Below are 105,433 nucleotides of genomic sequence, written 5' to 3'. Positions count from 1 at the left end.
CGACGCTGCCGCGTCCACCGCAAGCCCGGCTCGCGAACATGACGACCACACGATCGCCCCTCAAGGATGAGCCGGGATGGGCCACACATACGCCGTTTCCGAATTTCGGTAAAGCGGAATATTTTCGCGCGCGCGGATTGACAGAGGGCGACACAGGCACGCCGCGGACACGGTGGAGCGCCGGCGTCATCTGGTAAGGAGTAAGGGCGCGAGATCTCGGGCGAACAGCGCCGGATTGCGTTTCGCTCGCTCCGGGCTTCAGGAACGCAGAAACATCAAAAAGGGCAGCGCAAAGCACCGCCCTTTTTCAAGCACTACTCAATCGGGTCGAGAATGACCGCTCAATATGGCGCGTAACGATAGCCCGGATCGTAGTAGTAGGGGCCGCCGCCATAATAGCCCGGGCCACCATAATACGGACGCGGGCCATAGCCGTAGTGATAGCGGTTCTCGTAGTACTCGCGGCGGCGGCTCTCGGCGATCGCGCCTCCGATTATACCTGCCGCCATGCCCATGAAGGCGAGTCCTGCGGCGTTCGGCCCGCGCCTATGATAGTGGCGACGCCGGGCTGCGCCGAAATCGGTGACATCGGACGTGGGCTGGCTTGCAGCAGCCGCCTTGGCCGGTGTCCCGGACGAGGCAGCCGCGGAAGGGGATGCGGAGGCCGCAATCAGGGCGAGGCTTGCAAACGCAGCCACGACAGTGTTGCGGCCGGCTGCGGAAATCATGGGTCCAGTACTCATTTTCGACCTTCCTCTATTCTCGCCGAAAGAGACATAAGCAAACCATCTACAAGGCGCAAACCGCTGAAATGGTTTCCTGATCGCGGCGATCTGCCACGTTTTGAACGATTGTAAACCGAACGATCCGATCCAGCTTGCGCCATCCAACCTGAGCGGATAATGAACAGCCGCGCCGTTTTAGGCTGCCGTAAGCGTTTCACGTGAACCAACGCATCAACCGACGCCGTCGGGATCGATGCCATTTTCCTGGGTTTCAACGTGCTCGACGCGTCCATTTCCTCGAAAGAAATCAGATGATTGCGGTTCGTAAACTGCCGGCGCGCTATGCGCCGATCGTGATGCCGTTCGTGCTGTCCATCCTCATGACGGCCGTGGTGTCGGTCATATCGACGCTGCGGAGCCTCGGCGCGACGCCGGCATTCCTGGCGACCTGGCCGGGCGCCTGGGCGCTGTCCTGGCTCGTCGCCTTTCCCACGCTGCTCGTGGTTCTGCCGCTGGTCCGCCGGATCGTGGCCTGCCTCGTTGCGGCCCCGCCCAGCCGATAGCCGGCCTAAGACAGCGCCCCAAGCACGCCCCGCGTCGCCTTGTCGATCTCCTCGACATAACGGCGGCGGGCGAAGCTCTCGGTGAGGAAGCCGACCACCTTGCGGCTGTCGGTGGAATCGACCACCGCCAGCATCTCGGCCTCGGCCTCGTCGAACACCGCCATCGCCGACTTCACGTTCATTTCCGGGATCAGCACGATGTCGGTCAGGCGCGCGAGCTCGATCACCTGGATCTCGTCGGCGATGGTGTCGAGATCACTGGAGAACAGGTCAGGCAAGGTGACGAGGCCGACATATTCGTCCGCATTGTTCACGATCACGATGCCCGGCCGCGAGCCCAGCGCAAATTCGCGGCGCGTGGCCGCAATCGTCGTGGTCGACGGCACCTTGCCGACGTCCGAGCGCATCAGGCGCTCGACCGTGAGATTGCGCAGCCAGCCCACGTCGTTGGCGCTGCGGATGGTCTCGCCGCGCAGATGCAGCCGCCAGGTCGAGAAGGAGTGACCGAACATGAAGCGGACGCAGATCGAGGTGACGATGCAGCCGGCCAGCACCACGGCGGTGACGTCGACGTTGCGGGTCATCTCCAGCACGAGGAACGACATGGTGAGCGGGCCGCCGACGATCGCGACGCCGAGCGTCGCCATCCCGGTCAGCATCGCGACCAGCGGATCGATGGCGAAGTTCGGGCTGATCAAAAGCAGCACCGCGGCAAAGAACTTTCCGATCAGACTTCCAACGAACAGCGAGGCGAAGAACAGGCCACCGCGGAAACCCGAGGCGAGCGAAATCAGGCAGGCCGTCACCTTCAAGGCGATGATCAGCGCGATCAGACCGATCGTCATCTCCTGGAAGAGATCGAGCACCATGGCGCCATGGCCGGCCGCCAGCACCTGCGGCGTGACGATGGCGAACCCGCCGACGATGAGGCCGCCGATGACCGGGCGGAACCAGACCGGCAACCAGGCGAACAGTCGCTCGAACATCGGCGAGGAACGCATCACGGCGATGCCGACGCCGCTGGTGATGAGCGCAAGCCCGATGAGAGCCAGATATTGCTCGACGCCGACGGCGCTGACCTTCGGTATCTCCAGTGAATACGGCGCGCCGCCCAGCCATTGCGCGGTCAAGGCGCCCGCAAGCGAGGCGGCGAGGATAGGAGCGGCGCTGCCGACCGCATAGACGCCGACGATGAGCTCGCAGGCATAGAAGGCTCCGGTGATCGGCGCACCGAACGCCGCCGCGATCGCAGCAGCAGCGCCGCAGCCGACCATCAGGCGCAGATCGTTGCGGCGCAGATTGAAGAACTTGCCGATCACCGAGGCGATGCCCGAACCGATCTGCGTGTAGCCCGCCTCGAGGCCGACGGAGGCACCGCAGCCATTCGAGATCAAAGTCTGGCCCGCCACCACCACGCTGTCTCGCATCGACAGATTGCCGCCGCGCAACGCGTTCGCCTCGATCGGATCGACAGCATTCGATATCTTCATGCGCCGCCGCAACCATTCCATGATTCCGAGCGACAGCCCGCCGACTGCGGGCGCGATCAGTGCCGCCCACGGACTGACGCTCGCGTGAGCCGACAGGTGGACATCAATCGGGATTCCGTAGATCACCACGTGCGCGATCTGCGCGATCCCGGCCATCAGCGTCACGACCGCGCCGGCGAGCGTGCCGATCACGAGCGCGAGCGGGATCAGGTAGAACTCATTGCTGCGCAAGAGGGCACGCAGCCGAACCATGGTGCGGCTCGTCCCCTTGCCATCGACGAGATGTCTGATCCGCACGAACACCTCTTGCCCGCCCCTACCCTTCCGACAGGCCGTAGCCGGCCATGCGCCGGCGGACGCGTTCGATCTCGTCGCTGGGGAGCAGCGGCGGTCGTCCGATCTGGAGGCAGCCGTGATATTGCCGCGCCAGCGTCTCGACCTCGACGGCCAGCCACATCGCCTTGTCCAGCGTCTTGCCCATCGCGATCATGCCGTGGTGGTCGAGCAGGCAGGCCAGCCGGCCCTCCAGCGCCCGCACCGCATGGTCCGATAGCTCCGCCGTTCCGAACGTCGCATAAGGCGCGCAGCGGATGCTCTCGCCGCCGGCTGCCGCGATCATATAGTGCACCGGCGGGATCTCCATGCCCATGATCGCCAGAATGGTGCAATAGGTCGGATGCGCATGCACGACGGCATTGACGTCGGGCCGCGACTTCAGGATGTCGCGATGGAAGCGCCATTCGCTCGATGGCTTCTGGTGCGGCGCGTGCCTACCGTCCATCGCCATGAAGACGATCTGGTCCGGGGTCATCGCGTCATAGGGCACGCTGGTCGGCGTGACCAGAAGTCCGTCCACATGCCGGACACTGATATTGCCTGATGTGCCCTGGTTGATGCCGAGCGCGTTCATGCGACGGCAGGCGTCGATGATGGCCTGTTTCTTGGCGAGCTCGTCCGCTGTCATCGACATCAGATCTCCTGACGATGGGCTTGTTGGATCGGAAGTACGTCAAGCAATATGGCAGCGCAAGCGAAAGCGTCCCGGATCTGGCGGCCCGTCTTGCCGGCACGTCTGCCCGACCACGAAATAATGGCGAAGCCAACAACAGATTGTCGCAGCCCTATGGCAGGCTGGTCCGGACGGCCGCAATCCCGTTGATCACGAACTGCACGGAATAAGCCGCGAGCAGCATGCCGAGGACGCGCGAGAGCACGGCATTGCCGGTACGCCCGAGCGTGCGCGCGATCAGGCTCGCGGAGAGAAAACACAGCATGCAGATCAGGCAGACGCAGAGCACGACGGCGATGATGATGGCGAGCCGCGGTCCGTAGCCGGCGCCGCCCGAAAGGAGCAGCGTGGTCGCAATCGCGCCGGGGCCGGCCATCATGGGGATCGCCAGGGGAAACACTGCGACGTCCGAGACATGCTCCGCGGTCGCCTTGTTGGCCTCGCGTGCCTCGCGGTGCGGACGATCGCCGAAGATCATCTGATAGGAGACGCCGAACAGCAGCAGGCCGCCGGCGATCTGGAAGGCGGGGATGCCGATCCCGAGCTCGCGCAGCAGCCAGTTTCCGACCAGCGCGATCACCACCAGGATCGAGGCGGCGATCAACGGCGCGCGCAGCGCGATCGTTCGCTTGGCCTTGTCGGGCAGGCCGGCTGTGGCAGCGAGAAAGGCGGGCACGAGACCGACAGGATCGATCACCAACAGCAGCGTCACGAAGGCGGACAGAGAGAAATCAATCATGAGCGCTTCTCCCCGTCCGGCTGTTCGAGTGCGAGCAATAACAAAAGTTAAGGCTCGTGCTGAGTAAATAGATCGAGCGGCTCGATCATGAAGCAACCATTCTCTACGATTGCCGTTTTACTCGGCATCGCCACACGAATAGAAGCAGCCGAGACAATTGCACGAGCCCCGCTCCAGAATCGATCCGCACGATCCCGTTGCATGCAGCCGCATGGCGCTTCGATTGGGGACAAACGTCAGAGAGCTCAAGGCTGCCATTCATCAATTCGGCAGCGCGGCCGATGCGGTCGCCTATGGCCTTCAGCAATGGAGACATAGCGCCTCGCGCCGCCAGTGGCAGGCTCGCAGCGGTTCACCGCAGGTCGGCATTCTCTCCGATTCCATGGTCGCGCGTGGCGAGCAGCTCGCCTCGGTCGCGCTGATCTGCGTCAAGGCCGTGGGCCTCGTGGCCGGCGCCGTGCCGCGCATCCTGCCCGTCGCGCCAGAAGCCGACGTCGATGCCTATCTCGACGGGCTCGACGGCCTTTTCGTCGGCGGCGGGCAGACCAACGTTCATCCGTCGCGCTATGGGCGAATTGCGGACGAGGCACGCGACGGGCCGTTCGACCAATTCCGCGACGAGGTCGCACTCCGGCTGATCCCACGGGCGCTGGCGCGAGGCATCCCCGCGCTTTTCATCTGCCGGGGAATTCAGGAGCTCAACGTCGCCTTTGGCGGCACGCTGGCGAAGGAGCCGGACGATTTGCCGGAGGACAAGCGCCATGGCACGCCCGAGGCGGACAACGAGGACGCCCGCTACCGGCTGCGGCAGAAAGTGACGCTGCGAAAGGGTGGTGTCCTGCAGGATATCTGTGGCGCAGACTCGATCACCGTGAACTCGCTGCACAGCTTTCTCATCGCCGATCTCGCTCCGGGTCTGGTCGCGGAGGCCGTGGCTGAGGACGGTTCGATCGAGGCAGTCAGCGTCGAGGGCGCGAGCGATTTCGCCGTCGGCACGCTCTTTCACCCAGACTATTGGGCGAGCTCCGACCATGCGTCGGCGCGTATCCTGACAGCCTTCGGGGACGCGGTTCGCCGCCATGCCAAGGCGCAAGGGGCAGCATAGGTCATGCACCGTTACCGCTTCGGCATCGAAGAGGAATACTTTCTGGTCAGCCGCCAGTCCGCGGCACCACGATCGGAGCTGCCCAAGCCCTACATGGCGGCAGCCCAGAAGCGCCTCGGCGAGCGGCTGACCACCGAGATCCTGCAATCGCAGATCGAGGTGGCGACCCCGCCGCTGACGTCCTCGGGCGATGCTCGGGCCGAGCTCGCGCGCTATCGCTCGGTTCTTACCGAGGTCGGCAAGGAGCACGGCGTCGGAATCATCGCGGCGGGCACGCATCCGCTGGCGCAGCCGCAGCAGCAGCGCATGACGCGCAAGCGCCGCTACAGCAAGGTCATCAGCGACCTCGGAATGGTCGGCCTCGGCAATCCGATCAGCGGACTGCACGTTCATGTCGAGGTGCCCGAGCCCGACTTGCGCGTCGAGATCATGCACCGCCTGGTGCCGTTCCTGCCGCTGCTGCTGGCGCTCTCGACCTCGTCGCCGTTCTGGTGCGGCTATCCAACGGGATTGCTGGGCTACCGCAATGCCGCCAACGACGCCCTGCCCCGCACCGGCTTTCCGGAGATGTTCCGGAACCTGGCCGAATACGAGACGTATGTGAAGACATTGGTCGATGCAGGCATCGTGCCCAACGCCACCTATGTCTGGTGGGCGCTGCGGCCCTCGCTTCAGCATCCGACCCTGGAGCTGCGCATCACCGATTGCTGCACCGCTACCGCGGACTCCGTGGCGATCGCAGCGCTGTTTCGCGCGCTGGTCCGCCATGCCGTCCACCATCCCGACCTGAACGCCACGCATTCGGCCGTGCACCGCGCGTTGGTCGAGGAGAATCGCTGGCGCGCCCAGCGCTACGGAACCGACGGCACCTATATCGACCTGGTGTCGTTCGAACCGATTTCATTTCGAAGCTGGCTTGATTCCGTGATTGCCATGCTGGCACCTCATATCGCGCATCTGGGCATCGAAGACGATATCCAGCATCTTAAGTCGATCCCCAAGCGCGGCACTTCGGCGCATCTTCAGCTCGAATATTTCCGCAGCTTGAGGAAGTTCGGCCGGTCGCCGCGGGAAGCCATCGGGGACGTGACGAAATGGCTGCGGACATCGACCGAAGCCGGTGACTTCACCGCCCGGGGCGGCGAGCCGAAGACGCCTCCGGCGCGGCAACCGCTCGCGGATCTGGTCTGACCCATCACGAAGCGGTCGCATGGAACGACGTTTCAGCGGCCGACTTAAGCTCAGCATGACCGCAATGAACATCGGTGGAGACCAATCATGAGCGACAGCGGAGTGAGCATGCTCCTGGGCCACGCCTCGGCCCAGATGCTTTGGCTCTGGTTCATCGGCGCGTTCGTGCTCGGCGGGGTCCTTGTTTACGGGGTGATGAAGGCCGGCCATCTACGCCGCAGCGAACGGGCACGCCTGGATCGTGCGACGGAAGAGCGACAGCGCCAGGAAGACCCCTACAAGCGTCCGACCTGAGCGAGCCCGGCGAACGCCGGGTGCGATTTGGAACTTTTCGTTCCCCTGAGGTTTTGATCGCCCGAGGATTGAGGAAGGCGAGGCCTTCCCGTGTCGCCTCATGAGGAGGACGTATGGCTAAACGAGCGAAGAAGCGCACCACCAAGAAGTCCGCGGCCAAGAAGACCGCGGCGCGCCGCCCGCGTCAGGCGCCGAAGATGCTCAGCGATCTGTTTCTGGAGACGCTGAAGGACATCTATTTCGCCGAGAACAAGATCATCAAGACCTTGCCCAAGATGGCGAAGGCAGCGCGGTCGAAAGAGCTGGCCGCCGCCTTCAACAAGCATCTGCGCGAGACCCAGGGCCAGGTCAAGCGGCTGGACCAGATCTTCAAGATGCTGGGCAAGCCCGCACGCGGAAAGCCCTGCGAGGCGATCAACGGCATCACCGACGAGGGCGCCGAGATCATGAAGGAGTTCAAGGGTGCGCCGGCACTCGATGCGGGCCTGCTCGCGGCCGCACAGGCGGTCGAGCATTACGAGATCTCGCGCTACGGCACGCTGCGCACCTGGGCCGAGGAGCTCGGCATGCAGGACGCGGCAAGGCTGCTCCAGGAGACGCTGGACGAGGAAGAGGCGACCGATCACGCCCTGACGGAGCTCGCCACCTCCGTGATCAACCTCGAGGCCGAAGAAGAGTACCGCGCGGCGGCCTGACCCAACCTCTAGGCAAATGACGGAACGCCGCGGCCCGAGCCGCGGCGTTCGCTTTTCGGAGGGGCCCACAGTGCATGGCACATCAGCGCCCTCGCACTGGATTTCCCCGGAACCCGCCCCATATGCAGGCTTTCCCACCCCCGAGCCTACATCATGCAACCCAAGAATCCCCTCGACTGGATGCTGTCCGAAGCCCTGGATTCGCTGACCCGCGCCGATCGGCTGCGCCAGCAGTTCGGCCGCCAGGAAGCCTGTTGGGAGCCGCCCATCGACGTGCTCGAAACCGAGCGCGAGCTCCTGATCCTGGTGGCGCTTCCCGGGGTCAATCCGGACAATGTCGAGACGGTCATCCACGACGGCGTTCTCGTCATCTCCGGTCAGCGCACCCTCCCGCCGGAGCTTCGCAACGCCCGCATCCACCGGCTCGAGCTGCCGCAGGGGCGTTTTGAGCGCCGTATTGCATTGCCCCTTGGCCGTTACGCCATCAGCCGCTTCGTGATGGACGGCTGCGTCGCACTGCGCCTCGCCAAATCCTGAGGTCGATCATGGCCACCGAACAGATGAACACCAACGAACAGACCGCTAACGACGTGAAGATCCCCGACGACGCGCTGATCATCGTCCCCGTGCGCGAGATGGTGCTGTTTCCCGGCGCTATCGCGCCGATCACGATCGGCCGGGCGAAGTCCATCGCAGCTGCGCAACAGGCGCTGCGCGAGCAGCGGCCGGTCGGCATCGTCCTCCAACGCAGCCCCGAAACCAATGATCCCGGGCCGGACGACCTCTACCGGGTAGCAACCATCGCCAACATCGTGCGCTACATCACGGCGCCCGACGGCACGCACCACATCGTCTGCCAGGGCGTGCAGCGCGCGCGCATTCTCGATTTCCTGCCGGGGACGCCGTTCCTGGCCGCACGCTTCCAGCAGATCCCCGAGCCGACCACGATCTCACCCGAGATCGAGGCGCGCGCGCTGAACCTGCAGCGCCAGGCCATCGAGGCGATCGAGTTGCTGCCGCAGGCGCCGCCGGAGCTGGCAGCGATGTTCCAGGGTACCAGCGCGCCAGGCGCGCTGGCGGATCTGGCGACCTCGTTCATGGACATCAAGCCGCAGGACAAGCAGGAGGTGCTGGAGACCATTGACCTCGCTCTCCGCGTGGAGAAGGTGTCGAAGCACCTCGCCGAGCGGCTGGAGGTGCTGCGCATCAGCAACGAGATCGGCCAGAAGACCAAGGCCTCTTTCGACGAGCGGCAGCGCGAGGCGATCCTGCGCGAGCAGATGGCAACCATCCAGCGCCAGCTCGGCGAAGGCGACGGCAAGCAGGCCGAGGTCACCGAGCTGACGGCCGCCATCGCCAAGGCCAACATGCCACCGGAGGCGGAGGCGCATGCGAAGAAGGAGCTGCGCCGCTACGAACGCATGCCGGAGGCCGCCGGCGAGGCCGGCATGGTCCGGACCTATCTCGACTGGCTGATCGAGCTGCCCTGGGCGCTGCCCGAGGAGAAGCCGATCGATATCAAGGAGGCGCGAGCCATCCTGGATGCGGACCATTTCGGCCTGGAGAAGATCAAGAGCCGCATCATCGAATATCTGGCGGTCCGCAAGCTCGCTCCGCAGGGCAAGGCGCCGATCCTGTGCTTCGTCGGCCCGCCCGGCGTCGGCAAGACGTCGCTGGGACAATCCATCGCGCGCGCGATGAATCGTCCCTTCGTGCGCGTCAGCCTGGGCGGCGTGCATGACGAGGCCGAGATCCGCGGCCACCGGCGCACCTATATCGGCGCGCTGCCCGGCAACATCATCCAGGGCATCAAGAAGGCGGGCGCACGCAACTGCGTCATGATGCTGGACGAGATCGACAAGATGGGCCGTGGCGTGCAGGGCGATCCCTCCGCCGCGATGCTGGAGGTGCTCGATCCCGAGCAGAACGGGACATTCCGGGACAACTACCTGGGCGTGCCCTTCGACCTCTCGCGCGTGGTGTTCATTGCGACCGCCAACATGCTGGACCAGATCCCGGGTCCCCTGCTGGACCGCATGGAGCTGATCAGCCTCGCCGGCTACACCGAGGACGAGAAGCTGGAGATCGCGCAGCGGTACCTGGTGCGGCGGCAGCTGGAGGCCAACGGCCTCTCCGCCGAGCAGGCCGAGATCGAGCCGGAGGCGCTGAAGCTGATCATCAAGGGATACACCCGCGAGGCCGGCGTGCGTAACCTCGAGCGCGAGATCGGCAAGGTGTTCCGCCACGCCGCGGTGCAGGTCGCGGAAGGCACGGCCGCGAAGGTCGTGGTGACGGCGAAGGACATCGCGACCGTGCTCGGCCAGCCGCGCTTCGAAGGCGAGATCGCATTGCGCACCAGCGTTCCTGGCGTCGCCACCGGGCTTGCCTGGACGCCGGTCGGCGGCGACATCCTGTTCATCGAGGCAACGCGCGTGCCCGGCAAAGGCGGGCTGATCCTGACCGGCCAGCTCGGCGACGTCATGCGCGAGAGTGTGCAGGCTGCGATGACGCTGGTGAAGAGCCGGGCCTCCCAGCTCGGCATCGATCCCCAGCTGTTCGAGAAGAGCGACATCCACGTTCACGTCCCCGCGGGCGCGACCCCGAAGGACGGTCCGAGCGCGGGTGTTGCGATGTTCACGGCGCTGACCTCCCTGCTCACCAATCGCACGGTGCGCAGCGACACCGCGATGACCGGCGAGATCTCGCTGCGCGGGCTGGTGCTGCCGGTCGGCGGCATCAAGGAGAAGGTGGTGGCCGCGGCTGCTGCCGGCTTGAAGCGGGTGATGCTGCCGGCGCGCAACAAGCGGGACTACGACGATATCCCGAAGAGCGCGCGCGACAACCTCGAATTCATCTGGCTGGAGCGCGTCGATGAGGCCATTGCCGCCGCGCTCGAGCCGGGTGAGGCCCAAGTGGATGAAGCGGCGGAGTGAAGGCGATGCCGAAACTGCTGGACAGAGCAAAGAGATCGCAGACAACGCAGCGGCTGCGCGAACTGCTCGACCGAGCCGTCGACCGGCTGCGCGATGCGCTTGCAGGAGCCCAGCCGCGGCTTCAGCCGGTCCCGGTCCGGGTGAAGCGCCGCAAGGGCTGAGCCCTCCGTCTCAGGCCCTCGCGGCTGCCTCGAAACAAAAGGCCCCCTCCAATCCGAGGGGGCCTTTGCGTTGTTAGCCCACGGCGTCCTTGGCAGCCTTGACCGGGCGAGCACGGACGATCTTCCGGGCCGGCTTGGCCTTGAACATCATCTCCTCACCCGTGAACGGGTTGGTGCCCTTGCGCGCCTTGGTCGCAGGCTTCTTGATGACCACGAACTTGGCGAAGCCCGGCACCAGGAACAGGCCGTTCTTCTTGAGCTCCTTGTGGCCGACGTCGGTCAGCGTCTCCATGACGTTCTTGACGTCACGCTTGGAAAGCTCGGTGGCGGTCGCAATCTTTTCGATCAATTGCGATTTGGACATCTGGGTTGGCATCGTGTCTCCTCTGATTCGTTGCCGGTTGCATATTAGACCAACCGTAGAAGGCCTATAGCCTTCTGCACAGTTTTCTCGCGATTTTACGGGCTTTTCTGGCCCCCTGTGGCAAAAAACCCTGCTTTTTGGCTACTTCCGGAGCGGCAGAAGCCACGAGCAACGGATTTTGCCTTGTTTCAAAGGCCCGCACGACACCTTGCTAAATCTGATTCGCGGCTTTCGACAAGCAACGACCGGCCTCTTGGGGGAGGCCGGTCGCGATTCACCCTGCGAAAAAAGGCCTAGACGCGCTCGATGATGATGGCCGGCGCCATGCCGCCCGCGGCGCACATGGTGACGAGACCACGCTTGAGATCGCGCCGCTCGAGCTCGTCTAGCACGGTGCCGATCAGGATCGAGCCGGTGGCGCCGATGGGATGGCCGAGCGCAATCGAGCCGCCATTGACGTTGACCTTCGCGCGGTCGAGCTTGAGGTCGCGGATATATTTTTCCGCCACCACCGCAAAGGCCTCGTTGATCTCGAACAGGTCGATGTCGTCGGTGGTAAGACCGGCCTTTGCCAGCACCTTGCGCGTCGCCGGCACCGGCGCGTTCAGCATCAGGGTCGGCGAGTCCCCCATGTTGGCCATCGCCACCACGCGGGCGCGCGGCTTCAAGCCGTGCGCCTTGGCGTAAGCGGGCGATGCGAGAAGGATCGCGGCGGCGCCGTCGACCACGCCGGAGGAGTTGCCGGCGTGATGCACGAAGTCGATCTTCAGCTCAGGGTATTCTTGCAGGATCAGGCCACGATATGTCGTGCCCTTGTCGTCGAGAGCGTAGTCGGCGATCGCAGGGAACGCCGGCTTCAGGCTGCTCAGGCCTTCCATCGTGGTTTGCGGCCGTGGATATTCCTCGTGGTCGAGCGCGAGGCTGCCGTCCTCGCGATAGACTGGCACCAGGCTCTTTTTGAAGTACCCGTTCGCCATGGCATGCGCGGCACGCTTCTGGCTCTCCAGCCCGAGCGCATCGACGTCCCGTCGGCTGATGCCCTCCATGGTCGCAATCGCGTCGGCGCAGACGCCCTGATGCGACTGGGGATGCAGTGCACGCAGGCGCAGATTGCCGTTGTCCATCATCATCGGACCACTGCCGCGCCGCCCCTCCATCGACATCATCTCGCAGCCGCCGGCGATGACGAGATCCTCGGCGCCGGCCATGATCGAGCTTGCGGCCATGTTGACGCTGGTGATGCCGCTTCCACAGAAGCGATCGAGCGTCACCGCGCTGGCGCGCACGTCATAGCCGGCATCGAGCGCGGACATGCGGCCGAGATCGCCGCTTTGCGTCGCGACCTGCGCGCTGCAACCCCAGACGATGTCGTCGACGTCTGCCGTATTGATGCCGGTGCGATCGGCAAGCGCGCGCAGCACGGTTGCTCCGAGCTGCTGCGGATGAATGCCCGAAAGCGCTCCCTTGCCCGTCTTTCCGATGCCTCGGGGGGTCCTGCAGGCATCGATGATCAGCGCGTCAGCCATTGGCGTTGCCTCTTGTTATGAGTGTTGACCGCGGTTTTGAATAAGGGAGAGAGGAGAGTCAATGCGCGGCGCGACGCGCCCTCTCCGTCCCCTCACGCAGATTTTCCGCTACGCGAAAGCCTCAACGAGGTCTTGGCCGGGCCTGTCCCCGTCGCGACAACGCTCCAAGAAGGAAGAGTTCACGCCCCCGCCGAATTGTTCGCGATCACGTTGCGATAGAAGCTGGCGCTGAGTTTCGGCGTACGGACCTGGGTGTCGAAATTGACGTGGTAGAGGCCGAAGCGCTTGTTCAGCCCGTAGACCCATTCGAAATTGTCCATCAGGCTCCAGAGGAAATAGCCGCGCACCGGCACGCCTTCGGCAGTGGCGCGCTGGAGCTGGGCGAGATAGTTGCGCAAATACATGATGCGGTCGGTGTCGTAGATCTTGCCGTCGGGCGTGACGACGTCGTCGCCGGAGGTGCCGTTCTCGCTGATGTAGATCGCGTCTGTTTTCCATATCTTGGCTGCGAGCTTCGGCACCCAGTAGATCGTCTCGGGCCCGACGCGCAGCCAGTCCGAATTCATGTGCGGGAACGATTTCGGGATCGGCAGCGGCATGAAGCCCGCGCCCTGGTCGGAGGCCACCACATAGTTCTGAGGCGCGTAGATGTTGAGGCCGAGAAAATCGACCGGCGAGGAGATGATCTTGAGCTCCGCATCGGTGAATTTCGGCGCGTCGGGTCCCGCAAATTTCAGGAAGGCGTCGGTATAGCGGCCCGTCATGATGACGTTGAGATAGCCGGCATTCATCTCGCGCAGCGCAATCTCCGCGGCGCGGACGTTCTCCGGCGTGTCGATCGCCGGCACGCAGGCATCGATGTTCTCGGCCGGCCCCACCCTGGTGCCGCGCCGGCCATGGGCGCGCACGGCCTGTACCGCGATCCCATGCGCCAGCGCGCTGTTGTGCCTGATCTGGTTGACCTCGGCCTGCGGCAACTTCAGGCCCGGCGCGTCGATGCCGATGCCGTAACCGAAATAGACGAAACGGCCGCTCTCGTTTAGCGTGAACACGTTCTTGACGCGGTCGGTGAGGTGCTTGGCGACGTATGCCGCATAGTCGCCAAAGATCTTGCAGGTATCTGTTGAACGCCAGCCGCCAAAACGGTCCTGGAGCGATTGCGGCAGATCCCAATGATAGAGCGTCAGCCACGGCTCGATGCCGTTCTTCAGGAGCTCGTCAACGAGGCGATTGTAGAAATCGAGCCCCTTCGGGTTGGGCTTGCCGTCGCCTTCCGGAAACAGCCGCGGCCAGGCCACGGAGAAGCGATAAGCCCTGCAGCCGAGCGCCTTGATGAGCGCGATGTCCTCCTTGTAGCGGTGATAGTGCTCATTGGCGCGGTCGCCGGTGGTGCCGTCCTCGATCTTGCCGGCGATGCGCGCGAACTTGTCCCAGATCGAAGCCCCACGCCCATCCTCGTTGACGGCGCCCTCCACCTGGTATGACGAGGTCGCCGTACCCCAGATGAAACCCGGCGGAAAGCCGCCTCCCCCGCGCGGCGGCCGGGCCGGCTTGGCTTTGGCTGCGTCGATCGCACCAGTCATCCCGGCTGCGGACAGCCCCGCGATCTTCGCAAATCGGCGACGCGAGACCTTGTCCGTCATTGATGCTTCTCCGCTTCGGGGGTGTTGCGGGCGCACAATGGCGAGTCCAGGGCGGTTTGGAAAGCAAGCTGTGCCGAAAGCACAATGCAGAATGCCGCGGCCTTGCCGCGGCATATGGATGCGGGCCAGTCGCCCCGCTAACTTTCCCGCTCAGCGCAAACGCCTCGGCAATCTTGGCAGCCTGCCGAGATCTAACGCCGCCACGCGCTCGGTTCGCTCGCCTGCCGGCGGCTGCTGTTCCGTCAGAATGAGCGTGCCATGAAGGATCACTCCCGGTACCTGGTGTGCCGTCGCGGTGTAGCTCGCGATCTTGCCGGGGCAGCGTCCCTCGATGTCCAACGTGAGTTCATCTTCAACACCGAAGACCGTTGCTCGCCCCTCGGTATGACGCTTCGCCGATACGATCGCAGTGAAGCGGTCGCCATCGACCGTGCAGGAGCCACGATAGGTCATCAGGCTGTCGCGCCCCCAGATCTGGCCGTCCGCGACATGGACGATTCCGGTCCCCTGATCGAGCGGCGTGTTGTACCACGCCGCATAGGTGCCGTCCTTCAGCATGGGAGCCATCTCCATTGGTGTTCCCAGGCCGACAATCCGCATGATCAGTGCTAAGAAAGCGTTAATCGCACGGCCCGAGCCGATCCGGCCCGTCTTTCCGCAGCTCGGCTTCGAGCTCCTCGATGATGCTGTGAAGCAGACACGCCGCGAGCGGATCGGTCACTTCCCGCTCCAAATGCCTATAGCGCGCGATCCGGAATTGCTGCTCTCTCAACTGGTGCTCTGTCATCGGACGGGCCCTCCGACGAACCGACGCGCAGGCCGCCAAGTCGTTTCGTTAAAGTTTTCAGATCATTCGTCATGGTTTCTGATTGGTTAAGCGGGCCACGAAGCTGCGCCGCGGAGCCGCTCGGCTGCGCATCGTCGCTCAACGCTTCTTTGTGCAGCCGCTCGGTTGCCTGGAAGCAGGATCGCGCAAGGCAGGACCGTCTCAGGCCAAACCCCAAAGCCCCTAGCGCCGCATAGAGCCCTCTCCCCTGTTGGGAAAAGGAAGCGTCACGCTGGTTTCAGAACGTCACCCGCATTCCTGCGTAGAACGCCCTCGGCCGTGCCGGGCTGAGGGAGCGCGGGTCGAGGAAGTCGCTGCCGCCGTTGGTGAAGTTGGGCAAGGCATCGCGGTCGAAGAACTGGCCGTAGGTGACGTAGCGCTTGTCGAACACGTTGTCGACGCGGCCGTAGAGCTGGACGTTCTTCGCAACCTGATAGGAGGTATGGAGATTGAACACCGTATAGGACGGCAGCTTCTCGAACTGGTTGGACTCGTCGCCGACGAGATGCTGGCTGGAGACGAACAGCGCGTTGCCGCCGACCTTCCAGACATCGGTCACGGCGTAGTCGACGCCGACCTTGACGCGGTGGCGTGGGACCGCCGGGATCTGGTTGCCGGGCCTCACCTGGATGGTTTCGGTGGTGTCATCGGCAAACGGGCTTTCCGAGCCGAGCTCGAGCGGATCAAGGAAACGCGCGTCGACGAAGGAATAGCTCGCCTGGAACTGGAGCGTGGGCGACTTGATGTTGACCTCGGCCTCCAGCCCCTGCCGGCGGGTCCGGCCGACATTGGAGAAGTAGCCGAAGCCGGTCCGCCCGACGACCGGCACCGCCATGATGTCGTCGTGATTGGTGGCACGGAAACCACCGACCTTCCAGCCGAGCGTGCCGATGTTCAGCTCCCTGGTGCCGCGGAAGCCCGCCTCCACGGTCTTGGAGACGACCTGCTTCAATGGCGGATCCGCAACCAGGAAGGCTGCGATGAGACAGGGCCTGGTGGGATCCGCGCAGCCGAGCTCGAGCGGCGTCGGCACGCGGTTGGCCTCGGAATAGCCGGCATAGGCGGTCAATTCCGGCGTGATCCTATAGGTGCCGCCGATGATGGGATTGAAGCGGGTAAAGGTGTGATAGCCGTTGAGCGCGGTCCCGAGCTGATCCTCCAGCGAGATCCGCGCCGCGTTGAAGCGGCCGCCGCCCGTGATCGCGAAAGCGTTCGTGACGTTGAACGTGTCCATCGCATAGAGGCCGTTGTACTGATTGACTGTCCGCAGCGAGACGGGACCGGCAACGGGATCTGCCGCGGGGGTCGGCCCGAGGAAAACGCCGCTGCCGCTGACAACGTAGTTCTCTCCCATTGAGCCGATCTCGGAGCTGGCATTGTAGCGCGAGATGCCGGCATCATAGGTTGAGCCGACCACGAAACGATTGTCATGGCCGAACAGCTGGTCGGTATTGGTGGCCTGCCCCGACACGCCGAACGTGGACGAACGGATCGAGCCCCGGTCGATGGCACCGAGGATCGTGCCTGGCGCAAAGGGGTTGGCGAGTTGCACGCCGCCCCCGCCATAGGCGGCTGAAGTGTCGTCGCCGAAGCAGAGCAATCCCGCATCTGCGGCGCACTCCTCTACGTCGGTCGGATTGCCGTCGACGATGTTCTGCTCGAACCGGCGCGCATAGGCGGTGCCCTCGAACGTCCAAGTCGGCGTCGCGTCGACCTTTCCGGTCAGGTTGAGATAACCGACGCGGTTCGTGATAGTCTGCGGTGTGGTGTAGGTCGCGCCCCAGTATTTGTCGAGCAGCTCCGCCGGTACGGTAGCGCTGGCGCCGAAGTTGTTCTTGGCCAGCCCCATGTTGACGTGGAATTCGCTGTCACCCGCCCTGTAGCCGACATCGCCATAGAAGCGCCGAACAGTCGATTGGGAAAAATTACGGAAGCCGTTGTCGCGCAGGCCTTCGAGCGCGCCGTAGACGGCGTAGTTCTGATCGACCTGCTTGCCCCACTGCGCCGAGCCCTGGATGCGGCCGAACGAACCGCCCATGACGTCGAGTTCCGCGCCCTGATAAGTAAAGCCGTTCTTCATTTGCAGGTTGATTGCGCCGCCCAGCGCATTGAGGCCGAAGGCGGGGTTGTTGGTCACCAGCGTCACGGATCTGATCGCGGCGGTGGGGATCAGGTCCCAGTTCACGGCGTCCGAGAACGCTTCGTTGATGCGCACGCCGTTCTGGTACACGGCGAGGCCCTGCGGCGTGCCGACCACCGGAGAGGCAACGAAGCCACGAAACTCGACGTCAGGCGCGAAGGGATTGCCGGTGACCTCGCTGATGTTGACGCCGGGAATGTTGTCGCGCAACGCATCAGTCACGTTCAGCGAGTTGGTTCGCTTGATCTGGCTCGCATCGACGGCGTTGATTGCGGAAGGGACCTTGTCGACATCGAGACCCCGGCCGATGCCCGGCGAGGTCGGGAAGACATAGAGCCGAGTCCTCGGGGCGGCGGATGCCGGCGCGCCTATGCGCGCAACCGGCCGCGACGGGACCACCCGCGGCGCTGCCGGCGCTGGCGCAGTCACTTCGACCGGCGGCAGGTTCTGGACGTTTGTCTGCTCGTCTGGAGCGGCAACAGCCTCGGTCGCAACAACCATTCCCGTAGAAATTGAAATGATGACCAGACTACGAACGCCCATACCTGCCGCCTCCACCCGCATCGTCCGGCTCTCTTGTTTCCCCGCCGGTTAGGCGAACGATACAGGCCAACAGCCGAAAAGCACCAGCCGTAAAAGGTCCGACCTCTTCGGAGCACGAATTCCCGGCAAAATCGGGAATTATTCCCGACGTCTCCCACGGTGGGCGCAAGCCCCCGACGCTCAACCGGGAACAATTCCCGGACGCGACGAGACTTTTTGCCGAACTTCGCAAGGGGCCTTCGTGCAATCCTTGGCTCGACATCGCGATCCGATCGCGAGTCATTCATCCGTAGACTCACCCCGCCCTCGTGGCGGGGTGCTTTTACGGCAAACGAAAATACAGGGAGGGACATGATGACGTTGGGGGATCGCTTTTCAGTTCGATATTCGTCGGCTCGACCAGCCCGCAGCCTCGTCACAGGTCTCGTCACAGGCCTTGTCACAGGCCTTGGCGTCATCACATCCATTGCCGCCGCCTCCGCGCAGGATCCAGCAAGGACTCCGACGCCGGAGAACATCAAATCCATCACCTCGCAGGTCGACAGCGCCTACATCAGGGCGAACACCGCGACGTCCACCAATTGGCCCACGATCGGTCTCGACTACGCCGAGACGCGATTCTCGAAGCTCAATCAGATCACGCGCGACAACGTCAAAGACCTCGGCCTGGTCTGGACCTACAATCTCGAATCCTCGCGCGGCGTCGAGGCGACGCCGGTCGTCATCGACGGGATCATGTACCAGACGGCCCCATGGAGCGTCGTGCATGCCATCGACGCGCGCACCGGCAAGCGCATCTGGACGTTCGATCCCGAAGTCAACCGCGAGCTCGGCTACAGGGGCTGCTGCGACGTCGTCAACCGCGGCGTCGCACTCTACAAGGGGAAAGTGTTCGTGGCCGCATATGACGGCCGACTGATCGCGCTCGACGCGGCGACCGGCAAGAAGGTCTGGGAAAGGGACACGCTGATCGACCACGAGCATTCCTACACGATCACCGGTGCGCCGCGCGTCTTCAACGGAAAGGTCGTGATCGGACAAGGCGGCGCCGAATATGGCGCGCGCGGCTACGTCACCGCGTACGATTCCGAAAGCGGCAATCAGCTCTGGCGCTGGTTCACCGTGCCCGGCGATCCGTCCAAGCCATTCGAAGACGAGTCGATGGAGAAGGCGGCCAAGACGTGGGATCCCGCCGGCAAGTACTGGCTCAATGGCGGTGGAGGCACGCCGTGGGACACCATCACCTTCGACCCCGATCTCAATCTCGTCTATATCGGCACCGGCAACGGCTCGCCCTGGAACAGGAACGTTCGTAGTCCCGCTGGCGGCGACAATCTCTATCTCGCCTCGATCGTGGCGCTGAACGCCGATACCGGCAAGTACGTCTGGCACTATCAGGAGACGCCCGGCGACCACTGGGACTACACCTCGACGCAGCCGATGATCCTCGCCGACATCAGCATCGATGGCGCGCCGCGCAAGGTCATCCTGCACGCGCCCAAGAACGGCTTCTTCTTCGTGATCGACCGCACCAATGGGAAATTCATCTCCGCGAAGAACTTCGTCGACGTGAACTGGGCCACCGGTTACGACGCCAACGGCCGCCCGATCGAGGTGCCGGCCGCGCGTGGCGAGGCGGCGTACGACTCGATCCCCGGACCCTACGGCGCCCACAATTGGCATCCGATGTCGTTCAACCCGCAGACCGGGCTGGTCTATCTGCCGGCCCAGAACGTGCCGCTGAACCTCATTCCGGAAAAGAACTTCAAGCAGAATGCCGCAACGCCGGGCAAGTTCGGCGGCGCCACCGGCTGGAATGTCGGCTTCGTGCTCAACGGAGAGCCGCCGAAGAGTCTTCCGTTCGAACGCCTGATCGCGTGGGATCCGGTCAAGCAAAAGGAAGCCTGGCGGGTGGAATACCCCTCCCCATGGAATGGCGGCACTCTGACTACGGCCGGAAACCTGGTGTTCCAGGGCACCGCGGATGGACGCTTCGTTGCCTATGATGCCAAGACCGGCAAGACGCTGTGGGAAACACCGACCGGCACTGGCGTCGTCGCCGCGGCCTCGACCTACATGCTCGATGGCGTGCAGTACGTCTCGATCGCCGTCGGCTGGGGCGGCGTCTACGGCATGGCGCAGCGCGCGACCGAGCGGCAAAGCCCCGGAACAGTCTACACGTTCGCGCTCAACGGCAAGGCGCCATTGCCGGAACTCGTGAAGTACCAGACCGAAGGCCTGCTGCAGGGCGTGAAATACGATCCCAAGGACGTGCCGGAAGGCACCGCACTCTACGTCGCCGCCTGCGCCACCTGCCATGGCGTACCCGGCGTCGACAAGGGCGGCAACGTCCGCAATCTCGGCTACGTGCCGGCGGAGGAGATCGCCAACCTCAAGAGCATCGTCTTCAAGGGACCGTTCCGCGACAAAGGCATGCCGGACTTCACGGGCAAGCTCACGGAAGCTGATGTCGTGAAGATCCAGGCCTTCATCCAGGGCACCGCTGACGCGATACGGCCCAAGAAGTGACGCGGCAGCACGGCTGCGGCAGGCACCGCCGCAGCCAGCTGATGCGGCGTTCACCGCACCCGTCGTCTCGTCGAAACACGATGCAATTCAGGGAACTCCATTGAGCCCGATACTCGTCGTCGACGACCATCCAATCATTGCAGAAGCGTGCCGCGTGGTGCTGGGGGACGTCGAAGACGTCGTCGCGGCGCGCGATGTCCCGAGTGGCTATCAAGCATTCCTGGAGCACCGGCCCGGAGTCGTCATCCTCGATTTGAGCTTTCCCGGGGAAGCACTGGGCGGCGTCGACTTGCTGCACCGCATATCCACGGATGCGCCGCTCGCGCGCGTGCTGGTCTTCAGCATGCATGCGGACGCAAGTATCGTTGCGTCCGCGATCAAGGCAGGAGCCATCGGATATTTGCTGAAGGACTCTCCGCCCGACGAACTGCCAAAGGCCGTGCGTCAGGTCAGGCTCGGATATCGCTATGTCGATGAGCGGATCAATCTTCGCGGCGTTCCCCTCCCCGATCACGTTGATTCCGGCAAGGCCGCCATGCTGACCCGCAGGGAAAGAGAGACACTCAGCCTTCTTGGCCAAGGGAATTCCTATTCTGCGATCGCCGAAGAGCTGGATATCACGCCTCGTGCCGTCGCTCGGCTCGTCAAGCAGGCCAGGACCAAGCTCGGTCTCCGTCGCACGAGCGACCTGCTCCGCCGTGCGCACGAGCTTGCGGGCAACGCGGATAGCTCGAACTGACGGGTAGCCGGCTGCTCATTGCAGGAGCTGAAGCAGCGCACGTCCAGCCGGCGCCTTCAGCTCGGTTCTATCCAGCGTGCCGTCATGATCCGGATCGGCTGCGTCGGACCGCTGCGAGATACTCGTTCACCGACAGCGTTCCATCGTGGTCGGGATCTGCTGCCGCAATCTCTTTGCCGGTCAATCTCCCCGCAACTCCCGCATGTCCAGTGTGCCGTCGTGATCCGGGTCGAGCCTGGCGAAAAGCGCCATGGCCGCCTTCCTGACCTCGATATGGTCGAGCGTTCCGTCGTTGTCGGTGTCGAACTTCTTGACGGGATCACCGCGAGAAGCCGCCAGCGCAGATCCTGACATCATCGCGGCGGCCAGAATCGACGCCATCCATCGGCCAAACATCGGCATGTCGAGCTCTCCCTGTGGTCTCGGACGTCATGTTCGGATCATGACGAGGCAGTCGGAATCAGGGCCTCTACAGTCAAGCCGCCATCGCCGGACACGACGTTGAGCGTGCCGCCCAGTGCCATTATCCGCTCGCGCATCCCGACGAGCCCGAAGCCGAGCTTCTGGTCCGGCTCCATGCCGCGCCCGTTGTCGCTGACCCGCACCCGGGCGCAGCCGCGGCCGTCGTTAGCCATCTGCTCCGCCGGCTCGATGACGACGTTGACCGAGGTCGCACCGGCGTGGCGGAATACGTTGGTGAGTGCCTCCTGCACGATACGGTAGATGGTGAGATCGGCGGTCTCGCCGGTCGGCCCGAGCGCCGGCGAGATCATGGTCTCGATCGCGACCTCGGGATGCGACTGCCGCCAAAGCCGCGACAGGGATTCGAGTGCCTTGCGCAAACCGAGCTCGGCAAGGCCGACAGGCCGAAGGCGCTCCAGCACGCGGCGATTGAACTGCTGGAGCGCGTTGATCTGCTCCAGCATGGCGCTGCCATGTTTGCGCACGGCGTCCGCACTCGGGTCCCGTCCATCCGCCAGCTTGGCCAGTGCGCTCGCATGCGCGCGCAGCGAGAACAGATACGGCCCGAACTCGTCATGGAGCTCGCGCGCGATCTCCTTGCGCTCGATGTCCTGAAGCGACACCGCACGCTCGGCAAGTCGACGCTTGTCCTCGACCGCCTCGCCAAGCGTCGCGGCAAGGTGGTTGAGCTTGGTGCAGATCGCGGCGAGTTCCGGCGCGCCGCCCGGCGTGACACGGGCCTCGTAATGTCCGCGTTCGAGCTTCCCCATGGCCTCGGCCAGCGACTGGAGGGGTGCCAGCGCCCGACCGACCACATTCATCATCAGGAAAAACAGCGCGAGCGCGATCACCGAGCCCACCTCGAGCTGGGTCACGATGCCGTCCCAGATCTCGGCGATCTCGTCATCGGGGTGCGAGGTGATCACGAGCGAGCCCGGCTTGCCCTGGATCGAGACGGGGACGCTGACCGCGGTCTGCTCGGGATGAACCAGGCCGACGAACCAAGCCGGCGGCGCGCGCGTGTCGGCGTCGGCGTCAAGCCGGGGCGGCGTCAGGGAATGACCCCCGGCGCCCCGAAGCGTGATGCTGACATGGCGCAGGCGGCTGAGATCGCGCGCGATCTGGTTCAGCCGGGCGTCCGGCTCTGGCGCCTCGTTCAGGTCCGCCACGATCATCTCGATGAATTCGCGCGCGAGCCGGATTACGCTCTGGTCCTCGGCCTGCACGCGCGGCCCGGCCTCCGCGACCTGCCGGCCGATATTGACGGCGAGCCCGAGTGCCAGCAGCAGCGCCAGCAAGAGATTGATGCGCCCGCGCAAGGATAAATTTTGCCACATTGCTATCGCCAGTGCCTCGCGAAGGATGCCCGCGCCTGTCCGATGACGTTGACAGAGGCGAAGCGCCCGATATCTAATCGGAAGCGTACAGCAATCCCGGCCGGGTTGCATGAGGCCACATGAGACGCCCAGTTCCTCATGCTGGCTGCGTGCAGCGCAAAACAGGCAAACTCTAACGCAGGGATGCGCTGTCGCGGGGAACGCCTATGCGCATTCTGATCGTCGACGATCATCCCATTGTCGCCTCCGGCTGCCGTGCCGTGCTGGCCGACGAGGGCGAGATCGAGATTCTGGAGGCTGCCGACGCCGAAGACGGCGAGTGCGTCTTCATCGTCGAACGCCCCGACCTCTGCATCATCGACATCAACCTGCCGACCGTGTCCGGCTTCGAGCTCGCACGTCGCATCCTCGAGCGCGCGCCGGAGGCCCGGATCATCATGTTCAGCATGAACGACGATCCTGCTTTCGCCGCGCGCGCTATCGAGTGCGGCGCCAAGGGGTATGTCTCAAAGACCGGCGATCCCGACGACCTCGTCGAGGCGATCCGCGCCGTCAGCGGCGGCGGCACCTATCTGCCCACTGCCATCGCGCGCAGCATCGCCTTTGCAGGACCGACGCTGGCCCAAAGCCCGCTCTCGAAGCTGAACGCACGCGAGATGGAGATCCTGCGGCTGCTGAGCGCCGGCAAGAGCCTGTCCGAGATCGCCTGGCTGGTGCAATCGTCCTACAAGACGGTGGCCAATACCTCGTCCATCATGCGCCAGAAGCTCGGCGTGAAAACCTCGGTCGAGCTGGTGCGGCTGGCGATCGACAGTGGCGTCGCCTGACGACGCCACAAATTTCGGTCACACAAGCGTGCATTGTTGATGGGGTGAGATGCCACGGAGCTTGGGCATGACGATTGAGACTGTCTCGACCAATAAATCCCATGGCGGCGTGCAGGGCGTCTATCGCCATGCCAGCCAGGCCACCGGAACCGACATGGTGTTCTCGGTCTACGTTCCGCCGCATGCGGCCGGCGCCAAGCTGCCCGTGGTCTGGTATCTTTCCGGACTCACCTGCACCCACGCCAACGTCACCGAGAAGGGCGAATTCCGCAAAGCCTGCGCCGAGCTCGGCCTGATCTTCGTCGCACCAGACACCTCGCCGCGCGGGCCGGACGTGCCGGGTGACGCCAACAATGCCTATGATTTCGGCCTGGGCGCCGGCTTCTATGTCGATGCGACCCAAGAGCCATTCGCGCGAAACTACCGCATGTGGAGCTACGTCACCGACGAGTTGCCCAAGCTGGTCGCCGAGAACTTTCCGGTCGACGCCAAGCGGCAATCGGTGATGGGCCACTCCATGGGCGGCCACGGTGCGCTGACGGTGACGCTGCGCAACCCGCACCGCTATCGCGCCGCGAGCGCGTTCGCCCCGATCGTGGCGCCTTCGCAGGTGCCCTGGGGCATCAAGGCCCTGACCGGCTATCTCGGGCCGAACAAGGACGCCTGGCGCAACCACGACACGGTGGCGCTGATCGAGGATGGCGCGAGATTCTCCGGCTTCCTGGTCGATTACGGCGATGCCGACAACTTCTTGAAGGAGCAGCTCAAGCCCGAGCTGCTGCAAGAGGCATGCACCAAGACTAACATCCCGCTTACGCTGCGGCGGCAGGCGGGCTACGACCACAGCTACTATTTCATCTCCACCTTTATGAGCGATCACCTGCACTGGCACGCAGCAAGGTTGACGGCGTAGCGTTTTTTCCTTCTCCGCTTGTGAGCGCGAAGCGCCCTCGCGGCGAGCTATTGCTGCTCTACTCCGGCCGCCCGTAATTCGGCGCCAGCAAACGGTTCCGGATCAGGTAGCTCATGGTGCGCGTCCAGGCTTCGTCGGTGTTGCCGCGCATGTCGGCGCTGGCGACCGTCATCATGTTGCCGGTCTTCACGTCTCGGAGATAGACGTTAAGACTGATGATCAGGTTCGAGACCTTCTGCACGAGCCCGGTGATCTCCAGATCGGCACCGAGCTGACGGGCGAGCTTGAGGTCGCAGCCGCCGCAGGCTTGCAGGTTCGCGCGACGGGCGGCATCCCTGACCGGAGCTATATCAAGGAGCTGGAACCGGCCCGATTCTGCCAGTTCCTTGCGCAGCTGCTCGCTGATACGCTCCAGCCGCGCCTGCTCCGGCTTCGCGCCGTAGAACTCACCGGGCAGACTGGTGTCGATCAGCTCGAAATCGAAGACCGCAAGCTTTGGCGGATCGGCGAGCGCGACCGAACCCGTCAACAACAAAGCCGCAAAGCCTATCAATGCTCGCACGATCGTGATTCCCGTCCTCGCGCGCGCGAGGACGAAATGCGGGGTTGCATGCCCTGACAAATTGGTCATGCTTCAGCAGAGACAATTCTCCACCAGCGGTCAAGCTGGGGAGAACGCCTGGAGGAAACATGATCCGATGGTTGGTCGGCCTGATCGGTCTGGGTGTTGCCGCCACGAGTGCGCTCGCCGCGGACCCGGTTACGATCGGCGTCGGCTATCTCGGAATTGCCGGCACCCGATCGACGCTATCGCTGGCCGAGCAACCTGCGGAGAATGACGGCCTCGCCGGCGCCCGCCTCGCCATCGAGGACAACAACACCACCGGAAAGTTTCTCAACCAGCGCTTCACGCTGGAGGAGCGCCGCGTCAAGGAAGGCGAGGATCCGGTCCAGGCTGCAACCGCCCTCGCTGACAAGAACGGGTTCGTCATCGCCGACCTGCCGGCCGATGCGCTGCTGAAAGTCTCCGACGCCCTGCGTGAGCGCGGCACGCTGCTGTTCAACGTCGGCGCAATCGACGAACGGTTGCGCGAGGCCGATTGCCGCGCCAATGTCATCCACACCGCTCCGACACGCGCGATGCTGGCCGATGCGCTCGGCCAGTATCTCGTTTGGAAAAAGTGGTCGCGCTGGCTTCTCGTGGTCGGCTCCCATAACGAAGACAGGCTGTTCGCCGATGCGCTCCGGCGCACCGCGACGCGGTTCGGCGCCAAGATCGTCCAGGAACGGACCTTCGAAGACAAAGGCGGCGCGCGACGTACCGACAGCGGCGTGACGCTGATCCAGCGCCAGATTCCGGTGTTTACGCAGCAGGCGCCCGCATACGACGTGCTGATCGCCGCCGATGAGAGCGAGGTCTTCGGCGCGTACCTGCCCTATCGCACCTGGGATCCGCGCCCCGTCGCGGGCTCCGCCGGCCTCGTGCCGCGGAGCTGGGACGCGGCGCAGGACCAGTGGGGCGCGATCCAGATCCAGAACCGCTTCTTCAAGCTGAATTCGCGGCGCATGACCGCGCTCGACATGCAGGCCTGGACCGCGGTCCGCATGATCGGCGAAGGCACCTCGCGCACCAATTCCGGCGACATCAAGAAGGTGACCGACTTCATCAAGGGCCCGGATTTCTCGGTCGCCGCCTTCAAAGGCACGCGGCTGACCTTGCGTGACTGGAACTTGCAGCTTCGCCAGCCGATCCTGCTGGTCGACGGCCGCATGGTGGTGTCGGTATCGCCGCAGGAAGGTTTCCTGCATCAGGTCTCCGAGCTCGACACGCTCGGCTACGATCGCCCGGAGAGCAAATGCAAGTTGAAGTGAGGACGCAGATGTTGCGCATGTGGCGTGTTGGGCTACTCTCCGCAATGGCGCTCGTCGCAGCGCCTGCGCATGCGTTCATCGCCTATGTTTCGAACGAGAAGAGTAACACGGTGTCGGTCATCGACACCGAGACCTGGACGGTGACCAAGACCATCAAAGTCGGTCAGCGCCCGCGCGGGATCGATCTCACACGTGATGGAAAGTTCGTGATGGTCGCAGTGGGCGACGACGACACCATCCAGGTGATCGATGCCAAGACGCAGACCGTCGTCGACAGCCTGCCCTCCGGCCCCGATCCGGAATTGTTCGCCCAGGATGCCGCCGGAAAGACTCTCTACGTCGCCAACGAGAACGACAACACGGTGACCGTGATCGACCTCGAGAAGCGCGCGCGCCTGGGTGATATCCAGGTCGGCGTCGAGCCCGAGGGCATGACCATCAGCCCCGACGGCAAGACACTGATCAACACGTCCGAGACCACCAACATGGCGCATTTCATCGACACCGCCACGCGCCAGATCGTCGCCAACGTGCTGGTCGACGCGCGCCCGCGTTTTGCCGAGTACAAGCATGACAGCTCCGAAGTCTGGGTGTCCTCGGAGATCGGCGGCACGGTCTCGATCATCGATCCCAAGAAGCACGAAGTGATCGGCAAGGTCACGTTCGAAATCCCGGGCTTGCGAAAAGAAGCCATCCAGCCGGTCGGCATCGGCATGACCAGAGATGACAAGACCGCCTTTGTCGCGCTCGGGCCCGCCAACCGCATCGCGGTCGTCGACGTCGCCACGCGCAAAGTGACGAAATATCTGCTGGTCGGGCAGCGCGTCTGGCATGTCGCGTTCACGCCCGACGAAAAATACCTGCTCACCACCAATGGCGTGTCGAACGACGTCTCGGTCATCGACGTCGCCGCGCAGAAAGTCATCAAGACCATTCAGGTGGGCGAACTGCCTTGGGGCGTCGCGATTGCGCCATGACCAGCCCTGCCCCGGTCACCGAGCAACGTCAGATGCCGAGGCCTGATGCGGCCGCGTTGCCGGCGTTGTCGATCGAGGGCGTCAGCCATTCCTACGGACCACGGCGCGCGCTCACGGACGTGTCATTCGACGTGCAGCCGGCGAGCTTCACGGCACTGCTGGGACTCAACGGCGCCGGAAAGAGCACGCTGTTCTCGCTCGTCACTCGCCTGTTCGGCATCCAGTCCGGCCGTGTCTCCATCTTCGGCCATGACATCAGCAAGACTCCCGGCGAGGCGCTGCGGCTGTTAGGTGTCGTATTCCAGCCGCGCACGCTCGACCTCGACCTGTCGCTGACGCAGAACCTGCTCTATCACGCCGCCCTCCACGGCATCAGCCGCCGCGAGGCCGCCGCCCGCAGCGCCGAGCTGCTCGGCCGCATCGGGCTCGAAGAGCGCGCCGGCAGCAAGGTGCGCGATCTCTCGGGCGGACAGATGCGGCGGCTGGAGATTGCACGAGCGTTGCTGCACCGTCCCCGGCTGCTGTTGCTGGACGAGCCGACCGTCGGCCTGGACGTCAAGGCACGGGCCGACATCATCAGCCATGTTCGCCAGCTCGTGGCCGAGCAGAGCATTGGCGTGCTCTGGGCCACGCACCTGTTCGACGAGATCATGCCCAGTGACGATCTCGTCGTGCTGCACCAAGGTAAAGTGCTGGCGCAGGGTCCGATGAGCCGCGTCGTCGCGGAAGCCGGCGCGCAGGACGTCAACACCGCCTTCATGCGCCTGACCGGCGCGCAAACGATGCCTGGAGGCGGCGCATGAGCAGCATCACCGCGCGCGATACGCCGCGTGGCTTCTCAGTCCAGGAGTACCTGACCTGCCTCACCGGCATCGTCTGGCGCGAGGGGCTGCGCTTCCTGCATCAGCGCGAACGTTTTGTCTCCGCACTGGTACGGCCCCTGGTGTGGCTGTTCATCTTTGCCGCCGGCTTCCGCCAGGTGCTCGGCATCTCCATCATCCCGCCATATGAGACCTACATCCTCTACGAGGTGTATATCGCACCTGGGCTGATTGCGATGATTCAGCTCTTCAACGGCATGCAGTCTTCGCTCTCGATGGTCTATGACCGCGAGATGGGCAATATGCGCACCCTGCTGGTGAGCCCGCTGCCACGCGGGTTCCTCTTGTTCTGCAAGCTGCTCGCGGGCACCGCGGTGTCGCTGCTCCAGGTCTATGCGTTCCTGCTGATCGCCTGGCTTTGGGACATTACCCCGCCGGCCGCGGGCTACCTTACCGTGCTGCCGGCGCTGATCCTCTCGGGGCTGATGCTGGGTTCTCTCGGAATGCTGATCTCCTCCGGCATCAAACAGCTGGAAAATTTCGCCGGCGTGATGAACTTCGTCATATTCCCGATGTTCTTCGCCTCCTCCGCGCTCTACCCGCTCTGGCGGGTGCAGGAGGGCAGCCCCTATCTTTACTATCTTTGCGAGGTCAATCCGTTCACCCATGCGGTCGAGCTGATCCGCTTCGCGCTGTACGGGCAGATCAACTGGATCTCGCTGGCGGTGGTTGCTGCTTGCACAATCGTCTTCATGATCGGTGCGATCTTGGCCTATGATCCCTCGCGCGGGCTGGCGCGACGCGGCCCTGCCGGAGGCGAAGGATGAAGGTTTGGGTCCTGGCTGCCATCACAATGACGCTGTCCGCCACAGCCGCGCCCGCGGCCGATCCGCGCTATCCGGACTGGCCCTGCACCCAGGCCAAGGTTCCGGAGATCTCGCTGGCCGCCGTGTGGGCCGGTCCGCCGCTCGATGACGTCCAGAACAAGTGGAAGGACGACGCCGAGGTCAGCGCGCTGGTTGCAAAGCTGTCGGCACGCAAGACGCCGCTGGACGAGGCCGAGAAATCGGTGAAGGAGCTTCTAGCCGCCTCTGGCTCCGACAAGGCCGCGAAAGCGAAGCTCCTGTTTGCCGGCCTGTTCGACACGCTGAATGCCCAGCGTTCCCAAGTCATGAACGGTCTCGAACGGGTCAGCCGCAAGCAGCGCGAGGCTGCCGACACGATTCGCGAAGATGCGCTTCAGCTCCAGGCCCTGCAGGGCGCAACGCCGCGCGATGAGGCCAAGGTCGAAGCGCTGAGCAACGAGCTGATCTGGAAGACCCGTATTTTCGAAGACCGCCATAAAGTGGTGCGCTTCGTCTGCGAGGTTCCTACCACGATCGACCAGCGCCTGTTCGCGCTCGGGCGTTTGATCCAGCAGGAAATGGAATAGCGGCAGCCTCACGGGCGACTCACGAGGGTTCCCACAGGCGCAGCGGGCTCGTTCGCCGCGATCTGCCGGAACCAAATTGATCCGGGATGGCTTGTCGAAGTGAACTCCATGACGCCGGGAGGCCTCGATGGGAACCACGAAATTCATCTTCGCGGGCGCTGCGGCCCTCAGCATGCTCGCATCCAGCGCTTTTGCTGAAGACATGACCGGCATGATCATGCGGATCGATCGGCTCAATGGCACGATTTCGATCCAGCAGACGCAGAAGGGCACCGTCGGCGCCGGCGCGGGCAGCGCTGGGGCGCTACAGGAGTACAAGGCGAAGGACGCAGCGATGCTGGACGCGGTCCATGCCGGCGACCGCGTGAGCTATACCGCCACCGAGACGAACGGCACGGGCACGCTGACGAAGCTGCAGAAGCAGAAGTAGGCTTTGCTTTCCCCTGGAACGTTGCGTCACGACCGGGCGTCCGGCCTTGACGATCGCTACTGATCGGGGCGCGGTTCCGGCTGCGCCTCCTCTGTCGGAAGCATCGCGCGCTCCCAGCCATCGGTGCCGTCGGGGTACCAGGCAACGTTGGAATAGCCGTAAGCGAGTGCGCGCTTTGCAGCATTCCAGGACATCCAGCAGTCGGCCAGGCAATAGATCACCAGCAGTGCGGCCTTGTCCCCGCGCGAGGCACGAGCGAGCCCGCGCTGGAGATAATCGTCCATGGCTGGCGGCAGCGCGCCGTAGCCGGTGTCGGGCAGCCAAATGCTGCCCGGAATGTTGCTGCGCGGCGCATCGCGCCACACGGTGCCTTCGGGCAGGTTCTTCGGCTTCGGCGGGCGCGGCATCACATCGATGAAAGTGCCCCTCCTTGCGCGCCAGATCGCCTCGGCTTCCGCCGTCGTCAGTACGCGTGCACCGGCGAGCGTCGCCGGTACCGGGGCGCGATAATTGTCGGCACGATATCCCTCCGGCTCGAAGGGCTCCGGCTGCTGCCCGAATGCCTGCCCTGCGAGAGCGGTAGCGAGCAGCGCGACGGCAAGGTGCTGCCTCATGGTGTCTTCTTGAGTGTCTCCGCACTGAGCGGCCGGTTGCTCTCGTCGAGCAGCGGGATGCCGAAATCGAGCAGGATCTTGTTGATCTCGCCCTGGTTGTCCTGGATCAGCTTGTTCAGCTGCCGTTTCCAGTTCTGGTCGGCGGGACGCACGCCCATGCCGATGCGATAGACCAGCTTCGGCCCGGTGGTTTCCTTCACCAGTGGCGTGACATGGAGCGAGGAGCCGGCCATCTTCGCGTAGTAGCCTGCCATCGGGCCCCACAGCACGCCAGCGTCGATCTTGCCGGCGGCAAGATCATCAATCATCGCTTTCGCCGAATTGTCGAAGCGCGTATCGATCATCAACTGATAGGGCTTGGCGTCACCCATCAGGCCCGCCAGCGCCATGTTGGTTGCGGGCGGTGTGCCGGCGACGATGCCGATACGCTTGCCCTTCAGCTTCGGATCCTCGAGTACATCGACGTTCTCAAGCCCGCTGCCCGCCTTCGCGACCAGCGCATAGGCTGTGCGGTAGTAGGGATTGGTGCCCTGCACGAGGTCGTCGCCTTGCGGAAAGCCCATGATGACGTCGCAGCGATGCGCACCCAGCGTCATGCGCACGAAGCCCGTCGCCTGCGGGAAGAAGACGTAGTCGAGCTTCTTCTGCAGCTTCTCCGCAAGAAACTCCGCGAGCTTGTTCTCGAAACCCTCCCCCTTCTCGTTGGAGAACGGCAGATTGCGCGGGTCGGCGCAGACGCGCAGCACCTTGGGATCCACGAGCTCGAACGAGAGATCGCCCGTGTCACTGGTCTGCGCGATAGCGCCATCGCCAAGGGCGCAGGACGCGATCACGATCCAAAGTGAAAACAACCAGCGACGATGTCGTCCAGCTCGCGTCATCGCGCTTCCTCCTCATTGTCGTTGAATGTTATCCATGCGACGCTTGACGCGCCATCGTTGCTCAACTTGGCGTTGGCTTCCTTGTTGCAGCGCAGCGCGACAGGCTCCTTGAACTGAGGCAGAAAAGTGTCTCGCATCGCTTCTATGATCGCAGCCTTGTTCCTACTGGGGACAGCGACGCTAGCACGCGCCGGGGCAGCCGAATTGCCTGTGAGCGAAGTCGCGCCGGGAATCTTTGTACACTCCGGGATCATCGCCCTGATGAGCCGCGAGAACGAGGGTGACATCGCCAATGTCGGCTTCATCGTGGGCGAGGAGGCCGTGGCCGTGATCGACACCGGCGGCAGCCTTCGTGAAGGCGAAGCGCTTCTGGCCGCCGTGCGTGCGAAGACGCCCAAGCCGATCCGCTACGTCGTCAACACTCACGGCCATCCCGATCATGTCTTCGGCAACGCGGCTTTCGCGGCCGGAAGCACCACTTTCGTCGGCCATCACAAGCTGCCGCAGGCGCTCGCGACGCGCGGGCCTTTCTATCTGGAAAATTTCCGTCGCATCATGGGCAGCGAGTTGATTGATCCCGTAAAGATCATCACGCCGACCTTGCTCGTCACCGACACGATGACGCTCGATCTGGGGTCGCGCCGACTGTCTCTGCGCGCCTGGCCGACAGGGCACAGCGACGCCGATCTGACCGTGTTCGACGAGACGACGAGAACATTGTTTGCGGGCGACCTCGTCTTTCTCCGGCACGTTCCGGTGATGGATGGCAGCATCCGCGGCTGGCTCGACGCATTGAAGAGCCTAGAGGCGATCCAGGCGCTAAGGGTTGTTCCCGGTCACGGTCCCGTGAGCGGCTGGCCCGCGGCGCTGCGCGACGAAGGGCGCTATCTGTCAACGCTGCTGTCCGATGTCCGCAAGTTGAACAAGAATGGCGAACCGATCCGCGCCGCCGCAGACAAGGCGGCCGCTTCGGAACGGCCGCATTGGCTGCTGTTCGACGATTACAACGCCCGCAACGCAACCGCAGCATTCTCGGAAATTGAATGGGAATAGCGGACGCGCTAGGCTGTACCCAACGATTGTTTCGTCCGCGCGGGATCACGACCATGACGGGATGCACACGCCGCCTGACTCTTATCGCCGTTATGCTCGGCATCTCCTTCGCTGCGCCGGTGCGAGCCGAGGAGGCCCCCGATCCCTGGCCGGGCCTCGTGCAGGACATCTTCAGCAATCGTCCAATGAACGACGGCAGCGCCGTCATCGGCATCGAGATGCCGTATCGCGCCGAGGATGCAGCCATCGTGCCGGTGACCCTGCGCAGCAAGCTGTCGCCTGGCGATGCACGGCGTATCCGTTCGATCACGCTCGTCATCGACCGCAATCCCGCGCCGATGGCGGCGAAGTTCGAGCTCGGGCCGGACGCCAATGTCAGCGAGATCTCGACACGCGTGCGCGTCAACAACTACACCGATGTGCACGCGGTCGCCGAGCTCAGCGATGGCCAGCTCTACGTGTCCAAGACGTACGTGAAGGCATCGGGCGGCTGCTCGGCGCCGGCGGTCAAGAACGTCGAGGAAGCCCGCAACCGGCTCGGCCAGATGCGCTACCGGCAGTTCGCCCGCGAGGATGCGCCGGCGAGCCGCGTGCGCGAGGCGCAGATCATGATCGGCCATCCCAACAATTCCGGACTGCAGATGGATCAGGTCACGCAACTCTACATTCCGGCGTTCTTCATCAACCAGTTGAAGCTGACGCAGGACGACAGTCCCGTGCTGTCGATGGAAGGCGGCATCTCGATCTCGGAAGATCCCAATCTGCGTTTCACGTACGTCTCCAATGGCGCCAAGCGCTTTCGCGCGGAGGCGAAGGATACGGGCGGGCACGTGTTCCGCAACGAGTGGGATATCGACAAGCCGGGGACGTGAGTCTCTCTTATTGTCCTTATCGTCATTCCGGGCGCGCGAAGCGCGAACCATGGTGCGCAGTTGCGCACCTGAGAATCTCGAAATTCCGGTTTCGGCCTCTGCCGGCAGCGCCGGGATGACGGCATCAAATCAAAAACACCTCACCTCGGCTTCCGCCTGCGCACGCCTCAGGTCATTCACGGCCGAGTTCGCCTGCTCCGAGGTACGGAACTGGACGCCGAGATTGCCGCGCACTTGCGACATGCTGAGCGCAGTCTCCGCCACGACGTAGCGCTCATAGGGGACGATCGAGGCCACCACGTCGATCGAGCAGGAACATTGCTCGATCGCAGCTCGTGTCTCGCCGTTGGCCTTCATGCAGCCATAGACGTACTCGGCGCGCGCCGAGGTGGGATAATCATTGGCCTCGCTGGCCCGCGCCATGGACGCGCTCGCGGCCAGCACTATCAATGCGGCGACAATCGGTCGTAGCTGTCCCGCCAGATTCATGCGCATCCTCCCGCTGGTTGCGAGCAAGGCTATGCTATGCGTATTGTCCTGAAAAGCACTCTGTCAGAGGAAACGGCTCACAAGGTGATGAGAGCTTCTGGTCGAACATTCGCGCTCGCGGTGACGCTGGCGTTGACGCTAGCCGCGCCCGGCCACGCCGCCGACGCCATCCGCCTTGCAGTGCAGAAGACCGGAACATTCTCCTGGGAGCTGGCCGCGATCCGCGCGGCCGGCCTGGACAAGGAGGCCGATCTGTCGCTCGAGGTCACCGAGCTCGCGAGCACCGAGGCCGGCAAGATCGCGATGCGCGCGGGCAGCGCCGACATCATCCTGTCGGATTGGCTGTGGGTGTCGCGCGAGCGTGCGCTCGGCGCCAAGCTCAACTTTTATCCCTATTCCAGCGCGCTCGGCGCGGTGATGGTGCCGCCCAACTCGCCCATCAAGACGCTCGCGGACCTGAAGGGGCGCAAGCTCGCCGTGGCCGGCGGAGCGATCGACAAGAGCTGGCTGCTGCTCCAGGCACGCATGAAGCAGGATGGCGTCGATCTGAAGTCCGCGGCGACCATCGTCTATGGCGCCCCGCCCCTGATCGCGGCCAAGGCGCTCGACGGCGAGATGGACGCGAGCCTCAATTTCTGGAATTTCTGCGCGCAGCTCGAGGCAAAGGGATTTCACCGCCTTGCCGGCATCCAGGACATCCTGCCGAAGCTCGGCGCCGAGGGTGCCGTCTCCGCGGTCGGCTATGTCTTCGACGAAGGCTGGGCGGCCAAGCATCGCGAGGCGGTGGCGCGCTTCATCGCGATGACCCGCAAGGCCAAGGAGCTGCTGGCGACCTCCGATGCCGCCTGGGACAAGGTCGCGCCGCTCACCGGCACCACAGATCCGACCCTGCTCAAGGCCTATCGCGACCGCTATCGCGACGGCATCCCGCGCCGGAGCATTGCCGACGAGGAAAAGGACGCACGCGTGCTCTACCGCGTGCTCGCCGAGATCGGCGGCCGCGATCTCGTCGGACCGGCGGCCGAGCTCGATCCCGGCACGTTCTATCACGCAGTCCCCGGAGACTGAGGTGCTGCGTCTTCTCTCGTTCGCCCTGCTCCTGGGGACGTGGTGGACCGCCGCGCTGTTCGTCGGCGGTGCAAAGCTGCCCGCCCCGCCGGCCGTACTTCACGTCATGATCGCGGAAGCCTCCTCCGGCGCCCTCTTCCTGCATCTCGGCGCGACGCTGGCGCGCGTCGCGCTCGCCTTCACATTGGCGATGTCGATCGGCAGCGCCATCGGCTACCTGATGGGCCGGGTGAAGCTCGCCGACCGGCTCGGCGATCCCTGGTTGATTCTCCTGCTCAACCTGCCCGCGCTGGTCGTGATCGTGCTCGCCTATATATGGGCCGGGCTCACCGAAGCCGCCGCGATCGCGGCGATCGCCATCAACAAGCTGCCGACCGCCATCGTCACCTTGCGCGAGGGGGCGCGTGCACTCGATCGCTCGCTCGACGAGATGGCGCGCGTATTCGCGATGCCGCGCTGGCGCGCGTTCCGCCACGTCGTGCTCCCGCAGCTCGCGCCCTATATCGCCGCCTCCGCCCGTTCCGGATTGTCGCTGGTTTGGAAGATCGTGCTGGTCGCAGAACTGTTGGGACGTCCCAACGGCGTCGGTTTCGAGATCGGCGTCGCCTTCCAGTTGTTCGATACGCCGCGGCTGCTGGCCTATTCGCTGACCTTCGCCGCCGTCGTGCTCGTCATCGAAACCTTGCTGGTACAGCCGTTCGAAACTCGCGCAAACCGGTGGCGGCCCCGTGCGGCTTGAGGTCGACATCAAAGGCAAGACCTTCAGGAGTGCCGCGGGCGGGATCCAGGAGGTGCTGGCGCCGGTGAAGTTCGCGCTTCAATCGGGCGAGGTCGGCGTCCTGATCGGCCCGTCCGGTTGCGGCAAGAGCACCATGCTGCGCATCATCCTGGGATTGGACCCCGAGTTTTCAGGCGGCGTCGCGCGGCCGCCGCAGGCGCGGATCGGCATGGTGTTCCAGGAGCCGCGGCTGTTACCGTGGCGCTCGGTCGAGCAGAATGTGCGGCTGGCTGCCCCTGGCGTGGCCGACGCGAAGCTCGCCGAGCTGTTCAGGATCCTGGAGCTGGAGGCGCATCGCGATCACTTCCCCGGCGAGTTGTCGCTCGGCCTCGCCCGGCGCGTGGCGCTGGCCCGCGCCTTCGCGGTGGAGCCCGATCTGCTCGTGCTGGACGAGCCTCTCGCCTCGCTCGACGACGCCCTCGCCAGCCGTTTGCGCGACGAGATCGCAACGCTGGTGGCGAGCCGCCCCGTAATGACGCTGCTCGTCACGCACAGTCTCGACGATGCGATCAGGCTTGGCGACCGTCTGTTCTTTTTGTCGCCGCGCCCCGCGCGCATCATGCGGGAGGTGCCGATCACCATTCCACGCGCGGAGCGCAGCGAAGCCGATCTCGGCAGGATCAAGGGCGAGCTTGCGAGGCTACAGCTTGAATCGAAATGAAAACTCGTGGTCAACTGGATGCAACGAGATTCATCGAGGGAGGTTCATCATGCGTCGTAGGCTGATCGCGATCGGCATCCTCGTGGTCGCGATGCCGGGCGCGGTACTTGCGCAGGCCAAGGGCAAGGGCATCCGGCTCTGGAATCTGACGACGGAGACGATCTCCGGCTTCCAGCTCTCGCCCGCGGGCAAGACCGACTGGGGTCCGAACCAGTGCCTGAACGACAAGGACAAGGAGGTCGACCACGACGAGCGGCTGCGCATTGTGGGCGTCGAGCCGGGCCGCTATGACGCCAAGGTCAGCTATCCCAGCTCACGCCAATGCATCGTCCGCGACATCGAGATCAGGGCAGATGCGGTGTTCTCGATCGCGGACAAGGATCTGAAGGATTGCACCAAATAGAGCGGGTGCCTTACGCCCTGTCGTTTGGGCGCGGATATTCGCAGCGCCAGCGCACCGCCTGCCACTTGGGATGCTCGCCGACCCATTGCGCGATGTAGGGCGGCGCAGCCATTGCGCATTGCCGCGGCGACCCGGAATACTGGAATATCAGATGCTTCTCCTCGCAGGTCGCAGGCGAGAGCACTGCACATACGGTCACCACAAGGTCAATCGGGCTCATGCCGGAGTCCTCTCGGAACGCGCTGGTCAGACTAGCACATGGAGCTACGTCGCGAGGAGGGGAAAGTTTCAATCCGGCATGTGAAATGGGGGCCGACGGTTCCTCTTCCGGGCTGGTGCAGAGGCGAAGATCCGGCCCTAGAAATTGATCCCAAATACCAGTCGTGCCTGATGTCGCTCGAAATTGGCGAGATCGAGATTGGTCCCTGATCCGGCCGGACGCCCCCATGCTTGCATGCTCCAACTCATCGTGAGCCGCGAACGCTCGGAAAGCTGGAAATAGGCTGTGGGGCCGACGAACAGGGCCTGCCCAGAGAACTCACCGAGACCGACGCCCTCATATTGCCGAAAGTAACGCATCTCCCCGCCGAGCAGCACATTCGGCCGCACGCGCACCAGGCCGGCAATCGCCGCGCCGATCGTCGAGCCCCTGTCGGATGCTCCTGCCACCTCGAAGTGGGCCCACTCCGCCTGATAGATCAGGTTGAGCGCAGCGATGGCGAAGTTCGGAATCAGATCGCGGTCAAAGGCCAGTGCGAATTCGGTGCCGTACATCCGCCCCTTCGCGCCGCTTGTCTCCTCGATGCGGCCGCCGTGGAGCTCGGCAGCGATAGTGAGACCGAACGGCGCGCGCTCGCGATTGAGCAGGCGATAACGCAAGTCGAGCGAGGCGCCCTGAAAGTTGAACTGGCGACGGTCATCGAGATCAGGAACGCCGGTGATGTCGTGCAAGCTCGCGGTGCCGCCAACCTCGATGCGAAAGTTCGGCAGCGGCACCACCTCGATCTCGACTTCGTGCTCGAGGGCGCGATAGGTTCCCCCGCCTTTGCCGAGCCGGCCCGTCGTCTGGGTCTGGAATTCGCGCTCGCCGACATTGCCGACATCGCTGCCGATCATGAAGCCGAAAATGTGCTCGGTATCAAAGCCCTCTTCGGCGCTGGTGCGTGCCGGTGTCAGTGCGATCACGCACCCCACCACCGTCCAGAACTTGCAGGCTCTGCCGCCCATCCCCTGCTCCGAAGGCGCGCGCTGCCCAGACGTGGCAGCAGCACTGACCGCGCATCAGCGTAACACGCTGCCGCAGAGCACGGTCGAGATTTTGATGGGAGAGCACTGGAGCTGACGTCGCGCAACCTTGCGTCACTCGCAAAGCACCGAGCACAACGAGGTTGGCCGAGATACGACACTGCCGCGGCTTCGACGGCATTCGCCATCGAGGCCGCGGCAAGCGTCAGTCTTACTTGCGCGAAGCGCAGGCGTACATGTTGATTTCCATGCCGACCGGCACTTCCACAATCTTCGGAGCTTTCCAAGCCATGCGGGTCTCCCCAAGTATTGAGCGCGACATCGCGCGGCGCAAAACCTAGGGCTGGCTCCCCGCCAGTTCAAGCGCAGATTCAGCTGTCGAATGCACCGATGTCGATTCTTCGCGACCGCACTTCCCTCTCGGGCAAAGCCAGTTCACTCTCGGTCAAGCACAGATCCGAGCGAAGAGACCTGGCACTTCAAGCGGCGCTCGAATCGACACGCATGTGCCGCGCCGTCAGCAGTCCTTTCCCGCCGTTTGCGTACTGGACTTGGCACCTTCCGCCCGTTCCGCCGCGGTTGGCTGGCTCTGCATTTGCCGCTGAGCATCTTCTGACGAGGCAGCCGCACCGCCGCTGGCGCGATTCATCGTGCTGGTGGGCGGATGCTGACCCGTTTCGCCAGACGAACCCTGCGACTGCGCCGAACCTATTGTGACCGGGCCGGAGCCGGCATCCTTGTCGGTCTTGTCAGTGCTGGCGCTGCTCGTGTTGCACGGGCCAGCAATGGCGACCCCCGCGCTCAAGGTCAGGATCGCGCAGCCAGCAAGAATGGAACGCTTCGTGTTCATCTGCTTCTCCTCTTCTCCCGCTGCGCTGCCCCGGCGCCGAGCAGGACATCGCGAAGAGAACAGGGCGAGCCGCCCGATGTTCCGGGCTTGCCGGTCGGAATTAAACTCGCCGGCAAAGCCGGGTCAACGCATGAGCCGCAGAAGCGCGCGGCCGGGCCGCGCGTTCAGCTCCTTTGCATCCAGCGTCCCGTCCTTGTCCGGATTGGCCGCATTGAAGCGCTGCTCCACAACCGATAGATATTCATCGAGCGTCAGGGTCCCGTCGCGATCTGGATCGGCTGCTGCGAGCTCTTTCGCCGACAACCGTCCGCGCAACTCACGCGCATCGAGCGTGCCGTCCCGATCGGGGTCGAGCTTGGTGAACAGCGCGCTGGCAGCCTTTCTCACCTCGGCCATATCGAGCGTGCCATCATTGTCTGTATCGAACATCTTGACCGCGCTGCCGGATGCCGCGTGGGCCGGGCCGGACAGCAATGCAATCGTGAGCGCAAGCGAAAACGGGCGAATCGACGTCATCCAAACCTCCTGAGAACCTCGATCCGAGCAGGATCGGAGACGACATAAGTCCACAAACGAGACCGGGTTCAAGTTATAAATTGCAACCTGCCCGCGCCACAACTCAGGGAAGGCCGCCGCGCCAAGCGCCCAAACGGGCTTCGTGGCGCGAATTTCTGCAGCGTCTGCACACAAGTGCTAGCACCTTGAAAGGTTTCCGTCAGGTGACCGGCATCTGCCGTTCAAGATCCGGCGTCCCATTTGCGACTTTCGTATTGACGCGTTTTGCATTCGGGCGGAGTGTTGCTCCTGCAGCGTCAAAAGGCGCGCATATTGGGAGGAACGGATGAAACGCTTTGCGATGGCCGCAGGCCTCGTCATGCTTGCGTCAACCTGTGCAAATGCACAAACGACCGAGCAGCTGGTCAAGGGCGCGACCGACACATCGAATGTTCTCAATTATGGAATGGGCTATCATCTGCAGCGTTTTTCGACGCTGAACCAGATCAACAAGGATACGGTCAAGAACCTCGTCCCGATCTGGAATTACAGCTTCAATGACGATCGCAGTGAGGAATCGCAGCCCATTGTCTATCAGGGCGTGATCTACGTGACCACGCACAATGCCACCATGGCAGTCGATGCCAAGACCGGCAAGCAGATCTGGAAAAGCAAAATCGAATATCCGGCCGAGACGCCTCGAATCGTCTGCTGCGGCATCATCAACCGCGGCGTCGCGATCCATGAAGGCAAGCTGTTCCGCACCACGCTCGATGCCCACGTGATTGCGATCGACGCCAAGAACGGCAAGGAGCTGTGGCGGCAGAAGGCGGCCGACATCAAGGAAGGCTATTCGATGACCGTGGCTCCGCTGGTGGCCGAAGGCGTCGTCATCACAGGCGTCTCAGGCGCGGAATTCGGCACGCGTGGCTTCATCGACGGATGGGACCCGGCGACCGGCAAGCATCTCTGGCGCACCCACTCGATTCCTTCGCCGGATGAGCCCGGCGGCGACACCTGGAAAGGCGACACCTGGAAACTCGGCGGCGGCTCGACGTGGATTACGGGCTCGTACGATCCCGAGTTGAAGACGGTCTATTGGGGCACCGGCAATCCCGGCCCGTTCAACGCAGCGGTACGGCCCGGCGACAATCTTTATACCTGCTCCGTCCTCGCGATGGATCCCAAGACAGGCAAGATCAAGTGGCACTACCAGTTCTCGCCGAACAATCCGTTCGACTACGACGCGGTCGCAGAGATGGTCCTCGCCGACATGAACGTCGGGGGCAAGCCGACTAAGGTGCTGATGAACGCCAACCGAAACGGCTTCTTCTACGTGCTTGACCGCACCGACGGCAAGCTGCTTGCGGCCAATCCTTACGTGAAGGTGAACTGGGCGACCGGCGTCGACATGAAGACCGGCCGTCCGATCGAGACGGACGTTGCGAAGGACGCGAGGGAAGGCAAGAAGGTGACGGTCTATCCGTCCATTCTCGGCGGCAAGAATTGGGAGCCGATGTCGTTCAATCCGCAGACCGGCCTCGCCTATGCCAACACGCTCAACTTCGGCGGCAAGTACAAGGCCGAGCCTGTCACCTTCAAGCAGGGTGAATGGTATCTCGGCATGGACCTGACCGATCCCTGGGAGTTCGGGGACGGGCCGCGCGGACACCTCAAGGCCATTGACCCCATGACCGGCAAGTCGAAGTGGGAAGCGCCGAGCGACATTCCGCGCTTCTCGGGCGTGCTGTCGACGGCCGGAGGCGTGGTGTTCTCGGGCGCCCTGACCGGCGAGTTCGAGGCCTTCGATGCCGACACCGGCAAGAAGCTCTGGCAGTTCCAGACCGGGTCCGGCATCGAGGGGCAACCCGTCACCTGGCAGCAGGACGGAGTGCAATACATTGCCGTGACGAGCGGCTATGGCGGCGTCTACTCGCTGTTCTCGGGCGACGAGCGGCTGGCCAAGGTGCCGCCCGGCGGTTCGCTGTGGGTCTTTGCAGTGAAGCAGTAACCACGGACACGATGCTGAAAGTGATGTCTCACAAGACGGCGGCGGTGATCGCCGCCGTCGCGGTGCTGTCGGTCGCGCTTGCGGCGACCGTTCGCGCCGATGACGCTGCCGCCAATTCCATGCAGGCGCAGATCGATCATGGCAAGTCGACCTATGCCTCGAAATGCTCGCATTGTCATGGCCCCAATCTGATGAACTCCGGCACCATCACGCCGGACCTGCGCGCCATACCCGACGACAAGACGCGTTTCATCACCACGGTGAAGAACGGCAAGAACAACAAGATGCCGCCCTGGGGCGACATCCTCACCGACGACGAGATCGGGAACCTGTGGGCCTTCGTCTCCAGCCGGAGGAAGCCATGAGACGCTGGCTTGTCGCCTGGAGCATCGCCGCGGTCCTAGCGGCGGCGCCGCGTGCCGCATACGCGGCCGAGGATCCGCTGAAGATCTGTCTCGACGAAGACCGGCCGCCGCTGTCGGTGCATCAAAAGGGCAAGCCGGATGCCGGCTTCGACGTGCTGCTGGCGCAAGCCGTCGCCGAGCGCCTGCGCCGGCCGCTGACGATCCTGTGGTTCGAGAGCAAGCTCGATGAGGATGCCAGCCCGCAGCTCGAGGCCAATGCGCTGCTCTCCGACGGGCGCTGCGCATTGCTCGGCGGCTACGCGCTGACGACGGATTCCCTCGTCAAGCCGGGCATGAAGACGGCGCGCCTGCCGGGTTTCGCCGGCGCCACGCGCGAGGACCGGCGACGCCGCGTCGAGCTCGGCGTGCTCGCGCCGAGCCAACCATACGTCTATTCGCCCATGACGGTGGCGCTCGGGCCGAAGGGGAAGGGCCGCAAGATCGGCGACATCGGCGATCTTGCCGGCCTTCGTCTCGCCATCGAAAGCGGCTCGCTCGGCGATGCCATCCTGATGACCTTCGACAAAGGACGCCTGATCGACAGCATCACCCATCTCGTTCCTGGCCGCGACGACCTCCTCGGCGCAGTGCAGCGCGGTGATTACGATGCGACACTGATCGACCTTGCGCGCTTGGATGCCCATCGCGCCGCCCATCCAGACACGAGCGTGACTGCGTCCGGCTATTACTACCCGATCGGCGCCAATCGCGGCTATGTCGGGCTCGCCAGCGATCCAGCCCTGATCGATGCGGTCAACAAGGCACTGACGGAGCTCGCCGCTGAGGGCAAGATCGCCGAGTTCGGCAAGCAGGCCGGCCTCACCTATCTGCCGCCGCGAGAGCCAGCGATTCTGGGCGACGTCTGGACGAAGATCATTCAGCGGTGATTGCCTGTCATTCCGGGGCGCCGCAGGCGAACCGGAATCCATGCGTCGACCGGGCATGTCGGCCAATGACGCAGCGCGCAGGCCTCGCGAGCTGACCGATGTAACCAATGCGCCAATCTGTCTCGGCTGCAGCCGATGGCAGAGACCGCCTGATACAGTAATTTCGGCGAGAATGTGGGAGAGAATCATGTCGACCAAGCTCGATCGCCGTCACTTCATCGCCGCCGGTACTACTGCACTTGCCATGCCATTCGCTGCGCGCAACGCATGGGCGCAAGGCACGTCGCAAGGCGCTTGGCCGGCGCGGCAGATCCGGATGATTTGCAGCTATCCCGCAGGTGGACAGACCGACCTACTCGCGCGCGCATATGGCGAGTTCATCTCCAAGCAGGTCGGCAAGACCGTCGTCATCGAGAACAAGCCCGGCGCATCGGGCGCGATCGGCACGGCCGAGGTCGCCCGCGCCGAGCCGGACGGCCATACCATCCTGTGCTCGATCTCGACCACCTACATCATGAACCGGGTGGTGATGAAGAACCCCGGCTACGACATGGACAAGGACCTGACCCTCGTCAGCGTCATTCCGGGCGCCGGCCTGCTGCTGGTGGCAAACCCGAAAACCGGGGTCAAGACACTGGAGGATTTCGTCGCCTTCGCGCGCAAGAGCGGCAAGGTGAACTTCGGCACCTACAGCGCGGGATCGGCCCCGCACATGACAGTCAACGAGCTCAACAAGCAGTACGGCCTCAACATCGAGCCGGTGCACTATCGCGGCGAAGCGCCGATGTGGACGGGAATGCTGGAAGGCACCCTCGATGCCGCGATGGGCAGCTACACGGCCGCACAGTCTGTCCTGCAAAGCGACCGCGGCACCGTGTTCGCCGTGCACTCGAAGAAGGTCGACGCAATCCCGGCCATCAAGACGCTTCCCGAGCAGGGCGCGACGTCAAAATTCTTTACGGTGAGCGGATTCACCGGCTGGGCCGTGCCGAAGGCGACGCCGCAGCCGGTCGTTGATCGCATCGCCGAGCTCTGCGTGGCCGCCAACAACGATCCGAAAGTGAAAGAGGTTCTCTCGACCTTCGTGCTCGAACCCGCAATCGGCTTCAAGGAAACCAATGCGCTGTATCAGCGCGAGCTGCCGATCTGGATCGAGAGCGCAAAGTCGCTCGGCCTCGAGCCGGCCTGACCTTCGCGACATCGCCGGCACGGCGGTTGCTCCCTTTCCGCCCGGGAGTCCGACCAAAGCCCAGTTTCGGAAGCGCGTTTTCCCGCTATGATTGTGCCCTTCTGCGGACGAAGGCCGATGTCACGGATGCCGTCGCCGCTATGATCATCCTGCTCTTTCCCATGAGCTATTTCACGCTTGCGCCGCGGCCTTCCTGCTGGTGAGCTAGATATCCAACCCGTTGCCCAATTGCTGCGCGGAATGTTCAACGCGTGATCGGCATCATCGGGATGGCGCCTCTCCTCCTCGGCATGATCGTGGCCCTGGCGACCTGGGGAGGACGCCGGTTCATGAGACGGGTAGACAACCAGCTCAGCGCGAGAGACGCCGGGGATGCCAATGCCGCACGACGGTTGCGCCGGCTGCACTGGAGCGTGATGCCAGGCTAAGCCGTGCTGCTGGTCGCTTTGGTGGCGCCGGCATTCCCCACATCGCAACGCCGGCGTGAATTTAGCCGCGCGGCGCGAGTTGCCTCAAGACGCCTAATGCCCGCCCGAGTTCGCGGTGCCCTGCTGCGCCTTGTGGATCGAGGACGGCACCACGCCAAAATACTTCCGGAACACCCGGCTGAAATGCGACGAGCTGGAGAAGCCCCACGAGAACGCGACGTCGGTGATGGTCTTGCCGGCGTGAGCCTCGAGCTCCTGGCGACAGTTCTGCAACCGCGCCTGCCAGATGTAGTCACTCACCGTGGTGCCGCGCTCCGAGAACAACATGTGCAGATAGCGCTTGGAGCAGCCGAGCTCGGCCGAGATCTGGTCGATGCACAGATCCGGATCGCGCAAGTGCTCGCGGATGAAGAACTGCGCGCGCACATACATCGCTTCCGGCCCGACACGATCGAACATCGTGTCGGCCTCGCGCAGCGGCAGCAACAACAGGTCGATCAGCGAGTCGGCGACGCCGACCGCGCTGTTCGCCGACAGCTTTGCCGCCTCGTCGAATGTAGCGTGCACGAAGTCATGGGCGATCCGCCCTGTCCCTGTCTTCGACGACAGCTTGCAGGCGGGCATCCGCTGCGACGGGAATCCGCGGTCGCGCAGCAGTGCCTTCGGCACGATCACCACGTCGTGACGCGTGAAGGCCGGGCTGATGATCGAATGCGGACACGAGACATCGTAGGCGATGATGTCGCCAGGGTTGATTTCGATGTGACGGCCTTCTTGTTCGAAATAAGACACCCCGTAGGTTTGGAAGTGGATCTTGATGTAGGGGTGCTCATTGGCCTTGGCACGCGCCAACGTGTGCGCGATGCGATGCTGGCTCACCTCGATTTGGCAGAGCTTCAGGCGCGAGACGCTCGTGTAGTCGATGCGGCCCTCGAGCGAGGACGCCTCCAGCGGATCGACCTCGAAATGCCCACACAGGCTCGTCAGTCCGTCGATCCAGCTCTGGATCTGCCGCTTCGGCGTCATTCCGGTCGTCGAGAGCGTGTGAATGGTGTCGGACATTAATCCAGCCACTGGTTTGATCCGGAGATTCGATGCGAATCGCGACCAGCGCTGCTGGAGCCCTCAGCCGTGACTGCGTCGACGTTACCTCGAATTTGAGCAATCTTGTGGAACAAGCGCCGCGTTCCATTGCCGCTCTTCAAAGTCAATCCTCCGCCTTAGTTGCAGCGCCGTCAAGGGGAACCTGAGCGTTGAAAGCGGCCCGAAGTCGGGGCGGAAGCAACTGAATTCGCTACTGCAAAATCAAAATCTTTGCCCCCGTGCGCTGTCGAGCAAACCGGCTTCTCTCTTGGGCAAGTTTCCCAATGGTGAAGTGGGTAGGGATGATGGCAGGAACAACAAGAACGGGCCGCTCCTGCACGTGGACCCGTGGCTCTCATCAGGAGGAGGAAACAGCACAAGCATCGTTTCTGGTCCCAATCGTGACCGCCCTGCACGAGCAGACGCCGGACGGGAAGCCCGGCGATTGAGCAATGCTTCGGAAACAATAAACGAGACCAACGGAGGAATGACTATGCGCAAGGTGCTACTGGCGACCTGTCTTGGTTCGGCGGCGGCTCTCGCCGCCGGCGGCGCTTCAGCCAATGACGAGCTGATCAAGATGTCGCAGAACCCGAAGGACTGGGTGATGCCGGCGGGCGACTACGCCAACACCCGCTATTCGAAGCTGAACCAGATCACCGCACAAAACGTGGGCAAGCTCCAGGTCGCCTGGACCTTCTCGACCGGCGTGTTGCGCGGCCATGAAGGGGGACCGCTGATCATCGGCAACATGATGTACGTCCACACGCCGTTCCCGAACAAGGTCTACGCAATGGACCTTTCGCAGGAGAACAAGATCGTATGGAAGTACGAGCCGAAGCAGGATCCCAATGTCATTCCGGTGATGTGCTGCGACACCGTCAATCGCGGCCTGGCCTACGGTGACGGCAAGATCATCCTGCATCAGGCCGACACCAATCTCGTCGCGCTCGATGCCAAGACGGGTCAGGTTGCGTGGTCCGCCACCAACGGCAATCCGGCAAAGGGCGAGACTGGCACTTCGTCCGCCCTGGTCGTCAAGGACAAGGTCATGGTCGGCATTTCCGGCGGCGAGTTCGGCGTGCAGTGCCATCTGACCGCATACGACCTCAAGTCTGGCAAACAAGTCTGGCGTGCCTATTCCGAGGGCCCGGACGACCAGATCAAGGTCGATCCCGCCAAGACGATGTCGCTCGGCAAGCCGGTCGGCCCCGACTCGTCCCTCAAGACCTGGCAGGGCGATCAGTGGAAGATCGGCGGCGGCTGCACCTGGGGCTGGATTTCCTACGATCCCGCTCTGAACCTCGTCTATTACGGATCGGGCAATCCCTCGACCTGGAACCCGAAGCAGCGACCCGGCGACAACAAATGGTCGATGACGATCTTCGCGCGCGATGCCGACACCGGCATGGCGAAGTGGGTGTACCAGATGACGCCGCACGACGAGTGGGACTATGACGGCGTCAACGAAATGATCCTCACCGATCAGCAGATTAACGGCCAGAACCGCAAGCTGCTGACGCACTTCGACCGCAACGGCCTTGCCTACACCATGGACCGTGAGACGGGCGAATTGCTGGTCGCCGAGAAGTACGACCCGAAGGTGAACTGGACCAGCGGCGTCGACATGGACAAGAACTCGCCGACCTACGGCCGGCCGAAAGTCGTTGCTCAATATTCGACCGAGCACGGCGGAGAGGACAAGAACACGAAGGGCATCTGCCCGGCCGCGCTCGGCACCAAGGACCAGCAGCCGGCGGCCTACTCGCCGGACACGCAGCTGTTCTACGTCCCGACCAACCACGTCTGCATGGACTACGAGCCGTTCAAGGTGAGCTACACCGCGGGCCAGCCCTATGTGGGTGCGACGCTCTCGATGTACCCGCCCCCGGGTGAGAGCCACATGGGCAACTTCATCGCCTGGGACAACAAGACGGGCAAGATCGTCTGGTCGAACAAGGAGCAGTTCTCGGTCTGGTCTGGTGCGCTCGCAACGGCAGGTGGCGTGGTGTTCTACGGCACACTCGAAGGCTACCTGAAGGCGGTCGACGCCAAGTCGGGCAAGGAGCTCTACAAGTTCAAGACTCCGTCCGGCATCATCGGCAACGTCACCACCTATGAGAACAACGGCAAGCAGTACATTGCCGTGCTCTCCGGCGTAGGTGGTTGGGCCGGCATCGGTCTGGCGGCAGGCTTGACCGATCCGACCGCAGGTCTCGGTGCAGTCGGCGGCTATGCGGCTCTGAGCAACTACACGGCACTCGGCGGTACGCTGACCGTGTTCTCGCTGCCGAACTAGGCCTCGCTCAGCATCGCTTCGGCGCGTGGATCAACTCCACGCGCCGGCTCGTCTCCACCGAACGCCTCGAGGACAATCTCTTGCGTAAAATCTGCTCTGTCATTGCCGTGCTGATGATCTTCGTTGCGTCCGCAGGAACTGCAATCGCGGACGGTCCGGGCGATCCGGCCGCCGTGAAGAAGGAAGACGACGGAAAGTGGCTCGATAAGGAAGGAATTCCGACCTACAAGATTTCGGCCGACGGCACCGTGGACTGGTTCACCTATTCCGGATATCGCCGCTATCACTCCGACTGCCACGTCTGCCATGGCCCGGACGGCATGGGCTCCACTTACGCGCCGGCACTCAAGGATTCTGTCAAGACCATGAGCTACGGCGATTTCCTCGGCGTAGTCGCCTCCGGTCGCAAGAATATTTCGACCGCACAGGAGAACGTCATGCCGGCTTTCGGCGACAATCCGAACGTCGCCTGCTACATGGACGACCTGTACGTCTATCTGCGCGCCCGCTCCACCGAAGCATGGGGCCGGCAGCGTCCCGCCAAGAAGGAGGAGAAAACAGAGGCGTACAAGAAGGCGGAAGACGCCTGCATGGGCAACAAATGACCGTTATGGGACTGCCGAGACCATCTCTCGGCGCCCTATGAGAATCTGAGGAGCTTTACGATGAAAACACGTGCCGCCGTCGCTTTCGAGGCCAAGAAGCCGCTCGAGATCGTCGAGATCGATCTGGAGGGCCCGAAGGCCGGCGAAGTCCTGGTCGAGATCAAGGCGACCGGCATCTGCCATACCGACGCCTACACGCTCGACGGCTTCGACAGCGAAGGAATCTTTCCGTCGATCCTGGGACATGAGGGTGCGGGCATCATCCGCGAGATCGGCCCGGGCGTGACCTCGGTGAAGCCGGGCGATCACGTCATCCCGCTTTACACGCCGGAATGCCGGCAGTGCAAAAGCTGCCTCAGCCAGAAGACCAATCTCTGCACCGCGATCCGTGCGACGCAGGGCAAGGGCGTGATGCCCGACGGCACCAGCCGTTTCTCCTACAAGGGCAAGCCGATCTACCACTATATGGGCTGCTCGACGTTCTCGAACTTCACCGTGCTGCCCGAGATCGCGGTCGCCAAGATCCGCGAGGACGCGCCGTTCGACAAGAGCTGCTACATCGGCTGCGGCGTCACCACCGGCGTCGGGGCCGTTGTCAACACCGCGAAAGTCGAGCCGGGCGCAAACGTGGTCGTGTTCGGCCTTGGCGGCATCGGCCTCAACGTCATCCAGGGGGCCAAGATGGCCGGCGCCGACAAGATCATCGGCGTCGACATCAACGACTCGAAGGAGGAGTGGGGCAAGCGGTTCGGCATGACCCACTTCGTCAACCCGAAGAAGGTGACCGGCGACATCGTCCAGCACCTCGTTGGCCTCACTGACGGCGGCGCCGACTACACCTTCGACTGCACCGGCAACACCACTGTGATGCGTCAGGCCTTGGAAGCCTGCCACCGCGGCTGGGGCACCTCGATCATCATCGGCGTCGCCGAAGCCGGCAAGGAGATCTCCACGCGCCCCTTCCAGCTCGTCACCGGGCGCAACTGGCGCGGCACCGCCTTCGGCGGCGCACGCGGGCGCACCGACGTGCCGAAGATCGTCGACTGGTACATGAACGGAAAGATCCAGATCGATCCGATGATCACCCACGTGCTGAAGCTCGAGGAGATCAACAAGGGCTTTGACCTCATGCACGAGGGCAAATCCATCCGTTCAGTCGTCGTGTTCTAGCTCACAGCCATCACACAAGGAGGATCGACCCATGACTGTTGCACTCCATCCCTCGATCGACAACGGCATCAAGCAGGGCAGCGGCAGCTTCGCCGGTGGCACCCTGGTCTGCAAATGCACGGATCACCCGGTCAAGGTCGGCATCAAGGGCGACGTCGCGCACAACCACGCCTGTGGCTGCACCAAATGCTGGAAGCCGCAGGGCGCGACCTTCTCCGTCGTCGCCGTGGTCCCGCGCCAGAACGTCACCGTGCTCGAGAACGGCGACAAGCTGCAGATCGTCGATCCCTCCGCGGTGATCCAGCGCTATGCCTGCAAGGCCTGCGGCACGCACATGTACGGACGCATCGAGAACAAGGGCCACCCGTTCTATGGTCTCGACTTCATCCATCCCGAACTGTTCCAGGAGCAGGGTTCGCAGGCGCCGCAATTCGCCGCCTTCGTCTCCTCGGTGATCGAGGCGGGCGTGAAGCCCGAGCAGATGGCAGGCATCCGCTCGCGGCTGAAGGAGCTCGGCCTCGAGCCCTACGACTGCCTGTCCCCGGCGCTGATGGACGCGATCGCTACTCACGTGGCGAAAGCCAAAGCGGCCTGAGATGGCCGCCTGATCGGGGCCGCCGAGCTTCGGCCCCATCCGCTCGCTGGCATGTATGTCGCCAGCGAGCCGGAGTGGTCCCCAACACGGGGACCACCGCGGCGATGCCGCCGCTTCTGCGCCACGCGTATTTGAGGACCATTAGCTCCTCAGTCCTGGTCTCTGAATGACTGCGCAGGGCCGCTTGCTTCCTGCTTGAAGTCGCGGTGCCTGCGTTTCTCCCTCCCTCGACTGAGGCATCCTGCTTCGTCCGCACGGTCTTGTGGCGGACGAAGCCTTTTTGTTTGGCGCCCATCTCGCAAGCACACCTGGGATGACGCGCCCTGCTTTTGACAAACCGTGGATGCAATCTTTTCCCGGTGAGAACACTCGGCTGTGAACGCCGGGCCGGAGCGATCTCTGTTACGATCGCGCCTCACGATGCCGCGCGAATTCAATCAATCAAGAACAAACGGGAGGTATCGAGCACATCCAGACATCGCCATGGCGTTCCTGCCTCCCTCCGGGATTTGCCCGTTCGGGACGACGGCGGAATGTGGGCGAAACGACGCAAGAACCCGTCGCCCGGCGGCGTCGGTGAAAGTTGAATTTGGCATGCTTATGAAGAGCGAGGGATGATCATGATCAAGGTGAAGATCAACGGCCAGGAACAGAGCTGGGACGGCGACCCGGATCTCCCGCTTCTCTGGTTCCTGCGTGACGAAGCCGGGCTGACCGGCACCAAGTACGGCTGCGGCCAGGCCTTGTGCGGCTCTTGCACGGTCATCGTCGACAAGCAGGCCGTGCGCGCCTGCATCACGTCGGTCAACGACGTTGCCGGACGCGAGGTCACCACGATCGAGGGACTGCATCCGAATGGCGATCATCCGGTGCAGAAGGCCTGGCGTCAGGTCAACGTGCCACAATGCGGCTTCTGCCAGGCCGGCCAGATCATGCAGGCGGCCGCGCTGTTGATGGAAAATCCAAAACCCTCGCATGACCAGATCCGCGAGGCGATGTCCGGCAACATCTGCCGCTGCGGCTGCTATCAGCGCATCGAGAATGCCGTCCATCTGGCATCGACGGGGGTGTGACATGAATTTCATCGACAATCCCCGCAAGCTTCGCGGCTTCGAAAGGCAAATCAAGGTCGAGAAGATCTCGCGCCGCAGCATCCTGAAAGGACTCGGCGTTACCGGCGGCTTCGTGCTCGCCGCCCCCGTGATCTCGCGCCAGGCCCTCGCCTATGAGACCGGCGCCGGCAAGATGCCGCACGGTGTCGTGGTCGATCCGCGCGTGTTTGTTTCGGTCGCTCCGGACGGCATCGTCACCATCATCGGGCACCGTTCGGAAATGGGCACTGGCGTGCGCACCAGCCTACCCTTGATCGTGGCCGAGGAGATGGAAGCCGATTGGTCCAGGGTCAAGGTGCAGCAGGCCCATGGCGACGAGGTCAAGTTCGGCAACCAGGACACCGACGGCTCGCGCAGCACGCGCCACTATCTGATGCCGATGCGCCAGATCGGCGCCTCCGCCCGCACCATGCTGGAGCAGGCCGCGGCCAAGCGCTGGGGCGTGCCGGCCACCGAAGTCAAGGCGGTCAACCATGAGGTCGTCCACAGCGCCAGCGGCCGCAAGCTCGGCTTCGGCGAGCTCGCCGCGGACGCAGCCAAGGAATCGGTGCCGAGCATCGAAGGCCTGAAGCTGAAGAATCCCAAGGACTTCCGCTATCTCGGAAAGGGACAGGTGGGCATCGTCGATCTTCACGACATCACCACCGGCAAGGCGCTTTACGGCGCGGATGTCCGCTTGCCCGGTATGAAGTATGCGGTGATCGCCCGCCCGCCAGTGACGGGCGGCAAGCTGGTTTCGTTCGAGCCTGACGCGGCTCTGAAAGTCCCCGGCGTCGAGAAGGTGATGCAGGTGCGCGGCTGGCCGTGGCCCTCCAAATTCCAACCGCTTGGCGGCGTCGCCGTTATCGCGCGCAACACCGGCGCCGCGATCAAGGGCCGCGACGCCTTGAAGCTGGTCTGGGACGATGGGCCCAACGGCAAATACGACTCCGTCGCCTATCGCAAGGAGCTCGAGGAAGCCTCGCGCAAGCCCGGCCTCGTCCTGCGCAACGAGGGCGATGCGGACGCTGCGTTGAAAGGCGCCGACAAGGTGATCGTTGGAGAGTACTACATTCCGCATCTTGCCCATGTCGCGATGGAGCCGCCGGTGGCCGTCGCCGACGTCAAGGGCGACAAGGCCGAGATCTGGGCGCCGGTGCAGAGCCCCGGCGGTACCCGCGAGGACGTTGCCAAGACGCTCGGCATCCCCGTAGGCAATGTCACCGTCAACGTGACGCTGCTCGGCGGCGGTTTCGGCCGCAAGTCGAAATGCGACTTCGCGCTCGAAGCCGCCTTGCTGTCGAAAGAGCTCGGCGCGCCGGTGAAGGTGCAGTGGACGCGGGAAGACGACATCCACAACGGCTTCCTGCACACTGTCTCAGTCGAACGCATCGAAGCCGGCCTCGACAAGAGCGGCAAGGTGGTCGCCTGGCGGCACCGCAGCGTCGCTCCGAGCATCGCTTCGACCTTTGCCGCCGGCACGGTGCATCAAGCCCCGTTCGAGGTCGGCATGGGCCTCGTCGATATGCCGTTTGAGATTGCAAACATCTCCTGTGAGAATCCGGAAGCGGCCGCGCATACGCGCATCGGCTGGTTCCGTTCGGTCTCGAACATCCCGCGCGCTTTTGCGGTGCAATCGATGGTTGGCGAGATCGCGCAGGCGACCGGCCGCGATCAGAAAGACATGCTGCTCGAGCTGATCGGCTCGCCTCGCATGGTCAAGCCGAACGTCAAGGACCTCTGGAACTATGGCGAGCCCTACGACAGCTACCCGATCGACACCGCGCGGCTGCGCAAGGTGGTCGAGCTGGTTGCCGAGAAGGGCGAATGGGGACGAAAGATGCCGAAGGGCCACGGTCTCGGCATCGCGGTCCACCGCAGCTTCGTAAGCTACATCGCCAACATCGTCGAGGTCGCCGTCGACGACAAGGGAAAACTGACCGTGCCAAGGGTCGACACCGCGATCGACTGCGGCACCTACGTCAATCCCGAGCGCATCGCCTCGCAGATGGAGGGCGCCGTGATCATGGGATTGAGCCTCGCGAAATACGGCGAGATCACCTTCAAGGACGGCAAGGTCCAGCAGAAGAACTTTGACGATTTCCAGGTCGTCAGGATGGATGACTCTCCCGTGGTCACGAACGTCTACATCGTGCCGGCCGGTCCGGACACGCCGCCGAGCGGCGTCGGAGAGCCCGGCGTTCCGCCGTTCGCGCCGGCACTGATCAATGCGATCTTCGCCGCGACGGGAAAACGCATCCGCGCGCTTCCGATTGGCAAGCAATTGGAGGCGTAGAGCATGATGCGGAAGAGCGGACCCCGCTTTTCCTGACTGATCATGCTCAGAAAAGAGAGGAGCGCGGCAGAAGTCTATCGCGCTTCGGAACACAAGCGGCTTCACGCCGTTTCCATCGATCTGACAGGAGCAGATCGATGATTAACACCTCAAAGGCGCTCGCGGTCTCGCTGGCGAGCGCCTTTCTTTTGATGGCCTCCGGCGCGTTGGCCCAGAGCAATATAGCCCCGCCCGCCACGGCCCCGCGGCCGACTGGACCGGACCAGAACTCCCTTCCAAACGCCAACGCCCCGCCCGCCTCGACCAACCAGACCACCGGGCAACACAATCCCGATCCGAAGGTTCGTGAGATGAACCAGAAGGAAAAGGACAAGGTCGAACGTATGGGCAAATAGCGATCTCTGGCTTTGCACACTTCGTGCCGTTTGCGCCGAGGAAGCATCCCATCTCACACAAATGCGGCGGACGTTGCCGTCCGCCGCATTCGCCACCCCCCGGCTGCTCCGCTTCTTTCGATCCGCCCGCGGAGCTATTTCTTCAGCGCGAATACCCAGACGACGCCGCCCTGCGGCACGTTGGCTTCGATGCCGATATTGTTCGTCACGAGCGCATCCTGGATGCGCTGCGCGTCCACGCCCCAGCCCGACTGGATCGCGATGTACTGCGTGCCGTCGATCTCATAGGACACCGGCATGCCGACGATGCCGGAGTTGGTCTTCTGCTCCCACAGTAATTCGCCCGTCTTGGCATGGAAGGCTCGGAAGTTGCGGTCGTTGGTCCCACCGACGAAGACAAGATCGCCCGCCGTCGCCGTGACTGATCCGAACAGCTGCGACTTGGGGAAGTTGTGCTGCCACACCTTCTTGCCCGTGGAAGGATCCCAAGCCTGGAGCTCGCCGAAATGGTCCGCGCCCGGCTTTGTTTTCAGGCCGATATCTTCCGGCTTGGTGCCGAGCCAGAGCTCGCCCGGCTTGAGGGGGACCTTCTCGCCGGTAAAGCCACCGCAGAAGTTCTCGTTGGCAGGCACGTACACGAGCCCGGTCCTCTGGCTATAGGCGGCGGACGGCCAATCCTTCCCGCCCCACAATGATGGACAGAACTCGACGCGCTTACCGATGACCGGCTTGTGTGCCGGATCCACGATCGGCTTGCCGGTCTCGTCGATGCCCTTCCAGACATCGGTGAAGACGAACGGCCAGCCGGCGACATAGTTGATCTTGGTGGGCGTCCGCTCGAGCACCCAGAAGATCGCGTCGCGTCCCGGATGGACCAGGCTCTTGATGGTGCGACCGTTGCGCTGCAGATCGATCAGCATCGGCGCCTCGACCTCGTCCCAATCCCAGGAATCGTTCTGGTGGTACTGGTGATAGGCCTTGATCTTGCCGGTGTCGGGATCGAGCGCCAGCACCGATGCGGTGTAGAGATTGTCGCCAGGATGGGTCTCACCGGGCCATGGCGCCGCGTTTCCGACACCCCAATAGATCGTCCTGGTCTCCTTGTCATAATTGCCGGTCATCCAGGCCGACCCACCGCCATTCTTCCAGTCGTCGCCCTGCCAAGTGTCGTGACCGGGCTCGCCTTCGCCGGGGATCGTATAGGTTCGCCACAGCTCCTTGCCGTCCTTGGCGTCAAAAGCGGCGATATAGCCGCGCACGCCGAACTCGCCGCCGGAGCCGCCGACGATGACTTTGCCGTCGACGATCAACGGCATCAGGGTCATGTACTGACCCTTCCTGTAGTCCTGCACCTTGGTGTCCCACACCACCTTGCCGGTCTTTGCTTCGAGCGCGACCACGTGATCATCCGTGGTGGCGAGGAAAAGCTTGTCCTCCCACAGGCCGACCCCGCGGTTGGTCGGATGCAGCTGGAAAAGATCGTCGGGAAGCTGCCGCTTGTAGCGCCAATATTCGTCGCCAGTCTTCGCGTTCAACGCTATCACCTGACCCATCGGGGTCGTCACGAACATCGCGCCATTATTGACGATCGGCGGCGCTTGGTGGCCCTCGACCACACCGGTGGCAAAGGTCCAGACCGGCGTGAGGTTTTTCACGTTCGAGGTGTTGATCTGATCGAGCGGACTGTAGCCATGCCCATCATAGGTGCGCCGGTAGAGCATCCAGTTGCTTGGCTCCGGATTTTCCAGGCGCTGCGCGGTGACCGGAGAATAGTTCTCGATCGGGCCTGACATGGCGGCGGTCGAGGCGAGGCAGGTGAAGGCGACGATGCCGGACAGTAACCATTGCTTCCTGGTCATGGAAGTTTTCATGGACGTTCCCCTTTTTCATCCGTTTGAATTCTTGTTCTGAATTCTTGTCGCTCGTTTCCGTCATCCGCCTGCCGGCGGAGGTGGCCTCTCGTGACGCGGGCAGCGCCCAACGGTCGGTCATCCTGGCTGCGCGCCACCTACCTTTCCCATGAAATTGCCGGCGACGCTGAGCGATCCGTCTGCCAGCGCCAGAGGCAACGCCGCGAGCCGTCGCGGCGCCGGTCCGAACACGACCTGCGCGCCCGAGCGTGGATCATATTCGGAGTTGTGACACATGCACTTGAACACCTCCTTGTCGCCGACATCGCTCTTCACCCAGGCGGTGACGGGGCAGCCCGCATGCGAGCAGATCGCCGAATAGGCGATGATGCCGTCGACGGCACGCGCGCGAGTCTTCTCATCGAGCTCGGCCGGATCGAGTCGGATGATCAGGATTTCATTGAGCCGCGAGGCGCTCCGCACGACCGATGTGTTCGGATCTTTCGGCCACGCATGCACGGGAGGTCCACCAGCTGGCACGTCTGCCGCGGTGATGAGCTTTCCCTCGTTGTCGCCCTCGGAGAAGACGAGCAGATCGCCCTTCCGCGGGCGTTCGTCGGAGCCAGGCGGATCTTCGCCTGCTCGCACTTGGGGGGAACAGCCGAGACACGCGCTGGTCGCAAGCGCCCCGAGCAGCAGCGTGCGCCGCGTTTGCCCGGTTCGCGCGTCGGCGTCAGCTTCCGCAATATTCCCAGGTAGTGGTGAGTTGACGTTGCACGATGCTCTCGACATGCCCGCTAGCAGGCGCTGGAACTCTGCCGAAAACAAGGCGAAGAATTGGCACCGCAGTGCATCAATATGGCTTTGCTCGCAGTGATTGAATGATACTGCACGCGTTCAGGCCTGTTTTCGTAAGTTCTACATCTGATCGCGCGAGCAGCATGATGATTATGCAGATCAGCCAACTACTGCTGGAATTGGTGCAACGCGCCATCGGCCGGCGCGAGCCGCACGCTTGTCAGGAGGCTCCTTGTATTCACGACCTGAGCACGTGACGCGGCGATGCGATACGGCCTGCGACCGTTGCTGACGCCATCTCGAAACTGTCGGCGATGCGCCGCGCCTTGTCGATGAAGAGCGCAGCTGCTGTCGGCGGGCAGACTTCGCGCGCGGTCTGCTCGAACAGATCGAGCCAGCGGTCGAAATGATCGCCGGCCAGGCTCAGCGGCAGGTGCGCCCGCATCGGCGAGCCATGATAACGCCCGCTCATCAGCACGACCGACGACCAGAAATCCCGGAGCTTGGCGAGATGTTCGTCCCAGTTCTGGACGACGGCAAACACCGGCCCCAGAAGCGCGTCCTCGCGCACGCGTCCATAAAAGCGGGTGACGAGTTCCCCGATCATCTCCTCGGTGATCCCGGTGCGCTCGATCGCATCCTGGGTTAACAGGCTCCGCCGCGCAGCCGCCGCCTCGCGTTCGGCCTTCAATCGATCCGACATGTCCTCTGCTATCCGTTCATTGTTCCCGCACGCGCCCGTTCGGCATTGTCGGGCCAATTGCGCACGGCGTCTTTGTCGCAGCGCAAATTGCGGGATCTGGCGGCGGACTGGCACGCCCGCCGCCGATGCCTTGATCAGGCGCTATAGGTGTAGAAGCCCTGCCCGGTCTTGCGGCCGAGATGACCGGCATCGACCATCTCCCTCAGCAGCGGCGCCGGTCGATACTTGGGGTCGTTGAAGCCCTTATAAAAGACCTCCATCACCGAAAGCATGGTGTCGAGCCCGACGAGATCGGCCAGCGCCAGCGGGCCGATCGGATGGTTGCAACCAAGCTTCATGCCAGCATCGATCTCCTCTGCCGTCGCGATTCCTTCCTGGAGCGCGAAGATCGCCTCATTGATCATCGGGCAGAGGATGCGGTTGACAGCGAAACCCGGGCTGTTCTTGGCAGTGATTGCCACCTTGCCGACGCGCTTGGCGAAGTCCAGCGCCTTGGCATGGGTGTCATCGGAGGTCTGCAGGCCGCGGATGAGCTCGAGCAATGCCATCACCGGCACCGGGTTGAAGAAGTGCATGCCGATGAAGCGGTCGGGACGATCCGTTGCGGCGGCGAGCTTGGTGATTGAGATCGACGAGGTGTTGGTCGCGACCAGGGTGCGCGGCGACAGCGTGGCGCAGAGGTCCTTGAGGATCTTGACCTTGAGCTCCTCGTTCTCGGTCGCGGCTTCGATGACGAGATCGCAATCCGAAAGCTTTGCCCGATCGGTCGTGCCGGTGATGCGCTTGAGCGTCGCTTCGCGTTCGGCCGCCGACATCTTCTCCTTCTTGACCAGGCGCTCGAGGCTGCCACCGACGGTCGAAAGTCCGCGGTTCACCGCCGCATCGGAAATATCGACCATCACGACCGAAAGCCCGGCCGCCGCGCAGACCTGCGCGATGCCGTTCCCCATGGTCCCTGCCCCGATGATGCCAACGGTTTGGATCATTGCGTCACATCCTTCATCTTTGCGGGCGAGCCAGCAGCGGCCCGGCCCATGTTCCTGCATCAGGGTCTAGCACCGCCCCCGGGCGGGTGCGACCTGATCCCGTCCTCTCCTTAGTGCATCCACCGGCAGAATAAAGCCACTCACGGCCGCGCCGCGCCAGGATTCGGGCTCTCTCTGCCCAAAACTGCCGGGACTTGGCCCCGGGCCCCCCAGAGCACCCCGATGATGGCCGGGCTTCGGGCGCCCTGCCCAGGGGACAATAGCGCACCCCGAGCTCCACTGAATTTCGCCCCCTTGATTGTGGCGACCGCAGCGGCCAGAACCGGTGCAGTTGTCGTCCGTGGATGTGCGTGGACGGCCCGGCCTGCCGCCGAGGTGGACCGAAGCTGTCAGGGCGGGCTGCCGAGGACCAAGGATTTCGCGATGGACGTGACCAGGATCACCGGCATCGAGCCGGCGCAACAGCGTCAGGCCGGATGAACGATTTCGCGCGATCCATCGGGTCGGCCTTCACGCTGATCGGCAACGCCGACGCCGAGTTGCTGGGCATCGTCGCTCTCTCGGTACGGGTCAGCCTGACGGCCAGCATTGTGGCGCTGCTGATCGGCGCCCCGTTCGGCGCCCTGCTGGCGATCACGCAGTTCCGCGGCCGGCAAGTCGTCATCGTGCTGACCAATGCGCTGCTCGGCCTTCCGCCGGTCGTGGTCGGGCTCGTCCTCTATCTGCTGCTGTCGCGGTCCGGCCCGCTCGGGGCGGCAGGCTTGTTGTTCACCCCGGCCGCCATGGTGATCGCGCAGACGCTGCTGGCCACGCCAATCGTAGTGGCGCTGGTGCACCGGCCGGCGAGCCTGCTGTGGGCGGAGTACGGCGATCTGGCGCGGATCGACGGACTGTCAGCCCTGCGCAGCATGGCCCTGCTATTCGCGCTGGGCCGGACCTCGCTGCTGACCGCCTTTCTTGCGGCGTTCGGGCGAGCTATTGCGGAAGTCGGCGCCATCATCATCGTCGGCGGCAACATCCGCGGCTTCACGCGCACGATGACGACAGCGATCGCTCTCGAAACCAGTAAGGGCGACCTGCCACTGGCGCTGGGTCTCGGATTGATCCTGCTTGCACTCAGCGTCGCGGTGTCGACCGTCGCGTTCGTGCTAGTGGGACGCGTTAGGGAAAAATAGCTGCTCGCCGCCGACCTTGTAGTCGGCTATCGCGTCCTGCCCCTTCGGCGAAACCAGCCAGTCGATGAAGGCCTTTCCGTCCTTCGCCTTCACGTTCGGATGCTTTTCAGGATTCACCAGCATGACGCCGTACTGATTGAAGAGCCGGTTGTCGCCCTCGGTCAGGATGGCGAGCTCGCCGCGGTTCTTGAACGACAGCCAGGTGCCGCGGTCCGACAGAACATAGGCGTTCGACGACGAGGCCATGTTCAATGCCGGCCCCATGCCCTGACCAATCTCCCGGTACCAGCTGTCCCTGCCGGAGTTGGGGTCGACACCCGCCTCTTTCCATAGCCTCAGTTCGGCCGCGTGCGTGCCGGACTTGTCGCCGCGCGAGATGAACGGCGCCTTGGCCGCCGCGATCTTGCGCAGCGCATCGACCACATCCTTGCTGCCCGTTATCCGCGCAGGATCGCTCTTTGGCCCGACGATGACGAAGTCATTGTACATCACGTCAAAGCGCTTCACGCCCTGTCCTTCGGACATGAACTTGTCCTCGGCGGGCCGGTCATGGACGAACACCACGTCGGCATCCCCTCGCCGTCCGATATCCAGCGCCTGGCCGGTGCCGACGGCGACGACCTTCACGCTGATGCCCTCGGCCTTGGTAAACAGCGGCAGCAAATGGCCGAACAGCCCCGACTGCTCCGTCGAGGTGGTCGAGGCCACAATGATGGTGCGATCCTGTGCGAATGCGATGGTGGACCAGAGCAGAACCGCTCCGATGGTGGCAAGCTTCCTCATGCGCGTCCTCGGCCAAACAATAAGGCCCTCAACAGCCGCTAGGGTTGAGGACTGGAACCCGAACCTTAGGCAGCAACGATGATTGATGCAAAGGGCCGGCGCGCGTCGGCAGGAACGTCGTTGGCACAAGCGGGTTGTCTGGAAATGTAAGTCAAGGAGAGTCCGATGAAGAAGATCATCCTGGCATCTGCATGTATCATGGCGCTGGCGACAGGTGGTGCGTTTGCGCAGACACAACCTGCCCCCGGAGCATCCGGTCAAAGCGATGTTGGTCCTTCGTCACGAGGCCCCGGGACGAAGGGAATGACGACGGGACGTTCGTCGAACATGCAGAACGAGGCCAGCGACAGCAAGGGCGCCCAGTCCCCATCCGCCGGCGGCAGCAATGCAAATAACATGGGCAGTCAGGCTGGCGGCAGCGCGGGTTCTGGAGGCGCTGGCTCCGGCAAGTGATTTGACGATCGAAAACCGGAGGGATGTCCGTTCCCTCCCACGCCAAGCAGCATGTCAATCGCCGGCATCGCGAAGCAAAGCAGAGTTGATTTAAACCCCGCGCGCCGGGTGCGGGGGATGTTCTGCAATTGGTCTTCCCAACATTGACACGGGTGTGACGGCCGGGGCAGGTTTTCACATTGCTGACGAATCAGCGATTGCCTCACGCCGAGTACCTCTTGGACAACTCCCAGTGCTTTCGAGACTGATATCGTTGCTCCGCCGCATCCCTGCGGTAGACTGGGCATTTGCCCGACTTCGGCCTTCGCCGCACAGCGGCAATATTGAGGTCGCGCCGATCGACAGAGACGCTTCGCCGGCCATCATTGAGGACATCACTTCTACTGATGCAGCTCCAATCCCCGAGGTCAGCAGCGCTCCGGTGCGTGACGCTGACTTCGCCACCGCGGCTCCGGTCCCAGAGAACGATGCGGCTGCGTCCGTCGTCGCGGAGAAACCGTTCAACGATATCTGCGTCAGCGACGTCTTATCTTCGGATCGAGCGACGGAAATCGAGACACCCGCGACGACACCAGTCGCCGCAGAGGTGTTAGCTTCGTCGGCCGAAGCGGAGAACGAACCAACTGCAGTCTGTGACCTCGCCATCGCTGCCGACGATGAAGCGCCCGCCGGCAACTGCGCAGAGATTGACCCCGTCCTCGCAGAAGAGATTGTGGCTTCATCAGCGGACGGCGCGACCGCTTCGACTATTCTCCCCGACGTCATCCTCGAGGGAGTTTCCTCACCCGAGGTTTCCACCGATTTCGAATCGGTTGTCGTCGAGACAATGCCGGTGCTCCTCGTCGAGGCCGACAGCGTCGCGGTCGAAGCCAATGCCGACAGCGAACCAGTGCTGATCGTCGAGATCGCGCAGACCTCCGCGAGCGATGTTCCTCTCACTACAGCCATTGCGCCGGAAACAAACGAGCCAGCCGGCGTTGGCGAGATCGAACCGGCTCCAGCGCACGAGCCTCCTGCCCCGGAGATGCGCAATGCACCGAAAGTGCGCGCGCGGCCCGCGGAACCGACGGATCGCACCGCGCTGATCCGGCAGCGCTGGGCCGAAACCGGAATCAGGATGTGGAATCCGCGGCTTCACGGCACAGGCGAGGCCGCGCTGAACATCCAGGGAAGCATCGGGCTACTGCCGCCGGCGGCCGGCGAGACTATGCCGCGCTACGACAAGCTGGAGTTCAAGATGCTCGGCGGACAGATCGTCTGCGAGGGCGTCATCGTCGAGGCACCCGCACAGCCGGGCAACCGCAGCTTTACGCGGCTCGTCGAACCCAGGAACACCGAGCGAGTCCGCGAGCCGACGCGGGAGCGCCAAGCCGTTCTCGCCTGATCCTTTTTCTGCGACCAGCGGCGCGACACACTAGGCTGATGTCCCTGCCTTGGTGATCGCATGCGCACTTCCCCCCTGCGCCGTGCTGGCAGCCATGGTTAGCAGGCCGTAGTTGCGGCAAGCGAAATTGTGCCCGAAACACTTGGCCATGGCGCCGGATATCCTTAACGCGGCCTCACCACATGCACGGCGCCGGAAAATCCTGAGGTAGCGCGCAACCTGCGCTGGCGTCCCGCGCAGGCCCGATCTAACCCGCCCTTTACCCCCGCCGTGCAAGATCGCCGGCGTTTTTTAGAAGAGCGGGGCCCATATTTCATGCCGATTATTGATTTGAAGTCTTATCTTGCCGCCGCCATGCGGTTGTTTCGCGTTCCGGCCGACAATCCGGATCTGACGCGCGCGCAGTTCGACGCGTTCTCCAAGCAGATCCCGCTGCTCTACTTCATCCTCATCAGCAACACGATCGCGGTCGCCTACACCTATGTGAACGTGGCGCCGGACTGGCTGACGATCATCGTGCCGAGCGTGCTGACCGTGCTCGCAGGCTTGCGGACCTTCTGGTGGCTGCGTCAGCGTCACCTCGTGCGCAGCGACGGCGACATCCTGCGCAATCTGCGCACCACCAACTGGCTGACCTTGCCGATCGGGGCGGGCTTCACCGCCTGGTCCTTTGCGCTCTACCCCTACGGCGACCCCTTCGCCAAGAGCCAGGTCGCATTCTACATGGCGGTCACCGTGATCGGCTGCATCTTTTCACTGATGCATCTGCGCTCGGCGGCCTTGATCGTGACGCTGATCGTTGACGTGCCCTATGTGCTGTTCTTCTTCGCAACGGGCGAGCCGACGTTGAAGGCGATCGCCGTCAACAACCTCCTGGTCTCCGGCGCGATGGTGACGGTGCTGTTCATCTACTATCGCGACTTCGCCGATCTCGTCGCCAGCCGCAAGTCGCTGCTTGCGCAGCAGGCAGCGACGCAGGCGCTCTCGGACGAGAATTTCCGCCTGGCCAATCTCGATTCGCTCACCGAGTTGCCGAACCGCCGCCGCTTCTTCGCCGAGCTGTCGAGCGCCTTCGCCGATGCCGAGCGCAGGAAAGTTCGCGTTGCGGTCGGAATCATCGACCTCGACGGCTTCAAGCCCGTCAACGACAATTACGGCCATTCGGTCGGCGATCGCGTCCTGATCGAGGCGGGCCAGCGCATCCGTGAGGTCTGCGAGGGCTTCGGCCCACAGCGCGTGGAGTTCGCCCGGCTTGGCGGCGATGAATTCGGCCTCGTCGTGTGCGGCGATCCCGACGACGCCGACCTCATCCGGCTCGGCGAACGCATCGGCGGCCAGGTCAGGCTGCCTTACCAACTCGACACGGCCCATACCGGGCTGTCCTGCTCGATCGGCTTCGCATCGTTCCCGGACTCCGCCACGACGTCGGAGGCGCTTTATGAGTGCGCCGACTACTCGCTGTATCACGCCAAGCGACATTTGCGCGGCCGCACCGTGATCTTCTCGAGCGAGCTCGAGGCCGAGATCCGCAGCCGCGGTGTCATCGAGAACCTGCTGCGCACGGCCGATTTCAGTAGCGAGATGGATCTGGTGTTCCAGCCGATCGTCGACGCCATGAGCGAGCACACCGCCGGCTTCGAGGTCCTCGCGCGCTGGCGCAGCGCCCGTCTCGGCCTGGTTTCCCCGGCCGACTTCATTCCCGCCGCCGAGCGTATCGGTCTGATCCGGCCATTGACCCAGGCGCTACTGGTACGCGCGCTCGCGACTGCCAGAACTTGGCCCGATCACATCCGTCTATCGTTCAACCTCTCCGCCCATGATGTCTGCGCCGCAGAGGGAATCCTGCCGCTGATCTCCATCGTCGAGAAAAGCGGGCTAGCGCCACATCGGATCGACTTCGAGATCACCGAGACCGCCGTGACCTTCGATTTCGTGCGCGCACAGCAGTCGATCGCGTCGTTGAAGGCGATGGGCTGCGGCGTTTCGCTGGACGATTTCGGCACTGGCTATTCGTCCCTGAGCCACGTGCACCGGCTGCCGCTCGACAAGATCAAGGTGGACCGCAGCTTCGTCTCCGATATCAACGAAAATCCGGTCAGCCACAAGATCATCAAGTCGCTCACCGGCCTCTGCGACGACATGGAGATCGCCTGCGTCGTCGAGGGCGTCGAAACCCGCGCCCAGCTCGACAGCCTTCGCCGGCTGGGGTGCGATTTCATCCAGGGTTACTATTTTGCGAAGCCCATGCCGGCCGAGGCAATCGGGGAGTATCTGGCGAAAGAACACCGTCGTCTTGAAGCCACCGGCGCAAAGGTCGTCGCCTAGAATCAAACCGCACAGTAGCGTTCCTGGATATCCTTGTCCGCGAGCAGTGCCGCTGCGCTGCTTTGATGCACGACCTCGCCTTGATCGATGATCACCGCGCGATCGGCGAGCCGCAGCGCCCATTCGACGTTCTGCTCCACTAGCAGCAGCGTCTTGCCCTCGTCGCGCAAGCGACGGAACAGAACGCCCATCTCCTCGACCAGCACGGGCATGATGCCCTCGGAGGGCTCGTCCAGCAGGATCATCTTGGGCTTTGCGATCAGCGCGCGCGCAATCGCCAGCATCTGCTGCTCGCCGCCCGATAGCGTCACGCCCTCTTGATCGAGGCGCTCCTTCAGGCGCGGAAAGGTTTCGGCGATCTCGTCGATCGCCGCGCGCTCCTCGATATCGGAGCCGACTGCGACGAGGCCGAGCCGGAGGTTCTCTCGGACGGTCAGGCCGGGGACGATGCGGCGCTCTTCGGGAACATAGGCGAGGCCGAGATGGAAGCGCTGATGCGCGCGGAGCGGCAACAGTTCCCTGCCTGCGAAGCGCACGCGCCCCGTCGCCTTCGGCATCAGGCCCATCATCGCGCGCAAGGTCGTCGTCTTTCCGGCGCCGTTGCGGCCGACCAGGGCGACCACTTCGCCCGGGTCCACATGCAGGGCAATGCCATGAAGGATATGGCTGGCACCATACCAGGCATGGAGATCGTCGACTTGGAGAAACGCGGTTTCAGCCATAGCCCTCACTCTGTCCGAGATAGACCTGGCGAACTTCCGGATTGCTCCGGATCTCATCCGGCGCGCCGTCGGCCAGCAAACGGCCGTGATGCAGCACCACGACGCGCTTGCTGAGCCCCAGCACCATCTTCATCTTGTGCTCCACCAGGAGCACGGTGCGCTTGTCGGCGAGACGTTCGAGCAGAGCGACCATGTCCTTGGTTTCTTCCGGGCCCATGCCGGCGGTCGGCTCGTCCAGCAACAGCAATTCCGGCTCCGAGACCAGCGCGATCGCGATCTCCAGCGCGCGCTGCTGGCCGTGCGACAGGAATCTTGCGAGTTCGCTGCGCCTGGTCAGCAGCCCGACAGCGTCGAGCGCAGCGTCTGCGCGCGCACCGAGCTCAACCAGCTGCGCGCGGTTTCGCAAGATATCGTAGCTCACGATCAGCGCCTGGGCTGCTACGCGCACATTCTCATGCACGGACAGATCCGGAAAGATGTTCGTGATCTGGTAGGAGCGCGAGATGCCCTGATGGACGAAGCGATGCTGCGGCAGGCCATTCAGCTCCCGTCCTCTGAAGTGCAGCTTGCCCGAACTCGGCGTCAACACTCCCGAGAGGATGTTGAAGAAGGTGCTCTTGCCGGCGCCGTTCGGCCCAATGATCGAGGTGAGCTGGCCGGCTGCGAACGAAAGAGTGATGCCTTCCAGCGCGACGAAGCCGCCGAAACGTTTGCCGATGCCTTCGGCGCGAAGCAGCTCGCCGCTCATCGCCGCGCCTTTCCGCTGCCCATGGCATCGAGAAGCGTGCCCCAGATACCCCTGGGCAGAAACAGCACGAACAGCACGAAGATCGCGCCGACGAAGATCTGCCAATGCGGCGTCCAGAGCGAGATCACGTCCTCCAGGATCAGGAAACTGGCGGCACCAACGAACGGCCCGAAGAAGCTGCGGGCGCCACCGAGCAGCACCATCATCACGATCATGCCGGACGTCTGGTAGTGCAGGATGTCCAGCGGCACGATCGACAGATGCAACGCCAGCATGCAGCCGCCGAGCGATGAGATCGCGCCCGATAGCATGAACACGACCAGCTTGCTGCGTTCGACGTCATAGCCGCAGGCGCGCGCCCGCTGCTCGTTCTCGCGGATTGCCTCGATGACGGCGCCGAACGGCGAATTCAGGATGCGCGACTGGAACCACATCGCCAGTGCCGCGAAGGCCATCAGCACGTAGTATTTGTTGACGGGGTCGAGGAAATTCACCTGAAAGCCGAGCAGGCTGATGCGGTCGACGGTAAAGCCGCGCAGGCCGTTTTCGCCGCCGGTGAAGGACGCCGCCTGGAGTGCGACGTAGTAGACGAGCTGCGCCAGCGCGAGCGTGACCATCGAAAAGTAGATGCCGCGGGTGCGCGTCGAGACGAGGCCGATTGCGGCGGCGAGGCAGGTGCTGAGCAAGACCGCGGCCGGCACCGCGGCGAACCAGGGCACGCCGTAGCGACCGATCGCGATTCCGGTGAAGTAGGCGCCCGCGCCGAAGAAGGCCGCCTGGCCGAACGACAGCAATCCGGTATAGCCGAACAGCAAATTGTAGCCCATCACCACGACACCGTAGATCAGGACGTTGACGGCCAGCGCTTTTGACGGCAGCAGCCAGGGTAGCAGGGCGAGCACGGCGATGGACAGCAGCACCCGCTGGTCGAGAACCCGGCCGAGCCCGCCGGGTGAGGGTTTGGCGACCGCCTCGCCGCTCGAAGGGTGCGTCACGCCGTCCTCCCTCTCACGCCGAACAGGCCTTGCGGGCGGATCAGCAGCACCACAGCCATGAGCGCGAACATGACGATGGTCGCCATCTCAGGCGCGAACAGCGCTACCATGCTGATGGATATGCCGACCATGAGGCCGGCGACGACCGCGCCGACAATCGAGCCGAGCCCGCCTATTACCGTGACCACGAAGGCTTCCGCCAGAACCAGCGAGCCCATCTCCGGATTGACGCTGCGCATGGGCCCGGCGAGCACGCCGCCAAGCGCGGCGAGCCCCACCCCGAGCCCAAAGATCGCGAGCCAGACCCGGCCGATATCGACACCGAGCACCTGCATGATGGTGGGGTCGCGGGCGCCGGCACGCACGATCAGGCCGACGCGGGTCTTTTCCAGCGTCAGCCAGAGCGCCAGCAGCACCACCGCCACCAGCACGATAACGAACAGACGGTAGCGCGGGAAGAAACCGATGCCGAGATCGACCACACCGATCAGCTGCGGCGGGGTTGGAAACGGGATACCATCGCTGCCGAACACAATGCGTACGCCCTCGACCAGGATGTAGCTGAGCCCAAAGGTGAGCAGCAGCGGATCGTCAATTGAGCGTCCATAGAGCCTGCGGATCAGGACGAGCTCGATCAGCATGCCGAAGGCGCCGATCAGGACGGGAGCAAGCAGCAGACCCCACCAGAAGCTCCCGGTGAGCGACGCCAGATACAGTCCCGCATAGGCCCCGACCATGAACAGCGCACCGTGGGCGAAGTTGACCACCCCCAGCATGCCGAACACGATCGTCAGCCCAAGCGCAGTGATCACCAGGACCGCCCCAAGGGCGACCCCGGAGAGAAGCTGCATGATGATAAGCGACAGATCCATCTTGACAGGCTTCAGGTCGCGTGGCCGAGCTCGCTGCAGCTGCGCAGCATGTCCTCGGAACCGGCATCGCTGGCGAGGATCGCGAACAGGTCGCTCTCGCCTGTCATGGCCGACTTCTTCTTGGACTCCAGCACCAGCACCGACTGCACCGACTGGTGGTCGCATTTGCGGTAGTGTTGCGGGCCCTTGGTGAGGTCGTACTTCAGCTTCTCCAGCGCTTCGACGACCTTGTCGGTATCGGTGCCGCCGGCAGCCTGCATCGCGAGCAGGAGCGAGGCAACGCCTGAGTAGCCATAGGCGCCGTAATCGGTCGGAATCGCGCCGCCATTGGCCGCCTTGAAGGCTGCGTTGAAAGCCGCTGCCGACTTGCTTTGCGCCTCGAGGCCCCAGTAGTAATTGGCTCCCCCGATCACACCCTCGAACACGTCGGGGCCGACGGCCAGGCGCTGGTTGTGCAGGATCACCGGGACAACGATCTTCATCTGCTGCTTGACGCCGAAATCCACCGCCTGCTTGATCGCATTGGCCTGGTCACGGCCGAAATTTGAGATGCACAGCACATCCGGCCGCATCGACATCAGGCGCGGCATGAATGTCGAGTAGTCCGCGGCGCCGAACGGATGCAGGATCTCTCCAACGTTGTCCGCGCCGATCGCCGCTTGAGCGCGCTTGAAGCCGCGCAGCATCTCGTGGCCGTAGGCATAGTCGGCGACGAGATGGGCGACCTTCATGCCCTTCTTCAGGGTCTGGCGCGCCACCGCGGCTGTCGTCATGTGCGGATTGAGCGCCTCATGGAAGGTGTATTTGCTGAAATCCTTGGCCTCGTTGATGGTGTCGGACTGGCTGATCGACACGTAGATCACGCCGCGGGCGCGGGTGACCTCGTTGACCGCGAGCTGCACGGCGCTGGAGAGCGCGCCGACCACCGCGTGAACCTTGTCCTTCTCGATCAGCTCGAGCGTGCGGGTCGCGGCTTCACCGGCATTGAGCTTGTCGTCGCGCACCAGGAGTTCGACCTTGCGGCCGGCAACGCCGCCCTTGTCGTTGACGAGTTTCACCGCCAGCTCAGCACATTTGACCTGATCGCGCGCTTCCGCCGCGAACGGCCCGGTCAGCGGAGTCGGAAAGCCGATGCGGATCGTCTCGTCCGCGGCGCGGCCGAGCCGGGGTGCGGCGAGCAGCGCTGCGCTGGCCGAGAGGCCGGCGAGCGCGGCGCGGCGGGTTATCTTCCAAGTCGAACCGGATTTGGGCATGATCTCCTCCAACTGTCTTTTTTCTAGAATCGCTTCAGGGCTTTTAGGACTCTTGCGGGCGTAATCGGGATGGAGTTGATGGTCGCGCCCAGCGGCGCGAGTGCATCGTTGACGGCATTGAGCACGCAGGCAGACGCAGCTGCGGTGCCGGCCTCGCCGACACCCTTTGCGCCGAGCTCGGTGTCGGCGGTCGGCGTCTCGACATGGGCGATGACTATGTCGGGCATCTCCATCGGCATCGGCACGAGGTAGTCGGCGAGCGAGCCGTTCACGAGCTGGCCGGTCTCGCTATATCGGCACTCCTCGAATAATGCTGCACCGAGCCCCTGCACGATGCCACCGCGGAGCTGCTCGTCCACCAGCATCGGATTGATGACACGGCCGCAGTCCTCGACAATGAAATGCTTGAGAAGCTTGACGAAGCCGGTCTCGACGTCGACGTCGAGCAGGCAGCCCTGAATGCCGTTCGTGAAGGCGAACGGATAGCCCTGCGGCGCGAAATGATGGCTGACGGTGAGCTGAGCCTGCGTACCGGGTGGCAGCGTATCAGAACGGAAGTAGACGATGCGCGCGATCTCGGAGATCGGCATCCGCTGGTTCCGGGTCGACGCGTCCACGACCTCGCCATCGACGATGTCGAGCGCGGACGGCTGCTCCTGCAGGACGAGCGCCGCGATCTCCAGGATGTTACGCTTGAGCGCGCGGGCGGACTGCAGCGCGGTTTCCCCGCCGATGCCGGCACCGCGGCAGGCCCAGGTGGCACCACCATGCGGCGTCACCTCGGTATCTCCCGTGATGACCTTGATGCGCTCCTGCGCGAGGCCGAGCTGATCGGCCACAATCTGGCCGATGATCGACTCGGTGCCCTGCCCCTGCTCGGTGACCGAGATCAGGCAACGCACCTCACCTGACGGCGTCAGGCTGACGATCGCGCCATCCTGAGAGGAGATGCGGGCGCCGCCAACCCCATAGAATGCCGGGCTGGGATTGGTGATCTCGACGAACGTGGCAATGCCGATGCCGCGATAGACGCCGCGCTTGCGCAAGTCCGCCTGCTCGGCTCGCAGCGAGTCATAGTCCATGATCTCATGCAGGCGCTTGAGGCAGGCCTGATGCGACAGCGCCTCGAAACGGTAGCCGGTCGGCGAGGTATGCGGATAGGCATCGTCGGCAATGACATTCTGCGCGCGTATGGCGAAGGGATCTAGGCCGACCTTGCTTGCCGCCATGTCGAGCAGCCGCTCGGTGACGGCACAGGCAATGGGATGGCCGACGGCGCGGTACTGACTGGTCTGCACCTTGTTCTGAAAGATCACCTCCAGCGTGGCGCGGTAGTTCCTGAAGCAATAGGGCGCGCCGATCAGGCGGATCACCTGGTTGCCCTCGACCACGCTGGTGCGCGGATAGGTCGAGAAAGCGCCGATCGCGGTCAGATCCACAACGTCCATTGCGAGAATCCCGCCCCTGGCGTCCAGCGCCATGCGCGCGCGGACGCGGTGGTCGCGGGCGTGGATATCGGAGACGAAGGATTCGATACGGTCGGCGACATACTTGACAGGCCGTCCCAGCAGGATCGAGAGCCCGACCACCGCCATGTCCTCATGATAGACGTGCAGCTTCATCCCGAAGGAGCCGCCAATGTCGGTCGCGATCACGCGAACGCGGGCCTCGGGAATGCCGTAGTGCCGCGAGTAGAGGTCCTGGAATTGGTATGGCGTTTGCGTCGCATGATGCACGGTCAGCATGCCGGCTGCCGGATCGTAGTCGGCGACGATGGCGCGCGGCTCGAGCGTCACCGCTGTATGGCGGCCGAAGGAGAACTCCTCCTCCACCACATGGGAGGCTTTCGCAAACGCGTCGTCGACAGCGCCGTTATCAAGCTGGCTGCGGAAGCAAACGTTATTGGCACTGCCCGGATTGACCAAGGGGCTGCCGACCTCACGCGCGCCGTCGACATCGACGACGACGGGAAGCTCCTCGTAGTTGACCTCGATCAGCTCGAGCGCATCTTCCGCGATCGCGCGACTTTCAGCGACGACGGCGACCACCGCCTGCCCGGACCAGACCACGCGATCCAGCGGCAGCGGCAATTGCGGTGAAGAGGTCATGCCCTTGAAATGGTCGAGCGTGCCGATCCAGGGCGTGCAGATCTTTGCGAGATCCGGCCCCGTCGCGACGAGATGCACACCTTCGACCGCGCGCGCTGCGTCGGTATTGATCGAAACGATCTTCGCATGGGCATGCGGACTACGCAGAAACGCAGCATGGAGCATGCGTGGCAGATGGAGATCGCTGACATACCGGCCTCGCCCGGCAAGCAGGCGTTTGGCATTCGGCCGCGGCAGGGAACGGCCGATATAGGAATTGGGCCGGTCGAGCGAAATCAGAGGCGCGCTCATGTGGTGACTCCGCCGGAGCGCGCTTTGGCCACCGCGTAGATGGCGTCGATGATCGCCTCATAGCCTGTGCAGCGACAATAATTGCCCGACAACGCATCGCGGATCTGCTCGCGGCTCGGCTGCGCCACAAGCGACAGCAGTTCTTCCGCATTGACCAGCATACCCGGCGTGCAGAAGCCGCATTGCAGCGCGTTTCGGCGGTGGAATTCGGCCTGGAGGTCCGCAATCACGCCGCTCTCCGACAGCCCCTCGATTGTATCGATCCTGGCGCCGTCGGCCTGCACCGCGAAGATAAGGCAGGAATGCACGGCGCGGCCGTCGAGCTGGATCAGGCAGGCACCGCAGGCGCCCATCTCGCAGCCGGCATGCGTGCCCGTCAGCTCGAGCTTTTCGCGCAGGCAGTCGACCAGCGTCTCGCGCGGCGCGACCTCGCAGGCGACCTTGCGGCCGTTGACGACGAAACGCACCCGCACTGTCTCGTCGGCCTCACCCAACAGGGTCTCGTCGAAGCCGCTCATGCGCCCTCTCCAAGACGTCCGAGTAGGCGGCCAAGCAGCACGCGGGCAAGATGCAGCCGCATGGCCGGCGGCACCTCGTCACCCTCGGGCGGGGCGAGATCGCATTCGAGCGCTCGTTGCGCGGCCGCGATACGCTCAACATCGAGACGCGCGCCGATCAGGGCGCGTTCAGCCCCCTTCACCCGTGTCGGCGTATTTCCAACGGAAAAGAACGAGATGCGGATGTCCTCGATGCGGCTGCCCTGACACGTCGCCATGATCCCGCAACCGACCAGCGCGTAGTCTCCGCGCCGCCGCGCCAGCTCATCGAACGCAAAGCGCTGATCGGCCCTGAACAGTGGAACGTGGATCGCCGCAATCAGCTCTCCGGGTTGCAGCGCCGTCTCGAACAGGTCGATGAAGAAATCATCGGCCTTGACGCGGCGGCGACCTGAGGGACCGACGATCTCGATCTCGGCGTCCAGCGCCAGCGTCATCGCCGGAAATTCAGAAGCGGGGTCGGCGAGCGCAACGCTGCCGCCAATAGTGCCGCGGTTGCGGATCGCGGGATGGGCGACGAACGGCGCCGCCACGTGCAAGAGCGGGGCGGACTCGGCGATCGACGCCTCAGTCAGCATCTCGCAATGACGTGTCAGCGCGCCGATGCGCAGGTAACCGCCTTCGCGCCTGACGCCGCGAAGCTCGTCGATGTGGGTGATGTCGATCAAGAGCCGCGGCGCCTGCAGCCGAAGCGAAAGCGCCGGCACGAGGCTCTGGCCGCCGGCAATGAAGCGAGCATCGTCCCCTGCGCGCGCGTGAGCGTCCAGCGCCTGATCGATGGTCGCAGCACGAAAATAGCTGAAAGCCCTCGCCTTCACTGCCGTTTCCTCGAGATCCGTCGGCTCATCAGCCGGGACGTCAGATTTGTAACCATCTGGTCTCAAAATCCTGACACGCCGCCCAGGATCGGTCAATAGGAAATGACCATTTGGTCACAAATGCACCTTGGGCTAAGAAGGACTCGATACGTGCGATTCATCGACGAAATGGCCCGAAAAGCGCAGAGAACCGCGAAACGACCGGTCCGCAAGCGGACCGAGGCAGGCAGCAAGTCTGCGCCAAAGCGCCGCAACATGCGTGCGGCAGATCGCGAGCGTGCGATCGTCGAGGAGGCGATCCGTTTCTTCGCCGAGCACGGCTTCGAAGGCCAGACACGTGAGCTCGCCAAGCGGATGGGCATCACACATTCGGCAATCTACCGGCACTTCCCGAGCAAGGAGGCGCTGATCGAGCGAGTCTATCAGGAGGTTTATCTCAGCCGCTGGTCACCCGACTGGGGTCCCATGATCCGCGAGCGGGCCCTGCCGCTGGAGGCCCGGCTCACGCGTTTCTATCTCGACTATGTCGACCGCGTGTTCGAATATAACTGGGTACGGATCTTCGTGTTCTCCGGCATGAAGTCGTTCGGCATCACCAGCCGCTATCTCGACATCGTCCGCCGCGAGATCATCGAGCCGGCGGCGGCCGAGCTGCGTCATGAGCTGAAGCTGCCCGGGACAGAGGTTCACGCCTTGAGCGAGCGCGAGACCGAGCTGTTCTGGGGCCTGCACGGCCGCATCTTCTATCTCGCCATTCGCAAGTTCATCTACGCGACGCCAATTCCATCCGACCTCGACGCCATTGTCCGCGACGCGGTCCGGACTTTCATGGACGGCGCCAAGACGACGATGCCAAGGCTCCTGGAAAGCGACTGAGGCCGCTAGCTCGCCATGCTCGGCAGATCGAGCCCCTTGTCGCGGGCGCAGTCGATCGCGATGTCGTAACCGGCGTCGGCATGCCGCATGACGCCACTGGCGGGATCGTTCCAGAGCACGCGCTCGATCCGCTCTGCCGCTTCCGGCGTACCGTCGGCAACGATCACCATGCCGGCGTGCTGGGAATAACCAATGCCGACGCCGCCGCCATGATGCAGCGAGACCCAGGTCGCGCCGCTGGCGCAATTGAGCAAGGCGTTGAGCAGCGGCCAGTCGGACACCGCGTCCGATCCGTCCTTCATCGCCTCGGTCTCGCGGTTGGGGCTCGCCACCGAGCCGCTGTCGAGATGATCGCGGCCGATCACGATGGGCGCTTTCAGTTCGCCGCGCGCCACCATCTCGTTGAAGGCAAGGCCCAGGCGATGACGATCGCCAAGACCGACCCAGCAGATGCGCGCAGGCAGGCCCTGGAACTTGATGCGTTGCTTGGCCATATCGAGCCAATTGTGCAGATGCTTGTCGTCCGGCATCAGCTCCTTGACCTTGGCATCGGTCCTGAAGATGTCCTCTGGATCCCCTGAAAGCGCGGCCCAGCGGAACGGCCCGACGCCACGACAGAACAAGGGGCGGATATAGGCGGGGACGAAGCCTGGGAAATCGAAGGCGTTCTTCAGGCCCATGTCCTGCGCCATCTGGCGGATGTTGTTGCCGTAGTCGAGTGTCGGGATGCCCAGCGCGTGGAAATCCAGCATGGCCTGGACGTGCTCGACCATCGAGGTCTTCGATGCGCGTTCGACTCCCTTGGGATCGGAAGCGCGCTTTGCTTCCCACTCCGCCAGCGTCCAGCCCTTCGGCAAATATCCGTTGATCGGATCGTGTGCGCTGGTCTGGTCGGTGACGATGTCGGGCTTGACGCCGCGGCGCACGAGTTCCGGAAAGATCTCCGCTGCGTTGCCGAGCAGGCCGACCGATACCGCCTTCATCGTCTTCGCCGAATCCGCCATGATCGCGAGCGCCTCGTCGAGGCTCGCGGCCTGGCGATCGAGATAGCCGGTGCGCAAGCGCATCTCGATGCGGCTCGGCTGGCATTCGACCGCGAGCATCGAAGCACCGGCCATGGTTGCTGCCAGCGGCTGTGCACCGCCCATGCCGCCTAAGCCGGCGGTGAGAATCCATTTGCCGGCGAGGCTGCCGCCATAGTGGCGACGGCCGACCTCGACGAAGGTCTCGTAGGTGCCCTGCACGATGCCCTGGCTGCCGATATAGATCCAGGAGCCCGCGGTCATCTGGCCGTACATCATCAGGCCCTTGCGATCGAGCTCATTGAAATGATCGAGCGTTGCCCAATGCGGCACGATGTTCGAATTCGCGATCAGCACGCGGGGGGCGTCGGCATGGGTACGGAACACGCCGACCGGCTTGCCGGACTGGACCAGCAGCGTCTGGTCCGCTTCGAGCTTGCGCAGAGCCGCCGCGATCCGGTCGAAACTCTCCCAGTCGCGTGCGGCGCGGCCGATGCCGCCATAGACCACGAGTTCGCTCGGGCGCTCCGCGACATCAGGATCGAGATTGTTCATCAGCATGCGCAACGGCGCTTCCGTGAGCCAGCTCTTGGCACTGATCTCGCTGCCGCGGGGGGCACGAATGGTGCGGTCATTATCCAGTCGGCGGTTCATGCAGACCTCTTAATCGAGTCTCGGAAACGGATCGGATGGAAGTGTGGTGATCGCAATGGCCGGGAGAGCGTCGGCTTCGATCAATGCGGCGGCCCTGGCAAGATCGCCGGCCATGTAGCGGTCAGCACCGAGTGCGGGCACCTGCTCGCGCAATGCAGTCATAACGGCAGCCAGCGGGCTGCTGGTCGCATGCGGCGCGCGCAGCGTGATGCCTTGGGCTGCGACCAGGAACTCGATGCCGAGGATGGCGGCGAGATTGTCGGCCATGTCGGACAGCCGCCGCGCGGCATGCGCGGCCATCGAGACATGGTCCTCCTGATTGGCGCTGGTTGGCGTCGAGTCGATAGAGCAGGCGAGCGCGCGCTGCTTGTTCTCGGCATAGAGCGCCGCGGCGGTGACTTCGGCGATCATGAATCCGGAATTGAGGCCGGGATCGGGGGTAAGGAACGGTGGCAAGCCGAAATTGAGCGCGGGATCGACCAACGTCGCGATGCGCCGCTCGCTGATCGCGCCGATCTCGGACAGAGCCAGCGCGATCGCATCGGCAGCAAAGGCCACCGGCTCGGCGTGGAAGTTACCGCCGGAGACGATCTCGCCGGTCTCGACCAGGACGAGCGGATTGTCGGTGACTGCATTGGCCTCAACGATCAGCGTGCGCGCGGCTTGCGTGATCAGATCGAGCGCTGCGCCGGCAACCTGTGGCTGACAGCGCAGGCAATAGGGATCCTGCACGCGCTCGTCACCTTCGAGGTGAGACAGGCGGATGTCGCTGCCGTCGAGCAACGCGACCAGCGTCGCGGCCGCCGCGATCTGCCCGGCATGGCCCCGCAATGCCTGGATCTCGGGGCGGAACGGCGCCGTCGAGGCCATGGCCGCGTCCACCGACAATGCACCGGTCACGAGAGCCGCGCGCGCCAGGCGAAACGCGCGCAGCACGCCTGAGACGGCATAAGCCGTCGAGAACTGCGTGCCGTTGATCAGCGCGAGGCCTTCCTTGGGACCAAGCGTCAGCGGCGTGAGGCCCGCGCGCTTGAGGGCCTCGGCGCCGGATACGGTTTTCCCGTCGACGATCGCCTGCCCTTCCCCGATCATCACGGCCGCCATGTGCGCCAGCGGTGCAAGATCTCCAGAGGCACCGACGGAGCCCTGCTGCGGCACCAGCGGATGGACGGCCTGCGCCAACATGTCCTGCAGCTGCTTGATCACCTCGCGGCGAACGCCGGAGGCGCCGCGACCCAGCGAGACGATCTTCAGCGCCATCATCAGGCGAACAATCGGCTCGGGTGTCGGCTGGCCGACACCGCAGCAATGCGAGAGGATCAGGTTGCGCTGGAGCCGTGCAGTCTGATCGGGCGGAATGCGCTTCGACGCCAGCTTCCCAAAGCCTGTGTTGATGCCGTAGACCGGCGTGTCAGCTCGCGCCGCCTTCGCGACAATTTCCGCCGCGGCCTCCACGCGCGGCCAGAACGAGGCATCGAGCACAACGGGCGCACCTTCGAGCACACACGCGAGGTCATCAAGACCGACCGTTCCTGGGGTGACGACGATCGCTGCGTTCTGCTCCGTCACTGTCCCCTCCAGACCCGGCGATGCAACGGATTGAAGCCGATGCGATAGACCAGCTCGGCCGGGCGCTCGATGTCCCAGATCGCAAGGTCACACCATTTGCCTGCTTCAAGCGTGCCGGTTTCATCGACCACGCCGAGTGCCCGTGCGCCTTCACGGGTGACGCCGATGATGCATTCGGCGACCGTCATCCGGAACAGCGTCGCGCCCATGTTCATCGCGAGCAGCAGCGAGGTCAGCGGCGAGCTGCCGGGATTGCAGTCGGTCGCTAACGCCATGTGGACGCCGGCCTCGCGAAACGTCTCGACCGGCGGTTTCTGCGTCTCGCGGATGAAGTAGAACGCACCAGGCAACAGCACGGCCACCGTTCCAGATCTCGCCATTGCGGCAGCGCCGGCTTCGTCGGTGTGCTCCAGATGATCAGCCGAGAGCGCCGAGAACTTCGCGGCGAGTGCGGCACCGCCAAGATTCGACAGCTGGTCGGCATGGAGCTTGACTGGTAGTCCAAGTCCCCTCGCCGTCTCGAACACCCGAGCGGTCTGCTCGGCGGAGAACGCGATGCCTTCCATGAACGCATCGACAGCATCGGCAAGTCCAGTCCTTGCCACCGCCGGCAGCATCTCCTTGCAGACAAGGTCGATGTAACGGTTTTTGTCGCCATCAGCCTCGACCGGTAGCGCATGTGCACCGAGAAAGGAGGTACGGATCGCAACCGGACGCTGACGGCCGAGGTTGCGCGCGGCGGCGAGCTGGCGCATCTCGGTTTCAGTGTCGAGACCATAGCCGGACTTGATTTCGATCGTGGTGACGCCCTCGGCGATCAGCGCATCGAGCCGCGGCAACGCGCTCGCGATGAGGTCCGCCTCGCTCGCCCTGCGCGTCGCGGCCACGGTCGACACGATCCCGCCGCCGGCGCGCGCGACCTCCTCATAGCTCGCGCCCTTCAGGCGCAACTCGAATTCGTGCGCGCGGTTGCCGCCGTAGACGAGATGAGTGTGGCAGTCGATGAGGCCGGGGGTGATCCAGCGTCCGTCGCAGTCGATCCGCTCAATCGCATCGGCGTCCGCCGGAAAATCGGCCTGCGCTCCGGCATAGACGATCCGGCCACTGAGCGCTGCGATCACACCAAGCTGGATCTCGCCGAGATCGGGACGGTCGGCCCGCATCGTGGCGAGCCGTGCATTGTGCCAGATCCGGTCGAAGCGCTCTGCCATGCAACGGTCCCTTCGCGTGGGATGCTTGACTTATATGTCTAGACATATAATCGTGGGACCGTTCTGTCCAGCCGGCGTGTCATCAATCATGTCCCGACTGCATTTCGCCTCCGCGCTCCTGCCTTCAGGCTGGGCCCATGACGTGCAGGTGGTGATCACCGCCGGCACGATTGCAGAGGTGATGCCGGGCGTGGCGCCGGCTGTCGGGGACGAGCGCCACGCCATCGCGCTTCCGGGATTGGCGAGCCTGCACAGCCACGCCTTCCAGCGTGGCATGGCGGGGCTGGCCGAGCTGCGCGGCGATTCCACCGACACGTTTTGGACCTGGCGCGAAACAATGTATCGCTTCGCGCTCGCAATGACGCCGGACGACGTCGCGGCTGTTGCGACGCTGCTCTATGTCGAGATGCTCGAGCAGGGTTTTACCCGTGTCGGCGAGTTTCATTACTTGCATCATGATCGCGACGGCTCGCCCTATGCCGACGTCGCCGAAATGGCTAGGCAGATTGCGCAGGCTGCCGAGGCGTCGGGCATTGCCCTCACGCTGCTGCCCAGCTTTTATGCGCACGGCTCCTTCGGCGGTGCTGCACCTCATGCCGCCCAGCGCCGCTTCGTCTGCTCGGTCGATCAGTTCGCCGCATTGATGGCCGCATCGCGTAAGGCGGTCGCAGCACTGCCGGGCGGCAATATCGGCATTGCGCCGCACAGCCTGCGCGCGGTGACGCCGGACGAGCTCACGGCGATCGTTCCGCTGGCCGACGGCGGGCCGGTGCACATTCACGCAGCTGAGCAGGTGAAGGAGGTCCAGGATTGCCTGGCCTGGTCCGGGCGGCGCCCGGTGCAATGGCTGCTGGAGCACGCGCCGGTCGACCAGCGCTGGTGCCTCATCCACGCAACCCACATGACCGACCAAGAGATCAGCGCATTTGCCGAAACGGGTGCGGTCGCCGGCCTCTGTCCTGTCACCGAAGCGAGCCTCGGGGACGGCATATTCCCGGCGCACGAATTTCTCGCCGCAAGTGGCGCATTCGGCGTGGGCACCGATTCCAATGTGCTGGTCGGCGTCGCCGATGAACTGCGCCAGCTCGAATATGGCCAGCGGCTGCAGCATCGCCAGCGCAACGTGCTCTCAAGCGGCGCCGGACGTTCCACCGGTCGCACGTTGTTCGACCACGCCCTCGCTGGCGGCGCCCAAGCGCTGGCGCAAACGAAGGCGGGCCTCACGCCAGGTGCGCACGCCGACATTGTCACACTTGACACGTCGCATCCATCGCTGGCGGGACGCACCGGCGATGCCGCCATCGACGGCTGGATCTTTGCGGCGGGCAGCGGTGCGATCGATTGCGTCTGGGCCGGCGGCCGCAAGGTCGTCCAAGGCGGCCGGCACGGATTGCGCCAAGCCGCGCGCGAGCGATTCAACGCGGCGGTGCGGAGGCTCGTCGCATGAGCCTCGTGACTGATGCCGATAAGCCGACACTCTACAAGCTCATCCGCGCCGACATCGAGAAGCGCATCCTGACCGGCGAGTGGCCGCCCGGTCACCGCATCCCTTTCGAGCACGAACTGGTGGCACGCTACGGCTGCTCGCGCATGACGGTGAACAAGGCACTGTCGGAGCTGGCACAGGCCGATCTGATCGAGCGGCGCCGCCGGGCCGGCTCGTTCGTGCGGCGGCCGCAGCATCAGTCGGCGGTGCTCAAGATCGCCGACATCCGCGCCGAAATTACCGCGCTCGGCCGCACCTACGGCTACGAGCTGATCCAACGCAAGCTGCGGACAGCGACCAGCGCTGACCGCGATCGTCTCGGCGTCTCGAAAGCCGGCAAGGTGGTCGCGATCGCCTGCCGGCACAGCGCCGACAACGTGCCCTTCGCCGTCGAGGACAGGCTGATCGATTTGTCGTCCGTCCCTGATGCCGCGACCGCGGATTTCTCGCGCGAGCCGCCCGGCTCCTGGCTGCTCCACCATGTCCCATGGACGGAGGCGGAACACACCATCAGTGCCATCGTTGCGGACGAACGCGCGGCGGAGGCGCTCGACATCGCCGTCGGCGCGCCCTGCCTCGTGATCGACCGCTACACCTGGCGCAGCGCGCGCACGATCACCGCCGTGCGCCTGCTCTATCCCGGTGACTCTCACCGCCTTGTCGCACGATTCAAGGGAGGCTGAGAGGAGATGTCGGCACAAATCGTGCAAAGCTTCGAGCAACGGTCCGGATGGGCCGGCAGTGATCAACAGAACGTCAATCCACCGATCTGTAAGAGGACGACAATCATGCGTAGTTCAAAGGTATTTGCGACAATCATTGCTCTCGCCGCCTCCACCCCCGCGCTCGCCGACGGCGTCAAGGTCGGCATCGGCATTTCCGGATGGACCGGCTTCGCGCCGCTGACGCTGGCGAAGGAGGCCGGCATCTTCAAGAAGAACGGCCTCGACGTCACCATCAAGAAGATCCCGCAGAAGGACCGCCATCTCGCCATCGCATCCGGCGACATCCAGTGCGCGGCGACCACGGTCGAGACCTGGATTTCCTGGAACGCCAACGGTGTTGCGACCAAGCAGATCTTCCAGCTCGACAAGAGCTATGGCGCCGACGGCATGGCCGTGCGCAACGATGTCGCCGCGATCAAGGACCTGAAGGGCAAGACGGTCGCCGCCTCCGCACCAGGCACCTCGCCCTACTTTGCGCTGGCCTGGATGCTCAAGAAGAACGGGCTGTCCGTGAAGGACGTCACCGTCGTGAACCTGGAGCCGGCTGCCGCTGCGCAGGCCTTCGTTTCCGGGCAGAACGACGCCGCGATGACCTATGAGCCTTATCTTTCGACGGTGCGTGCAGCGCCCGACAAGGGCAAGATCATAGCGACCACGCTCGACTATCCGATGGTCATGGATACTTTCGGCTGCACGCCGAAGTTCCTGACCGAGAATCCCAAGGCGGCCAAGGCCCTCGCCGACAGCTATTTCGAGGCGCTCGAAATGATCGCCAAGGACCAGGCCAAATCCTACGAGATCATGGGCGCCGACGTGAAGCAGACCGGCGAGCAGTTCGGCAATTCGGCGAAGTATCTGCGCTGGCAGGACAAGGCCGCGAACCAGAAGTTCTTCGCCGGCGATTTCCTGACCTTCAACAAGGAGGCGGCCGAGCTCCTGCTCGAGATCGGAATCATCAAGGCCGTGCCGAAGGTCGAGGACCTCTACGACGCCAGCTTCATCAAGTAACACCTTCGCGCCGCCGGTGCCGCCCGAGTGCGGGACCGGCGCGTCGATTCTCGGATAAGCAGTCTGATGCGCCCTCTGGATCCCGTTACATCGAGGCAGCGCGCGGCCTATGGCCTTGCGTTCTTCGTGCTGTTCGTCGCCCTCTGGTCCTGGGCGACGTTCGGCGGCCATGTGTCGAAGACCTTCCTCGCCAATCCGCTGACCATGGTGCAGGAAGGCCTTGAGCTCCTCACCAAGCACGGCTTCCTGTTCGACATCGGCATGACGATCTGGCGCGTCGTCGGCGGTTTCGCGCTCGCGGCAATCATCGCCGTGCCGCTCGGCGTTCTGATGGGCGCCTATAAGCCGGTCGAAGCGTTCCTCGAGCCGTTCGTCTCCTTCGCCCGTTACTTGCCTGCCTCCGCCTTCATCCCGCTCTTGATCCTGTGGGCGGGCATCGGCGAGTTGCAGAAACTGCTCGTCATCTTCATCGGCTCGGTGTTCCAGGTGATCCTGATGGTTGCGGTGACCGTCGGCGCCACGCGCCGCGACCTTGTCGAGGCAGCCTATACGCTGGGCGCCGGCGATCGCGGCATCATCCGCCGCGTGCTGCTGCCCTCCTCTGCGCCTGATATCGCCGAAATCCTGCGGCTGGTGCTGGGCTGGGCCTGGACCTATGTCATCGTCGCCGAACTGATCGGCTCGTCCTCAGGCATCGGTCATATGATCACCGACAGTCAGGCCCTGCTCAACACCGGCCAGATCATCTTCGGCATCATCGTGATCGGCCTGATCGGCCTCGTCTCGGACTTTCTGTTCAAGGCGTTCAACGCCTGGCTCTTTCCGTGGAAGCTGGCATGACGACGCTCAGGATCGAACAGGTTTCTCGCACCTTTCCCGCACGTCACGGCAATGCGCCCACGAAAGCGCTGGAGCCGACCGACCTCGTCATCGGCAACAACGACTTCGTCACCATCCTCGGCCCCTCCGGCTGCGGCAAATCCACACTGCTGCGCATCGTCGCCGGCCTTGACCGTCCGACCAGCGGACGGGTCACGCTCGACGGACGCGAGGTAACCGGCCCGGGCGCCGATCGCGGCATGGTGTTCCAGTCCTATACGCTGTTTCCCTGGCTGACCGTGCGCGAGAACATCGCCTTCGGCCTGCGCGAGCGCGGCGTGGCCGAGGCAGAGCGGAACAAGGTCGCGGACGCCTTCATTCGCCAGGTCGGGTTGTCGGGGTTCGAGAACCACTGGCCGAAGCAGCTTTCCGGCGGCATGCAGCAGCGCACGGCCATTGCGCGTGCGCTCGCCAACGATCCGAAGATCCTGCTGCTCGACGAGCCCTTCGGTGCGCTCGACAACCAGACGCGCGCCCTGATGCAGGAGATGCTGCTCGGGATCTGGGAGCGCGACCAGAAGACGGTGCTGTTCGTGACCCACGACATCGAGGAAGCCATTTTCCTCGGCAGCCGCGTCATCGTCATGAGCGCGCGTCCCGGCCGCATCAAGGCCGAGATCAATGTGGACCTGCCGCATCCCCGCTCCTACAAGATCAAGACCACGCCGGAATTCGTCCAGCTCAAGGAACGGTTGGTCGAGGAGATCCGCGCTGAAGCGCTCAAGGTTGCCGAACATGCCTGACACTCGCGCCGACGGACATCGCGTCCTCGCTGACCTCCATGCGCTGCGCGCCTTTGGCGCCTACAAGACCGGCGTGCACAAGCCGACCTTCTCAGAGCCGCACAAGCTCTCCCTGGAGTGGCTCGTGCAGAAATTGCCAGAGGCCAATCTCTCCGCGGCTGTAGACGGTATCGGCAATGTCTTCGGCACCAGCGCGAAGCATGGGCCCAAGCTGCTGGCAGGCTCGCATCTGGAGAGCCAGAACTACGCCGGCTGGCTCGACGGCCCGCTCGGCGTCGTCTACGCGCTGGAAGCTGCGCGCGTGCTGAACACCGATCCTTCGTTCAATGGCGCAGTGGAAGTCGCCGCCTGGTGCGACGAGGAAGGACATTTTGGTCATTTCCTCGGCTCGCGCTCCTATGTCGGACAAGTGACCGACACCGAAATCGATGCCGCGCGTGACCGCACCAGCGGCCGCGCCATGCGCGAGGCCCTTGCCGACATGGGCCTCGCGGGACGCCCGCGCGTAACCGCCGAGCCGGGACGACACGTCGGGTATCTGGAGGCCCATATCGAGCAAGGCGACACGCTCGAGAGCGGGCGCCTCGCCATCGGCGTCGTGACGTCCATCGTGGGCATCTGGCAGTACCAGATCAACTTTGTCGGCGAGCAGAACCACGCCGGCACCACGCGCATGGCGGTGCGCAAGGACGCAGGGCTCGCCCTGGCCAAGTTCTGCGTCGCGATCGACGAGCGCTTTCCGACTGCCTGCGGCCCGCGCACGGTCTGGACCACCGGTCGCATCACGCTCGATCCGGGCGCACCGAGCATCATTCCAGGCGAGGCAGAGATGCTGTTCCAGATGCGCGACGACGATCCGGCCGTGATCGCGCGGCTGGAGCAGCTGCTGCGGACCATGGCGGACGAGGCCAGTGCGATTGGCCCCTGCACCGTCACGGTCACGAAGCTGCGCACTGGTGCGCCCGCAATGATGGATGCGGGCTTTCAGGACGCGATCGAGGCAGCCAGCAAGGCCGTCGCCGGTGCCCGGTCCATCCGCATGCCCAGCGGGGCCGGGCACGACGCGCAGATGCTCGCGACCGTGATGCCCGCAGGCATGCTGTTCGTGCCATCAATCGGCGGCATCAGCCACCACTGGACCGAGAATACGGCTGATGCCGACATCGTCACCGGCGCAGAGGTCTTCGTCGATGCCTGCCGGCGGATACTCGGGGGCTAGAACGACGTGCCGCCGCCGAATCTGAACTCCTGGACGGTGTCGTACTTGCCCTTCGTGATCGGCACGGCATAGTCGAAGCGCAGCGGTCCAAACGGCGAGGCCCAGATCAGGCCGACGCCAACCGACGATCGCACCACATTGCCGTCGTCGTATTGCAGTCCGCAGGTCGGGCACGCCTTGGTGTTGACTTCGCCCGTCGCCGACCACGAGGTCGGCCCCTGGTAGCCCCAGAGCGATCCGGCATCGGCGTAGACCGCGCCCTTCAGACCGACTTCCTTGGGCAGGAACCAGAACGGCATCTGCAACTCCATGGAGGCACCCCAATACTTCGTGCCGCCAAGCGAATCGCCGCTCGCACCCAGGCTCCGATAGGTGATGTCGCGCGGACCAATGCCGTTGGACGCGAAGCCGCGCACGAGGTTCGGGCCCATCTGGAAGTGATCCAGCATGCGCAGATCCTGGTTACCAAGCTTGCTGAGGAGACCGCCCTGGAGATGGATCACGCTCACAATGTCAGACACGAGCGGAGTGTAGTACTTGGTGTCCAACGCCGTCTTCAGATAGGTGACGTCACCGCCGACACCTGCAAAATCCTGCTTGAAGTCGACCAGCAACCCGTCCGTCGGGTTCCTGGTGTTGTCCAGCGTGTTGTAGTTCAGCGTGTAGCCGAGCGCCGACGTCCAGGCCGCGCCGTTGGCCAGTTCTTTCCGAACCGGCAGGCTCGACTCGCCGTCGCCGTAGCAGCCATATCCATAGACGCCCGAATCCGTCGAGTTGGTCGGATCCGCGCCCCCCAGAACGCTCTGGATGTAGGCCGGTGTGGGATTGTAGGCGAGCGAGGGGTTGGACGCGTTGTTGTTGCAGTTGTTGTAGGCGCTGGCCAGCGTGATGCTCTGCTGATAGAGCGAATAGCGGAGTTGGAGTGAGAGGTCCTCTCGCAAGGCCAACCCAATCCGGGGAGAGAAGCCAAGCGTGGTCACGCCGTAGCTCGTATAGCTGTTCGACTTCTGCTGCTTCCAATATGTGTCGAAACCGAGCGCGATCCGGTAGCCGAGCAGATAGGGCTCGACGAAGGACAACGATATGCCGCGCGAATATTGGCCGTAGCTGACCGACGCCTTGCCGTACAGACCGCGACCGAGCAGGTTGCGCTCGGAGATCGAGACCTCGGCCAGCGCACCGTCGCTGGTGGAATAGCCGCCCGAGACGGAGAAGTCGCCTGTCGACTTTTCTTCCATATCGACGATCAGGATCACGCGATCGCTGGACGAGCCGGGCTCAGTGACGATCTTGACGCTCTTGAAAAAGTCGAGGTTCTTCAGCCGCCGTTCGGCGCGGTCGACCAGCGCACGGTTGTAGGCGTCGCCCTCCGAGAGATCGAATTCGCGGCGGATCACGTAGTCGCGCGTGCGCGTGTTGCCGCGCAGGTTGATGCGCTCGATATAGGTCCGCGGACCTTCGTCGACGTTGAACACGACGGAAACGGTGTGCGCCTCGAAATTGCGGTCGCCGGCGGGGCGAACCACGGCAAAGGCGTAGCCGCGGCGCGAGGCCTCGATTTGCATCTCCTCGGTCGACTTCTCGATCGCTTCGACGTTATAGAGCGAGCCGACGTTGACGCGCGAATAGGTGCGGAGCGAACCGGCGTCGAAACTGGGAATGCTGGAACGGAAATCGACCGATCCAACTCGATATTGCTGTCCTTCCTCGATCTTGAAGGTGACGAGAAAGCCCTTCTTCTCCGGATCGTATTCGGTAAGCGCAGCGACGACCTGGACGTCGGCAAACCCATTCTTGAGATAGAAGCGGCGAATCAGGTCGCGATCGGCCTCGACGCGATCAGGGTCGTAGATGTCGTTGCTGGCGAGGAAGCTGAGCAGGTTGCTCTCGCGAGTCTTGATGACGTCGCGCAGGCGCGAGGCCGAGAATGCACTATTACCGATGAACTCGACCGACTTGACCGGAGTCTTGCCGCCCTCCTCGATCGTGAAGATGAGGTCGACGCGGTTGTTCGGCTGCTCGATGATCTCGGGCGTGACGCGCACGTCGTAGCGGCCCGAGCGCCGATAGATCTCGGCGATACGCAACGTGTCGGATTGCACCAGCGCCCGCGAGAAGGTCCCGCGCGGCTTGGACTGGATCTCGGCCGAGAGTTGCTCGTCCTTGATTTTCTTGTTGCCCTCGAAGGCGACGCGACCGATCACGGCGTTCTCCACCACCGATACCACGAGGCGGCCGCCGGCCCGACTGATCTTCACGTCCTGGAACAGGCCTGTCCCGATCAAAGCCTTGATTCCCTCATCGACGGCCGGTTGATCGAGGCGGCCTCCCGCGGCGGGCCGGAAGTAGGAGCGGATCGTCTCGGCATCGACGCGGCGGTTACCCTCGACCACGATCGTGTCCACGTTCTGCGCGGACGCCGGCTGCGGCAATAGCACCGCTGGAATTGTACTCGCAATCGATACACCACTCATCGCCACCACGATCAGCAAGGCCCGCCAAACCGACATTCCACACCTCAAGAGCACCTGCTGCTCTGAAACGAAACGGCTGTGGCCGCGATGTGGCTTCCAGATTGCTGTACTGTTTCAGGTCGTTGAAATTGATGGGCGGATGAGCCGCGCCAATACGGACACCATGCCGACCGCGCGAGCCTTTCGGGAGCGAACGACCGCAATGCGAGTGCCGGGCATGCCGCGAGTCCGCACAAGGGCGCAGCAACATCGCGCAACGCCAGAGTTCTTTACAGCCTCCCACGCCGGTGCGAGAGGCGGCGGCATCGTGCACATGCATGGATTATCTGCCGATGAACGCGCTCGTCGCGACCAGAACGGTGCTGGTCGCCCTCCTCCTCAGTTCTACCCTCACCGCGCATGCCGCAAACACCGGCAAGCGCGATCAACAACAGACGACGCAGAATGCCGTCTACGAGTACGGTCCGCGCGGCCCCAATCGGTCTTACCAATCCGGTCCGCGAACGCGCATCTATGTGAGCAAGCGGTCGTGGCTGGATGGCGGGACCGAAGTGCTGCCCGGCGAGCGGAAGTTCACAAACTATGCCTTTCCACCCGGTGCTTCGTTCGCGCGTAGCAACAACAACCGGCCGCTCGATAGACAGCCGCTGAGCCCGGATGCGGACCTGGGCGGATTCATGCAGCGAATTCCGATTTCCTGGTGATCGGACCCGCTATCCCGGACGCGATGCAGCGCGAAGTGCTGCTGCCGTCTCGGAACCGGTCGTGCGGTCGAACCGGGCGATGACAGCGAACGTGAGGTGGCAAGACACGCCTTCTTATTCTCGCGGCTGATCCACCCGAGCTTTGCTTGGTCTCTCCGCCCTCTCGTCCAAGAGGGCGCAGGGAAGGCCGGGTGCCGGCGGCACCCGCGGTCTGCTGCGCAAAAAGGTGCACGCAGGAAACCGCACAGCAGCATACAGGTGAAGCCCAACACACGGCCTTCCCTGCGCGATGGTCGGACGGCTTATGCCGCGCTCTCCCGGGAGCCGAGTTCCTTCTGGCCTCCCTCGCCCCAGCGAAATTCACCGGCGCCGCGCCGGTTGACGCGACTGCCGCATTCGCCAACGCTTGACCGTAGCAACGACGGTCAGGACCACACGGTTTTGCCGTACGCGCGGTTCGCTTGACCCCACCGGCTCCGACGGCCTTGTGCACGTTGCCATCGAGTACCGGTGGGACGAATCTGTCAGCGCCGCTCGTCCGCACGCGGTCGCAGGCTCACGGAGAGCAATCCGCCCTGCCCCTGACCTCTCGTGCACGACGCTGCCGCGTCCACCGCAAGCCCGGCTCGCGAACATGACGACCACACGATCGCCCCTCAAGGATGAGCCGGGATGGGCCACACATACGCCGATTCCGAATTTCGGTAAAGCGGAATATTTTCTCGAAGAGGGCTTGACGCGTAGGAGAAACAGGCCTGAAGTCCTGCATTGTTGGCGACGTGATGCCCCGCAACATCTGTTTACATTCAGCAACATTCGGGCTGCCGAAAGGCCACGATCGCGCGGCTATTGAGGCGTGCTATTCCTTCTTCCTTCCAAGGGCCATGGGCACCGCCCGTACCGCGGTAAGGCCAATGGGTCTCAAGCCAATTCGATGCAGCCACACTTGTCCGACGCGATTCCCGCGCCATCCGCAGAGGAGGACCATTGCCCGACGAGGCCCCTGTTGCACGCCGCCCTCTCGCGCGCCGGATCGGCGTGCGCAGCGCTGTTGCTGGGCTGCACACTGGCTGGCTGCGCAGTCGGGCCTGACTATACCGGGCCGCCGAAGCTCGACATGCCCCGGGAGTGGAGCGTCAAGCCGCGATCGCGCCGCCAGACCGCTACGCTCGATCGCTGGTGGCTTCGCCTGCGCGACCCCGTACTCAACCGGCTGATCGAACAGGCAGTCGAAGCCAACCCGGATGTCGCCAAAGCCAAGGCTGTCGTGCGCGAGGCGCGCGCAACGGTGCAACAGACCAGCGCCGGCCTGCTCCCCTCCGTCAGCGGTTCTGCCTCGGTGACAGGCAACAAAACCAGCGCGGGCTCCGCCTCCGCCGTGGTCGATACGGCGCCCTACACGCTTCACCAGGCCGGCTTCGATTCGAGCTGGGAGCTCGACCTGTTCGGCGGCACGCAGCGGAACATTGAAGCCGCGGTGCGCGGGCAGCAATCGGCCGAGGAGGATTTGCGCGACAGCCTCGTCACGCTGATCGGCGACGTCGCCGCCTATTATGTGGACGCGCGGGGATACCAGGCCCGGATCGAGCTGGCGCGGCGCACATCTGTCTCGCAGCGCGACACCGAGAAGCTCACCCGCAGCAAGTACGAGGCCGGCAGCGGCAACGCCGTCGATCTCGCCAAGGCAACCGCGCAAGCCGCGAGCACGGAAGCGAACGTTCCGACCTACCGCGCGGCGCTCGCGGCCGACATCCATCGGCTCGGCATCCTGCTCGGACGGCCGCCCGACGCCGTCGCTTCGCTGATGGCACGGCCCACGCCGGTGCCGGCGCCGCGCATGCCGCTCCCCACGGGCCTGCCCGCCGACCTTCTCATCAGCCGTCCGGACGTTGCGAGCGCTGAGCGCAAGCTCGCCCAAGCCACGGCCCAGATCGGCGCGGCCGAGGCCGACCGCTACCCTGCGGTGTCGCTGACGGGCTCGGTCGGCACATCTGCGCTGCGCGCAGGCGATCTCGCAAAATATTCCAGCGTGAGCTGGTCGGTGGGGCCCTCGGTAACGGTGCCGGTGTTCGATGCAGGCAAGCGCCTCGCGACCGTCAGGATCGCGGAAGCGCAGCGCGATCAGGCGTTCGCCACGTTCCATTCGACCCTGCTCACCGCGCTCGAAGACGTCGAGAATGCGCTGGTGTCGCTGTCGCAGGAGCGCGTGCGGGCGGCCAAGCTGACTGAAGCGGCGAAGAACTATCGCGAGGCCGCCCAACTATCCCGGTCGCTGTTCGAGACCGGCAGTGCCAGTTTCATCGACGTGCTGGACGCCGAGCGCTCGCTCTATTCGGCGGAGGATTCGCTGATCCAGAGCAAGGTGTCGGCCGCCAAGGACTACATTTCCCTCGCCAAGGCGCTCGGCGGCGGCTGGACCGATCCGGTCGAAACGTCGACGCCCATCATCGTGGACACCAACACGGGACCTCACTTCCGGGAGACGGTGAAGTGACTGATATCATCACCGCCAGGCGCCTGAAAATCGCCGCGGCCCTGATTGTCATCGTCGCAACCGCCGTCTTGGCGGCCACACGTTTCCTCGGCACGTCGAGCAAGACGCAGTCCTACATTACCGCGCCCGTGATCGTGAGCGATCTGCGGGAAGAGGTGCTCGCGAGCGGCACTCTCAAGCCGGCGCGGCTGACGGCCGTCGGCGCGCAAGTGTCGGGCCGGATCACCGCGCTCAACGTGCGCGTCGGCGACACGGTCAAGGCCGGGGATGTCATCGCCCAGATCGACCCCGTCACCAAGCAGAACGACTTGCGCAACTCGGAAGCCGCACTGAAGAACTACCGCGCGCAGAAGGCCGAGAAGGAGGCTGCCCTGGTGCTGGCCGAGGCGAATCTCGCGCGCCAGCAGGCGACACTGGCGCAGCGCGCCACCTCGCGCAGCGATTTTGACAGTGCGGATTCGACGGTGCGGCAGACCCGCGCCCAGATCGCAGCTCTCGAGGCGCTGATCGTAGGCGCCGAAGCCAGCGTGGAGACGGCGCGGGTGAACCTCGACTACACGCGCATCACCGCGCCCATCGACGGCACGGTGCTCGCCACCGTGGTGCAGGAGGGCCAGACGGTCAACGCGGTGCAGTCCGCGCCGACCATCGTCGTGCTCGGCCAGCTCGAGACAATGACGGTGCGGGCCGAGATTTCCGAGGCCGACATCGTCAAGGTCCGGCCGGGACAATCGCTCTACTTCACGATACTGGGAGACCAGGACCATCGCTACGAGGCTCGGCTGGAGCAGATCGAGCCAGCGCCCGAATCGATCAAGAACGACGCGAGCTTCTCCTCGACCACGACGTCGAGTTCGGGCTCGTCCAGTTCATCAAGCTCGACCAGCACGGCAATCTACTACATCGGCGTCTTCAACGTGCCGAACAAGGACTATGCGCTGCGGACGTACATGACCGCGGAAGTGCATATCATCACCGGCGACGCGAAGCGCGTGAAGGTCATCCCGGCGCTGGCGGTGATGCGCAAATCCGACGGTCGCAGCACCGTCCGCACCCTGGACGCGTCCGGCGAGGTCAGCGAGCGTGAGGTCAAGACCGGCCTCAACGACCGCACCATGGTCGAGATCAGGTCAGGACTCTCCGAGGGCGAACGGGTCGTCACGGGAGAAGCAAACGAGCAGATCGCATCGCGCGGCATGCCGGGCGGCCCGCCGGGAGGCCCCTGAGATGACCGATTCCATCATCTCGCTCGAGAACGTCCGGCGCGAATTCACGGCCGGCGACACCAGCGTGGTGGCCCTCGACGGCTTCTCTCTGGACATCCGCGCCGGGGAGATGGTGGCGATCATCGGCTCGTCCGGTTCGGGCAAATCGACGCTGCTCAACATCCTCGGCTGCCTCGACCGGCCGACGTCGGGCACCTATCGCGTCGCCGGCAAGGACGCCTCCAAGCTTGATGCGGACGCGCTGGCGGCGCTACGCCGGGAGCATTTCGGCTTCATCTTCCAGCGCTATCATCTGCTCGGAGACCTCTCGGCTGCCGCAAATGTCGAGATCCCCGCCGTCTATGCCGGTGTCAATGCCCGCGAGCGCCGGATACGTGCGAACGCGCTGCTCGAACGGCTGGGCGTCGGCGCCCGAGGAGGCCATCGCCCCAATCAGCTCTCCGGCGGCCAGCAGCAGCGCGTCTCGATCGCGCGGGCGCTGATCAACGGCGCCGAGGTCATCCTGGCGGATGAGCCCACCGGCGCGCTCGACCGGCGCAGCGGCGAAGAGGTCCTGAAGATTCTCAAGGAGCTGCACCGCGAGGGCCGGACGATCATCATCGTCACCCATGATGCCGATGTCGCCGCCCGGGCCGAGCGCATCATCGAGCTGCGGGACGGCAGGATCGTTTCGGATCGCCGCACGGAGACCACGGCCGCGGCGGGGCCCGTAGCTCCCGCCGCCCGAACCACCACATGGGACAGCCGCCCCGGCTGGTCCGGCGCCTTGCGGCGGCTGCGCGAGGCGTCCCGCATGGCGCTGGTGGCGATGGCCGCGCACCGGCTACGGGCCTTCCTGACTATGCTCGGCATCATCATCGGGATCGCGGCGGTCTCGTCCGTCGTCGCGCTCGGCAACGCCTCGCAGCGCAAGGTGCTGTCCGACATCTCAAGTCTCGGTACCAACACGATCGAGGTATTTCCGGGCAAGGATTTCGGCGACGCCCGCGCCGCCAAGATCAAGACGCTGGTGCTCGGCGATGCCCGCGCGCTCGCCCGCCAGAGCTTCATCGCCGGTGTCACGCCGACCGTGTCGACCAGCACGACGGTGCGCTATCGCGGCAACGAGTCGAACGTGCTCGTGAACGGGGTCGGCGAAAGCTATTTTCTGGTCAAGGGCGCCAAGCTGGCGATGGGCCGCCTGTTCGACGCAGACGCCGTCCGCAACATCGAGCGGCAGGCGGTCATCGACGACAATACGAGGAAAACCTTCTTCGCCGACGACCAGACGTCCGGCATCGGCCGCGTGATCTGGCTCGGCAAGGTGCCATGCCGCATCGTCGGCGTGATCGCGCAGCAGCAGGGCGGGTTCGGCTCGAACCAGAACCTCTCGGTCTACCTGCCCTACACCACGGTGCAGGCTCAGTTCACCGGCGACCGCGCGTTGCGCAGCATTCTCCTGCGAATCAGCGATGAGATCTCGACCAATCTGGCGCAGGACGCGGTGACCACGCTGCTGACCCAGCGGCACAACACCAGGGACTTCGTCATCCTCAACACCGACGACATCCGCCGCACCATTACCAGCACGACGCAGACGCTGGCATTCCTGGTGGCAGCAATCGCGGTAATTTCGCTGGTCGTCGGCGGAATCGGCGTCATGAACATCATGCTGGTATCCGTGTCGGAGCGGATCAGCGAGATCGGCGTGCGCATGGCGGTCGGCGCGAGGCGCAGCGACATCCTCCAGCAGTTCCTCGTGGAGGCGATGCTGATCTCGTCCATCGGCGGCATCGCGGGCATTCTGATCGCGGTCCTGCTCGGCACTGCCGTCAACATCGCGGTGCCGGACTTCCAAATCAGCTATTCGCCGCTCTCGATCGGCGCGGCGTTCCTGACCTCGACCGGTATCGGCGTCACCTTCGGCTTCTTCCCCGCGCGCCGCGCCGCCTTTCTCGATCCCGTAGTGGCGCTGAGCCGCGACTGACCGTAGGATTGCACCATGACCGTAGTTCTTCGGACGAGACAAACGTCCTCAAATCGACCAACGATCGGCACTCCCGATGCGCGTTCGATCATGACCAATGGCACCCCGAACATCCTGGTCGTCGAGGACGATCGGCAGACCCGCGACCTCATCCTGCGCTATCTGGGCGAGCATTCCTTCGCGGTCCACGCGGCCACGAATGGCCGCGAGATGGACCGGCAATTGTCGCAGAACCGCATCGACCTGATCGTGCTCGACCTGATGCTGCCGGGCGAGGATGGCTTGAGCCTCTGCCGGCGGGTGCGCATGGAGTCCATGACGCCGATCATCATCCTCACCGCGAAGGGCGAGGATCTCGACCGGATCCTCGGCCTCGAGATGGGCGCCGACGACTATCTGCCGAAGCCGTTCAATCCGCGCGAGCTTCTTGCCAGGATCCACGCCGTGCTGCGCCGCCAGGCGAGCGGACTTGCCGCCGGCCCCACGGCAACGCGCCTCAAGTTCCAGGGCTGGATCATTGATCTTCGCTTGCGGGAATTGCGCGACCCCGAGGGCGCGCAGGTGCCGCTTACCAGCGCCGAGTTCGATCTGCTGCAAGCGTTCTGCGAACGGGCCGGCCGCATCCTCACCCGTGACAATCTGCTGAGCATGACGCGCGGCCGTCCCGGCGGCAACTTTGGTCGCAGCATCGACGTGCTGGTCAGCCGCGTGCGACGCAAGCTCGACCGCACCCAGGAGACGTCCGTGATCAGGACCGTTCGCACGGGCGGCTACATCTTCACGCCGGTGGTGGAGGAAGCATGAGCCGCGCAGCCGAGATCGTGGCGCTGTTCAGCCTCAGGCGGATCAGCGGCCAGATCGCGGCGCTGGTGCTGGTGTCGCTGGTCCTGATCCACATCCTGATTGCCGGATATTTCCTGCTCAGCCGGCCGAAGATGCTGACGGACAGACCGGTCGAGCAGCTCGAGTTGATCGTGGAGATCATCGACAACACGCCGAAAGCACAGCGCGCCATGGTGCTCGACAACATCCGCCGAACCTATCCGGCACTGAAGCTGCAATTGCGCGAAGGCGTCTCCGCCTCGCCCATGCCGGAGCGGTCGCCGCTGAACGTCCCCTCGCCGCTGGCCGGCAAGGTCGACCTCATTCGCGGTGCCACCTCCGACGACAACCGCCTCTGGTTCGATCTCGGCAACGACGACGTGCTCGAGGCCATGATCGGATCGCCCAAGATGCCAGCTTTCGTCAGCGGCCTTTGGACCTCCACGCTGCTGTTCCTGGTGGCGAGCGTCACGCTGCTCGGCATCTGGGCGGGTCGGGCGCTCTCCTCGCCTTTGTCGGCCTTCGCGCGCGCGGCAGAGAGCTTCAGCCTGAATCAGTCATCGCAGCCATTGCCGGAGAACGGGCCGGAGGAGATCAGGTCCGCAGCCAGAGCGCTGAACCGGATGCGCGAGCGCATCGGTGCGCTGATGAACGACAGGACGCGCATGCTCGCGGCCATCAGCCACGATCTGCGTACCCCGCTCACGCGGCTGCGGCTGCGCTCGGAATTGATCGAGGATCCGGCTCAGCGCACGCAGACGGTGCGCGATCTCGACCAGATGCAGTCGATGCTGGAGTCGGTGCTCTCGTTGTTGCGCAGTGAAAGCCCGGTCAAGCCGACGCTTGTGGACGTCGCCGCATTGCTCGAGATGGTGTGCGAGCAGTTTACCGACTCCGGCCACGCGGTGAGCTATTCGGGCCCCGCCAGGGCCGCCTTCGTGTTGCGGCCGGACGAGATCGTCCGCGCGGTCAGCAACCTCGTCCACAATGCGACGCGCTTCGGAACCCGGGTCGAGGTCGCGCTGTCAACATCGGAGGATCGGCTTGTCATCGAGGTTTCGGACGACGGCCCCGGCATTCCCGATGAGAGGAAGGCGGCGATGCTCGAACCCTTCGTACGCGGAGAGGACGCCCGCACCATGGACGACACGGCTGGATTTGGCCTTGGTCTTTCGATTGCACAGGCGATCGTGACCGCGCATGGCGGAACGCTTGAACTGCTGGACAACGCGCCCACGGGCCTACGCGTCCGTTTGCTGCTCTTCGGCGCAAGTCGCGACAATGCGGGCACGTCTCGGACATAAAGCCGCGACATTTGTCGGGTTTTTGCTCCGCCCCGCCTCTGCTTTCCCGGAGTTCTCATGTCTTCTGCCGATCGGCCGGCGACCCGCCTAGCGACCAGGCTTGCCTTTCTCGTCGCGGGCTTCGGCATCGCGTGCTGGGCGCCGCTGGTGCCGTTCGCGAAGGGGCGGCTCGCGGTCGACGACGGCGTTCTCGGGCTGCTTCTGCTCAGCCTCGGCATCGGCTCCGTCCTCGCGATGCTGCTGACCGGCATTCTCAGCGCGCGCTACGGCAGCAGACCGATCATCATCGCAGGCGGGCTCGGTCTCACGCTGGTGCTGCCGCTGCTGGCGATGGCAGGATCGCCCACGACGCTGGCGCTGGCGCTGTTCGCCTTCGGCGCCGCGCTCGGCTCGATCGACGTCGCCATGAACATCCACGCCGTGGAGGTCGAACGCGCCGCAGGACGACCGCTGATGTCCGGCTTCCACGCGCTGTTCAGCATTGGCGGCTTCGCCGGATCTGCGCTGATGACGGCGCTGCTATCGCTGCAACTCGGGGCGCTTGTTTGCACGCTGATCTGCTCCGTCCTGATGCTGATCGCCATGCTCGTGACCTGGCCGCGCCTGCTGCGGTCCGTGTCAGTGCAGGAGGGCCCATTGTTCGTGCTTCCGCACGGATCGGTCCTGCTGCTTGCGCTGCTCGGCGCCATCACCTTCCTCGTCGAAGGCGCGATGCTCGATTGGGGCGCGCTGCTCCTGATCGGCGCGGGGCTCGTGACGGAGGCGCAAGGGGGAGCCGGCTACATCGTGTTCTCGATCGCGATGACGACAGGCCGGCTCGGCGGCGACGCGGTGGTAGCGCGTATCGGGGACCGCGCGACATTGCTCTGGGGCAGCCTGATCGCGATCGCGGGGTTTGTGATCCTGCTCACCGCACCCTTTGCAGCGGCTGCCATCGGTGGTTTCCTGCTGATCGGGCTCGGCGCCTCGAACCTCGTGCCGGTGCTGTTCAGACGCGCGGCGCGGCAAAAGGTGATGCCTGCCGGCCTGGCCGTCGCGGCCGTCACGACCGCAGGCTATGCCGGCGTCCTCATCGGTCCGGCCGGCGTCGGCTTCATTGCACAGATCGGCGGGCTGCCGCTGGCGTTCGGGCTGCTGGCGGCGCTGATGGGCCTCGTCACGCTATCTGCGCGGATCGTCACGACGAGCGCACGTCAGGGCACGGCGACCTAGCCGCCCAACGCAGCCGCACGGCGCGGCAGCTTCCAGCCGGGCCGGATGAAGTGACAGGTGTAGCCGTCAGGATAGCGCTCGAGGTAATCCTGATGCTCCGGCTCGGCCTCCCAAAACTCGCGCGCGGGCGCGACCTCAGTGACCACTTTGCCGGGCCACAGGCCCGATGCTTCGACATCGGCAATGGTATCCTCGGCGATCCGCTTCTGCTCCTCGCTCGTGTAGAAGATCGCGGAGCGATAGCTGGTGCCGAGATCATTGCCCTGGCGGTTGAGCGTGGTGGGATCATGGATCTGGAAAAAGAACTCCAGCATGGTTCGGAAGCTGGTCTTGGCCGGATCGAACATGATCTCGATCGCCTCGGCGTGGCCCTCGTGATTGCGGTAGGTGGCGTTCTTCACGTGACCACCGGTGTAGCCGACCCGGGTGGAGACCACGCCCGGCTGCTTGCGGATGAGATCCTGCATTCCCCAGAAACAACCTCCGGCCAAGACTGCACGTTCTGTCGTCATCTGATGTGCTCCCAATCGATCGCTCTGTCGGTTCTGCAGCTGCCGCATCATATAGGCTTTCGGCGGCTAGTCCGAAAGCCACGCATTGCACGCGCGTCCACCCAGCGCTTCCGGGTGGACCGAGGCGAGCACGCGCCGCTAGCCCAGCTTGGCGTCGAGCGTGATCGCGGCGTTGAGCACCTTCGATACCGGGCAGTTCTTCTCGGCCTCGCCTGCGATCTTCGCGAAGCCGGCCTCGTCGAGGTTCGGCACCTTTGCACGCAAGGTCAGCGCGGACTTGCTGATCTTGAAGCCCTTGCCTTCCGGCTCGAGCGTCACCGCGGCTTCCGTCGAGAGCTCCTCCGGCGTGAAACCGGCCATCTGAAGGCCGAACGCCAGCGCCATGGTAAAACAACCCGCGTGGGCCGCCGCGATCAACTCCTCGGGATTGGTACCCTTCTCGTTCTCAAAGCGGGTCTTGAACGAATAGGGCGTCTGCGCCAGCACGCCGGATTCGCTCGTGAGATGACCGGTCCCGTCGCGACCGGTGCCCTTCCAGACTGCCGTTGCCTTGCGGATCATTTCAGTTCTCCTCGTTTGGTCTCAGTACCGGCGCTCGGTACCCGTCGAAGGCGGCAGCGGCGTGACCGCCTGCCCTCCCAAGCCGGCGGCGCGCCGCAGCGGTTCCGTTAGCCCCTACACCGGGTCGAACGCCCGAATCGGCGGCAGATTTCCGATGAACCTCTCCACCTCGACGGTCGTCAGCTGGCCGGTGCAGCCCTGCGCCAGCGACGAGGTGCCGATATCGCGGGTGAGCACGTTGGGATTACCGTGAACGCAGAGCGGCGCCTCGTCTTCCGGGTCCATCGGATCGTACCAGGCGCCGGTCGGAAGCTGCACCACGCCGGGCGCGATGCCGTCGGTGAGATGGACCGCGGCGAGGCACGCGCCGCGCTCGTTGAACAGGCGGATGATGTCGCCGTCCTTGATGCCTCGCGCGTTCGCATCGATCGGGTTCATGCGCGCGACCTCTCGGCCGCGATGCTTTGCGGCCAGCGAGTGTCCGCCGAAATCGAGCTGGCTGTGCAGGCGCGTCGCCGGCTGGTTGGCGACGAGGAAGCACGGCGCCTCCGGCCTGGGCATATCGGTCTTCTCGAGCCAGACCGGGTGGCCGGGACAATCGGCATCGCCATGACTTGCGATCTTGGCCGAGAAAATTTCGATGCGTCCGCTCGGCGTCGGCAGGGCATGATTGATGGGATCTTCGCGGAAGCGGCGCAGCCGGCCACCGTCATCGGGTTGCTGCGGCACGACCAGGCTGCCGCGCGCCCAGAATTCTTCGAAGCTCGGTGCTTCCAGACCGCGCTTGGCAAGCGATGCGCGGGTCGGCTCGTAGAGGTGCTTTAGCCATTGTCGCGACGTGCGCCCTTCCGTAAACGGCTCGCGTGCCCCGAGACGTTCGGCGAGATCGGCGAAGATATCGTAGTCGTCGCGCGCAAGGCCGAACGGCTCGGCGATGCGGTGCATGGCGATCATCAGCGGATCGTTGGTGGAATAGCCGATGTCCTCGCGCTCCAGCGTCATCGTCGCGGGCAGCACGATGTCGGCGTGGCGAGCCGTTGCGGTCCAACCGAGCTCGTGCACCACGAATGTGTCCACTTGCGCGAACGCCTTGCGCAAGCGGTTGATGTCTTGATGGTGGTGAAAGGGATTGCCACCCGCCCAGTAGACCAGACGAATGTCCGGATAGCTGCGCGTTTCGCCGTTGTAGCGATAGGTACTGCCGGGATTGAGCAGCATGTCGGCGATGCGGGCTACCGGAATGAAATCGGCGACGCCGTTGCGCCCCTGCCCTAGCGTCGGCGCCGGCACGTCGTTGACGCGGCGGCCGTAATAGCCGATCGCTCCAAGCGAATAGCCGTAGCCGCCGCCGGGAAGACCGATTTGTCCGAGCGCTGCCGCCAGCACCATGCCCATCCACACCGGCTGCTCGCCGTGCTCGGCGCGCTGAAGCGAGTGTGAGACGGTGATGAGCGCGCGCTTGCCGGCAAGCCGCCGCGCAAGGTTGCGGATCGCCTCCGCCTCTACGCCGCAGATCGCCCCGGCCCATTCGGCGTGCTTGGGCTGGCCATCGCTTTCGCCGGTGAGATAGCGCAGGAAGACCGGCCAGCCCTCGGTGTAGCGATCGAGAAAAGCCTGGTCGTGCAGGCCTTCACTGACCAGCGTATGGACGACGCCGAGCATCAGCGCAGTGTCGGTGCCGGGCACGCAAGCAATCCATTCCGCCCCGGCCTCGACAGGCAGATCGTCGCGCAGCGGGCTGACCAGGACGAACTCGCAGCCGCGCCGGCGTGCCGCTTCCATCGCCCCGCGCTCGACATGCTTGCTGATCGAGCCGCCGGCCACCATGGAGTTCTTCAGCGCCATGCCGCCGAAGGCCAGCACGATGTCAGTGTCGGTCGCGATCTGCTCCCAGGTGACATTACGCTTGGTAATGTCTTCGTAGCCGGCCAGGATCTGCGGCAGCAGCACCGAGGACGCGCCCGAGGAATAGGAATTGACGGAGCGCACATAGCCGCCCATCGCGATGTTGAGAAAGCGATGCACCTGGCTCTGGGCGTGATGAAAGCGGCCGGCGCTCGACCAGCCATAGGAGCCGCCGAACACGGCGCCCGGCCCGCGGGTATCGCGGATCCGGCCCAGTTCTTCGCCGAGGAGATCGAGCGCCTTCTCCCAGCTGACGGAGACGAAGTCGTCGCGGCCGCGGCGGTCGTCGGGGCCCGGCCCGCGCTCCAGCCAGCCGCGGCGGACCGCCGGCTGGGCGATGCGCGCCTGGTGGCGTAGCGCTCCGGGAAAATTGTCGATGATGCCGTTCGGATCGGGATCCCCCGCATAGGCCCTGACCTCCAGCCCGGCCGCGCCCTGACGCGCAGAGAACGCGCCCCAATGCGAGGTATGCGGCTTGAAGCCGTCCGACAGGTCGAGGCCTGGGTCGGGGAAGCCAATCGTGTCGTCCATCATCTGATCCTTGTCCGGCGCCGCTCTGCGGCCGGGTGGTAATATACCGCTCCGTACCGGACGTCGTCGAGATCAGGGTTAACGGAAACGCTGGGCAGTCCCGCGCAATGACGTCCCTTGACGCTGAGACGTCGCCGAACGGGCTCGCGCGCGCGGCAAGAACCTTCGCCTACATCACCCGCGGGCGCAGCAATCGACCAGTAAGTTCCAGATCCGCTGTACCTCTTCCCTTCTGTCAGCCTCCGGCGCCTTCTCTGAGCTTGGCCGATCATACGCGGCAATCGCGGGGGCTTCGCGCGGCGCGATCCATCGCTCTGAAATCGGGTCGTACCATCTTCCCATATTCATCTCGGTCACGTCGCTCGATTTGCAGATTGGTCACGGTTGTACGATCCGCCTAGCGGTCCTCATTTGAACCGTTCGGTGAGGCGCCACCCATTTCACCAATCAGAAGCCCGTACGATCGTTCCCGCGGGCTGCGTCAGCCGGGCCGGGAAGGATGAAGCGTGCGCGGATGCCGCTCATGCAGCAACCGCGCAAGCTCCTCGCGCTCCGTGTCGCGCCCCTTCATCGCAGTCTCGAACAGCGCTTCCTGAATGTCTCGGGGGATGTCGCCCCACACATCCAGCGCGGCACGTCCGAGCAGGCTCGCAAAATGATCCACTCCGTTACTCATTCGGCTCTCCCGATCTGCACATGGGAATGGAACAGCGGCCGGCGCACGGCGTTCCACTGCCATCATTGTGAACGGAGGCGTCTTTTATGGGATTCTTCACCAAGGACATCAAATCGATGGAAGACCTGCTGCTGCATGGGCTGCAGGACATCTATTACGCGGAGCAGCAGATCCTGAAGGCGCTGCCGAAGATGATCGACAAGGCGACCAACAAGGATCTCGTTGCCGGGCTGAAGGCCCATCTGGACGAGACAAACAAGCAGGTCGAGCGCCTCGACAAGGTGTTCGCGAAGCTCGGCAAGGAGCCGAGCGGCACCAATTGCCCGGCCATCGACGGCCTGATCAAGGAAGCCGACGAAACCGCCGGGGAGATCGAGGACAAGGCCGTGCTGGATGCCGCTATCGTGGCGAACGCGCAGGCGGTGGAGCACTATGAGATGTGCCGCTACGGCACGCTGATCGCCTGGGCCGAAGAGCTCGGCCACGACGACATCGTGCGCTTCCTCACGACCAATCTGAACGAGGAGAAGGCCGCCAACACCAAGTTGAACACTGTGGCACTTCGCAAAGGGGTCAACGCCAAGGCGTCCAACGCGGCGTGATCGAATGCTGCTGATTGCACGTGGCGGCCCGGCCTTCCGGTGCCGCCCACGGGTCTTGCCGACGGGAGTGAGGCACGTGCGATCAGATGAATGGCTTTCCGCCGGTGACAGCCAGCGTTGCCCCGGAAGTGTAGCTCGAGAGCGGATCGGCCAGCATGACATAGGCGGTTGCGAGCTCCGCCGGCTGGCCGGCACGCTGCATCGGGACCTGCTTGCCGAAGTTCTTGACCCTGTCCTCAGACATCGTCGAGGGGATTAGCGGAGTCCAGATCGGACCCGGAGCCACCGCGTTCACCCGAATACCCTTCTCGGCCAGCATCTGGGCGAGCCCGCCCGTGAAATTCTGAATGGCGCCCTTGGTCGTGGCGTAAGCCAGCAGGCTGGGGTTCGGCATGTCCGAGTTCACCGAGGCCGTGTTGACGATCGCGGCTCCCGGCCGCATGTGGGGAACGGCAGCCTTGGTCAGATAGAACATGGCGTGGATGTTGGTCTCGAACGTCAACTGCCACTCCTCGTCGCTGATGTCGGCGATATCCTTGAACGTGGCCTGATGCGCCGCGTTGTTGACCAGGATGTCGATTCCCCCGAGCTCCTCGACGGCGCGGCGCACGATGGCGCGGCAGTGCTCGGGATTGCGGATATCGCCGGGGATCAGGACGACCTTGCGTCTCTCCCGTTCCACCAGCGCCTTCACCTCGACCGCATCTTCGTCCTCGTTCAAGTAAGATATGACCATGTCTGCGCCCTCACGCGCGTAGGCGATCGCGACCGCGCGGCCGATGCCACTGTCACCGCCCGTGATGATCGCCTTCTTTCCGGCCAGGCGCCCCGCGCCCTTGTAACTCTCCTCGCCATGATCCGGTCGCGGCTGCATCGCCCGCGTCGAGCCGGGCATCGGTTGCTGCTGTGAAGGATAGGGCGGCTTTGGATAGTCGGTCATGGAAAACTCCGGGCGTTTGCTGCGCTAACGGAGCGCTGCCGAAAGCGTTCCTGCGTGGACTCAGTCGTCGCATAACGCGGCAGTAACCTCGGGCAACAGAGTTCCGGCTTGCCACGTCGCGCCCTGCGCCGGCTCTGCGCGGTCAAGGCGGTAGACGTGCCCAGGCTCCGCTCGCAGGAACCCGTACGAGAAAGGCACACCTGGATAGGCCGCGGCAATGCGGCGGTTGCCGCAGTCGACATCATCACGCCCGTCCAGCACGTCGCGAAACGCTTGGACGACGGCGATCATGTCGCAATCCTGCGGCAACAGGCGTAGCGAGCCGATGTGGCTCTCGTGCAGTACTCCCGCCTCGCCCAGCAGATTGGCGCAGGTCATTCTCGCAGACGAAGCGACAATTTCATTCAGACGTCGGCGCCTCGATCGCCAGCGGCTCGTATCCGATCGCGGGCACCGGCAAAAGATCTGGTCCGGCCCAGGTCCGGAAAGCAACTAGCTCGTCCAAACCGCCCCGCCGGATCAATTCACCTCGGCGAAGCCGAGCGAGGCTTTCACGCCCGGCGAGATCATGCACGGCTGCCAGGGCGGCTCGAAGGTCATGGTGACCTCGACCGCTTCAACGCCCGGAACAAGACGCGCGCTGTTGGCGGCGCCCTCCTTGAGAAAGGACGCGGCAGGACAGCCTCGCGTCGTCGCCGTCATGGTGATGTGTGCAACGCCGTCGTCAACCGACACATCATAGACAAAGCCGAGATCCACGATGTTGTGTCCGAGTTCCGGATCGATCACGACCTTCAGCGACTGCCTTATCCGCGCCACGAGATCGTCGTCATCGGCCTTCATGCGAGCACCTTCACCGTCAGCTGATAGGCGTCCCTCTGCGGCGTGAAGCCGCCGCGCCACTGATGGCCGCGCTTGCTCAGCTCCCGAAACAGGAAGACCGGTTCGCGACTGAGCAAAGCGGAGAGCGTCTGCCCGGGCGCGAGCCGCTCCACCGACGCGAGAATCCGAACCATCGGCTCCGGCGGATCCAGGTCGCGGTTGTCGAGGCGAACGGCGGGCTCCGGCCAATCGTCATCGCTCAACGCCACGGGCGCGGGTTCGCCCGCTTCGAGCGAGCCATCGCGCGGCTTGAACAGGATCTCCCAGTCGCCGCCTTCGAGCTCGGCATCGCGGTGCGCGAAGCCCTTGCTCGCCATAACGTCGAACAGAGGAACCGGCTTGAAGGGAGCAAGGAGCCGCAAGCCTTCTCCGGGCTCCAGCCGCTCGAGCGCGGCCATGATGATCGAGAACGGCTCGCCGCCCGCACGCAGAATCGGCCGGACATCGACGTCGATGAAATCAGTCATGGCAGTCTCCTTTCAATTGCGCGAGACCAGAAGATGGGGGACTGTGGCTCCCAACGGCAGGCGTAGCGACTCCGCCACATCCGCGAGCCGTCTGGCCCTGACGAGCTCCTCACCAATGCCGAGCGTTGCGAGCGTCACAAGCGCGACAGCAGTGCGGAAGCCGAGCGCGCTGTCGATCGACAGCATGAACACGGCCGCCCAACTTCCGGCAAAGAACAGGACGAACCATTTTGAGGCGCGACGTTCGGCGACGAGATCCTGGACGCGAGGCGTCGGCGCTCTGCCCATCACCGGGCCGTACGTCTCGAGCCAGGTCAGAAACGGGACAATCTTGTAGAGATTGGCGAGCACGAGACCGGTGAGCCAGCCGAACGCGACGAGGAAGGCCAGCGCTCCCGCATGCGACTGCAACGAACCGGCCGCGGCAGACGCTGCGCCAAGGATTGCAGCCGCAACGAGGTTCCCCAGCGACAGCAGGCTCATGCGCGTATTGAGCTCGAGCGCACGGCGTTTGCGGGTACGGAACAGACCGAATACGTCGCTGCCATAGCCGGCAAGCGATAGAAGGGCCGCAGCTCCTGCAAGCAGAAGCACGAGGTTCAGCCCGGTGGCGCGCCAGAGTGCAAGCACTCCGCCGACGACAGCCACCGCCAGAGCCGCGGCCCCGCTGCGCCAGGCAAGCCGGCCCAGCTTCGCATCGCCGTCGGGCGCGAGCATGAACATCGCAAGCAGGCGATAGCTGACGCCCATGGCAGTGAACGTCAGCCAGCCGCCAAGCCCCGCAATCGCGTGGATCGGAACGCCCGATAGCAGCAGGTCCGGCCATAACGCTCCGACGTCGGTTCCGGACAGCACCAGCGAGAACGTGCCGCCCAATGCGGCCGTGACACAGATGCAGGCGAGCCCGACGGCAGTAAACCGCGCAGGTGCCGGCAGCGGCCGGGCCGACCAGAGCGTCATGCCGAGATTGGCAACGACCAACGCGAAGCCGGCAACCAGCAGGCCCGCGCCGATCGGTAGCAGCCAGCTCGACCCGTTGAAGTGGCCGCCGAGCGCCAGAAAGCCTGCGAGCAGGACAATCAACCCAAGCGTCAGCAGCGCCAGGGCCGGTAGCGTCCAGCGCTCCGCATAGAGCGGCTTTGCGACCAGCACCGGCACGAACTGGAACAACGCACCGGACAACACCGTGCTCAACCAGCCGACGCAAACCATGTGGACGATGACGAGCGTATCCGGTCCGCCGAAGTCGGTGTGCGGAAAGCCGAAGCCGGCAACCATCAGCACTTCTGCGAGCAGCAGCCACACGACTGCGAGCGCGAAGTAACTGACGGTCCATTTGCAGACGCTGGTTCCGACCACGAGCTTGGTTCCCATCGCCGGCACACAGCCCGTGCCAGCGCTCACGAACGGTAAGCAGCTGCAGTCAAGACCTCTTTGTCGAGGCGCAAACTCTGGCGCCTTTGGCAACTCGTTGCGTCAGAGTTCAACACGCCCTTCTGGTTCTCGGGCATGCCGGCTCGCAGGAACGCTCGCGTCTCTTCCGGTCCATGCGGGACGGCTGCTTTCGACCGTTGCCGCAATCCGCACTCGACGTCTCTCGGCTTGGCCAAGTAGGGCGAGGATGTGACCAGGACATCGGCCCCGGCCTCTGCATAATCAGCGGCATTCGCCGCATTGACACCACCCGCGGCGGCCACGATCGGACGAGCACGCGTATAGGCCATGGATGCCATGCGCTTGACCAATGCAGCTATCTCGGTCGGCGAAAACTTCTCGGCCTGAATCACGTCGAAG

The 105,433-nt window shown here is 64.1% G+C and carries 101 protein-coding genes and 2 pseudogenes (1 of these 103 running past the window's edge); 55 read left to right on the top strand and 48 right to left on the bottom strand.

Annotated elements, in window-relative coordinates; translation table 11 throughout:
- A partial coding sequence (locus tag K408_RS43130) for a hypothetical protein (protein ID WP_210164262.1) occupies positions 1–197 on the top strand: 197 nt, incomplete at its 5' end.
- 144 nt (positions 198–341) lie between these two features.
- On the opposite strand, the gene K408_RS0128010 is transcribed toward K408_RS43130, so the two are convergent.
- Complete coding sequence (locus K408_RS0128010) at positions 342–743, bottom strand: hypothetical protein (protein ID WP_024342516.1); 402 nt, start codon at positions 741–743, stop codon at positions 342–344.
- A 293-nt stretch (positions 744–1,036) separates the two neighbouring features.
- Here K408_RS0128010 and K408_RS0128005 point away from each other — a divergent pair, with 293 nt between their 5' ends.
- Positions 1,037–1,288, top strand: coding sequence for a DUF2798 domain-containing protein (locus tag K408_RS0128005; RefSeq protein ID WP_024342517.1), 252 nt, complete (start codon positions 1,037–1,039; stop codon positions 1,286–1,288).
- Between the two features lie 5 nt (positions 1,289–1,293).
- Here the strand turns inward: K408_RS0128005 and K408_RS0128000 are convergent, their stop codons facing one another.
- The 3 genes from K408_RS0128000 to K408_RS0127990 form a co-directional block, all read right to left on the bottom strand.
- Positions 1,294–3,081, bottom strand: a complete 1,788-nt coding sequence (locus tag K408_RS0128000; RefSeq protein WP_024342518.1) for a chloride channel protein — start codon at positions 3,079–3,081, stop codon at positions 1,294–1,296.
- Positions 3,082–3,094: 13 nt separating this feature from the next.
- On the bottom strand, positions 3,095–3,748 hold the full coding sequence (locus tag K408_RS0127995) for an L-fuculose-phosphate aldolase (protein ID WP_024342519.1): 654 nt from the start codon (positions 3,746–3,748) through the stop codon (positions 3,095–3,097).
- 151 nt (positions 3,749–3,899) lie between these two features.
- A complete protein-coding gene (locus K408_RS0127990; RefSeq protein ID WP_024342520.1) occupies positions 3,900–4,526 on the bottom strand; it encodes a MarC family protein in 627 nt (208 codons plus the stop codon).
- 211 nt (positions 4,527–4,737) lie between these two features.
- On the opposite strand from K408_RS0127990, the gene K408_RS38885 reads away from it, so the two are divergent.
- From K408_RS38885 to K408_RS42890, 7 genes are all read left to right on the top strand, one after another.
- Positions 4,738–5,631 (top strand): gamma-glutamyl-gamma-aminobutyrate hydrolase family protein, encoded by an 894-nt coding sequence (locus tag K408_RS38885; protein ID WP_024342521.1) that lies wholly within the window; start codon positions 4,738–4,740, stop codon positions 5,629–5,631.
- Positions 5,632–5,634: 3 nt separating this feature from the next.
- Positions 5,635–6,822 (top strand): carboxylate-amine ligase, encoded by a 1,188-nt coding sequence (locus K408_RS38880; protein ID WP_024342522.1) that lies wholly within the window; start codon positions 5,635–5,637, stop codon positions 6,820–6,822.
- 87 nt (positions 6,823–6,909) lie between these two features.
- On the top strand, positions 6,910–7,116 hold the full coding sequence (locus K408_RS0127975; protein WP_024342523.1) for a LapA family protein: 207 nt from the start codon (positions 6,910–6,912) through the stop codon (positions 7,114–7,116).
- 113 nt (positions 7,117–7,229) lie between these two features.
- Positions 7,230–7,811 carry a YciE/YciF ferroxidase family protein gene (locus K408_RS0127970; protein WP_024342524.1) on the top strand — a complete coding sequence of 194 codons (582 nt, stop codon included), beginning with the start codon at positions 7,230–7,232 and terminating at the stop codon, positions 7,809–7,811.
- Positions 7,812–7,964: 153 nt separating this feature from the next.
- Entirely contained in the window at positions 7,965–8,348 is a 384-nt protein-coding gene (locus tag K408_RS0127965; RefSeq protein ID WP_024342525.1) for an Hsp20/alpha crystallin family protein, read from the top strand.
- Positions 8,349–8,356: 8 nt separating this feature from the next.
- Positions 8,357–10,744, top strand: a complete 2,388-nt coding sequence (lon, locus tag K408_RS0127960; RefSeq protein ID WP_024342526.1) for an endopeptidase La — start codon at positions 8,357–8,359, stop codon at positions 10,742–10,744.
- 5 nt (positions 10,745–10,749) lie between these two features.
- Positions 10,750–10,905 (top strand): hypothetical protein, encoded by a 156-nt coding sequence (locus K408_RS42890; RefSeq protein ID WP_196232404.1) that lies wholly within the window; start codon positions 10,750–10,752, stop codon positions 10,903–10,905.
- A 73-nt stretch (positions 10,906–10,978) separates the two neighbouring features.
- Here the strand turns inward: K408_RS42890 and K408_RS0127950 are convergent, their stop codons facing one another.
- The 5 genes from K408_RS0127950 to K408_RS0127925 all read right to left on the bottom strand — a co-directional run bounded on the left by K408_RS0127950 (position 10,979) and on the right by K408_RS0127925 (position 17,947).
- Positions 10,979–11,281, bottom strand: coding sequence for an HU family DNA-binding protein (locus K408_RS0127950; RefSeq protein WP_018320691.1), 303 nt, complete (start codon positions 11,279–11,281; stop codon positions 10,979–10,981).
- A 281-nt stretch (positions 11,282–11,562) separates the two neighbouring features.
- Positions 11,563–12,795, bottom strand: coding sequence for an acetyl-CoA C-acetyltransferase (locus K408_RS0127945; protein ID WP_024342527.1), 1,233 nt, complete (start codon positions 12,793–12,795; stop codon positions 11,563–11,565).
- Between the two features lie 179 nt (positions 12,796–12,974).
- On the bottom strand, positions 12,975–14,438 hold the full coding sequence (locus tag K408_RS0127940; RefSeq protein ID WP_024342528.1) for a GH1 family beta-glucosidase: 1,464 nt from the start codon (positions 14,436–14,438) through the stop codon (positions 12,975–12,977).
- A gap of 150 nt (positions 14,439–14,588) precedes the next feature.
- Complete coding sequence (locus K408_RS0127935; protein WP_024342529.1) at positions 14,589–14,996, bottom strand: hypothetical protein; 408 nt, start codon at positions 14,994–14,996, stop codon at positions 14,589–14,591.
- A 506-nt stretch (positions 14,997–15,502) separates the two neighbouring features.
- A complete protein-coding gene (locus K408_RS0127925) occupies positions 15,503–17,947 on the bottom strand; it encodes a TonB-dependent receptor (RefSeq protein ID WP_024342530.1) in 2,445 nt (814 codons plus the stop codon).
- A 351-nt stretch (positions 17,948–18,298) separates the two neighbouring features.
- On the opposite strand from K408_RS0127925, the gene K408_RS0127920 reads away from it, so the two are divergent.
- Together K408_RS0127920 and K408_RS0127915 are read left to right on the top strand one after the other, a co-directional pair.
- Positions 18,299–20,476 carry a PQQ-dependent dehydrogenase, methanol/ethanol family gene (locus K408_RS0127920; protein ID WP_024342531.1) on the top strand — a complete coding sequence of 726 codons (2,178 nt, stop codon included), beginning with the start codon at positions 18,299–18,301 and terminating at the stop codon, positions 20,474–20,476.
- Between the two features lie 100 nt (positions 20,477–20,576).
- Positions 20,577–21,215 (top strand): response regulator transcription factor, encoded by a 639-nt coding sequence (locus K408_RS0127915; RefSeq protein ID WP_024342532.1) that lies wholly within the window; start codon positions 20,577–20,579, stop codon positions 21,213–21,215.
- Between the two features lie 15 nt (positions 21,216–21,230).
- Here K408_RS0127915 and lanM (K408_RS38875) read toward each other — a convergent pair.
- Positions 21,231–21,596 (bottom strand): annotated as a pseudogene (lanM, locus tag K408_RS38875) (lanmodulin LanM).
- 59 nt (positions 21,597–21,655) lie between these two features.
- Complete coding sequence (locus K408_RS0127905; RefSeq protein WP_024342533.1) at positions 21,656–23,014, bottom strand: histidine kinase; 1,359 nt, start codon at positions 23,012–23,014, stop codon at positions 21,656–21,658.
- Positions 23,015–23,220: 206 nt separating this feature from the next.
- Between K408_RS0127905 and K408_RS0127900 the strand changes: the two genes are divergently transcribed.
- Together K408_RS0127900 and fghA are read left to right on the top strand one after the other, a co-directional pair.
- Positions 23,221–23,841, top strand: coding sequence for a response regulator (locus K408_RS0127900; RefSeq protein WP_024342534.1), 621 nt, complete (start codon positions 23,221–23,223; stop codon positions 23,839–23,841).
- A 67-nt stretch (positions 23,842–23,908) separates the two neighbouring features.
- Positions 23,909–24,754, top strand: a complete 846-nt coding sequence (gene fghA / locus K408_RS0127895) for an S-formylglutathione hydrolase (protein WP_024342535.1) — start codon at positions 23,909–23,911, stop codon at positions 24,752–24,754.
- 58 nt (positions 24,755–24,812) lie between these two features.
- Here the strand turns inward: fghA and K408_RS0127890 are convergent, their stop codons facing one another.
- A complete protein-coding gene (locus K408_RS0127890) occupies positions 24,813–25,385 on the bottom strand; it encodes a DUF3280 domain-containing protein (protein WP_024342536.1) in 573 nt (190 codons plus the stop codon).
- A 59-nt stretch (positions 25,386–25,444) separates the two neighbouring features.
- Here K408_RS0127890 and K408_RS0127885 point away from each other — a divergent pair, with 59 nt between their 5' ends.
- From K408_RS0127885 to K408_RS0127860, 6 genes are all read left to right on the top strand, one after another.
- On the top strand, positions 25,445–26,626 hold the full coding sequence (locus K408_RS0127885) for an ABC transporter substrate-binding protein (RefSeq protein ID WP_024342537.1): 1,182 nt from the start codon (positions 25,445–25,447) through the stop codon (positions 26,624–26,626).
- Positions 26,611–27,603 carry a YVTN family beta-propeller repeat protein gene (locus K408_RS0127880; protein ID WP_155248737.1) on the top strand — a complete coding sequence of 331 codons (993 nt, stop codon included), beginning with the start codon at positions 26,611–26,613 and terminating at the stop codon, positions 27,601–27,603. Before K408_RS0127885 ends, K408_RS0127880 begins: the two co-directional genes overlap by 16 nt.
- Positions 27,600–28,406, top strand: coding sequence for an ABC transporter ATP-binding protein (locus K408_RS0127875; RefSeq protein WP_024342539.1), 807 nt, complete (start codon positions 27,600–27,602; stop codon positions 28,404–28,406). The genes K408_RS0127880 and K408_RS0127875 overlap by 4 nt, the downstream gene beginning before the upstream one ends.
- Positions 28,403–29,251: an ABC transporter permease gene (locus K408_RS0127870; protein ID WP_024342540.1), complete on the top strand. Its 849-nt coding sequence runs from the start codon at positions 28,403–28,405 to the stop codon at positions 29,249–29,251. Before K408_RS0127875 ends, K408_RS0127870 begins: the two co-directional genes overlap by 4 nt.
- On the top strand, positions 29,248–29,856 hold the full coding sequence (locus tag K408_RS0127865) for a BAR domain-containing protein (RefSeq protein ID WP_024342541.1): 609 nt from the start codon (positions 29,248–29,250) through the stop codon (positions 29,854–29,856). The genes K408_RS0127870 and K408_RS0127865 overlap by 4 nt, the downstream gene beginning before the upstream one ends.
- Positions 29,857–29,983: 127 nt before the next feature.
- Entirely contained in the window at positions 29,984–30,286 is a 303-nt protein-coding gene (locus K408_RS0127860; protein WP_024342542.1) for a copper-binding protein, read from the top strand.
- 56 nt (positions 30,287–30,342) lie between these two features.
- Here K408_RS0127860 and K408_RS0127855 read toward each other — a convergent pair whose 3' ends face one another.
- Positions 30,343–30,900, bottom strand: coding sequence for a PQQ-dependent catabolism-associated CXXCW motif protein (locus K408_RS0127855; protein WP_024342543.1), 558 nt, complete (start codon positions 30,898–30,900; stop codon positions 30,343–30,345).
- The gene (locus K408_RS0127850; RefSeq protein WP_024342544.1) at positions 30,897–31,781 is read right to left on the bottom strand and encodes a substrate-binding domain-containing protein; all 885 of its coding nucleotides are present in this window, start codon (positions 31,779–31,781) and stop codon (positions 30,897–30,899) included. Before K408_RS0127850 ends, K408_RS0127855 begins: the two co-directional genes overlap by 4 nt.
- Positions 31,782–31,907: 126 nt before the next feature.
- Here K408_RS0127850 and K408_RS0127840 point away from each other — a divergent pair, with 126 nt between their 5' ends.
- Positions 31,908–32,834, top strand: a complete 927-nt coding sequence (locus tag K408_RS0127840; protein WP_024342545.1) for a quinoprotein relay system zinc metallohydrolase 2 — start codon at positions 31,908–31,910, stop codon at positions 32,832–32,834.
- Between the two features lie 53 nt (positions 32,835–32,887).
- Positions 32,888–33,706, top strand: a complete 819-nt coding sequence (locus K408_RS0127835; RefSeq protein ID WP_024342546.1) for a quinoprotein dehydrogenase-associated SoxYZ-like carrier — start codon at positions 32,888–32,890, stop codon at positions 33,704–33,706.
- A 129-nt stretch (positions 33,707–33,835) separates the two neighbouring features.
- Here K408_RS0127835 and K408_RS0127830 read toward each other — a convergent pair whose 3' ends face one another.
- Positions 33,836–34,195, bottom strand: a complete 360-nt coding sequence (locus K408_RS0127830) for a hypothetical protein (protein ID WP_024342547.1) — start codon at positions 34,193–34,195, stop codon at positions 33,836–33,838.
- 87 nt (positions 34,196–34,282) lie between these two features.
- Here K408_RS0127830 and K408_RS0127825 point away from each other — a divergent pair, with 87 nt between their 5' ends.
- From K408_RS0127825 to K408_RS0127810, 4 genes are read left to right on the top strand one after another with little or no spacing between them, the layout of a single operon-like run.
- The gene (locus K408_RS0127825) at positions 34,283–35,263 is read left to right on the top strand and encodes an ABC transporter substrate-binding protein (protein WP_029674587.1); all 981 of its coding nucleotides are present in this window, start codon (positions 34,283–34,285) and stop codon (positions 35,261–35,263) included.
- 1 nt (position 35,264) lies between these two features.
- The gene (locus K408_RS0127820) at positions 35,265–36,002 is read left to right on the top strand and encodes an ABC transporter permease (protein ID WP_024342549.1); all 738 of its coding nucleotides are present in this window, start codon (positions 35,265–35,267) and stop codon (positions 36,000–36,002) included.
- On the top strand, positions 35,992–36,702 hold the full coding sequence (locus K408_RS0127815) for an ABC transporter ATP-binding protein (protein ID WP_024342550.1): 711 nt from the start codon (positions 35,992–35,994) through the stop codon (positions 36,700–36,702). Before K408_RS0127820 ends, K408_RS0127815 begins: the two co-directional genes overlap by 11 nt.
- Positions 36,703–36,751: 49 nt before the next feature.
- On the top strand, positions 36,752–37,105 hold the full coding sequence (locus K408_RS0127810; protein ID WP_024342551.1) for a hypothetical protein: 354 nt from the start codon (positions 36,752–36,754) through the stop codon (positions 37,103–37,105).
- A gap of 10 nt (positions 37,106–37,115) precedes the next feature.
- On the opposite strand, the gene K408_RS0127805 is transcribed toward K408_RS0127810, so the two are convergent.
- The 5 genes from K408_RS0127805 to lanM (K408_RS0127785) all read right to left on the bottom strand — a co-directional run bounded on the left by K408_RS0127805 (position 37,116) and on the right by lanM (K408_RS0127785) (position 39,716).
- Positions 37,116–37,325: a hypothetical protein gene (locus K408_RS0127805; protein ID WP_024342552.1), complete on the bottom strand. Its 210-nt coding sequence runs from the start codon at positions 37,323–37,325 to the stop codon at positions 37,116–37,118.
- Between the two features lie 137 nt (positions 37,326–37,462).
- Positions 37,463–38,332 carry a DUF6662 family protein gene (locus tag K408_RS0127800; protein ID WP_024342553.1) on the bottom strand — a complete coding sequence of 290 codons (870 nt, stop codon included), beginning with the start codon at positions 38,330–38,332 and terminating at the stop codon, positions 37,463–37,465.
- 229 nt (positions 38,333–38,561) lie between these two features.
- Positions 38,562–38,642: a pyrroloquinoline quinone precursor peptide PqqA gene (gene pqqA / locus K408_RS38870; protein ID WP_008562446.1), complete on the bottom strand. Its 81-nt coding sequence runs from the start codon at positions 38,640–38,642 to the stop codon at positions 38,562–38,564.
- A 225-nt stretch (positions 38,643–38,867) separates the two neighbouring features.
- Complete coding sequence (locus K408_RS0127790; RefSeq protein WP_024342554.1) at positions 38,868–39,200, bottom strand: hypothetical protein; 333 nt, start codon at positions 39,198–39,200, stop codon at positions 38,868–38,870.
- A 123-nt stretch (positions 39,201–39,323) separates the two neighbouring features.
- Positions 39,324–39,716, bottom strand: coding sequence for a lanmodulin LanM (gene lanM / locus K408_RS0127785; RefSeq protein ID WP_024342555.1), 393 nt, complete (start codon positions 39,714–39,716; stop codon positions 39,324–39,326).
- A 325-nt stretch (positions 39,717–40,041) separates the two neighbouring features.
- Between lanM (K408_RS0127785) and K408_RS0127780 the strand changes: the two genes are divergently transcribed.
- The 4 genes from K408_RS0127780 (at position 40,042) to K408_RS0127765 (ending at position 44,186) form a co-directional block, all read left to right on the top strand.
- Positions 40,042–41,706: a methanol/ethanol family PQQ-dependent dehydrogenase gene (locus tag K408_RS0127780; RefSeq protein ID WP_024342556.1), complete on the top strand. Its 1,665-nt coding sequence runs from the start codon at positions 40,042–40,044 to the stop codon at positions 41,704–41,706.
- Between the two features lie 11 nt (positions 41,707–41,717).
- On the top strand, positions 41,718–42,071 hold the full coding sequence (locus K408_RS0127775; RefSeq protein WP_024342557.1) for a c-type cytochrome: 354 nt from the start codon (positions 41,718–41,720) through the stop codon (positions 42,069–42,071).
- Positions 42,068–42,997 carry a substrate-binding periplasmic protein gene (locus K408_RS0127770; RefSeq protein ID WP_024342558.1) on the top strand — a complete coding sequence of 310 codons (930 nt, stop codon included), beginning with the start codon at positions 42,068–42,070 and terminating at the stop codon, positions 42,995–42,997. The genes K408_RS0127775 and K408_RS0127770 overlap by 4 nt, the downstream gene beginning before the upstream one ends.
- A gap of 187 nt (positions 42,998–43,184) precedes the next feature.
- Complete coding sequence (locus tag K408_RS0127765) at positions 43,185–44,186, top strand: Bug family tripartite tricarboxylate transporter substrate binding protein (RefSeq protein WP_024342559.1); 1,002 nt, start codon at positions 43,185–43,187, stop codon at positions 44,184–44,186.
- Positions 44,187–44,707: 521 nt separating this feature from the next.
- Here K408_RS0127765 and K408_RS0127755 read toward each other — a convergent pair.
- On the bottom strand, positions 44,708–45,676 hold the full coding sequence (locus tag K408_RS0127755; RefSeq protein WP_024342560.1) for a helix-turn-helix domain-containing protein: 969 nt from the start codon (positions 45,674–45,676) through the stop codon (positions 44,708–44,710).
- Between the two features lie 514 nt (positions 45,677–46,190).
- On the opposite strand from K408_RS0127755, the gene xoxF5 reads away from it, so the two are divergent.
- The 7 genes from xoxF5 to K408_RS0127720 all read left to right on the top strand — a co-directional run bounded on the left by xoxF5 (position 46,191) and on the right by K408_RS0127720 (position 54,148).
- Positions 46,191–47,996 carry a lanthanide-dependent methanol dehydrogenase XoxF5 gene (gene xoxF5 / locus K408_RS0127750; protein ID WP_024342561.1) on the top strand — a complete coding sequence of 602 codons (1,806 nt, stop codon included), beginning with the start codon at positions 46,191–46,193 and terminating at the stop codon, positions 47,994–47,996.
- A gap of 113 nt (positions 47,997–48,109) precedes the next feature.
- The gene (locus tag K408_RS0127745) at positions 48,110–48,601 is read left to right on the top strand and encodes a c-type cytochrome, methanol metabolism-related (RefSeq protein ID WP_024342562.1); all 492 of its coding nucleotides are present in this window, start codon (positions 48,110–48,112) and stop codon (positions 48,599–48,601) included.
- A gap of 60 nt (positions 48,602–48,661) precedes the next feature.
- Positions 48,662–49,771, top strand: coding sequence for an S-(hydroxymethyl)glutathione dehydrogenase/class III alcohol dehydrogenase (locus K408_RS0127740; RefSeq protein ID WP_024342563.1), 1,110 nt, complete (start codon positions 48,662–48,664; stop codon positions 49,769–49,771).
- Positions 49,772–49,802: 31 nt separating this feature from the next.
- Positions 49,803–50,366: an S-(hydroxymethyl)glutathione synthase gene (gfa, locus tag K408_RS0127735; protein ID WP_024342564.1), complete on the top strand. Its 564-nt coding sequence runs from the start codon at positions 49,803–49,805 to the stop codon at positions 50,364–50,366.
- A gap of 620 nt (positions 50,367–50,986) precedes the next feature.
- Positions 50,987–51,439, top strand: coding sequence for a (2Fe-2S)-binding protein (locus tag K408_RS0127730; protein WP_024342565.1), 453 nt, complete (start codon positions 50,987–50,989; stop codon positions 51,437–51,439).
- Position 51,440: 1 nt separating this feature from the next.
- Positions 51,441–53,753, top strand: coding sequence for a xanthine dehydrogenase family protein molybdopterin-binding subunit (locus K408_RS0127725; RefSeq protein ID WP_024342566.1), 2,313 nt, complete (start codon positions 51,441–51,443; stop codon positions 53,751–53,753).
- 137 nt (positions 53,754–53,890) lie between these two features.
- Positions 53,891–54,148 carry a hypothetical protein gene (locus tag K408_RS0127720; RefSeq protein WP_024342567.1) on the top strand — a complete coding sequence of 86 codons (258 nt, stop codon included), beginning with the start codon at positions 53,891–53,893 and terminating at the stop codon, positions 54,146–54,148.
- Positions 54,149–54,282: 134 nt separating this feature from the next.
- Here the strand turns inward: K408_RS0127720 and K408_RS0127715 are convergent, their stop codons facing one another.
- The 4 genes from K408_RS0127715 to K408_RS0127700 all read right to left on the bottom strand — a co-directional run bounded on the left by K408_RS0127715 (position 54,283) and on the right by K408_RS0127700 (position 58,485).
- Positions 54,283–56,007, bottom strand: a complete 1,725-nt coding sequence (locus tag K408_RS0127715) for a methanol/ethanol family PQQ-dependent dehydrogenase (RefSeq protein WP_024342568.1) — start codon at positions 56,005–56,007, stop codon at positions 54,283–54,285.
- Positions 56,008–56,136: 129 nt separating this feature from the next.
- On the bottom strand, positions 56,137–56,790 hold the full coding sequence (locus K408_RS0127710; protein ID WP_024342569.1) for a QcrA and Rieske domain-containing protein: 654 nt from the start codon (positions 56,788–56,790) through the stop codon (positions 56,137–56,139).
- 244 nt (positions 56,791–57,034) lie between these two features.
- The gene (locus K408_RS0127705) at positions 57,035–57,499 is read right to left on the bottom strand and encodes a group III truncated hemoglobin (RefSeq protein ID WP_024342570.1); all 465 of its coding nucleotides are present in this window, start codon (positions 57,497–57,499) and stop codon (positions 57,035–57,037) included.
- A 134-nt stretch (positions 57,500–57,633) separates the two neighbouring features.
- On the bottom strand, positions 57,634–58,485 hold the full coding sequence (locus tag K408_RS0127700; RefSeq protein WP_024342571.1) for a 3-hydroxybutyryl-CoA dehydrogenase: 852 nt from the start codon (positions 58,483–58,485) through the stop codon (positions 57,634–57,636).
- Between the two features lie 476 nt (positions 58,486–58,961).
- Between K408_RS0127700 and K408_RS0127690 the strand changes: the two genes are divergently transcribed.
- Positions 58,962–59,660 carry an ABC transporter permease gene (locus tag K408_RS0127690; RefSeq protein WP_024342573.1) on the top strand — a complete coding sequence of 233 codons (699 nt, stop codon included), beginning with the start codon at positions 58,962–58,964 and terminating at the stop codon, positions 59,658–59,660.
- On the opposite strand, the gene K408_RS0127685 is transcribed toward K408_RS0127690, so the two are convergent.
- A complete protein-coding gene (locus K408_RS0127685; RefSeq protein WP_024342574.1) occupies positions 59,634–60,443 on the bottom strand; it encodes an ABC transporter substrate-binding protein in 810 nt (269 codons plus the stop codon). The two genes, K408_RS0127690 and K408_RS0127685, sit on opposite strands and share 27 nt — an antisense overlap.
- A 165-nt stretch (positions 60,444–60,608) precedes the next feature.
- Between K408_RS0127685 and K408_RS41295 the strand changes: the two genes are divergently transcribed.
- The 3 genes from K408_RS41295 (at position 60,609) to K408_RS0127675 (ending at position 64,605) form a co-directional block, all read left to right on the top strand.
- Positions 60,609–60,896, top strand: a complete 288-nt coding sequence (locus tag K408_RS41295; protein ID WP_080654966.1) for a hypothetical protein — start codon at positions 60,609–60,611, stop codon at positions 60,894–60,896.
- 253 nt (positions 60,897–61,149) lie between these two features.
- Entirely contained in the window at positions 61,150–62,280 is a 1,131-nt protein-coding gene (locus tag K408_RS0127680) for a hypothetical protein (RefSeq protein ID WP_024342575.1), read from the top strand.
- A 315-nt stretch (positions 62,281–62,595) separates the two neighbouring features.
- Complete coding sequence (locus K408_RS0127675) at positions 62,596–64,605, top strand: putative bifunctional diguanylate cyclase/phosphodiesterase (RefSeq protein WP_024342576.1); 2,010 nt, start codon at positions 62,596–62,598, stop codon at positions 64,603–64,605.
- 2 nt (positions 64,606–64,607) lie between these two features.
- Here the strand turns inward: K408_RS0127675 and K408_RS0127670 are convergent, their stop codons facing one another.
- From K408_RS0127670 to K408_RS0127635, 8 genes are read right to left on the bottom strand one after another with little or no spacing between them, the layout of a single operon-like run.
- Positions 64,608–65,327 (bottom strand): ABC transporter ATP-binding protein, encoded by a 720-nt coding sequence (locus tag K408_RS0127670; protein ID WP_024342577.1) that lies wholly within the window; start codon positions 65,325–65,327, stop codon positions 64,608–64,610.
- Positions 65,320–66,075 (bottom strand): ABC transporter ATP-binding protein, encoded by a 756-nt coding sequence (locus tag K408_RS0127665; RefSeq protein ID WP_024342578.1) that lies wholly within the window; start codon positions 66,073–66,075, stop codon positions 65,320–65,322. The genes K408_RS0127670 and K408_RS0127665 overlap by 8 nt, the downstream gene beginning before the upstream one ends.
- Complete coding sequence (locus tag K408_RS0127660; RefSeq protein WP_024342579.1) at positions 66,072–67,070, bottom strand: branched-chain amino acid ABC transporter permease; 999 nt, start codon at positions 67,068–67,070, stop codon at positions 66,072–66,074. Before K408_RS0127660 ends, K408_RS0127665 begins: the two co-directional genes overlap by 4 nt.
- The gene (locus K408_RS0127655) at positions 67,067–67,942 is read right to left on the bottom strand and encodes a branched-chain amino acid ABC transporter permease (RefSeq protein WP_024342580.1); all 876 of its coding nucleotides are present in this window, start codon (positions 67,940–67,942) and stop codon (positions 67,067–67,069) included. Before K408_RS0127655 ends, K408_RS0127660 begins: the two co-directional genes overlap by 4 nt.
- An 11-nt stretch (positions 67,943–67,953) precedes the next feature.
- Positions 67,954–69,195: an ABC transporter substrate-binding protein gene (locus K408_RS0127650; RefSeq protein WP_024342581.1), complete on the bottom strand. Its 1,242-nt coding sequence runs from the start codon at positions 69,193–69,195 to the stop codon at positions 67,954–67,956.
- A gap of 23 nt (positions 69,196–69,218) precedes the next feature.
- Positions 69,219–71,594: a xanthine dehydrogenase family protein molybdopterin-binding subunit gene (locus K408_RS0127645; protein WP_024342582.1), complete on the bottom strand. Its 2,376-nt coding sequence runs from the start codon at positions 71,592–71,594 to the stop codon at positions 69,219–69,221.
- Positions 71,591–72,112 (bottom strand): (2Fe-2S)-binding protein, encoded by a 522-nt coding sequence (locus K408_RS0127640; protein WP_024342583.1) that lies wholly within the window; start codon positions 72,110–72,112, stop codon positions 71,591–71,593. The genes K408_RS0127645 and K408_RS0127640 overlap by 4 nt, the downstream gene beginning before the upstream one ends.
- Positions 72,109–72,969, bottom strand: coding sequence for an FAD binding domain-containing protein (locus tag K408_RS0127635; protein WP_024342584.1), 861 nt, complete (start codon positions 72,967–72,969; stop codon positions 72,109–72,111). The genes K408_RS0127640 and K408_RS0127635 overlap by 4 nt, the downstream gene beginning before the upstream one ends.
- Positions 72,970–73,224: 255 nt before the next feature.
- Between K408_RS0127635 and K408_RS0127630 the strand changes: the two genes are divergently transcribed.
- Complete coding sequence (locus K408_RS0127630) at positions 73,225–73,845, top strand: TetR/AcrR family transcriptional regulator (protein ID WP_024342585.1); 621 nt, start codon at positions 73,225–73,227, stop codon at positions 73,843–73,845.
- A 5-nt stretch (positions 73,846–73,850) separates the two neighbouring features.
- Here the strand turns inward: K408_RS0127630 and hutU are convergent, their stop codons facing one another.
- The 3 genes from hutU to hutI are packed head-to-tail and all read right to left on the bottom strand — an operon-like array spanning position 73,851 to position 78,301.
- A complete protein-coding gene (hutU, locus tag K408_RS0127625) occupies positions 73,851–75,521 on the bottom strand; it encodes a urocanate hydratase (protein WP_024342586.1) in 1,671 nt (556 codons plus the stop codon).
- Positions 75,522–75,530: 9 nt separating this feature from the next.
- Entirely contained in the window at positions 75,531–77,090 is a 1,560-nt protein-coding gene (hutH, locus tag K408_RS0127620; RefSeq protein WP_024342587.1) for a histidine ammonia-lyase, read from the bottom strand.
- Complete coding sequence (hutI, locus tag K408_RS0127615; protein WP_024342588.1) at positions 77,087–78,301, bottom strand: imidazolonepropionase; 1,215 nt, start codon at positions 78,299–78,301, stop codon at positions 77,087–77,089. The genes hutH and hutI overlap by 4 nt, the downstream gene beginning before the upstream one ends.
- Positions 78,302–78,389: 88 nt before the next feature.
- Between hutI and K408_RS0127610 the strand changes: the two genes are divergently transcribed.
- From K408_RS0127610 to K408_RS0127585, 6 genes are all read left to right on the top strand, one after another.
- Positions 78,390–79,748, top strand: coding sequence for a formimidoylglutamate deiminase (locus tag K408_RS0127610; protein WP_024342589.1), 1,359 nt, complete (start codon positions 78,390–78,392; stop codon positions 79,746–79,748).
- Complete coding sequence (hutC, locus tag K408_RS0127605) at positions 79,745–80,470, top strand: histidine utilization transcriptional repressor HutC (protein ID WP_024342590.1); 726 nt, start codon at positions 79,745–79,747, stop codon at positions 80,468–80,470. The genes K408_RS0127610 and hutC overlap by 4 nt, the downstream gene beginning before the upstream one ends.
- 105 nt (positions 80,471–80,575) lie before the next feature.
- The gene (locus K408_RS0127600; RefSeq protein WP_024342591.1) at positions 80,576–81,520 is read left to right on the top strand and encodes an ABC transporter substrate-binding protein; all 945 of its coding nucleotides are present in this window, start codon (positions 80,576–80,578) and stop codon (positions 81,518–81,520) included.
- Between the two features lie 66 nt (positions 81,521–81,586).
- Entirely contained in the window at positions 81,587–82,360 is a 774-nt protein-coding gene (locus K408_RS0127595; protein ID WP_024342592.1) for an ABC transporter permease, read from the top strand.
- Positions 82,357–83,142 carry an ABC transporter ATP-binding protein gene (locus K408_RS0127590; RefSeq protein WP_024342593.1) on the top strand — a complete coding sequence of 262 codons (786 nt, stop codon included), beginning with the start codon at positions 82,357–82,359 and terminating at the stop codon, positions 83,140–83,142. Before K408_RS0127595 ends, K408_RS0127590 begins: the two co-directional genes overlap by 4 nt.
- Positions 83,135–84,361: a Zn-dependent hydrolase gene (locus tag K408_RS0127585; RefSeq protein WP_024342594.1), complete on the top strand. Its 1,227-nt coding sequence runs from the start codon at positions 83,135–83,137 to the stop codon at positions 84,359–84,361. Before K408_RS0127590 ends, K408_RS0127585 begins: the two co-directional genes overlap by 8 nt.
- On the opposite strand, the gene bamA is transcribed toward K408_RS0127585, so the two are convergent.
- Positions 84,358–86,871 (bottom strand): outer membrane protein assembly factor BamA, encoded by a 2,514-nt coding sequence (bamA, locus tag K408_RS0127580; RefSeq protein WP_024342595.1) that lies wholly within the window; start codon positions 86,869–86,871, stop codon positions 84,358–84,360. The two genes, K408_RS0127585 and bamA, sit on opposite strands and share 4 nt — an antisense overlap.
- 281 nt (positions 86,872–87,152) lie before the next feature.
- On the opposite strand from bamA, the gene K408_RS0127575 reads away from it, so the two are divergent.
- From K408_RS0127575 to K408_RS0127545, 7 genes are all read left to right on the top strand, one after another.
- On the top strand, positions 87,153–87,539 hold the full coding sequence (locus tag K408_RS0127575) for a hypothetical protein (RefSeq protein ID WP_028146013.1): 387 nt from the start codon (positions 87,153–87,155) through the stop codon (positions 87,537–87,539).
- Between the two features lie 1,006 nt (positions 87,540–88,545).
- Positions 88,546–90,033, top strand: coding sequence for an efflux transporter outer membrane subunit (locus K408_RS0127570; protein WP_024342057.1), 1,488 nt, complete (start codon positions 88,546–88,548; stop codon positions 90,031–90,033).
- Positions 90,030–91,259 (top strand): efflux RND transporter periplasmic adaptor subunit, encoded by a 1,230-nt coding sequence (locus K408_RS0127565; protein WP_024342058.1) that lies wholly within the window; start codon positions 90,030–90,032, stop codon positions 91,257–91,259. The genes K408_RS0127570 and K408_RS0127565 overlap by 4 nt, the downstream gene beginning before the upstream one ends.
- A 1-nt stretch (position 91,260) precedes the next feature.
- Complete coding sequence (locus tag K408_RS0127560; protein WP_024342059.1) at positions 91,261–93,225, top strand: MacB family efflux pump subunit; 1,965 nt, start codon at positions 91,261–91,263, stop codon at positions 93,223–93,225.
- Positions 93,226–93,315: 90 nt separating this feature from the next.
- On the top strand, positions 93,316–94,029 hold the full coding sequence (locus K408_RS0127555; RefSeq protein WP_024342060.1) for a response regulator: 714 nt from the start codon (positions 93,316–93,318) through the stop codon (positions 94,027–94,029).
- A complete protein-coding gene (locus K408_RS0127550; RefSeq protein ID WP_024342061.1) occupies positions 94,026–95,351 on the top strand; it encodes an ATP-binding protein in 1,326 nt (441 codons plus the stop codon). Before K408_RS0127555 ends, K408_RS0127550 begins: the two co-directional genes overlap by 4 nt.
- A gap of 57 nt (positions 95,352–95,408) precedes the next feature.
- Complete coding sequence (locus K408_RS0127545; RefSeq protein WP_024342062.1) at positions 95,409–96,563, top strand: MFS transporter; 1,155 nt, start codon at positions 95,409–95,411, stop codon at positions 96,561–96,563.
- On the opposite strand, the gene msrA is transcribed toward K408_RS0127545, so the two are convergent.
- The 4 genes from msrA to K408_RS0127525 form a co-directional block, all read right to left on the bottom strand.
- Positions 96,560–97,075, bottom strand: a complete 516-nt coding sequence (gene msrA / locus K408_RS0127540) for a peptide-methionine (S)-S-oxide reductase MsrA (RefSeq protein ID WP_024342063.1) — start codon at positions 97,073–97,075, stop codon at positions 96,560–96,562. The genes K408_RS0127545 and msrA overlap by 4 nt on opposite strands.
- 138 nt (positions 97,076–97,213) lie before the next feature.
- Entirely contained in the window at positions 97,214–97,636 is a 423-nt protein-coding gene (locus tag K408_RS0127535; RefSeq protein WP_024342064.1) for an OsmC family protein, read from the bottom strand.
- A gap of 114 nt (positions 97,637–97,750) precedes the next feature.
- Positions 97,751–100,072, bottom strand: coding sequence for a molybdopterin guanine dinucleotide-containing S/N-oxide reductase (locus tag K408_RS0127530; RefSeq protein WP_024342065.1), 2,322 nt, complete (start codon positions 100,070–100,072; stop codon positions 97,751–97,753).
- A 481-nt stretch (positions 100,073–100,553) separates the two neighbouring features.
- The gene (locus K408_RS0127525; RefSeq protein WP_024342066.1) at positions 100,554–100,748 is read right to left on the bottom strand and encodes a hypothetical protein; all 195 of its coding nucleotides are present in this window, start codon (positions 100,746–100,748) and stop codon (positions 100,554–100,556) included.
- An 86-nt stretch (positions 100,749–100,834) separates the two neighbouring features.
- On the opposite strand from K408_RS0127525, the gene K408_RS0127520 reads away from it, so the two are divergent.
- Entirely contained in the window at positions 100,835–101,350 is a 516-nt protein-coding gene (locus tag K408_RS0127520; RefSeq protein WP_024342067.1) for a YciE/YciF ferroxidase family protein, read from the top strand.
- 82 nt (positions 101,351–101,432) lie between these two features.
- On the opposite strand, the gene K408_RS0127515 is transcribed toward K408_RS0127520, so the two are convergent.
- The 6 genes and pseudogenes from K408_RS0127515 to modD form a co-directional block, all read right to left on the bottom strand.
- Positions 101,433–102,290 (bottom strand): SDR family oxidoreductase, encoded by an 858-nt coding sequence (locus K408_RS0127515; protein WP_024342068.1) that lies wholly within the window; start codon positions 102,288–102,290, stop codon positions 101,433–101,435.
- A 60-nt stretch (positions 102,291–102,350) separates the two neighbouring features.
- Complete coding sequence (locus K408_RS0127510) at positions 102,351–102,581, bottom strand: hypothetical protein (RefSeq protein WP_196232403.1); 231 nt, start codon at positions 102,579–102,581, stop codon at positions 102,351–102,353.
- Positions 102,582–102,809: 228 nt separating this feature from the next.
- Positions 102,810–103,133, bottom strand: coding sequence for a metal-sulfur cluster assembly factor (locus K408_RS0127505; RefSeq protein WP_024342070.1), 324 nt, complete (start codon positions 103,131–103,133; stop codon positions 102,810–102,812).
- Positions 103,130–103,639, bottom strand: a complete 510-nt coding sequence (locus K408_RS0127500; protein ID WP_024342071.1) for a DUF2249 domain-containing protein — start codon at positions 103,637–103,639, stop codon at positions 103,130–103,132. The genes K408_RS0127505 and K408_RS0127500 overlap by 4 nt, the downstream gene beginning before the upstream one ends.
- Positions 103,640–103,651: 12 nt before the next feature.
- A complete protein-coding gene (locus K408_RS0127495; RefSeq protein WP_024342072.1) occupies positions 103,652–104,998 on the bottom strand; it encodes a hypothetical protein in 1,347 nt (448 codons plus the stop codon).
- Between the two features lie 227 nt (positions 104,999–105,225).
- Positions 105,226–105,433, bottom strand: a pseudogene (gene modD, locus K408_RS38860) (ModD protein); its annotated part runs 426 nt beyond the window's last position; the annotation flags it as partial.

The organism is Bradyrhizobium sp. in8p8 (genome assembly GCF_000426845.1).
Lineage (GTDB): Bacteria > Pseudomonadota > Alphaproteobacteria > Rhizobiales > Xanthobacteraceae > Bradyrhizobium > Bradyrhizobium japonicum_C.
Note: the sequence above shows the minus strand (reverse complement) of the source record. Positions and strands in the feature narration are given on the sequence as shown.

What these genes read in the sequence shown, in the direction of transcription:
- K408_RS0127935 (WP_024342529.1), bottom strand. Translation starts at nt 14,996, where the DNA reads ATGCTGAAGGACGGCACCTATGCGGCGTGGTACAACACGCCGCTCGAT.
- K408_RS0127595 (WP_024342592.1), top strand. Translation starts at nt 81,587, where the DNA reads ATGCGCCCTCTGGATCCCGTTACATCGAGGCAGCGCGCGGCCTATGGC.
- K408_RS0127880 (WP_155248737.1), top strand. Translation starts at nt 26,611, where the DNA reads ATGCAAGTTGAAGTGAGGACGCAGATGTTGCGCATGTGGCGTGTTGGG.
- bamA (WP_024342595.1), bottom strand. Translation starts at nt 86,871, where the DNA reads ATGTCGGTTTGGCGGGCCTTGCTGATCGTGGTGGCGATGAGTGGTGTA.
- K408_RS0127870 (WP_024342540.1), top strand. Translation starts at nt 28,403, where the DNA reads ATGAGCAGCATCACCGCGCGCGATACGCCGCGTGGCTTCTCAGTCCAG.
- K408_RS0127835 (WP_024342546.1), top strand. Translation starts at nt 32,888, where the DNA reads ATGACGGGATGCACACGCCGCCTGACTCTTATCGCCGTTATGCTCGGC.
- pqqA (WP_008562446.1), bottom strand. Translation starts at nt 38,642, where the DNA reads ATGGCTTGGAAAGCTCCGAAGATTGTGGAAGTGCCGGTCGGCATGGAA.
- K408_RS0127600 (WP_024342591.1), top strand. Translation starts at nt 80,576, where the DNA reads ATGCGTAGTTCAAAGGTATTTGCGACAATCATTGCTCTCGCCGCCTCC.
- K408_RS0127990 (WP_024342520.1), bottom strand. Translation starts at nt 4,526, where the DNA reads ATGATTGATTTCTCTCTGTCCGCCTTCGTGACGCTGCTGTTGGTGATC.
- K408_RS0127530 (WP_024342065.1), bottom strand. Translation starts at nt 100,072, where the DNA reads ATGGACGACACGATTGGCTTCCCCGACCCAGGCCTCGACCTGTCGGAC.
- K408_RS0127510 (WP_196232403.1), bottom strand. Translation starts at nt 102,581, where the DNA reads ATGATCGCCGTCGTCCAAGCGTTTCGCGACGTGCTGGACGGGCGTGAT.
- K408_RS0127645 (WP_024342582.1), bottom strand. Translation starts at nt 71,594, where the DNA reads ATGAGCGCGCCTCTGATTTCGCTCGACCGGCCCAATTCCTATATCGGC.
- K408_RS0127640 (WP_024342583.1), bottom strand. Translation starts at nt 72,112, where the DNA reads ATGAGCGGCTTCGACGAGACCCTGTTGGGTGAGGCCGACGAGACAGTG.
- K408_RS0127650 (WP_024342581.1), bottom strand. Translation starts at nt 69,195, where the DNA reads ATGCCCAAATCCGGTTCGACTTGGAAGATAACCCGCCGCGCCGCGCTC.
- K408_RS0127810 (WP_024342551.1), top strand. Translation starts at nt 36,752, where the DNA reads ATGCGTCGTAGGCTGATCGCGATCGGCATCCTCGTGGTCGCGATGCCG.
- K408_RS0127965 (WP_024342525.1), top strand. Translation starts at nt 7,965, where the DNA reads ATGCAACCCAAGAATCCCCTCGACTGGATGCTGTCCGAAGCCCTGGAT.
- K408_RS0127920 (WP_024342531.1), top strand. Translation starts at nt 18,299, where the DNA reads ATGATGACGTTGGGGGATCGCTTTTCAGTTCGATATTCGTCGGCTCGA.
- K408_RS42890 (WP_196232404.1), top strand. Translation starts at nt 10,750, where the DNA reads ATGCCGAAACTGCTGGACAGAGCAAAGAGATCGCAGACAACGCAGCGG.
- K408_RS0127545 (WP_024342062.1), top strand. Translation starts at nt 95,409, where the DNA reads ATGTCTTCTGCCGATCGGCCGGCGACCCGCCTAGCGACCAGGCTTGCC.
- fghA (WP_024342535.1), top strand. Translation starts at nt 23,909, where the DNA reads ATGACGATTGAGACTGTCTCGACCAATAAATCCCATGGCGGCGTGCAG.
- K408_RS0127755 (WP_024342560.1), bottom strand. Translation starts at nt 45,676, where the DNA reads ATGTCCGACACCATTCACACGCTCTCGACGACCGGAATGACGCCGAAG.
- K408_RS0127610 (WP_024342589.1), top strand. Translation starts at nt 78,390, where the DNA reads ATGTCCCGACTGCATTTCGCCTCCGCGCTCCTGCCTTCAGGCTGGGCC.
- K408_RS38880 (WP_024342522.1), top strand. Translation starts at nt 5,635, where the DNA reads ATGCACCGTTACCGCTTCGGCATCGAAGAGGAATACTTTCTGGTCAGC.
- K408_RS0127905 (WP_024342533.1), bottom strand. Translation starts at nt 23,014, where the DNA reads ATGTGGCAAAATTTATCCTTGCGCGGGCGCATCAATCTCTTGCTGGCG.
- K408_RS0127585 (WP_024342594.1), top strand. Translation starts at nt 83,135, where the DNA reads ATGCCTGACACTCGCGCCGACGGACATCGCGTCCTCGCTGACCTCCAT.
- K408_RS0127515 (WP_024342068.1), bottom strand. Translation starts at nt 102,290, where the DNA reads ATGACCGACTATCCAAAGCCGCCCTATCCTTCACAGCAGCAACCGATG.
- K408_RS0127825 (WP_029674587.1), top strand. Translation starts at nt 34,283, where the DNA reads ATGAGAGCTTCTGGTCGAACATTCGCGCTCGCGGTGACGCTGGCGTTG.
- K408_RS0127800 (WP_024342553.1), bottom strand. Translation starts at nt 38,332, where the DNA reads ATGGGCGGCAGAGCCTGCAAGTTCTGGACGGTGGTGGGGTGCGTGATC.
- K408_RS0127525 (WP_024342066.1), bottom strand. Translation starts at nt 100,748, where the DNA reads ATGAGTAACGGAGTGGATCATTTTGCGAGCCTGCTCGGACGTGCCGCG.
- K408_RS0127560 (WP_024342059.1), top strand. Translation starts at nt 91,261, where the DNA reads ATGACCGATTCCATCATCTCGCTCGAGAACGTCCGGCGCGAATTCACG.
- K408_RS0127875 (WP_024342539.1), top strand. Translation starts at nt 27,600, where the DNA reads ATGACCAGCCCTGCCCCGGTCACCGAGCAACGTCAGATGCCGAGGCCT.
- msrA (WP_024342063.1), bottom strand. Translation starts at nt 97,075, where the DNA reads ATGACGACAGAACGTGCAGTCTTGGCCGGAGGTTGTTTCTGGGGAATG.
- K408_RS0127700 (WP_024342571.1), bottom strand. Translation starts at nt 58,485, where the DNA reads ATGATCCAAACCGTTGGCATCATCGGGGCAGGGACCATGGGGAACGGC.
- K408_RS0127945 (WP_024342527.1), bottom strand. Translation starts at nt 12,795, where the DNA reads ATGGCTGACGCGCTGATCATCGATGCCTGCAGGACCCCCCGAGGCATC.
- K408_RS0127500 (WP_024342071.1), bottom strand. Translation starts at nt 103,639, where the DNA reads ATGACTGATTTCATCGACGTCGATGTCCGGCCGATTCTGCGTGCGGGC.
- K408_RS0127925 (WP_024342530.1), bottom strand. Translation starts at nt 17,947, where the DNA reads ATGGGCGTTCGTAGTCTGGTCATCATTTCAATTTCTACGGGAATGGTT.
- K408_RS0127850 (WP_024342544.1), bottom strand. Translation starts at nt 31,781, where the DNA reads ATGACGCGAGCTGGACGACATCGTCGCTGGTTGTTTTCACTTTGGATC.
- K408_RS0127900 (WP_024342534.1), top strand. Translation starts at nt 23,221, where the DNA reads ATGCGCATTCTGATCGTCGACGATCATCCCATTGTCGCCTCCGGCTGC.
- K408_RS0128010 (WP_024342516.1), bottom strand. Translation starts at nt 743, where the DNA reads ATGAGTACTGGACCCATGATTTCCGCAGCCGGCCGCAACACTGTCGTG.
- K408_RS0127715 (WP_024342568.1), bottom strand. Translation starts at nt 56,007, where the DNA reads ATGACCAGGAAGCAATGGTTACTGTCCGGCATCGTCGCCTTCACCTGC.
- K408_RS0127940 (WP_024342528.1), bottom strand. Translation starts at nt 14,438, where the DNA reads ATGACGGACAAGGTCTCGCGTCGCCGATTTGCGAAGATCGCGGGGCTG.
- K408_RS0127720 (WP_024342567.1), top strand. Translation starts at nt 53,891, where the DNA reads ATGATTAACACCTCAAAGGCGCTCGCGGTCTCGCTGGCGAGCGCCTTT.
- K408_RS0127745 (WP_024342562.1), top strand. Translation starts at nt 48,110, where the DNA reads ATGATCTTCGTTGCGTCCGCAGGAACTGCAATCGCGGACGGTCCGGGC.
- K408_RS0127975 (WP_024342523.1), top strand. Translation starts at nt 6,910, where the DNA reads ATGAGCGACAGCGGAGTGAGCATGCTCCTGGGCCACGCCTCGGCCCAG.
- K408_RS0127520 (WP_024342067.1), top strand. Translation starts at nt 100,835, where the DNA reads ATGGGATTCTTCACCAAGGACATCAAATCGATGGAAGACCTGCTGCTG.
- lon (WP_024342526.1), top strand. Translation starts at nt 8,357, where the DNA reads ATGGCCACCGAACAGATGAACACCAACGAACAGACCGCTAACGACGTG.
- K408_RS0128005 (WP_024342517.1), top strand. Translation starts at nt 1,037, where the DNA reads ATGATTGCGGTTCGTAAACTGCCGGCGCGCTATGCGCCGATCGTGATG.
- K408_RS0127535 (WP_024342064.1), bottom strand. Translation starts at nt 97,636, where the DNA reads ATGATCCGCAAGGCAACGGCAGTCTGGAAGGGCACCGGTCGCGACGGG.
- K408_RS0127885 (WP_024342537.1), top strand. Translation starts at nt 25,445, where the DNA reads ATGATCCGATGGTTGGTCGGCCTGATCGGTCTGGGTGTTGCCGCCACG.
- gfa (WP_024342564.1), top strand. Translation starts at nt 49,803, where the DNA reads ATGACTGTTGCACTCCATCCCTCGATCGACAACGGCATCAAGCAGGGC.
- K408_RS0127690 (WP_024342573.1), top strand. Translation starts at nt 58,962, where the DNA reads ATGAACGATTTCGCGCGATCCATCGGGTCGGCCTTCACGCTGATCGGC.
- K408_RS0127740 (WP_024342563.1), top strand. Translation starts at nt 48,662, where the DNA reads ATGAAAACACGTGCCGCCGTCGCTTTCGAGGCCAAGAAGCCGCTCGAG.
- K408_RS0127890 (WP_024342536.1), bottom strand. Translation starts at nt 25,385, where the DNA reads ATGACCAATTTGTCAGGGCATGCAACCCCGCATTTCGTCCTCGCGCGC.
- K408_RS0127725 (WP_024342566.1), top strand. Translation starts at nt 51,441, where the DNA reads ATGAATTTCATCGACAATCCCCGCAAGCTTCGCGGCTTCGAAAGGCAA.
- K408_RS0127995 (WP_024342519.1), bottom strand. Translation starts at nt 3,748, where the DNA reads ATGTCGATGACAGCGGACGAGCTCGCCAAGAAACAGGCCATCATCGAC.
- K408_RS0127775 (WP_024342557.1), top strand. Translation starts at nt 41,718, where the DNA reads ATGCTGAAAGTGATGTCTCACAAGACGGCGGCGGTGATCGCCGCCGTC.
- K408_RS41295 (WP_080654966.1), top strand. Translation starts at nt 60,609, where the DNA reads ATGAAGAAGATCATCCTGGCATCTGCATGTATCATGGCGCTGGCGACA.
- hutU (WP_024342586.1), bottom strand. Translation starts at nt 75,521, where the DNA reads ATGAACCGCCGACTGGATAATGACCGCACCATTCGTGCCCCCCGCGGC.
- K408_RS0127860 (WP_024342542.1), top strand. Translation starts at nt 29,984, where the DNA reads ATGGGAACCACGAAATTCATCTTCGCGGGCGCTGCGGCCCTCAGCATG.
- lanM (WP_024342555.1), bottom strand. Translation starts at nt 39,716, where the DNA reads ATGACGTCGATTCGCCCGTTTTCGCTTGCGCTCACGATTGCATTGCTG.
- K408_RS0127575 (WP_028146013.1), top strand. Translation starts at nt 87,153, where the DNA reads ATGGATTATCTGCCGATGAACGCGCTCGTCGCGACCAGAACGGTGCTG.
- K408_RS0127665 (WP_024342578.1), bottom strand. Translation starts at nt 66,075, where the DNA reads ATGAGCGGCGAGCTGCTTCGCGCCGAAGGCATCGGCAAACGTTTCGGC.
- K408_RS0127670 (WP_024342577.1), bottom strand. Translation starts at nt 65,327, where the DNA reads ATGGCTGAAACCGCGTTTCTCCAAGTCGACGATCTCCATGCCTGGTAT.
- K408_RS0127655 (WP_024342580.1), bottom strand. Translation starts at nt 67,942, where the DNA reads ATGGATCTGTCGCTTATCATCATGCAGCTTCTCTCCGGGGTCGCCCTT.
- K408_RS0127830 (WP_024342547.1), bottom strand. Translation starts at nt 34,195, where the DNA reads ATGAATCTGGCGGGACAGCTACGACCGATTGTCGCCGCATTGATAGTG.
- K408_RS0127765 (WP_024342559.1), top strand. Translation starts at nt 43,185, where the DNA reads ATGTCGACCAAGCTCGATCGCCGTCACTTCATCGCCGCCGGTACTACT.
- hutI (WP_024342588.1), bottom strand. Translation starts at nt 78,301, where the DNA reads ATGGCAGAGCGCTTCGACCGGATCTGGCACAATGCACGGCTCGCCACG.
- K408_RS0127865 (WP_024342541.1), top strand. Translation starts at nt 29,248, where the DNA reads ATGAAGGTTTGGGTCCTGGCTGCCATCACAATGACGCTGTCCGCCACA.
- K408_RS0127790 (WP_024342554.1), bottom strand. Translation starts at nt 39,200, where the DNA reads ATGAACACGAAGCGTTCCATTCTTGCTGGCTGCGCGATCCTGACCTTG.
- K408_RS0127685 (WP_024342574.1), bottom strand. Translation starts at nt 60,443, where the DNA reads ATGAGGAAGCTTGCCACCATCGGAGCGGTTCTGCTCTGGTCCACCATC.
- K408_RS0127505 (WP_024342070.1), bottom strand. Translation starts at nt 103,133, where the DNA reads ATGAAGGCCGATGACGACGATCTCGTGGCGCGGATAAGGCAGTCGCTG.
- K408_RS0127675 (WP_024342576.1), top strand. Translation starts at nt 62,596, where the DNA reads ATGCCGATTATTGATTTGAAGTCTTATCTTGCCGCCGCCATGCGGTTG.
- K408_RS0127555 (WP_024342060.1), top strand. Translation starts at nt 93,316, where the DNA reads ATGACCAATGGCACCCCGAACATCCTGGTCGTCGAGGACGATCGGCAG.
- K408_RS0127550 (WP_024342061.1), top strand. Translation starts at nt 94,026, where the DNA reads ATGAGCCGCGCAGCCGAGATCGTGGCGCTGTTCAGCCTCAGGCGGATC.
- hutC (WP_024342590.1), top strand. Translation starts at nt 79,745, where the DNA reads ATGAGCCTCGTGACTGATGCCGATAAGCCGACACTCTACAAGCTCATC.
- K408_RS0127780 (WP_024342556.1), top strand. Translation starts at nt 40,042, where the DNA reads ATGAAACGCTTTGCGATGGCCGCAGGCCTCGTCATGCTTGCGTCAACC.
- K408_RS0127705 (WP_024342570.1), bottom strand. Translation starts at nt 57,499, where the DNA reads ATGTCGGATCGATTGAAGGCCGAACGCGAGGCGGCGGCTGCGCGGCGG.
- K408_RS0127855 (WP_024342543.1), bottom strand. Translation starts at nt 30,900, where the DNA reads ATGAGGCAGCACCTTGCCGTCGCGCTGCTCGCTACCGCTCTCGCAGGG.
- K408_RS0127590 (WP_024342593.1), top strand. Translation starts at nt 82,357, where the DNA reads ATGACGACGCTCAGGATCGAACAGGTTTCTCGCACCTTTCCCGCACGT.
- K408_RS0127710 (WP_024342569.1), bottom strand. Translation starts at nt 56,790, where the DNA reads ATGTCGAGAGCATCGTGCAACGTCAACTCACCACTACCTGGGAATATT.
- K408_RS0127950 (WP_018320691.1), bottom strand. Translation starts at nt 11,281, where the DNA reads ATGCCAACCCAGATGTCCAAATCGCAATTGATCGAAAAGATTGCGACC.
- xoxF5 (WP_024342561.1), top strand. Translation starts at nt 46,191, where the DNA reads ATGCGCAAGGTGCTACTGGCGACCTGTCTTGGTTCGGCGGCGGCTCTC.
- K408_RS0127970 (WP_024342524.1), top strand. Translation starts at nt 7,230, where the DNA reads ATGGCTAAACGAGCGAAGAAGCGCACCACCAAGAAGTCCGCGGCCAAG.
- K408_RS0127630 (WP_024342585.1), top strand. Translation starts at nt 73,225, where the DNA reads ATGCGTGCGGCAGATCGCGAGCGTGCGATCGTCGAGGAGGCGATCCGT.
- K408_RS0127770 (WP_024342558.1), top strand. Translation starts at nt 42,068, where the DNA reads ATGAGACGCTGGCTTGTCGCCTGGAGCATCGCCGCGGTCCTAGCGGCG.
- K408_RS0127730 (WP_024342565.1), top strand. Translation starts at nt 50,987, where the DNA reads ATGATCAAGGTGAAGATCAACGGCCAGGAACAGAGCTGGGACGGCGAC.
- K408_RS0127805 (WP_024342552.1), bottom strand. Translation starts at nt 37,325, where the DNA reads ATGAGCCCGATTGACCTTGTGGTGACCGTATGTGCAGTGCTCTCGCCT.
- K408_RS38885 (WP_024342521.1), top strand. Translation starts at nt 4,738, where the DNA reads ATGGCGCTTCGATTGGGGACAAACGTCAGAGAGCTCAAGGCTGCCATT.